This window comes from Alterinioella sp. B-7, from assembly GCF_056857775.1.
Genome location: NZ_JBSXNT010000033.1, coordinates 1 through 110,552 on the forward strand (window position 1 = coordinate 1; position 110,552 = coordinate 110,552).

Consider the following 110,552-nt stretch of genomic DNA (forward strand, 5'->3'; position numbering starts at 1 on the left):
TCCAAAACAGGCCATCATCGCTGTCACGCGCAAACTGCTCATCATTCTAAATGCCATGATCCGCGAAAACAGGCCATACCAGCCAACCTGAACAACACACTTGCCCGGGGGAGCGCGAGGGGGCAGACAGCCCCCTCGCACCCGGTCGGATGGCCGCAGGCCATTCGAAACGTCAGGGACGCCAGCCGAGGAAATTGCCGATCATGCGCAGGCCCGCGCCCTGGCTCTTTTCCGGGTGGAACTGCATTCCCACCACGTTGCCCTGCGCCACGATGGCGGTGACCGGCCCGCCATAGGCGACATGCGCCAGCAAATGCGCCGGGTCTGCGACCTGCATCGCGTAGGAATGCACGAAATAGGCGTGATCGCCGGTTGTGACGCCCTCCAGAACCGGGTGCGCGCCGTCCAGAACCAGGTCGTTCCAGCCCATATGCGGCACCTTCAGCGCGGGGTCATCCGGCGTGATCCGCGAGACCTCGCCGGGGATCCAGTCGAAGCCCGCCACATCCTCGTATTCGCGGCCCCATGTGGTCAGCATCTGCATGCCGACGCAGATGCCCAGGAAGGGCACGCCGCGCGTCTCCACCCCTTCACGGATCGCCTCCTCCAGCCCGTCCATCGCGGCAAGGCCCCGGCGGCAGGCGGGAAACGCGCCGTCACCGGGCAGCACGATGCGCGAGGCGCGCGCCACCGTGTCGGGGTCAGAGGTCACCTGAACGGGACCATGCCCGCCCTCGGCCGCCATGCGCTGGAACGCCTTTTCAGCGGAATGCAGATTGCCGCTGTCGTAATCGACGAGAACCGTTGTCATGGGCTAGAGGCGGCCCTTGGTCGACGGGATCGCGTCGGATTTGCGCGGGTCGGGCTCCACCGCCATGCGCAGCGCGCGGGCCACGGATTTGAAGGCGGCCTCGGCGATGTGGTGGCTGTTGAAGCCGTGCAAGCGATCGACATGCAGGGTGATGCCGCCATGGGTCGAGAGCGCCTGGAAGAACTCGCGCACCAGCTCGGTGTCGAATGTGCCGATCTTCGCGGTCGGCATATCGACATTCCAGACCAGGTAGGGCCGCCCCGAAAGGTCCAGCGCGGTGCGGACCTGCGCATCGTCCATGGCAAGGTGGCATTCGCCATAGCGCCGGATGCCGCGCTTATCGCCGAGCGCCTCTGCCAGCGCCTGGCCAAGCGCGATGCCGACATCCTCGACGCTGTGGTGGTCGTCGATATGCAGATCGCCGTCGCAGCGCACTGTCATGTCGATGAGGGAATGGCGCGAGAGCTGGTCCAGCATGTGGTCGAAGAACCCCACCCCGGTCTGGTTGTCATAGGCCCCGGTCCCGTCCAGCGCGATGGTGGCGCTGATCTCGGTCTCGGCGGTCTTGCGGCTGATGGTGGCACTGCGCATGGCGGCTCCGCTGGTTGTTTGCCCGCCTTATAGGGCGCGGGCGGGCAGGGGAAAAGCCATCAATGCCCCTCTCGCGCCGATGCGATTTGGTGAAACCCCGAACCCGGCCTATCCTTGAGGACCATTAGGTGATTCCATCGCCAGATCCAGTGCCGCCACGGTCGATTGGACCCCTTGCGCGCGCGGCGCGGTGCCTCAACAGGAGATTTCCAATGACCAGACCCTCTTTGCCCCTTGCCCTGGCCCTTGCCGCCGCGCTGACGCTGTTTGCCCCGCCCGCCGTGGCGCAATCCGTCATGACCTCGACCTATGGCGATCTGGCCGTGACCATCACCGGCAGCGGCTCGATCAGTTCGCGCCAGACCGCGCGGGGGATCGAGGCGGTGCTGAACGAGCATACCGTCATCATCACGTCGAACAGCGTCATCATCGACGGCGAGACCTATGCCGTGACCGCGGAATCGACCGTTGTGGTGGACGGCACCGCCGGGTTTTCCGTCACCGTTGACGGGCGGGAGATCGGCGGCTTCAGCGAGCTTGACCAGTTGATGGCCGATGCCGAGGCGGGCGATGCGGTGGCGCAGAACAACCTCGGGAATCGCTACTATTTCGGCAACGGGGTCGAGCAGGATTACGCCCGCGCGAATGAGCTTTACCGCCAGGCCGCCGCGCAAGGCTTGGCCGAGGCGCAGTCAAACCTCGCATGGGCCTATTGGAACGGCGAGGGGGTGGAGGTCGATGACGCCGAGGCGATGCGCCTCGCGCAACTGGCCGCCGACCAGGGCAATGCCATCGGAATGCGCCTGGTCGGGCTTGGCTATTTCCACGGTCGCGGCCATGAACAGGACAAGGCCCGCGCCGCCCAGATCTGGGCCGAAGCGGCCAACCTGGGCGACGCCACCTCGGCCTATAACATGGGGATCATCGTGCGTGATGGCGATGGCGTGCTGCAGGATACCGACCTGGCGATCCTGTGGTTCGAACGCGCCGAGGAGCTTGGCCACTCCCAGGCCGCCGAACGGCTTGCGGAACTGCGCGCCGAGTGAGGCCCCGCAAACGACAATGGCCGCCCGGTTCGGGGCGGCCTCTTGGCGGTCAACCGTGGGTATCGGTCGAATTGGAGCGGGCGATGAGATTCGAACTCACGACCCTAACCTTGGCAAGGTTATGCTCTACCCCTGAGCTACGCCCGCGTCCTTGAGGCCGGTATTTAGTCAGGGGCGCGCGGGGCTGCAAGGGGAAATATGCGGCTCCTCGGGGTTTTTTCGAGGCAGCACACAGCGCAAGGGAGCAGGGACATGCAGATCACAGTAATGGGGGCCGGGGCCATGGGCGGCTATTTCGGGGCGCGGCTTGCGGCGGCGGGGCATGAGGTGACGCTGGTGGCGCGCGGCGCGCATCTGGCGGCGCTGCAGGAGCACGGGTTGCGCCTTCACAGCCCCAAGGGCGACCTGCATCTGCCGGGGCTGCGCGCGGTTGGGGATGTGGGTGCCGCGGGGCAGGCCGATGTGATCCTCTTCACTGTCAAGAACGGCGATCTGGAGGCGGCGGCGGCCTCGCTCGAACCGACGCTGCGCGAGGAGACGATGGTGGTGACCTGCCAGAACGGCGTCAGCGCGCCGGACCGCTTGGCGGGGATCATCGGCAAGCCCCATGTCGTGCCCGGCGTCGCGCGCCTGCCGGGCGATATCGAAGCCCCCGGCGTGATCCGCCATTCCGCGCCCTTCGACATGCTCAGCTTCGGCGAGGCGGATGGCGGGCAATCGCCGCGTTGCGATGCGTTCGCGGCGGCCTTGGAAGAGGCCGGCTGCATGGTGCAGCAGCCCGGGAACATCCGCCACGACCTCTGGGCGAAATTCGTCATGCAGGCCAGTTTCGCCTCGGTCACCGCGCTGACGCGGCTGGATATCGGGCCGCTCAGGGAAAGCGCGGAAAGTGCCGGGTTGATCCGCGAGTCGATGGCCGAGACCGAGGCCGTGGGCCGCGCGGTGCTGCCCGACCTGCCGCAGGGTCTGGCCGATACCGCTTGGGGGTTGCTGTCGGAAAAACTGCCCCCGACCACCCATGCCTCGATGCTGGATGACCTCAACCGGGGCAAACCCATCGAGACCGCGTATCTCTCGGGCGATGTGGTGCGGCTTGGGGCCAAACACGGCGTTGCCACCCCGATCCACGCCACATTTGCCCGTCTGCTGGCCCCTTACGCGGCCGGCCCGCCCGCCTGAGCGCGCCGTTTCGCCCGCCACAGGTTCAGCGCCTCGACCGCGCCCGCAAAGACCATCGCGGCATAGATGAAACCGCGCTCGATATGGACCTGGAAGCCGTCGGCGACCAGCGCCATGCCGACCATGACAAGGAAGGCCAGCGCCAGCATCTTGGTCGATGGGTGCGCCTCGACGAAGGCGGCAATGGGCTTGGCGGCGACCATCATCACCAAGATGGCGATGGAGACAGCGGCGATCATCACCTCGATATGGTCGGCGATGCCCACGGCGGTGATCACGCTGTCGAGGGAAAACACCAGGTCAAGCAGCATGATCTGGCTGACCACGATAAAGAACCCGGCCCTGGCGGCGGAGGCGACGGCGCCCTCATGCCGGCCCTCCACCTCTTCGAAGATCTCGGTGGCGGCCTTGTAGAGCAGGAAGAGGCCACCCGCGATCAGGATGATGTCGCGCCAGCTGACCTCCTGGCCCAGGACGGTCATGATCGGCGCGCTCAACCCCATGATCCAGGCGATGGAGAGCAGCAGCAGGATACGCATGACCAGCGCCCCGGTCAGCCCGAGCATCCGGGCGCGGGCACGTTGATCCTCGGGCAGGCGGGCGGCGGCGATGGAGATGAAGATGACGTTGTCAACGCCCAAGACGATCTCCAGCACCACGAGGGTCAGGAAAGACGCCCAAACGGCGGGATCGGCGAGAAGCTCAAGCATGAAGGCGCTCCGGGCAGGTGGATCAGAGGATCGCGTAGCCGATATTGACCACGGCGGTGCAGATAATCATCAGAAGGGTCAGATACATCCCCAGCTTGCGCAGCGGCACGATCTGCGGAGTGGAGCCGAAGCCATAGGCATGGGCAAGGCGGCCCGCCAGCAAGATCAGCCCGAAGACATGCACCAGCCAAAGCGGCATCCCCTGCATCTCGACCAGCATCAACAGGATAAGGCCGATGGGCGCGTATTCGGCGCAATTGGCATGGGTGCGCATCCGCTTGCGCACCAGCTTGTCACCGCCATCCCCGACCGAGACGCGCTGACTGCGCCGGGCCAGCACCACGTTGTAGCTGAGGAAGAGGTAGAGAAGGGCGATGAGCCCGGCATAGAGCGCGGTCACCATGGGACGTCCTTTCGGTCAGTGGCTCTGCGCGATTTGCGCGGGCAGGGTGAAATCCTCGCTATGCACGATCACGTCGCGGGGGGTGACGAGGACGATACCATAGGCGCCGGGTTCATCCACCGAAAGCGCGTGATCGGGATCGCCCAGGCACATCGGCATCTGGTGGCAGGGGCTCTTGAATATCGCGACCGGCACGCGGCCCATGCTGGCGCTGATGGTGCGGTGGAGGTGACCGGCAAAGACATGGCGCAGGCTGGGGTGGGCGGCCAGCAGGCTTTGCACCTCGTCCCGGTTGGTCAGGCCGATGGCGTCCATGCCGGTGAAGCCGGTCTCGACCGGCGGGTGATGCATGAAGACCAGCGCGCCGTGATCGGGTGCGGTGTCCAGCGCGTGCGTCAGCCAGGCCATGCGCGCGGGGCAGAGGCGGCCGGAATGGCGCGGGCGGGCCTTGGGGTCCACCGTGTCCAGCGTGATCAGCCGGATATCGGGCAGGTCGGTGATGCCCTGAACGAAGCCGCCCGCGTCCGGCGCCTCGGGGAAGGCCGCGCGGAATTTGCGCCGGTCGTCATGGTTGCCGATCATCAGGGATACGGGCCAGGGCAGCCCCTCCAGCAGGGGGCGCAGGCGGGCATATTGCGCGGGCTTGCCGTGATGGGTGAGGTCGCCCATCAGGATCAGCCGGTCAGCGTCCGCGTGATGCTGCGCGGCATGGGCCAGCCCCTGCGCCAGCCTTGCGCCGGGATCGAGCCCGATGATCGTCGCGGGCGGGACCGTCAGGTGCAGGTCGGTCATGATCAGGAGCTTGGACATCGGGGCAGGGGCCTTTCACGCAGGTCCCGCCACCCTGAAAGACGGATGGCGGCGGGGTCAACGCTTGAAAAAGGCCCAAGCCGCTATTCCAGCTCCACCAGCAAGTCCTTTGCGTCGATCTGTCCGCCGGGGCTGACATGGACCGCCACCACCACCGCATCGCGGTCGGCGTGGATGCCTGTCTCCATCTTCATGGCCTCGATAGTCAAGAGGAGATCGCCCGCCTTGAGGCTTTGCCCCGGTTTGACTGCGACAGTCGCAACAACCCCCGGCATCGGCGCGCCGATATGGTTGGGGTTGCCAAGCTCGGCCTTGGCGCGTTTGGCGGCACTTGCCTGCACCTTGCGGTCGGGCACCCGGATCACGCGGGGCTGGCCGTTGAGTTCAAAGAACACCTTGGCCTCGCCATCCTCGTTGGTCTCGCCCACGGCCTGCAACTGGATCACCAGGCTGACACCGGGGTCGATCTCGGCCTCGATCTCGTCGCCCGGTTCCATCCCGTAGAAGAAGGTCAGCGTGGGCAGGGTGCGCACGGGGCCGTAATCCTCGTGGCGGGCGGCGTAATCGGTGAAGACCTTGGGATACATCAGGTATCCGTTCAGATCCTCGTTATCCATGGCATGGCCGAGCTTCTCCTCGACCTCTTTCCGCGTGGCTTCCAGGTCGACCGGGGCCAGGTGCTTGCCGGGCCGCTCCAAGTTGGGTTTCTCGTCCTTGAGAACCTTCCTGACGATGGCGTCGGGGAAGCCACCAGGCGGCTGGCCGAGATTGCCGCGCATCATGTCGATGACGCTGTCGGGAAAAGCGACCTCGGTTTTCGGGTCTTCCACATCGGCGCGGCTGAGGCCCTGGCTGACCATCATCAGCGCCATGTCACCCACCACCTTGGAGGAGGGCGTCACCTTGACGATATCGCCGAACATCCGGTTCACGTCCGAATACATCTGCGCCACTTCGTGCCAGCGCTCCTCCAGCCCCAGGCTGCGCGCCTGCGCCTTGAGGTTGGTGAACTGGCCGCCCGGCATCTCGTGCAGGTAGACCTCGGAGGCCGGGGCCTGAAGGCCGCTCTCGAAGGCCGTATATTGCCCGCGCACGGCCTCGAAATAATCCGAGATTTCACGGATCGCGCCAATGTCCAGCCCGGTATCGCGGTCGGTATGTTTCAGCGCCTCGACCACGGTGCCAAGCGTCGCCTGGCTGGTATTGCCGCTGAAACTGTCCATCGCGCAATCGACCGCATCGACGCCCGCATCCGACGCGGCAAGGATCGTGGCGCAGGCAATGCCCGCCGTGTCATGGGTGTGGAAATGGACCGGCAGCCCGACCTCATCCTTGAGCGCCTTGATCAGCACGCGGGCGGCGGCGGGTTTCAGCAAACCGGCCATGTCCTTGAGCCCCAGGATATGCGCGCCGGCCGCCTTCAGCTCCTGCCCCATGGCGACGTAGTACTTCAGGTCATATTTGGACCGCTCGGCATTTAGGATATCGCCGGTGTAGCAGATCGTGCCTTCGCAGATCTTGCCCGACTCGCAAACGGCATCCATCGCCACGCGCATGTTCTCGACCCAGTTCAGGCTGTCGAAAACGCGGAAGACATCGACGCCGGTTTCCGCCGCCTGTGCCACGAAGCTCTGCACCACGTTGTCGGGGTAGTTGGTATATCCGACCCCGTTCGAGCCCCTCAGCAACATTTGCGTCATCACGTTGGGCAGCGCCGCGCGGATGTCGCGCAGCCGTTGCCAGGGACATTCCTGCAAGAACCGATAGGCCACGTCGAAGGTCGCGCCCCCCCAGCATTCGACGCTGAAAAGCTGGGGCAGGTTGGCGGCATAGGCGGGCGTCGCACGGATCATGTCGATGGACCGCATCCGGGTCGCCAGGAGCGACTGATGCCCGTCGCGCATGGTCGTGTCGGTAATGAGCACCGGCTTTTGCGCCGCCAGCCAGTCGGCCACCGCCTGCGGGCCCTTCTCCTCCAGGAGTTGCCGTGTGCCGGGGGCGGGATCGGCCCGGGGCGCGGGCGCGCGGGGCGGTTTGAGATCGGATTTCGGCTGCGCGCGGCCCTGCGTCTCGGGATGCCCGTTGACGGTGATATCGGCGATATAGGTCAGGATGCGGGTTGCCCGGTCGCGCCGCGCCTTGAACTCGAACAGCTCCGGCGTTTCGTCGATGAACTTGGTATGATACTGGTAGTTGAGGAAGGTCGGGTGCTTCAGCAGGTTCTCGACAAAGGCGATATTGGTCGAGACGCCACGGATGCGGAACTCCCGCAGCGCCCGGTCGATGCGCGCAATCGCGGCCTCGGGCGTGGGCGCCCATGCCGTGACCTTTTCCAACAGCGAGTCGTAATACCGCGTGATCACCGCGCCCGAATAGGCGGTGCCGCCATCCAGGCGGATGCCATGGCCCGTCGCGACGCGATAGGCGGTGATGCGGCCGTAATCGGGGATGAAATTGTTCATCGGGTCTTCGGTCGTGATCCGGCATTGCACCGCGTGCCCGTCCAGCTTGACGTCATACTGGCTGGCCACGCCCGTCGCCTCGACCAGGGATTTGCCCTCCGCGATCAGGATCTGCGCGCGCACGATGTCGATGCCGGTGACTTCCTCGGTCACGGTATGTTCGACCTGCACGCGCGGGTTGACCTCGATGAAATAGAACTTGCCGGTTTCCATATCCATCAGGAACTCGACCGTGCCCGCGCATTCGTAATTCACATGCTCGCAGATCTTCTTGCCAAGCAGGCAGATCTCCTCGCGCTGCGCCTCTGACAGATAGGGCGCGGGCGCGCGTTCCACGACCTTCTGGTTGCGCCGCTGGACCGAACAGTCGCGTTCGTAGAGGTGATAGATATGGCCCTGCGTATCGCCGAGGATCTGCACCTCGACATGGCGCGCGCGCTGGATCATCTTCTCGAGATAGCCTTCGCCATTGCCAAAGGCGGCCTCGGCCTCGCGCCGGCCTTCACGGACCTTCTCCTCCAGCTCATCGGCGCTCTGGATGGGGCGCATGCCCCTGCCGCCGCCGCCCCAGGAGGCCTTGAGCATGAGGGGGTAGCCGATCTCGTCGGCCTCCTTCCGGACCTTCTTCATGTCCTCGCCCAGAACCCCCGTTGCCGGGATCACCGGCACGCCCGCCGCGATCGCCACCTGCCGCGCGCTGGCCTTGTCGCCAAGCGCGCGCATGGTCTCGGCGCGGGGGCCGATGAACCGGATCCCCGCCGCGTCGCAGGCATCGACGAAATCGGGGTTTTCCGACAAGAGGCCATAGCCCGGATGGATCGCATCGGCGCCGCACATCTTGGCGACGCGGATGACCTCCTCGATGCTGAGATAGGCCGCGACGGGGCCGAGCCCCTCGCCGATCCTGTAGGCCTCGTCCGCCTTGAACCGGTGCAGCGACAGCTTGTCCTCATCGGCATAGACCGCGACGGTGCGTTTGCCCATCTCGTTGGCCGCGCGCATGATGCGAATGGCGATCTCGCCGCGATTGGCAATCAGGATCTTCTGAAACTCGGCCATTGGTTCGGTCCCCCTGTTCTTCTGTGCCGCGCAGGCTAGGCGCAAAATTCTGCGCTGCCAAGCTGTTTGCGTTGCGATGCGGCGTTAGCGGTAACATAGCCCGTCGCGCGGTGCGTGTCGACGCGCAGGGTATAGGGGTTCCGGACGCGGCCATATCAGGAAGCGACGCATCGCGCCTGCGCATCGACGCGCGGCACCCGTCACGCCTGACCGGGCCGCAACAGCCGCGCCGCCAGCCCGCTCAGATCCCGCGCCCCGATCTGCCCCATGCAAGACGCCATATCGGCGACCAGCATCGCGTGCAGATGCGCGGTCCCCGCCGCCCCGAGCGCGCCAAGCGCATAGTGCCAGGCCCGCCCCATCATCACGAAATCGGCCCCCAAAGCGAGGGCGCGCAGGATGTCCAGCCCGCCCTCGATGCCGCTGTCGAAGATCACCGGCAGGGTGGTTGCGGCGCGGATCGCGGGCAGCGCCTCGATGCTGGCGGGCGCGCCGTCAAACTGCCGTCCGGCATGATTCGAGACCCAGAGCGCATCGACCCCCATCGCCTCCAGACGCGCCACCGGGGCCGGGTCCATCACGCCTTTGATCACCAGCTTGCCCGCCCATTCCTTGCGCAGGGTCTCCAGGTATGCCCAATCCGGCGCGGTGCGCAGCAGGTATCCGATATGCGCGGTCGAGGGCAGGGGACCGGTGGCCTGGCTGTATTTGTCGAGGAACTTCATATGCGGCAACCCGCCGCGCAGCATGCCCGCCGCCCAGACCGGACAGCGCGCCACCTGCGCCAGAAGGCGCGGCGTCAGGCGGGGCGGCTGCACCAGCCCGCCGCGCGTCTGGCGTTCCCGGCGCGAGGCGATGGGCACGTCGCAGGTCAGCACCAGCACCTCGAACCCGGCACTCCTTGCCCGCGCCAGCATATCGGCTCGTATCCCCGGATCGCGCGGCGGATAGAGCTGGAACCAGCCCTGACCACCCGCCACCGGCCCGACCTCTTCGGGCACCTCTGTCGCCACGGTGGACAGCCCATAGGGAATCCCGACCGTTCCGGCATGGGCGGCCAGCAATTTCTCCGCCTTGGGCCAGATCAGCCCCGACATGCCAAGCGGCGCGATGCCGAAGGGCACCGGATAGTCCCGCCCCATCAGCGAACAGGACAGATCGGCCGCCCCTTCGCCCTCGAGGATCGCGGGCTGGAACAGCACCGCGTCCAGCATCCGCCGATTGCGCCTTTGAGTCGCCTCGACGCCGGTGCCGCTGTCCAGATACTCCCAGACGAAATGTGGAATGCGCGCCTTCGCGCGCGCCTTGAGGTCGCAAAGACCGGGATATCGGCTGTTCAATTCCATTCCGGTCACAGAACCCCGCCGCACCGGCACTGTCCAGCCCCGTTAACCGCCCATCAAGGTTAACGCGCGCCCCCTCTTTCATTTTGCCTGAAATACCTCCGCCGGAGGCTCCCGAACTCGCAACCGGCGCATAGTGGAAAAGAAATAGAACAGACTGTGAACAGAGCTTTAATTCACCCCCGCCCTGCGCTAGGCTCGCGCGCATGGATATCTTCGACGATGAAACCGCCTATTCCTCGCTGTCGCAACGCGCGATGGCGGCGCGTCCGCAGCCCTATCTCGATGGCCTCAACGCGCCGCAGCGCGAGGCGGTGGAGACGCTGGATGGCCCCGTCCTGATGCTGGCGGGTGCCGGCACCGGCAAGACGCGGGCGCTGACCGCGCGCATCGCGCATCTGCTGTCGACGAACGCGGCGCGCCCGAATGAAATCCTCGCCGTGACCTTCACCAACAAGGCCGCGCGCGAGATGAAGCTGCGGGTGTCCAGGCTGCTGAACCAGCCGGTCGAGGGGATGCCCTGGCTCGGCACGTTCCACGCGATCTGCGTCAAGCTCTTGCGCCGCCATGCGGAACTGGCGGGGCTGAAATCGAACTTCACGATTCTGGACACCGATGATCAGGTCCGCCTGCTGAAACAGCTCATCATCGCCGATGGGATGGACGAGAAACGCTGGCCCGCCCGCGCGCTGGCCGCGGTGATCGACAAGTGGAAGAACCGCGCCTGGACGCCCGAAAACGTCCCCGCCGCCGAGACCGGGGCCTTCAACGACCGCGCGGTCGAGCTCTACGCCGCCTATCAGCGCCGGTTGCGCGAGCTGAACGCCACCGATTTCGGCGACCTGCTGCTTCACGTCGTGACCATCTTCCAGGCCCATCCCGACATCCTCAAGCAATACCAGACCTGGTTTCGCTACATCCTCGTGGACGAGTACCAGGATACCAACGTGGCGCAATATCTCTGGCTGCGGCTGCTGGCGCAGGGGCACAGGAATATCTGCTGCGTCGGCGATGACGACCAGTCGATCTATGGCTGGCGCGGCGCCGAGGTCGGCAACATCCTGCGCTTCGACAAGGATTTTCCGGGCGCCAAGGTGATCCGGCTGGAGCAGAACTACCGCTCGACCGAGCACATCCTGGCCGCCGCCGCGGGCGTGATCGAGGGCAACAAGGGCCGATTGGGCAAGACACTCTGGACCGAGGCCGAGGGCGGCGAGAAGGTCCGCCTGATCGGCCATTGGGACGGCGACGAGGAGGCGCGCTGGATCGGCGACGAGATCGAATCGATGCAGGGCGGCACCCGTGGCATGGCCCCGCTCAGCCTCGATGACATCGCCATCCTGGTGCGCGCCAGCCACCAGATGCGCGCCTTCGAGGATCGGTTCCTGACCATCGGTCTGCCCTATCGCGTCATCGGCGGCCCGCGTTTCTATGAACGCATGGAGATCCGCGACGCGATGGCCTATTTCCGCCTCGTGATCAGCCCCGAGGACGATCTGGCCTTTGAACGCATCGTCAACACGCCGAAACGCGGGCTCGGCGAGAAGGCGCAGCAGAAGATACAAGGTGCCGCGCGGGCGAATGGCGTCTCGCTTCTGGAAGGCGCGCGGGTGCTGTTGGCCGCCAAGGGGCTGACCGGCAAGGGGGCCACGGAACTGGCGCGCTTCGTGGCCGGCATCGACCGCTGGCGCGCGATGCTGCAAGGGCCGATGCGCGCCGTGGGGCCCGATAGCGATCTGATCGAGGAGGACGCGCCCGCGGGCCGGATCAGCCATGTCGAACTGGCCGAGATCATCCTGGACGAAAGCGGCTACACCACGATGTGGCAGAACGACAAGACCCCGGAAGCGCCGGGGCGGCTGGAGAACCTCAAGGAACTGGTCAAGGCGCTGGAAGGGTTCGAGAACCTGCAAGGGTTCCTGGAGCATGTCTCCCTCATCATGGACAACGAATCGGACGCCGATGAGCCGAAAGTGACCTTGATGACGCTGCATGCCGCCAAGGGGCTGGAATTTCCCGCCGTGTTTCTGCCGGGATGGGAAGATGGGTTGTTCCCCAGCCAGCGCGCGATGGACGAAGAGGGCATGAAGGGGTTGGAGGAGGAACGCCGCCTGGCCTATGTCGGCATCACGCGGGCCGAGGCGGTCTGCACGATCTCTTTCGCGGGCAACCGCCGGGTCTACGGGCAATGGCAGAACCAGCTGCCCTCGCGCTTCATCGACGAATTGCCCGAGGATCACGTCGAGGTGCTGACGCCGCCGGGGCTTTACGGGCATCAGGGTGGCGGCGCGCGAGAGTTCGGCGGCTCGGGCATGCACGAGAAGGCCAGCCGCGCCGATGTCTACAATTCGCCGGGCTGGAAACGGATGCAGGCCAACCAGGGCGCGCGGGGCCTGAGCCAGCCGCGCGAGGCGAAGAATTTCGTCATTGATGCCGAGGCGGTGTCCGCCTTCGAGATCGGCGCGCGCGTGTTTCACCGGAAATTCGGCTATGGCCGGGTCGAAGGGGTCGAGGGCGACAAGCTGGAGATCGCCTTCGACAAGGCGGGCATCAAGCATGTCGTGGGCCGGTTCCTGGTGGCGGCGGATGCGGCGGATGACGTGCCGTTCTGAGTCTGTGATTTTGTGCAGGTCGCGGGCCGTGGTAGACTGCCCGCATGATGCGACATCTGATCCCGGCACTTGCATTGGCCCTGGCGGTCACCCCGGCCCTGGCCGACGACGCTGCGCTCTGCGGCAGTGGCAGCGCGGGGTTTGAGGCGCGTGTCGCGGCCTGCGAGCGGCTGCTGGACTCGGCCGAGGACAGGGTCGAGGCGCTGACCGATCTGGGGCGCGCCTATGAGGCGAACGACCGGGACGCGGAGGCGGTTTCCTATTACGATCAGGCGCTGACGCTCGACCCCGACAGCGCCTACGCGCTTGGGCGGCGCAGCGTTGCATTGGGAAATCTGGAACGATGGGACGAGGCCGAGGCCGATCTGCGCCACCTGATCACCGTGCAGCCCGACCGGTCCTGGCCGCGATACCGCCTGGGATGGTTGCTGAACCAGACCGGTCGGTATCAGGACAGCGTGGAGACGCTGGAGCGCGCGGCGGCGATCGCCCCGAATTACGAGCCGGTCTGGAGCGAGCTTGGCCAGGCGCATGAACGGCTTGGCAACATGGCAGAGGCGGGGCGGGCCTATCGCCAGTTGTCGCGGCTCAGGCCGTTCAGCATCTGGACCCATGTCACCGCCTTCCGCACCCTGCGCGATGCCGGGCTGGCGGATGAGGCGGCCTATCATGCGCGCATGGCCTATACGCTCGACCCCAACGAGACCGTGTTAGAGACCTGGCTTGGCGATTATGTCGCGGGGGTCGAGGCGCAGGAGATGCCGCCGGTGGCGTGGATGCCACCGCCCGAGGACCGCCAGATCCGTTACCTTGCGATCCGGGCGGATGTCGACACGACCGACGAGATGGAGGCCGCGATCAACGACCTTGTCGGCTGGTTCACCGGCAACGCGCGGCCCCGCCCGACCAATGCCGCGATCGTGCGCATCTGGCACGAGGTGGCGGGCGAGGATTTCCTGATGCCGCATGCGGTGGTCGAGGAGGAGCTTGACGCCTCCGACCCTCCGGCCCCTCCCGCGCCGCGCTATCGCGGGATGTTTCCGCTGATGGTGCAGGCCGCCGGCCCCGACGGCCCGATCATCGAGCCGCGATTCGACGTGGGCAGCCCCGCCGATGCCTGGCCGTTGCGGGCCGGAAACCGCGCCGAGGGCAGCGGCGCCTTCGTTGTCGATTGCAGCCGGGGCCGGGGGTTCCAGTTCTCGGTCCTGGGCTGCGTGCCGGGTGTCGATTTCGCCGATCTCGGCCCCTTCGACTGGACCCTGTCGGTGACGGCGGAACCGATCCATGTGCCCATGGGGATATACCAGACCTACCGGATCGCGTTCTCCATGCAGGGCAGTTTCACCATTCTGGGTGTCACCAATGAGGTGCCCTACGCATCCGTCTTCTGGTTCAGCCCCGATCTGAACACCTGGCTTGCGCGGCGTCTGACCGCGGAGGGCGAATACGTCTATCACCTCGCGCTGGAGATCGTGGACCCTACCCCTGCAGAAGCGGAATGAGCGTCGCCACCAGAAGCAGCGCCATGGTGATGTTGAAGGCCCGCAAGAGCCGTCCCGTGCCCAGAATGCGCTTCATCTGCACCCCGAGCCAGGCCCAGACACTGACCGAGGGCAGGTTCGTCATCGAGAAGACCCCCGCCACCAGGGCCGCGCCGATCCATCCGCCGCCCTGGGGCGCGTAGTAGGTCTGCGCGGTGATCGCCATGTAGATCGCCTTGGGGTTGACCCATTGGAAGGCGGCCGCCTGAAGGAAGGTCAGCGGCGTGCCCTCGATATCCGACTCAGGGGGCGGGGCGGCATTGGCGATCTTCCAGGCCAGCCACAGGAGGTAGGCGCTGCACAGCACGGTCAGGGCAAGGCGGAGGTTCGGGTAGCTTTCGAACAGTCGCACCAGGCCAAGACCCATCAGGAAAACCATGAAACCATGGCCAAGCGAGATGCCCAACATATGCGGCAGCGTGCGCAGAAGGCCGAAATTCGCGCCCGATGCCATCAGCATCAGGTTGTTGGGCCCCGGCGTGATCGACAGGGCGAAGGCAAAGCCGACGAGACCGAAGAGAAGTTCCTGTGTCATGACGCAATCCTAGGCGGCGACCGGCGCAATGAAATTGCAAACACACGCGGTTCCTGCCATTCTTTGCAACAAATGACGAAACTGGATGAAAAAGACCGGCAGATATTGCGCGTGCTTTCACGCGACGGGCGGATCAGCAACCTGGACCTAGCCGAAAAGGTGTCGCTGTCGCCCTCGGCCTGCCTGCGCCGGGTGCAGGCGCTGGAGGCGGCGGGGGTGATCGCAGGCTACCGGGCGGTGCTGGACCCGGCCAGACTGGGCGTGGGCTTCATCGCCTATCTCAGCGTCGGGCTGAAGGAACACACCAAGGCGGCGCAAGAGGCATTCGAGAGGGCCGTCGCGCGCGCCCCCGAAGTGCGCGAATGCCACAACATCACCGGCAACGTGGAATACCTGCTCAGGGTCGAGGCGGCGGATCTCGCCTCCTACAAGGCGTTTCACACAGATGTCCTGGGGGCGCTGCCGCAGCTTTCGACCATCTCCACCCATGTCGTGATGGCCTCGCCCAAGGACGAACGCGCATAAAAAAAGGCGGTGTCACCCAAGGGAGGAGGGGTGACACCGCCATTTGCCCTTGCGACCAACCCAGGGGAGGAGCGGGCGGTCGCCGGGGATCGGGCGGCACGAACGAAGGCACGTACCAGACCCACTACACTGTGACGCGGCGGCACCCCCAGGGAGGAGGAGGGGGGATGCCGCCGCGCGTTTTGCGGACCCTCAGGGGAGGAGGAGAGGGTCGCAAAAGCCTTGGCCCCTCTGTCAGGGTCGGCTTGTTATGTGCGGCGGTGCCGGGGGAGGAGGTGGCACCGCCGCGAAACCCGTCGGATCCAGATTGGGAGGAGGGGATCCGGCAGGAATGTCGTCTCCGGTTCAGAAATCGCGCCCGTAGGCGGCGTCCATGGCGACGCGGGCGATCTCGCTGCGATCGAGGCCCAGGTCGTCCAGCTCACGCTTGCTGAGGCTGCTCAGCTCGTTCAGCGTGCGGCGATAGGTGCGCCACGCGGCAAAGCTTGCGCGGAACTGGCTGAAGATCTCGCCCAGGCGGGCGGGGAAGGAAAGGGCGGTCCCTTTGGAGTGAATTGCATGTGCCATTGTCATTACCTCTTGGCGTCATCTGCGGGCATCGGTGGATGCGCTATCATTCTGCGGCGCGTCGCTGCCCTTGGGGTCGTTCGTTGAGACTGAAGATAAGCGAATGCTGCGATTGCACAACGCCCGTCTCGGCAATGCTGCCATGCAGCAATTGCATAACGTGGACGTAAAGCGCCTCGGATCCGGGCAAAGCGCCCAGGATATGGGCAAAGGGGTGCAACCGGGGCCGATCTGTCCTATCTCGCGGGGGACGGCAGATCATCGGGACAAGGATCAAGAGACATGACACCGACACGCGACACCATTCTTGCGGCGCTTTCACGGTTGACCCTGCCCGACGGCACGGCCCTGACCGACCGCGACCTGATCCGGGCGTTGAGCGTGACGGATGGCAAGGTCTCCTTCGTGATCGAGGCCCCGAACGCAGAGGAGGCGCAGCGCCTTGGCGCGGTGCGCGATGCCGCCGAGGCGCTGGTCAAGGGGCTGGAGGGCGTGACCGGCGTGACCGTCGCCCTGACCGCGCATTCGGGCAAACCCGCCGCACCCGCGGCGCCCGCCGCGCCCAGGGGCGAGCCGCCGAGCCTGAAGATCGGGGGCCATGCCAAGCCGCAGCAGGGCTCCATGAAACCGGCCAGCGTGCAGCGCATCCTGGCCGTGGGCTCTGGCAAGGGGGGGGTGGGCAAATCCACCGTCTCCTCGAACCTTGCCGTGGCGCTGGCGCGTCAGGGGCGCCGGGTGGGGCTGCTGGATGCCGATATATACGGACCGTCGCAGCCGCGCATGATGGGGGTTTCCAAGCGCCCGGCCTCGCCCGATGGCAAGACCATCCTGCCCTTGCACAACCATGGCGTCACCATGATGTCGCTTGGCCTGATGCTGCCCGAGGAAAAGGCCGTGGTCTGGCGCGGGCCGATGCTGATGGGGGCGTTGCAACAGATGATGACCCAGGTGGCGTGGGGCGATCTGGATGTCCTCATCGTCGATCTGCCGCCCGGCACCGGCGATGTCGCCATGACCCTGTGCCAGAAATCCGAGGTGACGGGCGCGATCATCGTGTCCACCCCGCAGGACGTGGCGCTGCTGGATGCGCGCAAGGCGATCGACATGTTCCAGACCCTCAAGACGCCGATCCTGGGGCTGATCGAGAACATGTCGGGCTATGTCTGCGAGAATTGCGGGCATGAGGCGCATATCTTCGGCGAGGGTGGCGTGCGGGCCGAGGCCGCGCGGCTGGACGTGCCGTTCCTGGGCGCGCTGCCCATTTCGCTGGAGACGCGGGTCGCCGGCGACAGCGGCACGCCGGTCGCGGCAGGCACGGGGCCGATGGCCGATGCCTATGCGACGCTGGCCGCGCGCCTGGTCGAGGGCGGCATGGCCTGATCACCACGCTCGATTCCCGACGGTTTCGCCCCCGGTGCCCGCCGCATCGGGGGTTTTTTCGTGTCGGAAGGAAAAAAATCCCACCCCCTGTGGCGGGAAGATCACAACTAGATGTTGTGTGGTAAGTGACTTCCTTCCGCTACCTGTGCGCCGGTCCCGGTCGAAATCGCCCCTATATGCTGATTTTCGGACCCGCCTGACACAAGAAGTGGGAACATTTCCCATAAAAAGGGATTGCGTGGGAAAACCTGCCATGGCACAAGTATCTCACAGCAGCAGAGACGCACCGGGACAGAGAAAAATCACTGACCGGAACAATAATAAAAGCAGGTTTCATACAGGCACCTCTAACGCTGAAAACTGAGATCCGGCGCGCGGGCAGAGCAGACATCCCCCCCAGGTATGCGCGCCCGCCGGAAACCCCAGAAATGGGACGAGGGCGGCGGATTGAGCAGTGGCAGCTAGCTCGATCCGCCGTTGTCCGTTTCCGGGCACAAGAAACGTGACCCGTTTTCCGGGCACGAAAGACCCGGCCCATTCTAGGGCCAAAATGCGGCAGAAAAGGGGCCGGGGACAGTGGAGCGCAGGTTTCAGGGCGAAAGCCTGAACAAGGTGGATGGAAAGGGCCGGGTCTCGATCCCGGTCAAGTTCCGCCGTGTGCTTCAGAACTCCGACAGCCAGTATTCCCCCGGCGGCGCGCCGCGCCTCTATATCGCCTATGGCGACCCCAAGAAAAATTACCTCGAATGTCTGTCTGGCGACGCCTATGACGAGATCGACGCCATGATCCAGGCGCAAGGGCGCGGCACGCCGCTGCGCACCCTGCTGGAAACGCTCTATTATTCCAAATGCGACGAGACCACCGTGGACGATACCGGCCGCCTGGTCCTGCCGCCCGCCGCGCGCGACAAGATCAACCTGAGCGGCGAGGCGCTGTTCCAGGGCAAGGGCGACAAGTTCCACATCCTCAGCGCCGACGAGGGCCGCGCGGCTGAGGACACGATCGAGAAACTGATGGCGCAGCTTGGCGGGGATAACGAGTTCTTCGACCCGCTCAGCATGGCCAGCAAACCCGCGCAGGTCGAGCCGTGATGCCCGCCCCGGCATCCGATACCCCCGCCCCCCACACGCCTGTGCTGCTTGACGCCATCCTGAATGCCGTCGCGCCGGTCGAGGGCGTCTGGCTGGACGGCACTTTCGGCGCGGGTGGTTACGCGCGCGGGTTGCTGGAGGCAGGCGCTGCGTGCGTCATCGGTGTCGATCGCGACCCGCTGGCGTTTGAAATGGCGGCCGAGTGGGCGGGAGGTTTCGGCGAAAGGCTGAAGCTGGTCGAAGGCACCTTCTCCGATCTCGACGACCTGGCGGCCAGCGTCGGCCATCCGCAACTGGACGGCGTGGTGCTGGATCTGGGCGTCTCCTCGATGCAGCTCGACCGGGCCGAGCGCGGCTTTTCCTTCATGCGCGACGGGCCGCTCGACATGCGGATGGGGCAGGCGGGGCCGTCGGCGGAAGACCTGGTCAATGATGCGCCCGAGGCGGCGCTGGCCGATATTCTTTTCCACTACGGCGAGGAACGCGCGGCGCGCCGGATTGCGCGGGCGATCGTCGCGGAACGCGCTGAAACCCGCATCAACTCCACCGCGCAGCTTGTTCAGATCATTGAGAAAAACCTGCCACGCGCCAAGCCCGGCCAATCCCATGTCGCGACCCGCTCCTTCCAGGCGATTCGCATCGCGGTGAATGACGAGTTCGGGCAACTGGCCGAGGGGCTGATGGCCGCCGAGCGCGCGTTGAAACCCGGCGGGCAGCTTGCCGTCGTCACCTTCCATTCGCTGGAGGACCGGATCGCCAAACGGTTCCTGCAAGATCGCGCCAGCACGGGCGGCGGCGGTTCGCGCCATGCCCCCGCCGAGGCCGAGCGCATGCCGACCTTCACCCTGACCCCGCGCCGCGCCATCGCGCCGGGCAAGGATGAGGTCGCCATCAATCCGCGCGCGCGGTCGGCCAAGCTCCGCGTTGCGCGCCGCACCGACGTGCCCGCCGGCGCCCCGCAAACCGACATCCTTGGCGTGCCCCCCTTGACGGAGATCCTGTAGTTCATGCGTGGCCTCGTGACCTTCCTTGCTGCCCTAGCCGTCATCGCCCTTGGCTATTGGGCCTATCATCAGAACATCCAGACCCAGACCGCGATCCGCCAGATCGACCGGCTGCAAATGGCTATCGGGGTGGAGCGCGAGCGACTCAGCGTTCTGCGCGCCGAATGGGCCTATCTCAACCGGCCGGACCGCTTGCGCGAGCTGGTGGACCTCAATTTCGACCGTCTCGGCCTCTTGCCGATGGGGCCCGAGCAATTCGCCCATCTCGATGAGCTAGTCTGGCGCCCCGAGGATCGGCCCGAGCCGATGGATACCGAGGCCGGGGACGAGATCCTGTTCAGCGCATCCGAACCGGAGGACACGCCATGAGCCGCCGCATCGCCCTGCGCCCGCTGGCGCGCATCCTGGAAGCCCGCCAGAAGGGCGAGAACCCCGACGAGATCGAACGCGAGAACCTGGCGCGGCGGCACGAACAGGCGCGCGACAAGATGCGCCAGCGCGCCGAAAGCCGCCTTCTCATGCTGGCGATCTGCTTTTTCGCGGCTTTCCTGACCGTGGGCGCCAAGATGACCATGCTGGCCGGATCGGACCCGGAAGAGCCGCACATTTCGGTCGCGGGCAGTTCCGTCCTGGGCGCGCGCGCCGATATCGTCGACCGGCAGGGGCGGGTGCTGGCCACCAACCTCGTGACCAATGCGCTCTACGTGCAGCCGCAGGATCTGATCGACCCCGAGGCCGCCGCCGCCGGCCTGGCCGAGATCTTCCCCGATCTCGATGAAGACTGGCTGATCCGCCGGTTCACCTCAGGGTCCACCTTCGCCTGGCTGCGCGGCTCGATCAGCCCGGAACAGCAGCAGCGCGTGCATGACCTGGGCGAGCCGGGCCTGCTGTTCGGTCCGCGCGACATGCGGCTTTATCCCAACGGCGCGCTGGCCGCGCATGTGCTTGGCGGCGCGCGCTTCGGCGAACAGGCGGTGAATGCCGCGGAAATCCTTGGCGTGGCGGGGGTCGAGGCGTATTTCGACGCCGAGTTGCGCGATCCGGCGCGCGGGGCCGAGCCGTTGCAACTGTCGCTCGACCTGACCGTGCAATCGGCGGTCGAGGAGGTTCTGGCCGGCGGCATGACGCTGATGAACGCGGCAGGGGCCGCCGCCGTGTTGATGGATGTGAACACGGGCGAGGTGATCTCGCTGGCGAGCCTGCCCGATTTCGACCCCAACGCCCGGCCCCGCCCCCTCCTGGAAGGGGACCAGTCGGAAAGCCCGCTGTTCAATCGCGCGGTGCAGGGCGTCTACGAGCTTGGCTCCACCTTCAAGATATTCCCTGTCGCGCAGGCGCTGGACCTCGGGCTGGTGACGCCGCAGACGATGATCAACACGCAAGGCCCGCTGCGCATGGCGGGGTTTGCGATCTCGGATTACGACGATTACGGGCCGTCCAATTCGGTGACGGATGTGATCGTGTATTCCTCGAATATCGGCACCGCGCGGATTGCCGAGATGATCGGGACCGAGCGACAGCAGAGCTTCCTCGGAGAGCTCGGCCTGATGGAGCCCACCAGTATCGAGATGATCGAGAGCCGCGCCGGACGGCCCCTGTACCCGCATCGCTGGACCGACCTGTCGACCGCGACGATCTCCTATGGGCACGGCATTTCCGTCAGCCCGCTGCACCTGGCCGCCGCCTATTCCACGATCGTCAATGGCGGCACCCGGGTCGAGCCGACGCTTCTGCGCCGCGACAGCCCCCAGGAGGGGGAGCGGATCATATCGGAAGAGGTCTCGGCCCAGGCCGCCCATATGCTGCGCCAGGTGGTGACCGATGGCACCGCCTCGATGGGCGAGGTCGCGGGCTATGAGGTCGGCGGCAAGACCGGATCGGCGGACAAGCCCAACCCGGAGGGCGGCTATTACGTGGACCGGCTGATCTCGACCTTTGCCAGCGTGTTTCCCGCGAACGACCCGCAATATGTGCTGATCGTGACGCTGGACGAGCCAAGCGTCATGATGTTGGGCGAGGAACGCCGCACCGCCGGCTGGACCGCCGTGCCGGTCGCCGCCGAGATCATCCGCCGGGTGGCACCCCTTCTGGGGATGCCGCCGCAGGCCGTTGATCCCGAGGTTGCCTATCAGCTAACCAGCGCCTCAGAATAGAAGCTGAGTCGCGGGCGGGGGCAGGATGACGGAGAAATTGCTATCGGAACTGGGGCTGACCGCCCCCCTGGGCGGCGACCGGTCCGTCACCGGCCTCTCCATCGACAGCCGCCAGGTCAAACCCGGCCATCTTTTCGCGGCGCTTCCGGGCAGCCGGGTGCATGGCGGCGAGTTCATCCAATACGCGCTGCGCATGAAGGCCGCCGCCGTCCTGACCGACCGGCAGGGGGCCGAGATCGCGGCGGATGAGCTTGCGGCCTCGGATGCGGTCCTGGTCACGGTGGAAGACCCGCGCGCCGCGCTGGCCCATGCGGCGGCCCTTTGGTTCGGGGCGCAGCCCGCCCATGTCGTCGCCGTCACCGGCACCAATGGCAAGACATCCGTGGCCAGCTTCACCCGGCAAATCTGGGCGGCGCTTGGCCATGAGGCGGCGAATATCGGCACCACCGGTGTCGAAGGGGCCTATTCCGCCCCCGGCATCCACACCACGCCCGATCCCCTGACCCTGCACCGCCTGCTGGCCGATATGGCCAGCGAGGGTGTGACGCATGTGGCGATGGAGGCCTCCAGCCACGGGCTGGACCAGGCGCGGATGGAGGCGGTGCATCTGGCCGCCGCCGCTTTCACCAATTTCAGCCAGGATCACCTGGATTACCACGCCACGATGGAGGCCTATTTCGCGGCCAAGCTGCGCCTCTTCACCGAGCTTCTGCCCGAGGAAACCACCGCCGTGGTCAACATGGACGACCCGCACGGGGCCGAGGTCGCCTCGGCCTGCGAAAGGCGCGAGATCGAGGTGCTGACGCTGGCGCAATACGCCGACGATGCGCGCCTCAAGATCACCGGGCGGCGCATGGATGAGACCGGGCAGGATGTGCTTTTCCGCTGGCAGGACAGGCCCTACCAGGCGCGGCTGGACCTCATCGGGGGGTTCCAGGCGATGAACGTGCTGACGGCGGCGGGGCTGGTCATCGGCGCGGGCGAGGAACCCGAGGCCGTGTTCAACGTTCTGGGACAGATCACCGGCGTGCGGGGCCGGATGGAACTGGCCGCGCGGCGCAGGAACGGCGCGCCGATCTATGTCGATTACAGCCATACGCCCGACAGCCTCGCCATCGCGTTGCAGGCGCTGCGCCCGCATGTTCTTGGCCGTCTGGTGGTGGTGCTCGGCGCGGGCGGCGACCGCGATCGCGGCAAGCGGCCCCTGATGGGGCAGGCGGCGGCGGAAAACGCCGATGTGCTGATCGTGACCGATGACAACCCGCGCAGCGAAGACCCCGGCCTGATCCGGGCGCAGGTGCTGGCAGGCTGCCCCGGTGCGACCGAGGTGGGCGACCGCGCCGAGGCGATCCTGCGCGGCATCGACGCGCTGGCGCCGGGCGATGCGCTGCTGATTGCGGGCAAGGGGCACGAGACCGGCCAGCAGGTGGGCGATGTGGTCTATCCCTTTGACGATGTTGAACAAGCCTCTGTCGCGGTGGCCGCCCTTGAGGGCATGGAATGAGACCGCTCTGGACCGCCGGGGAGGCCGCTGAGGCCACGGGCGGGCAGGCGCGCGGCGATTGGCGGGTGACGGGCGTGTCGATTGATACGCGCACGATTGAGCCGGGCGATCTGTTCGTCGCCCTCAGTGCCGAACGGGACGGGCATGATTTCGTGGCCCGGGCGCTGGACAAGGGGGCGGCGGCCGCGATGGTGGCCCGTATCCCCGAGGGCGTGGCAGAAGATGCGCCCGTGTTGATTGTGCCCGAGGTCTTGCCCGCGTTGGAAGCCTTGGGGAAGGCGGCGCGGGCGCGGACCGGGGCGCGGGTGGTGGCCGTGACGGGCTCGGTCGGCAAGACCACGACCAAGGACATGCTGCGCGTGGCGCTGTCTGCGCTCGGGCCGACCCATGCGGCAGAGGCGAGCTACAACAACCATTGGGGCGTGCCGCTGACGCTGGCGCGGATGCCGGTGGAGACGGAATTCGCGGTGATCGAGATCGGCATGAACGCGCCCGGTGAAATCGGCCCGCTTTCGCGCTTGGCCCGCCCGCATGTCGCCGTGATCACGACGGTCGCGGCGGTGCATCTGGAGGCCTTCGAGTCGGTCGAGGGGATCGCGCGCGAGAAGGCGGCGATCTTCGAGGGGCTGGAGCCCGGCGGCGTGGCGGTGATCAATGCCGATCTGGACGTGACCGGGCTGCTTGACGCAGCCGCGGGGCAGGCGCGGATCGTCCATGTCGGCGCGGCGGAGGGGGCCGGGGCGCGCCTTGAGGAGGTCACGCTCGGCGATGACGTGACGGTCGTGCAGGCGCGGATCGCGGGCGCGCCGGTCCTCTTCAAGTTGAACGCGCCGGGGCGGCATCTGGCCCATAACGCGCTGACGACGCTGGCCTGCGTGGCCGCGCTGGAGGGCGACCTTACCCGCGCCGTCATGGCGCTTGCGGGCTGGAAATCGGGCGCGGGGCGCGGGCTGCGCGAGCGTATCGTGCTGAACGTCCCCGACGACCAGGCAGTGGAACTGATCGACGACGCCTTCAATGCCAGCCCAACCTCGGTGGCGGCCAGTCTGGAAGTCCTGGCGGCGAGCCGGCCCAGGGGCCGGGGGCGGCGGGTGGCGGTTCTGGGCGATATGCTGGAACTGGGGCCGACAAGCCCCGCGCTCCACGCCGGGATCGCCGATCTGGAGGCGGTGGCGGAGATCGACCTGATCTGCACCTCCGGGCCCCTGATGGCACATCTGGATGCGGCCCTGCCCATCGCAAAACGGGGGCTGCACACGGACACCCCGCAGGAGATGGCGCGCGCGCTTCCGGGGTTGCTCTGGCCCGGCGACATCGTGCTGATCAAAAGCTCCAAGGGCGCCAAACTCTCGCTGGCAGTTGACGCGCTGAGAAAATTGGGCCAATCGATTGGTGAAACGCGCGAGGAAACCCCCTAGATGTTGTATTGGCTGAGCGATCTGACGGATGGCGGCGATTTTTTCAATCTGTTTCGCTACATAACATTCCGCGCTGGCGGGGCGTTTTTCACCGCGTTGATAATCGGCTTCGTCTTCGGCCAGCCGCTGATCAACTTGTTGCGCCGGAAATACCAGTACGGGCAGCCGATCCGCTCGGACGGGCCCGAGGGCCATCTGGAAACCAAGGCGGGCACGCCCACCATGGGGGGCCTCCTGATCCTGGCCGCGCTGACCTTTTCGACGCTGCTTTGGGCGCGGTGGGACAATGCCTATGTCTGGATGGTCCTGTTCGTCACCGTATCCTTCGGGGGCGTCGGGTTTCTGGATGACTACCGAAAGGTCAGCCAGAACAGCACCAACGGTGTGCCGGGGCGCATCCGTTTCGGCATCGGCCTCTTGATCGCGGCTTTCGCGGGCATCATGGCGATGCTGCTCCATCCCGAGGAGCTGTCGGGGCAACTGGCCTTTCCGGTCTTCAAGGAGCTCTTGCTGAACCTCGGCTATTTCTTCGTGCCGTTTTCCATGCTGGTCATCGTCGGCAGCGCCAATGCGGTGAACCTCACCGACGGGCTGGACGGGCTGGCCATCATGCCGGTGATGATCGCCGCCGCAACGCTCGGCGTGATCGCCTATGCCGTGGGACGGGTCGATTTCACCGAGTATCTCGACGTGCATTACGTGCCGGGCACGGGGGAATTGCTGATCTTCACGGCGGGGCTGATCGGCGGCGGGCTTGGCTTTTTGTGGTATAATGCGCCGCCTGCCGCCGTCTTCATGGGCGATACCGGGTCGCTGGCGCTTGGCGGCGCGCTTGGCGCGATCGCGGTGGCCGCGAAGCACGAGATCGTGCTGTCCATCGTCGGCGGGCTTTTCGTGGCCGAGGCGCTTTCGGTGATCATCCAGGTGCTCTATTTCAAGCGCACCGGCAAGCGGGTCTTCCTGATGGCGCCGATTCATCATCATTTCGAGAAACGCGGATGGGCCGAGCCGCAGATCGTGATCCGGTTCTGGATCATCTCGCTGATCCTGGCGCTGATCGGGCTGGCGACGCTGAAGCTGCGCTAAGAGCCCTTGACCTGATTGTGGCCCTGCGGGCCGCTGGTTGGTTTGGACGGTGAACGGCATTGACGGTTTGGTCCGCAGCCGGGGCTGGTATTCGGGGCAAGCGTGGATGAGTATTTTCACCAAGCAGATGATGGGAAGAAGGGGCGGATCGCGATGATCCCGGTGCAGGGAGTTGAGGGCAAACGCATTGCGGTGCTCGGGGCGGGACGGTCGGGCCTGTCGGCGGCGCGGGCCTTGCGCGCGGGCGGGGCCGAGCCGCTGCTCTGGGACGATGGCGCGGGGGGGCGCGCGGCGGCGGAAGCGGAGGGCTTCGCCTTGCGCGACCTGACCCGCGGCGGGGCGTATGACGGGGTCGATCTGCTGGTGACCTCGCCCGGTATCCCGCATCTCTACCCCGCGCCGCACCCCGCGATTGCGGCGGCCTACGAGGCGGGGGTGCCGGTCGACAATGATATCGGCCTCTTCTTCCGCTCCTTCGGGGCGGGCGATTGGGCGCTGCATGACATCGCCCCGCGCGTGGTCGCGGTGACGGGGTCGAACGGCAAATCCACCACTTCGGCGCTGATCGCGCATATCCTGGCGGAGGCGGGCACACCCTGCCAGCTGGCCGGCAATATCGGGCGCGGGGTTCTGGATATCGAGCCGCCGGGCAATGGTGAGGTGATCGTGCTGGAACTGTCCAGCTACCAGACCGAACTGGCCCGCGCGCTGACGCCCGATATCGCCGTCTTCACCAATCTGAGCCCCGATCACCTGGACCGGCATGGCGGCATGGGCGGCTATTTCGCGGCCAAGCGGCGGCTTTTCGCGGAGGGCGGCCCGGATCGCGCCATCATCGGTGTGGATGAGGTGGAAGGCGCCTATCTGGCCGGACAGATGAGCGAGGTGGCGGCGGATGGGCGGCTGATCCGGGTCTCGGTGGCGCGCAAGCTGGCCGGGCCGGGCTGGAACGTCTTTGCGCGCAAGGGGTGGCTTTCGGAGACGCGCAAGGGGCGGCAAGTGGCCTCCATCGACCTGCGCGGCGTGGCGGGCCTGCCGGGATCGCACAATCATCAGAACGCCTGTTGCGCCTATGCGGCGGTTCGCGCCCTGGGGCTGGCGCCCAAGCTGATCGAGGCCGCGTTTCATACCTTCGCCGGTCTGCCGCATCGCAGCCAACTGGTGGGCGAGAGGGACGGGGTGCGCTTTGTCAATGACAGCAAGGCCACCAATGTTGACGCGGCGGCCAAGGCGCTGGCGGCGTTTCCGCGGGTGCGCTGGATCTGCGGCGGCTTACAGAAAGAGGGCGGGCTGGAGGGCTTGCGTCCGGCGCTCGGCAACGTGGCCAAGGCCTATGTGATCGGACGCGAGGCGGAGGGCTTCGCGCTTGGGCTTGGCGCGGTTCCGGTCTCGGTCTGCACCACGATGAAGCGGGCGGTGGCCGAGGCCGCGCGCGACGCCGAACCGGGCGAGGTCGTGCTGCTGGCGCCCGCGGCGGCGAGCTTTGACCAATACGACAATTTCGAGCGGCGGGGCGAGGATTTCGCGGCCTGCGTCGAGGCTGTGCTGGCGGGCTAGCCGCGCCGGTGATAGGTCAGGGCGTTTGAGATCAGCAGGTGCAGCTTGTCCGTGTCGGGGGCCTCAAGGTCCTGAAACAGCACCGCCCGGTTGCCGTCATAGCGGAAATCGGTTGGGAACAGGCTGCGGAAATCACTGATCAGGCTGGTCTGGCAATGCGCGAAGATCGCGTAGCCGCCGGTCCTGGGCACGCCCAATCGCAGCGGGCTGCCGGTTTTCGGGACCGTCGCATAGGAGGGCTCGCCCCATTTGAGGCTTTCGACGATCCGGCCCGCGCCTGGGGTCTCCTGTGCCACCTCGAAGATCAGCGCGCGCAGACGCAGGAGGCCCGCGCGGGCCGGGTCGGGGAAGCCCGCGAACCGCGCCGCGATCTCGGCATCCGCGATTTCAGCCAAGCGCCTGCCCCCAGGTGCAGGCCAGCCCGTCGCCATCGGGGTCCAGCGCATGGGCGTCGCGGGCCGGACCGCCGCGCGCCAGGAAGAAGCGCTGCGCGTCGGCGGCGCTGCTGAAATCGCTGCAATCGCGGTCATCGACCAAGGTGCCGGTCTGGGCGCGCGGGAAGGTGGCGCTGCCGCGCAGCCCGCGCGAGACGACGCCGACGGGCCGCCCGTCGCAACTGGCCAGGCCCCGCTCGATCAGTTCGACCTCCAGCATCATGTCGGTGTCGCGCCCCACGGCCGAGCCACCGGCATAGGTCGCACAGAGCGTGTCGGTATTCTGCGATGCGATCCAGACCGCGCGCTGCTCTGGGTCCATCTGGTCGACTGCGTTATACACGATGCCGCAGGCCGAAAGCCCTGCCAGCGCCATGCCCATGACCGTCGGTTTCATCGCTGCTCTCCTTGTCCCATGTTTTGCGGCAAGGCTTCCACGGAATTGGGCGGGCTGTCGAGATTCGTCCGGCCAACCGGCGGAGATGTGCCATTTCTCTGGCCCCGCGCGGCATTTCGCGTTAGGCTTGCCCCAGATCCGGGACAAAACCGGACAGGCAGAGGCAGTATCGGGCGGAACCCATGACGGAAATGGCGCATGGCACAGTACTTGTGCAATCGGGCGAGGCGATTCTGCCGCGGTGGTGGCGGACCGTCGACAGGGTCACGCTGGCCTGTATCTTCACTCTTTTCCTGATCGGATTGCTGCTTGGCTTCGCCGCCTCGCCGCCCTTGGCCGCGCGCAACGGGCTCGATCCGTTCTACTATGTCTACCGGCAGGCGTTCTTCGGCGGGCTGGCTTTCGTGGCCATGATCCTCACCTCGATGATGAGCCCGCAACAGGTGCGCCGCCTTGGCGTGCTCGGCTTTTTCGGGGCCTTCGCCGCGCTGGCGCTGTTGCCGGTCTTCGGCACCGATTACGGGCAGGGCGCGGCGCGCTGGTATTCGCTTGGATTTGCGTCGGTGCAACCCTCGGAATTCCTGAAACCCGTCTTCATTATCTTCACCGCCTGGATGGTCGCCGCCAGCCAGGAGATCAACGGCCCCCCCGGCAAGACGCTGTCGCTGGTCGTGATGATGGTTGTCGTGGGGTTCCTGGTGATGCAGCCCGATTACGGACAGGGGGCGCTGGTCCTCTTTTCCTGGATGGTGATCTATTTCGTCGCCGGGGCGCCGATCTGGATCCTCGGTCTGATCTCGATCATCGTCGCGGGGGGCGGGATCCTGGCCTATACGACGGTCGAGCATGTGGCGCGGCGGATCGACGGATTCCTGTCGGCCGAGGTCGAGGCCAACACGCAGCTGGCCTATGCCGAAAACGCCATCCGCGAGGGCGGATTCTTCGGCACCGGGCTTGGCGAGGGGTCGGTCAAATGGACGCTGCCCGATGCCCATACCGATTTCATCATCGCGGTTGCGGCCGAGGAATACGGGCTGGTCCTGGTCCTGCTGATCATCGCGCTCTTCGCCATCGTGGCGCTGCGGGGGTTCTTCCGCCTGATGCGCGAACGCGACCCCTTCACGCGGCTTGCGGGGGCCGGGCTGGCCGCCGTCTTCGCGTTGCAGTCGATCATCAACATGGGCGTCGCCGTGCGGCTTCTGCCCGCCAAGGGCATGACGCTGCCATTTGTCTCCTATGGCGGCTCCAGCCTGATCGCGACGGGGGTTGCGGTGGGTATGCTTCTGGCCTTTACCCGGTCGCGTCCGCAGGGCGACATCTCGGACATTCTCTTCCAGCGGCGCGGATGAGGCGGCTATGGCGGGCAATCCTCTCATGATTATCGCGGCGGGCGGCACGGGCGGGCACATGTTCCCCGCGCAGGCGCTGGCCGAGGCGATGATCCGCAAGGGCTGGCGGGTGCGGCTGTCGACCGATGCCCGCGGCGCGCGCTATGCGGGCGGGTTCCCGCATGTTGTCGAGGTGGTGCAGGTCGCCTCCGCCAGTTTCGCGCGCGGTGGCATGGCGGGCAAGATCGCCGCGCCGTTCAAGATCCTGGGCGGCATCCTTTCCGCCACCTTGCGCATGATGCGGGAAAGGCCGGCCATCGTTGTGGGGTTCGGCGGTTATCCGACGATCCCGGCGCTGGCCGCCGCGTATATCACCCGCCGCCCGCGCATGATCCATGAACAAAACGGCGTGCTCGGCCGGGTCAACAAGCTTTTTGCGCGCCGCGTCCAGATGGTCGCCTGCGGCACCTGGCCCACCGATCTGCCAGAGGGCATCACCCATGAGCACACCGGCAACCCGGTGCGCGCGGCGGTGCTGGAGCGGGCGGGCGCGGCCTATATCACCCCCGGCGATTACCCGATGAGCCTGCTGGCCATCGGCGGCAGCCAGGGCGCGCGTATCCTGGCCGATACGGTGCCCGCGGCCATCGCGCTGCTGCCCGGGGAGATCCGGCAACACTTGCGCATCGCGCAACAGGCCCGCCCCGAGGATCAGGACCGCGTCATCGCCGCCTACTATGAGACCGGCGTGCCCTGCGAGGTCGAGCCCTTCTTCCGCGACATCCCCCGGCGCCTGTCCGAAGCGCAGCTTGTGATCAGCCGCGCGGGCGCCTCCTCCGTGGCCGACATATCCGTCATCGGGCGGCCCTCGGTGCTGATCCCCTTTGCCGCCGCGACCGGCGATCACCAGAGCGCCAATGCGCAAGGACTGGTCGATGCGGGCGCGGCGCTGCGTCTGAGCGAGGACGAATTGTCGCCCGAGACGCTGGCCGAGGCGATCTACACCGTCCTCAGCCAACCCGACCTGGCGCAGCAAATGGCCCGTGCCGCAACGGAAACCGGCATCACGGACGCGACGGATCGTCTGGTGGCCCTTGTGGAAAGGCTTGCACATCCATGAATATACAGCATGACATCTGGGCCCGCTGGCCCGCCAGAGGACCAAGCACCATGAACGCAGCGACAAAACTGCCGACCCAGTTGGGGGCCATCCATTTCGTCGGCATCGGCGGTATCGGCATGTCGGGCATCGCCGAGGTGCTTTTGAACCATGGCTACGAAGTGCAGGGCTCGGACCTGAAACCCTCGAAAATCACCGAGCGGCTGGAATCCCTGGGCGCGCGCATCTTCATCGGGCAGAAGGCGGAAAACCTCGAAGGCGCCGAGGTCGTCGTGATCTCGACCGCGATCAAGGATGGCAACCCGGAAAAGGACGCCGCCCGCGCCCAAGGATTGCCGGTCGTGCGCCGGGCCGAGATGCTGGCCGAACTGATGCGGCTGAAATCCAACATCGCCATCGCGGGCACCCATGGCAAGACCACGACCACGACAATGGTGGCGACGCTGCTGGATGCGGGCGGGGTCGATCCGACCGTGATCAATGGCGGCGTGATCCACGCCTATGGCTCCAACGCGCGCATGGGGCAGGGCGAATGGATGGTGGTCGAGGCCGACGAGTCCGACGGCAGTTTCAACCGCCTGCCCGCGACCATCGCCATCGTCACCAATATCGACCCAGAGCATATGGAGCATTGGGGCAGCTTCGACGCGCTCAGGCAGGGGTTCCTGGATTTCGTCTCCAACATCCCCTTCTACGGTCTCGCGGTCTGCTGCACCGACCATCCCGAGGTGCAGAGCCTCGTTGGCAAGATCACCGACCGGCGCGTGATCACCTATGGCTTCAACGCGCAGGCCGATGTGCGCGCGGTGAACCTGACCTACAAGGGCGGCGTGGCGCATTTCGACGTGGTGCTGCGCGCCGAGGATATGGTAATCGAGGATTGCCGCCTGCCGATGCCGGGCGATCACAACGTCTCGAACGCGCTCTCGGCCATCGCGGTGGCCCGTCACCTGGGCATGAAGAACGCCGAGATCCGCGCGGCCCTGGCCAATTTCAAGGGCGTCAACCGCCGCTTCACCAAGGTGGGCGAGGTGGATGGCGTCACCATCATCGACGATTACGGCCATCACCCGGTGGAAATCGCCGCCGTGCTGAAAGCCGCGCGCCAGGCCTGCGAGGGCCGCGTCATCGCGGTGCATCAACCGCATCGCTACACAAGGCTGCATTCCCTCTTCGAGGAGTTCTGCGCCTGTTTCAACGAGGCCGACGTGGTGGCCATCGCCGAGGTCTTCGCGGCGGGCGAAGAGCCCATCGAGGGCGCCAGCCGCGACGATCTGGTCGCGGGGCTGGTGGCCCATGGTCACCGCCACGCCCGTGCCATCCTGGACGAGGATGACCTGGCGCGCCTCGTGCGCGAACAGGCGCGGCCCGGTGACATGGTGGTCTGCCTCGGGGCGGGCACGATCAGTTCCTGGGCGCATGGCCTGCCGGAGCGGCTGAAGAAGGGAGCCGCCGCATGACGCTGTCGCTGATCCTTGCCTCTGTCTGGGCGATCTTGGCGACGGCTCTTGCCTTCCTGCCGATGCGGCTGCAATTCGCGCCGGGGATTGTGCTTCTGGTTCTGGCACTTCCCCTGCTGGTCTTCATCGGGGTCCAGCACGGGCCCTGGATCGTGGCGCTGGTGGTGGCGGGGATCGTCTCGATGTTCCGCCGTCCGCTGGCCTATTTCGCGCGCCGCCTCATGACGCGGATGCGCGAGGGAGCAAGCTGATGCCGCTGTCGCTGACCCTTGCCAGCCTCTGGGGCCTGACCGCCTGCTTGTTGGGGCTCGCGCCGGCCCGCGTTCATTGGCCCGCGGCCGTGTGCCTGATCGCCACCGGCATTCCGATCCTGGGCTATGTCACATGGCAGGTCGGGCCGGTCTGGGGGTTCGTGATGCTGGCCGCCGGAATCTCTGTCCTGCGCTGGCCGGTCTTCCATGCGGGCCGCTGGCTGCGGCGGCGGTTCTTGCAGGGGTAGCGCGATGGTTCTTGTCATCGTCCTGGTCATGGCGGTCTATTTCGGGGTCGGCGGCATCGTCGGATATATCCTTGGCCGCGCGGTCGGACGGTTGCCGCTGGTGATATTCTGCCTGCTCCTGGGTGCTGCGATCCTCGGGATGCTGGTCCTGCCTGCGATCGGCGTCGACACCTCGGCGATCCTGGGCGACGATACGCGCGGCAACCGGATCGTGGCCTACAGCGCCCTGTCGCCGGGGCTGGCGGGGGCGGTGCTGCTCGGCGCTTTGGGGCTGAGGCAGCGCAGGCGCGCCGGGAAAGGGTAGCGCGATGGACGTGACCGTCATTACCTATGTCATCGCCAGCCTGGTCCTGGGGGCCGTTGCCGGGTTTTTCCTGGGCCGCTTCACCTCGGGCGCGATCCTGTGGCTGCTTTGGGCGGCCCTTGTCGGCGCGCTGCTGCTGTTCCTGATCCCTGCGCTCGGGGCGCTGGCGGGGTTGGAGCAGGACGGCTTCAGCCGGGCGGCCTATGTGTTCCTGTCCTGGATCTTCCTCGCCCCCGCGCTGGCGGCCTCGATCCTCGCGGGCTGGTTCGGAATGCGCGGACGCCGCGCGGTGCGGGCAGGGGCCCCACGCGATGAGTGAGCTTGCCCTTCCCGAAACCCGCGGCCGCCTGACCCGTGACCGCGACCTGTCGGACCTGACCTGGCTGCGTGTCGGCGGGCCGGCGGATGTGTTGTTCCAGCCCGCGGATCCGGACGACCTGTCGGATTTCCTCAAGGCCCTCGACCCCGCCATCCCGGTCTTTCCCATCGGCGTCGGGTCCAATCTCATCATCCGCGACGGAGGGCTGCGGGCGGTCGTCATCCGGCTTGGACGCGGTTTCAACGGGATCGACACGGGCCAGGGGACCGTCACGGCGGGCGCGGCGGCGCTGGATGCCCATGTCGCGCGCAAGGCGGCCAGTGCCGGCCTGGACCTGACCTTCCTGCGCACCATTCCGGGCAGCATCGGCGGCGCGCTTGTCATGAATGCGGGCTGCTATGGCTCTTACGTCGCGGATCATTTCCAGAGCGCCGAGGCGGTGCTGCGCGACGGCACGGCCGTGACGCTGACGCCCGACGACATCCATTTCCAGTACCGCCAGACCGACCTGCCCGAAGGCGCGGTGGTCACCTCGGTCACATTCCATGCGGATCCCGGCGACCCGGAGGCGCTGGAGGCGCGGATGCAGGATCAACTGGCCAAGCGCGACGCGACGCAGCCGACGAAAGAGCGCAGCGCAGGCTCCACCTTCCGCAACCCGGCGGGGTTTTCCAGCACGGGACGCGATGACGACACCCATGACCTCAAGGCCTGGAAACTGATCGACGAGGCGGGGATGCGCGGGGCCCGGCAAGGCGGCGCCCAGATGTCCGAGAAACACAGCAATTTCCTGCTCAACGCGGGCGGGGCCACGGCGCATGACCTCGAATCCCTGGGCGAGGAGGTCCGAAAAAGGGTTTTCCAAAACAGCGGAATAGAGCTAGTATGGGAAATCAAGCGGGTCGGCGATGCGGTCCGTGCGACGAAGCCGGAATAACCGGCGAGAATAACAAGCCGATAAGGGCGCAAAAGCCCTGGGGCTGAAAGAGGCGATGGTGGCGGTACGTTCGGGCAGAACACCCCCCAAAGTTGCGGTATTGATGGGCGGACCCTCGGCTGAGCGCGAGGTGTCTCTGTCGTCAGGGCATGAATGCGCGGCCGCGCTGCGGGACGAGGGATTTGACGTGATCGAGGTCGATGCCGGCCCCGACCTCGCCACGCGTCTGGCCGATCTGAAACCCGATGTCGCCTTCAACGCCCTGCATGGAAGATGGGGCGAGGATGGCTGCGTGCAGGGTATCCTGGAATGGCTGCGCATCCCCTACACCCATTCCGGCGTACTGGCCTCGGCGCTGGCGATGGACAAGCAGCGCTCCAAGGCCACGTTCCGCGCCGCCGGTATCCCCGTGGCCGACAGCCTGATCGCCGCGAAACCGGACGTGATGGCGCGCCACATGATGGACGCGCCCTATGTGGTGAAACCCAATAACGAAGGCTCCTCGGTCGGGGTCTACCTGGTGATGGAGGGCGCGAACAGCCCGCCGCAACTGGGCGCGGAGATGCCCGATCAGGTGATGGTCGAGACCTACGCGCCGGGGCGCGAACTGACCACCACGGTGATGGGCGACCGGGCGCTTGGCGTGACCGATATCCTGACCGATGGCTGGTATGATTACGATGCGAAATACAAGCCCGGCGGCTCGCGCCATGTGGTGCCCGCCGATATTCCCGCACCGATCTACGACGCCTGCATGGAGATGGCCGTGACCGCGCATGACGCGCTTGGCTGCCGGGGTCTCAGCCGGATCGACTACCGGTGGGACGAGGCGCAGGGGCTCGATGGCCTCATCGTGCTGGAGGTCAACACGCAGCCCGGCATGACGCCCACGTCGCTGTCGCCCGAGCAGGGCGCGGCGGTGGGGATTTCGTTTGGCCGGATGTGCGCCTGGATGGTGGAGGATGCCTCATGCGACCGTTGATCCGCCGCCGTCAATCTCATGATCCGGCCCCCTCCCGGTGGGCCTACCGCGTTCAACGGCTGTGGCTGACACCGATCTTCCGCTCGGTCCTGCGGGTGGGGGTTCCGGCCTTTGCCGTGGTGGCCCTGGGCGGCGTCTATATCTCGGACCCCGCGAATGTGCAGCGCCTGCAAGACAGCGTTGCCGAGCTGCGCCGCTCGATCGAGGACCGGCCCGAGTTTCGCGTCAACTTCATGTCGATCACCGGCGCCTCGCCGGTGCTGGCGGAAGAAATCCGGGCCACCGTCTCGCCCGATTTCCCGCTGTCTTCGTTCGATCTGGACCTGGAAGGGCTGCGCCGCAGGGTCGAGAACATCCGCGCCGTCTCGGTGGCCGAGATCCGCATCCGCTCGGGCGGGGAACTGGCCGTCACCGTGACCGAGCGCCGCCCGGTCCTGGTCTGGCAGGCGCGCGAGGGGCTGTGGCTGGTCGATGCGGAAGGCGAACGCGTGGCCCCCCTGCTGGCGCGCCCCGATCTCGACTACCTGCCCGTCATCGCGGGCGACCGTGCCAACGAGGCCGCGGCGCAGGCGCTGGCCCTCTTCGAGACCGCCGAACCGCTTGGCGAGCGTCTGCGCGGCCTCGTGCGGATGGGGGAACGCCGGTGGGATGTCGTCCTGACGGATGGCATCCGCATCCAGCTGCCCGAAACCGATCCTGCCCCGGCGCTGGACTGGGTGCTTGCCCAGGACGATGCCCAGGAACTTCTCGACCGCGACATCCTGCGTGTCGATCTGCGCGACCCGTCGCGCACCGTGCTGCAACTGACCCCCGATGCGCTGGCCGAGCTGCGACGCATGCGGGAGACCGAGATATTGGGAGATCATCAGGGATGAGTATGCTGTATCATTCACAGCGGGCGATGCGGGCGAAACGCCAGGAGGCCCTGCGCCGCGGCGTCATCGCGATCCTGGATATCGGCAGCTACAAGACGTCCTGCCTGGTGCTGCGCTTCGACAGCTCGGACGAATTGCTGGCCGCGGATGGCGTCGGCGCGATGGCGGGGCAGAGCAATTTCCGCGTCATCGGGGCCGCGACCACCAAGTCGCGCGGGGTGAAGTTCGGCGAGATCGACATGGTCCAGGAAACCGAATGTGCCATCCGCACCGCGGTGCAGGCGGCGCAGAAGATGGCCAATATGCGCGTCGATCACGTCATCGTCAGCTTCGCGGGTGCGCGTCCACGCTCCTACGGGTTGGTGGGCGAGGTCTCCCTGCAAACCGGCACCGTGTCCGAGAGCGACGTGGCCAGCGCGCTGGCGGCCTGCGATCTGCCCGATATCGGCGAGGGGCGCGAGGTGCTGCACGCGCAGCCGGTGAATTTCGCGCTGGATCATCGCTCGGGCTTGAAGGATCCGCGCGGCCATGTCGGCAACCGCCTCAGCGCCGACATGCACATGCTGACCATCGACAGCCATGCCATCGAGACCATCCTGCGCTGCGTCAAGCGCTGCGACCTCGAACTGGCCGGGATCGCCTCGTCGCCCTACGCGGCGGGCATTTCCAGCCTGGTCGAGGATGAACAGGAACTTGGCGCGGCCTGCATCGACCTGGGCGGCGGCACCACGGGCGTGTCGATCTTCATCAAGAAACACATGATCTACGCCGATACCGTGCGCATGGGCGGCGATCACGTCACGCAGGACATCAGCCAGGGGCTCCAGATCCCCGCAGGCGATGCCGAGCGCATCAAGACCCGCTTTGGCGGGCTTGTTGCCACCGGCATGGATGACCGCGAGCGGATCGAGCTGGAAAGCGACACCGGCGATTGGGAACATGACCGGCGCACGATCAGCCGGGCCGAACTGATCGGCGTCATGCGCCCGCGTGTCGAGGAGATATTGGAGGAGGTGCGCGCCATCCTGGAGGATGCAGGCTTTGACCACCTGCCGTCGCAACGCATCGTGTTGACCGGCGGGGCCAGCCAGATCCCCGGGCTCGATGCCTTGGCCAGCCGCATCCTGGGCAACCAGGTCCGGCTCGGGCGGCCCCTGCGGGTGCAGGGCCTGCCGCAATCGGCCTGCGGGCCGGCTTTCTCGGCCAGCGTGGGCCTGGCGCTTTTCGCCGCCTATCCGCAGGACGAATGGTGGGACTTCGAGGTGCCCGCCGACCGCTACCCGGCACGGTCGCTGAAACGCGCCGTGAAATGGTTCCGCGACAACTGGTAGGTGTCGCGCCAGTGCCGATTCCCGTCCCCGCACCCATGGTGCGGGGCTGGTCGGTTTACGCTATATGCAGGGGGGACCGGCAAAATCCCGCTAACGCGCCTTAATTTGGCCCCATATTTCGACGTTTTCCGCCAATTTTCGCGTGACCTGCCGGGGTTAACGCGGTAGCATCGCTGTCAAACAAGGCAGAAACCGGTGATCCGACGGCAAGATCGGGGCCAGAACGAAACACTACAGGCGGACAAAATCCATGACACTGAACCTTACCTTGGCTGACCAGCCGGACCTGAAGCCCCGTATCACTGTCTTCGGTGTGGGTGGGGCCGGTGGCAACGCGGTCAACAACATGATCGACCAGGAGCTGGACGGCTGCGAATTCGTGGTCGCCAATACCGACGCGCAGGCCCTGCAACAGTCCAAATCGCAATCGCGCATCCAGATGGGCGCGAAGGTGACGGAAGGTCTGGGGGCCGGTGCGCGCCCCGCCGTTGGCGCCTCCGCCGCCGAGGAAAGCATCGAGACCATCGTCGATCACCTGGTCGGCGCGCATATGTGCTTCATCACTGCCGGCATGGGCGGCGGCACCGGCACCGGGGCTGCTCCGATCATCGCACAGGCCGCGCGCGAACTGGGTGTCCTGACTGTCGGCGTCGTCACCAAGCCGTTCCAGTTCGAGGGCGCCAAGCGGATGCGCCAGGCCGATGAGGGCATCGAGGCGCTGCAGAAGGTCGTCGATACGCTGATCATCATCCCGAACCAGAACCTGTTCCGCCTGGCCAATGAGAAGACCACCTTCACCGAGGCTTTCGCGCTGGCCGATGACGTGCTCTACCAGGGCGTCAAGGGGGTCACCGACCTGATGGTGCGCCCCGGCCTGATCAACCTCGATTTCGCCGATGTCCGCGCCGTGATGAACGAGATGGGCAAGGCCATGATGGGCACCGGCGAGGGCGAGGGCGAGGATCGCGCCGTCCAGGCCGCCGAGCGTGCCATCGCCAACCCGCTCCTGGATGAGATCAGCCTGAAAGGCGCCAAGGGCGTGCTGATCAACATCACCGGCGGCTATGACCTGACCCTGTTCGAGCTGGATGAGGCCGCCAACCGCATCCGCGAGGAAGTGGACCCCGAGGCCAATATCATCGTCGGCTCGACCCTCGATACCAACATGGAAGGCCAGATGCGCGTTTCGGTCGTGGCCACCGGCATCGACGCGGTGGACGTGATGCATGACATGCCCGCCCCGATCCGCCGCACCGTTCCCTCGGCCCCGGTGTCGCAAGTGGGTGGCACCGCCGCCGCCGTGGCCATGCCCGAGCCGGTTGAAACCGCGCCCGAGCCGAGCCTGTTCAACGAGATGGACCGCGAAACCGCGCATGAGCAGGCCGAGGATCTGTTCGACGACGACGAGGTTCCGGCCCCCGCCTACCGCCCCGAGCCCGAGCAGACCCAGGAGGTCGCGCAGCAGCAAGCCGAGCCGGAAGCCGAAGACTATGTCGCCCCCCGGCACCGCACGGGCGCGCCGTCGCCCGAGACGCTGGCCCGGCTGAAGGACGCCATTTCGCGCGACAATCCGCATCGCGCGGCAGGCCCCGCACCCCGCCCCGCGGCGGAAGAGGGGCAGGGCGCGCGCAAGCCCTTCGGCATCAATTCCTTGATCAACCGCATGACCGGCCATGCCGAGGACGCGCCCGTGGCACAGCCGCGCCGCCAGCCGAACATGTCCGCGCGGCCCGCGCCGCAGGAGGATGACAGCGTCGATCCCGATCAGGAGCGCATCGAAATCCCGGCCTTCCTGCGGCGTCAGGCGAACTGATTTACCAAAGGTGACGTATCGGAAACGGCCAGCCCCCGCGCTGGCCGTTTTCTTTTGTTTTCAGGGTTGTGCAGGGCGCTATTGCACAGGGTGGCAAGAATTTGCCGACAGTTTTCCGCTTTGTTGCAGCACGTCACAAAGGTTGAATTGAGATTAATTCCCGCGGGGGCTATTTCACGATCAGCGCCCTCTGCGGGACAGATTGCAGATGCGCCGGGACAGATCAGGCAGGCCGAATGGCACCCCTCTGTCCCCAGGTTCAGGAAATGACAGGCAGGGTTCCCCCGTGCAGGCAACACTCAGATCTTCCGTTCAGTTCACCGGGATGGGCCTCCATTCCGGGCGTCCTGTGCGCATGACGGTGCATCCCGCCGCCGCCTCCTTCGGCATCTGGTTCCGCCGCACCGAAATCGAGAATGGCGACACGCTGATCCCCGCCCGCTACGACATGGTTCCGCCAAGCCAGCTATGTACCAAACTGCGCAACGAGGCGGGCGTCGAGGTCTCGACCGTCGAACATGTCATGGCGGCACTGGCCGGATGCGGCATCCATAATGCGATGATCGAGATCGACGGGCCGGAAGTGCCGATCATGGATGGCTCCTCGGCGCATTTCGTGCGCGGCTTCCTTGCGCGCGGCGTGCAGGATCAAGGTGCCGCGATCCACGCGATCGAGGTGCTGACGCCGGTGACGGTGCGCTCCGGCGATGCGGTGGCGACGCTCAAGCCTTCCGACGGCCTCAAGATCCGGTTCGAGATCGACTTTCCCGACGCCGCGATTGGCCGCCAGGCGCGCGAGCTCGACCTCTCCAACGGTCATTTCGTGCGCGAGCTCTGCGACAGCCGCACCTTCTGCCGTCAGGCCGATGTCGATGCGATGCAGGCCAGCGGGCTGGCGCTTGGCGGCGTGCCGGGCGAAAACGCGGTGGTGTTCGACGGCGACGCCATCACCAGCCCCGGCGGGCTGCGCCACGTGGATGAACCGGTGCGTCACAAGATGCTGGACGCGCTTGGCGATCTGGCGCTGGCGGGGGCACCCCTTTTGGCCGAATATGAGGGCACGCGGGCCGGTCACATGCTGACCAACCAGCTTCTGCGCAAGCTCTTCGCGACGCCCGGTGCCTGGCGTCTGGTGGAATGCGATGCCGGTCAAAGGGCGCGCCTTCCCGGCGTCAACCTGCACCCGCAGGACCTGGCCGCTGTTGCCTGAGCGCCAGCCCACGCGATTCAGGCGTTTTGCCCTCAGAATTAATGTGCTAGGACCGATACCAGACAGGGCGGGCGTGAAAGCCTGCTGTATTTGACGCATGGGGTTGCAGGCGATGAAAGGCGGGGCTTTTTTGCTGAGATCGGGGAAGACGGGCCTTGCCCTGACCCTCATTCTGGCCTTGGCCGCCTGTTCCGGCGCGCGCGAACGCAACCGCGAGATCGCGCTTGAGGAGCTGGAGGCGGAGCCGATCTACCAGCAGGCCGAAGCGCAGCTTGAGGCGGGCAACCCCGACCGCGCGGCGGAACTGTTCATCGAGGTCGAACGCCTGCACCCCTATTCCGAATGGGCCAGCCGGGCGCTGATCATGGCGACGATGGCCTATCATCAGGACCGCGATTACGAGAACTCGCGCGCCTCGGCGCAGCGCTATCTCGATTTCTACCCCGGCACCGAGGATGCGGCCTATGCGCAATATCTGCTGGCGCTGTCCTATTACGACCAGATCGACCAGGTCGGTCGCGACCAGGGGATCACTTTCCAGGCCTTGCAGGCGCTGCGCGTCGTGATCGAACAATATCCCGACAGCGAATATGCCGCCTCGGCGATCCTGAAATTCGACCTCGCCTTCGACCATCTTGCGGGCAAGGAGATGGAGATCGGGCGCTACTACCTGCGCCGTCAGAACTACGCCGCCGCGATCAACCGCTTCCGCGTCGTGGTCGAGGAGTTCCAGACCACCAGCCATACGCCCGAGGCGTTGCTGCGGCTGGTCGAATCCTACCTCGCGCTTGGCCTGACAAACGAGGCGCAGACCGCGGGCGCCATCCTGGGCTACAACTTCCAGGCCTCGCCCTTCTATGACGATGCCTTCCGCCTGCTGACCGACCAGGACCTGGCACCGGAGGCAGCGGGCGAAAGCTGGCTGCGCGAGATCTGGCAACAGACCGTGCGCGGGGCCTGGCTCTAGGCCGGGGCCCCCGATCAAGGGACAGGGGATGCTGCGCAGCCTCACCATTCGCGACATGCTGATCATCGACCGGCTGGACCTGGCGTTCCAGCCGGGTCTCAACGTGCTGACGGGGGAAACCGGCGCGGGCAAGTCGATCCTGCTCGACTCGCTCGGCTTCGTCCTCGGCTGGCGCGGGCGGGCCGATCTGGTGCGCAGCGGGGCCGAGCAGGGTGAGGTCGAGGCGGTCTTCGACCTCTCCCCCGATCACCCCGCGCATGGCGTGCTGGCCGAGGCAGGGTTGCCAAGCGGCGAGGAACTGATCCTGCGCCGTGTCAACACGGGCGCCGGGCGCAAGACGGCCTGGGTCAATGACCGCCGCGCCTCGGGCGATGTGCTGCGGCAATTGTCCGACACGCTGGTTGAACTGCACGGGCAACAGGATGACCGCGGTCTGCTGGATCCCAAGGGCCATCGCGCGATGCTGGATGATTATGGCCAGCTTGGTGAGGCGCGGGGCCAGGTCGCGGCTGCTTGGCGGGCACGGTCGCAGGCGAGGACGGCGCTGCAAGCGGCACAGGAGCGGCTGGCCGAGATGCGCGCCGAGGAGGATTTCCTGCGCCATGCGGTGGCGGAACTGGACGCGCTGGCACCCGAACCCGGCGAGGAGGAGGCGCTGGATACCCGCCGCCGCCTGATGCAGGGCGCCGAGAAGATGCGCGCCGACCTCGCCCGCGCGATCGAGGCGCTTGGCAGCCAGGGGGCAGAGGGCGCCATGGGCGACGCGCTGCGCTGGCTCGACGGGCTGGCCGACCGCGCCGAGGGCGGCCTGGACGCGGCCATGGCGGCGCTGGAACGCGCGATGGTCGAACTGGATGAGGCGCAGCAGGGGGCCGAACGCTTTGCCGATGCGCTGTCCTTCAATCCGCATGAGCTGGAAGAGACCGAGGAACGCCTCTTCGCGCTGCGCGCATTGGCCCGCAAGCATGACGTGGCCCCGGACGATCTGGGGGCCTTCGCGGGTGATCTGCGCGCGCGGCTGGAGGCGCTGGACGGATCTGACAAGCAGATCGGGGGTTTGCGCCGTGATCTGGAGGCGGCGGATGCGGCCTACGCACATGCGGCAGAAGCGTTGAGCGCGGCGCGCAAGGCCGCCGCCGGAACGCTCGACAAACGCATCATGGCCGAGCTTGCGCCGCTCAAGATGGACCGCGCCGTGTTCTCGACCCAGATCACGCAAGACGCGCCGGGCCCCACCGGCACCGACGCCGTGACCTTCACCGTCGCCACCAATCCCGGCGCGCCTTCCGGGCCGCTCAACCGCATCGCCTCGGGTGGGGAACTGTCGCGCTTCCTGCTGGCCATGAAGGTCTGTCTGAGCGAACGGGCGACGGGCCTCACCATGATCTTCGACGAGATCGACCGCGGCGTCGGCGGGGCCACGGCGGATGCGGTCGGGCGCAGGCTGAAAGCGCTGGCAGAGGATGGCCAGGTGCTGGTCGTCACCCATTCGCCGCAGGTGGCCGCCCTTGGCGCGCATCACTGGCGGGTGGAAAAGGCGGTCTCGGGGGGCATGACGCTGTCGCGCGTGGTGCCTCTGGATGCCTCCGCGCGCGTCGATGAGGTGGCGCGGATGCTGTCGGGCGATACCGTGACCGAGGCCGCGCGCGCGGCGGCCAAGGCGCTGCTCCCGGCCGCGGCCACGGGCTAAATCCGCCTTGGGGCAGGATTTTCGGGCCGCACCCGATAGGCAGCCCCGGTAAAACCCGCTAGCCTTGACGGAACCCCTTGGACAGACCGCGCCAGAGGACGCGACCCCGATTGAGCCAGGACCGGCCGTCCTTTCTGACCAGCACCATGGCAGACGCCGTTTCCGCCGCCCGCCGCAGTTGGCGCGTGCTGCGCGAGCGCGGTCCGGGGCAGGTGCAATTTTGGTTCATCGCGCTGATGGTGGGCATCGCCGCAGGCTTTGCCGCGCTCTTCTTTCGGCGCGGGATCGAGTGGCTGCAATCCACGCTTTACGGGGTCGATGACACGCAGCTTCTGCACAGTTTCGCCGCCGGGCTGCCCTGGTACTGGATCTGGATGCTGCCTGTGATCGGCGGGCTGGTGGTCGGCCTCATCCTGCATTGGTTCACCCCCGATGGCCGTGTGCGCACCGTGGCCGACGTGATCGAGGGCGCGGCGCTGGCCGATGGCCGGGTCGAGAAACGCGAAGGTTGGGCCTCGGCGGCGGCCTCGCTGATCACGCTCAGTTCCGGTGGGTCGTCGGGGCGGGAGGGGCCGGTGGTCCACCTGGCCGCCGTGATCTCGACCTATGTGTCGGACAAGATCAACGCCAATGGCATCACGGGCCGCGACCTGATGGGCTGCGCCGTGGCCTCCGCCGTCTCGGCCTCGTTCAACGCGCCGATTGCGGGCGCGCTTTTCGCGCTGGAGGTGGTGTTGCGCCATTTCGCCATCAACGCCTTCGCGCCCATCGTCATCGCCTCGGTCGCGGGCACCGTCATCAACCGGCTGGAGTTCGGCGACGTGACCGAGTTCAGCCTCGGGTCGGACAGCGCGCTGGAGTTTTACTGGGAGCTTCCGGCCTTCCTGATCCTGGGCCTGGTCGCGGGCGTCGTGGCCGCCGTCTTCATGCGGGCGACCTTCTGGGCCGAGGATATCGGCAATGATCTGCAACGGCGCACCGGCATGCCGCGCTGGCTGCGCCCCGCGCTGGCCGGTGTCCTGCTTGGCGGCATCGCGATTGTCTTTCACCATATCATCGGGGTGGGGTATGAGACGACCTCGGATGCACTGACCGGACAACTTCTGCTGCATGAGGCGATCATCTTCGCCATAGTCAAGGTCATCGCCGTTGCCATCACCTTCGCGGGCCGGATGGGGGGCGGGGTGTTCTCGCCCTCGCTGATGATCGGGGCGCTGACCGGGCTGGCCTTCGGCATGATCGCGACGGGCATTTTCCCCGATGTGTCAGGGTCCGAGACGCTCTATGCGCTGGCCGGCATGGGGGCGGTCGCGGCGGCGGTGCTCGGCGCGCCGATCTCCACCACGCTGATCGTGTTCGAGCTGACCGGCGACTGGCAGACCGGGCTGGCGGTGATGGTCTCGGTCTCGCTCTCCACCGCGTTGGCCAGCCGGATGGTGCATCGCTCCTACTTCCTGACGCAGCTTGAGCGGCGCAATATCCACCTGGCCGCCGGACCGCAGGCGTATCTCCTGTCGATGTTTCGCGTCGGCAACGTGATGCGGCCCGTAGACGGCGACAACACGGCGTCACAGGAGGCGCTGCTGACGCTGATCGAGCAGGGGCAATATATCGACCGGCAGGCCACGCTGGAACGCGCCATGCCGGTGTTCGAAAGCGCCGGGCTGGATTTCATCCCCGTCGTCACACTGGCCCCCGGCAACGCGCCGCCCGTGCTGGAGGGCGCGCTTTACCAGGTCGATGCGCTCAAGGCCTATAACCGCGCCCTTGCGGCAACGGCGGCGGAGGAGCATCGGTGAACACACCGGTGCAAGACGGATCGCGCCCTAGATCTTCTCCACCGTCACCTGGTCGGTGGAATAGAACGCCAGATGGCCGGCGATCTCGGCAACCTCGGGTTTGGGATCCTCGTAGCTCCAGGCGGCGTCCTTCAGCACCTGGCTCTTGGTCACGATCGAGAAATAGCTGGCATCGCCCTTGTGCGGACAATGGCTGCGCGTGTCGCTGGCATCGAGGAACGCCATGCCGATATCGGCGCGGGGAAAGTAATAGACGGCGGGCAGATCGCCCTCGACCAGTTCTAGCGCATTGGTGGTTTCGCCAAGGACGGCGCCGCCTGCGCGCACGGTCCAGGTGCCGGACGCGGGCCGGATGGTGATCTCGGTGGTCATGTCTTTCATTCCTCTCGTCCCTGTTCGGATAACGCAAATCCTCGCCTATTGTCGTGACAGGCAGGTGTCACAACGGGGCGGTTGCGTGTTTCAGCCAGTTTGCCGTATCGGGCGGCAGGTGCGGCCCGATTTTTGCGGCAACCTGTGCGTGATACCCGTCAATCCAGTCCGTTTCAACTGGGTCGAGCGCGGTGGCGTCGATCAGCCGCCGGTCGATGGGCGCCCAGGTGATCGTCTCGAAATTCAGCATGGGTCGGTCATCGCCACCCTCCACGGGGTCTGCCGTGCGCACGACGATCAGGTTCTCGATGCGGATGCCGAAATGCCCCTCGCGGTAATAGCCCGGCTCATTCGACAGGATCATGCCGGGTTCCAGCACGACCTTCGAGATGCGCGACAGGCGTTGCGGGCCTTCATGGACCGACAGGAACACGCCGACGCCATGCCCGGTGCCATGGTCGAAATCGCGCCCCGCGGCCCAAAGCGGCGCGCGGGCGAAGGCATCCAGATGCTGCCCCGCCAGCCCCTTGGGAAAGCGCAGCCGGTGAATGGCGATCATGCCGCGCAACACTTGCGTGAAGGCGGATCTGACCTCCTCTGATGGCTCACCGATGGCAATCGTGCGGGTGATGTCGGTGGTGCCGTCCAGATACTGCCCGCCGCTATCGACAAGATAGACCTCGCCGGGGGTAAGCATCGCGTTCGATGCCTCGCTGACGCGGTAATGCGGCAGGGCGGCATGGGCCCCGGCGGCCGAGATCGTGTCGAAAGAGATGTCGCGCAGCGCGCCGGTCTCCTCGCGGAAGGCTTCGAGTTTCCGGGCGCAGTCGATCTCGGTCAGGCCGCCCCCCGGCGCGGTGTCGTCCAGCCAGTGCAGGAACCGCGCCATGGCGACACCATCGCGGATATGGGCGGCTTTCGTCGCCGTAATCTCGGCCTCGGTCTTGCGGGCCTTGGGCAGGATGCAGGGATCGTCGCCCTTGGCGATCTCGACGCCCGCGCCGTCCAGGATCAGCTTGACCTGATGTGGCGCGGTGGCGGGATCGACGCGGACGGGTCCGGTGAGGCTTTCCAGCGCGGAGGTGAATGCGTCCCAACGCGCAAGGTCGATGGAGGGATCGGGGCCGAGGTCGTCGAATTTCTCGGGGTCCGAGAACAGGCTGACGCGGGCGTCGGCATGCAGGATCGCGAACGCCTGAGTGACGGGAAGATGCGGCAGGTCGCCGCCGCGGATGTTCAGGAGCCAGGCGATGCTGTCGGGCAGGGTCAGCACGGCGGCACTCTGCCCGGCATCGCGCAATGCCCCGGCAATCTCCTCGCGCTTCTCGCCCGAGGTCTTGCCCGCGATCTCGGGCGGATAGGCATAGGCGGGGGCCTCGGGGGCGGGCGGCTGGTCGTCCCAGATCGCGTCGATCTTGTTGGAGACCGGGCGCAGGGTGATCTGCGCGGGCTTCAGCGCTTTTTCCATCCGCTCGATCTCGGCGCTGGTGTGCAGCCACGGATCGAAGCCAACGGCACCGCCATTCGGCAGCGCCTCGACCAGCCAATCCTCCAGCTTGGTCTCGGGCCAGTTCACCGGGGTAAAGTCGCTTGCCACCTGCGATTTCACCTGCACCTTGTAGCGCCCGTCGATGAAGATAGCCGCCTTTTCCGCCAGCACCGCGCAGAACCCCGCGGAGCCGGTGAAGCCGGTCAGCCAGGCCAGCCGCTCATCGCGCCCCGCCACATATTCGCCCTGGTGCCGGTCGGCGCGCGGGACAAGGAAACCGTCCAGCCCGTCTTGCGCCAGCACGCGGCGCAGGGCGGCCAGCCGGGGCGGGCCCTGATCGGGGGATGTGGCTTCGGTGAAGGACTGGAACATCGGCGGCACCTCTTGCTTGGATCGGCCCCGCGCAAGAGACACCAGAAGGCGGGCGGGATGCAATGCCCCTCCGCGCGGGTTTTCGTGCCCCGGGGCGGCGGAATAGTCGTGATCGCACCGGGCGGCATCTGGATGCACGAACGCCATCGCCTGGAAATGCGGTTGGAGCCTCCGGCGGGGATATTTTCGGAACAAAGAAGGAGGGAGCTGCGCCCGGGACACTCAGGTTGCTCCGTCGGACAGGGCGTAGCCGCCACCCACGCCCTATGAGGCGCGCTTGATCCCCATCACGCGGGCCCGCGCGCGCGGGTCGCTGTCGAAGAGCGAGGCAAGCTGTTCCGTCATCGCACCGGCCAGTTGTTCCACATCCGTGATCGTCACGGCGCGGTCGTAATAGCGCGTCACGTCATGGCCGATGCCGATGGCGAGCAGTTCCACCGCCTTGCGTTTCTCGACCATGGCGATCACGTCGCGCAGGTGTTTCTCCAGGAAATTCGAGGCATTGACCGAGAGCGTGGAATCGTCGACCGGTGCGCCGTCCGAGATCACCATCAGGATCTTGCGCTGCTCTTGCCGCGCCAGCATCCGGCGATGTGCCCATTCCAGCGCCTCACCGTCGATGTTCTCCTTGAGGAGCCCCTCTTTCATCATCAGGCCCAGATTGTCGCGGGTGCGCCGCATCGGGGCGTCTGCCTTCTTGTAGATGATGTGGCGCAGATCGTTGAGGCGTCCGGGCTGCTGCGCGCGGCCCCCGGCCAGCCATTCCTCGCGGCTCCGCCCGCCCTTCCAGGCGCGGGTGGTGAAGCCCAGGACCTCGACCTTGACGCCGCAGCGTTCCAGCGTGCGGGCCAGAACATCGGCGCAGATCGCGGCGATCGAGATCGGCCGCCCGCGCATCGAGCCGGAATTGTCCAGAAGCAGCGTCACCACGGTATCGCGGAACTCGGTATCCTGTTCGACCTTGAAGGAGAGCGGAGTCGTCGGGTTCGCCACGACGCGCGCGAGGCGTCCGGCGTCCAGTATCCCTTCCTCCTGATCGAAGGACCAGCTTCGGTTCTGTTGCGCCTGAAGGCGGCGCTGCAGCTTGTTCGCCAAGCGGCTGACCGCGCCTTTCAGCGGTTCAAGCTGCTGATCGAGATAGGCGCGCAACCGTTCCAGTTCCTGCGGCTCGGCCAGGTCCTCGGCGGCGATCTCCTCGTCATGTTCGGTGGTGTAGACCTGGTAATTCTCATCCGCCTCGGAATGGGGCGCGGGGGGCGGCGGCTCCTGCGGGGATTCGCCTTCGGGCAACTCGGTTTCCTCGGCCTCTTCCATGTCGCCCGCATCGTCCATCTCGACGCTGGCCTGGCTGGCATCCTGTTGCTCTTCCTGGGACTGTTCGGGGTTGGCATCGGCCTGCTCGTCCTGATCCTCCTCGGCCTCGCCGGTGCTGTCGGGATCGTCGTCATCGGGTTCGGCCTCGTCCTCGCCCTCCTGGTCCAGATCGTCGGGATCGTCGCCCAACTGGTCGCCATAGCCGAGATCCTCGACCAGTTGACGGCTGAACTTGGCAAAGGCGGTCTGATCGGCCAGCACGTCGCCCAGGTTTTCCAGCGTGTCGCCGCAGCGATCCTCGATGAAGCCGCGCCACAGCTCCATCACGTTGGCGGCCTCGGGCGGCAGGTCGCGGCCGGTGGCGAGGTGGCGGATCAGGTAGCCCGCGGCCGTGGCCAGCGGTGCATCGGCGGCCTGGGAGATCTCGCCATAGCCCTTGCGGCGCGCCTCATTTCCGATCTTGGCGTCGATATTCTTGGCCGTGCCCGGCATGTCGCGCGCGCCCACGGCCTCGCAGCGGGCGGTTTCCATCGCGTCCATCAGGTCGCGCGCCATCTGGCCCTGCGCGGCATAGCGCGCCGCCGTCCCTGCATCGTGATAGCGGTGGCGCAGCGCATAGGCATCCGCCGTGCCGCGCGCCAGCAGAACCTCTTCGCGGGTCATGCGGCGGCTGATCTGCGGCAGGCGCACGGAATCGCCCGTCTGCCCCGGCGGATCGACCGAATAGGTGACCCCAAGATCGGGGTCGTCGGCCATCACGCGGGTGGTTTCCGCGAGCGCCTTCTTGAACGGGTCGGCAGGGTTGTCGGTCGGCTTTTTCATGGGCTCCAATCTAGGCCGCGGCCCCCGTGAAGAAAAGCGGATTCGCCCCTATTCCAGGATCTGGCGGCGGATGCAGAGGCTGGCGGCGTCATAGGCCGCGGTGAAGCGGTCGATCTCGTCTTGCGAGAGGTTTTCGTAATCCTCCTGCTCCAGTCCGCGGGACTCGATGAATTCGCCTCCGGCCTCGAATGCGCAGACCAGATGCCCGCAGGCGCAGGTCTCCTCGGCGATGGCTTCGGCCTCGGCGATGCGCGGATCCTCGGCGCGGCAGGCTTGCGGGAAGACGCTGAGGGCGGCGATCAGAAACAGCATTTTGATGACGGGGATCCCCTTAGAATTGCGACTCGAAGAACCGTGACACCCCGTCACCGCACGGGCCCGGCGACTCCTGAAACGCCTGCCACAGATGCAGCGGCATTCGGGCCGGCACGAGGTCATATTCCTCCTCCGTGGTCTCCGTCTGCTCGGTCTCGGGGTTCATGATCGAGGTTTCCATCCGGACTTGCCCGTTGCCCATGTCGAAATCGCAGGTAAAGCCCGCCGCCGACATCCGGTCATAGGTGGTGTAGTGATAGCCGATGATCGCGAAGCCGGCGAAACCCGTGTCCTCGTCCAGATAGGCGATCCTGAGGGTTTGCAGCCACGGGTGCCGCCCGATGCCGGTCTGTTCCGAGTTGAGCAGCAGCGTGCCATCCTCGCCCGCCTCCAGCGAGGGCGACATGCCCCACATCGCACCGTTGAAGGCGATCTGGCGAATGACGGCGAGCGGTTCGCCACCGGGATCGGTGCGGCGGTCGGTCAGGATGATCAGGTCGGCGGTGTCGGGTTCCTGCGAATTGGCGATGAGATAGACCTGTTCGCAGCCGTTATGCGCCTCGACCAGGTCGATGCACAGACTGTCGATGACGCGCGGCAGCAGGTCGGCCTCGGGCGCGGTCAAGTCCTGCGCGGCAAGCGGCGAGGCGAGGGCGAAGGACAGGGCAAGAAAGGTGCGGTGCATGGAAATATCCTGTGGTGAAAGGGCTCGAAGAATAGCGCCAGACTACCCCGGAATGGGTTCAGGATTAAGCCTGAACTTGCGCCCGCCTCACCCCAGCCGGTCGCACCAGTCGATCCGCCGCCCGCCTGTGTAGGGAACCGCCAGCCCCTCGGCGATCAGCCCGTCGCCCACATCCCGCCCGTCGATGCCTAGCCGGACCAGCCGCCGCCCGTAGCGGTCCTCGCCATCCAGATCGGCCTGCGTGGCGCGCGCCGTGGCGACCATGCCCCGAAGACGGTCGGTGGCCTGCCGGCCCAGATCGGCCTCGGCGGCGCAGCGCGGCTCGTATGTCTCGGGCGTGTCGAACCCGATCAGCCGGGCGCGGAACGGGGCGCTGCCGCCACAGGCCATGTCGACCGTGTCGCCGTCGATCACGCGGGTAACGCGACAGGTGGGCTCGGGTTCGGGCACGGCGTTGCAGGAGAGCAGCAAGAGCAGGGACAAAAAGGCGAGCCTGGGGTAAATCATGAACAAATCGTTAACACGACCCGCGCCCGGAAGGGAATGCTCAACGGGCGCGCAGGGTTAACGAAAATGGGCCGGAGGAGACCCCCGACCCATTCGGATCACGGTGCCAGGCGGGAAGTTACCCCATGCTCATCGAGGCCGCACTTTCGGGCAGTTCCTCGTCAAAGCAGCGCTGGTAGAATTCGGCCACGGTCTGGCGCTCCAACTCGTCGCATTTGTTGAGGAAGCTGAGACGGAAGGCATAGCCCAGGTTGCGGAAGATCTCGGCGTTCTGTGCCCAGTTGATCACGGTCCGGGGGCTCATCACCGTCGACAGCTCGCCATTCATGAAGGCGGTGCGCGTCAGGTCGGCGACGGTCACCATCTGGCTGATCTGACGGCGGCCCTTCTCGGTGTTGTAATGCGGGTTCTTGGCCAGCACGATGGCGGTTTCCGCGTCGTGGCTGAGGTAGTTCAGCGTCGCCACAAGGCTCCAGCGGTCCATCTGCGCCTGGTTGATCTGCTGCACCCCGTGATAAAGCCCGGTCGTGTCGCCAAGGCCCACGGTGTTTGCCGTGGCGAAGAGGCGGAAACACGGGTTCGGCGTGATGATCTCGTTCTGGTCCATCAGCGTCAGCTTGCCGTCATGTTCCAGAACCCGCTGGATCACGAACATCACATCGGCGCGGCCCGCGTCGTATTCGTCGAAGACGATGGCAACGGGGTTGCGCAGCGCCCAGGGCAGGATGCCCTCGTGAAACTCGGTCACCTGCTTGCCGTCGCGCAGCTTGATCGCGTCCTTGCCGATCAGGTCGATCCGGGAAATGTGGCTGTCCAGGTTCACCCGCACCGTCGGCCAGTTCAGACGTGCTGCGACCTGTTCGATATGGGTCGATTTGCCGGTACCGTGATAGCCCTGGATCATCACCCGGCGATTGGCGGAGAAGCCCGCGAGGATCGCCAGCGTGGTGTCGGGGTCGAATTTGTAGGTGCTGTCGATATCCGGCACACGCTCCTGCGCCTCGGCAAAGCCCTTGACCTTCATCTCGGTGTCGATGCCGAACATCTCGCGGACCGAGATATCTTCGGTCGGTTTCAGGGTCTGGTCCATGCTATCCTCAACTTCTGCGGGCGTGTCGCGGCGGGGTGATCTGCAGCTTCCCCTGTTGCCTGATATTGCCCCGCGCTGCAAGAGGGGGGCGGGCGCAAGAAATGGCTGGCCTTCGCCGCAATCCGCCTTACAAATGAGGGTCATGACCGACGCCAGCGCCATCGAAGGGTTGATCGCCCGCACCGCCCTGAAAGACCGGGCCGCCTTCCAGGCGCTTTACGCGGCGACATCGGCGAAACTATTCGGCGTCTGCCTGCGTGTGTTGAAGGACAGGGCCGAGGCGGAGGACGCGCTGCAGGAGGTCTTCGTCAAGATCTGGCACCGCGCCGACCGTTACCGCGTGACCGGCCACAGCCCGATGACCTGGCTGATCACCGTGGCGCGCAACAGCGCCATCGACCGACTGCGCAAGCGCCCGCGTGAATCGGGTGGGGTCGATGTCGAGGATCTGGCCCTGTCCGATCCCGCTCCGGGCCCCGAGGCGCAAGCCGTGGCCAGTGGCGAGGCGGCGCGCATCGCGGGCTGTCTGGACGAGTTGGAGCAGGACCGCGCCGCCGCCGTGCGCGGGGCCTACCTGGAGGGGGAAACATATGCCGATCTGGCGCGCCGTTTCGACGTGCCGATCAACACGATGCGAACCTGGCTGCGCCGCAGCCTGATGAAACTGAAGGAGTGCCTGACCGCATGAGCGACCGGCCCGACATATCGCCAGAAGACAGCGCCGAGGCGGCGGAATACGCCCTCGGCCTGCTGTCCGGCTCCGAACGCAGCGCGTTCGAGGCCCGGCTGGCGTCGGATGCCGATCTGCGGGCAGAGCTTGCCGCCTGGCAGTCCCGCTTCGCCGAGATCGCCATGTCCGAGGTCGAGGAGGTCACGCCGCCCGCACGCGTCGAAAAGGCGTTGCTGGAACGCCTGTTCCCGGCGCCCGAGGCGCGCCCCGGCTGGATCGAGCGCTTTGGCCTCGCGCGGCTCTACGGGGCGGTGTTCCTGCTGGCGGCATTGCTGCTCTGGGTCGTGATCGACCTGCCACCGCGTCCGGCCTATCCGCCTGAAAACGCGGCCTATTCGGCACAGATCGCGGCCGAGGACGGCTCGCTTGTGGTGATCGCGCAATATGACGCGGCGCGCGGTGAACTCTATCTCGAGCGGCAGGAAGGCGACGCGCGGCCGGGCCGTGACCTCGAACTTTGGCTGATCGCGGGAGAGGAGGCGCCGATCTCGCTCGGCGTTCTGAACCGCGACCAGGGCCGCGAACGGCTGGCGCTTGCGCCCGAGCTGGAGATGGCCCTTTCAGACGGCGTGCTGGCGATCTCGGATGAACCGCGCGGCGGCTCGCCGACGGGGTCGCCGACCGGCGATGTTCTGGCCGTGGGGGCCGTCAGCGAAGTCTGACGATCACGCCCCGATTACGATTGCGTGAGACCGGGGCAATCGACCTGAAACTCTTTCCGACCAATCTACGTGACTGCTCTCATGGGCCCGATCGAACGGGTCTGGAAAATGAGAACAGGAGAGATTTGTCATGATTACGAAAATGCTGAAAACCACCACCGCCGCGCTGATCCTGAGCGTCGGCGCCAGCGCCGCCAGCGCCCAATCCATGGGCAACCCGATGGTCGGCGGGGCCGAGATGTTCGCCAACCGCACGATCGTCGAGAACGCGGTGAATTCCGCCGATCACACCACGCTGGTCGCCGCCGTGCAGGCCGCGGGCCTGGTCGATACGCTGTCCGGCCCCGGCCCCTTCACCGTCTTCGCGCCCACCAACGACGCGTTTGACGAACTGCCCGATGGCCTGGTCAACGCCCTTCTGCAGGAGGAAAACCTGTCGCAGCTGCAACTGGTCCTGACCTGCCATGTGGTGGCCGCCGACGCGATGTCGGATGCCATTGCCGGCATGATCTCCAATGCCGGCGGGGCCTACCCGATCCGCACCGTGGGCGGCTGCACCATGACGGGCCGCATGGAGAACGGCAATATCGTGATCGAAGACCCGCGCGGTCGCGTGGCCACCGTGACCATCGCCGATGTCGATCAGTCCAACGGCGTGATCCACGTGATCGACCGCGTCCTGCTGCCCGCGGAAGGCTAAGACCCGCATCCCCCTTTCCCGGCGCAAGCCCGCGCCGGGGAAGCCAAACACGAGCGCCGTCTTGCCGAGCGGTTTCACATCAATGTCATCCGCGTTGAAACCCCCGCAAAGCCGCTACGTGGTTCCTCACAAGAACCGCCCGAACCGGGTGCGTTCCCAACCCCGCAGGAGAGATTTTTCATGACTACCAACTTGCTGAAAACCACCGCCGCCGCCCTGATCCTGAGCGCCGGCTCCGCCTTCGCCGCTGCCCATTCCCCCGACAACCCGATGGTGGGCGGGGCCGAGATGATGGCCGACATGAACATTATCGAAAACGCCAGCAACTCGCCCATCCACACCACGCTTGTGGCCGCCGTGCAGGCTGCGGGCCTGGTCGAGACGCTGCAGGGCGAAGGTCCGTTCACCGTCTTCGCACCCACCGATGAAGCCTTCGCGGCCCTGCCCGACGGCGTTGTCGAGATGGTGATGATGGAAGAGAACCAGGCGCAGCTGCAAACCATCCTCACCTGCCATGTGGTCGCCGACAGCGCGATGTCGGATGCGATCATGGGCATGATCGAGGATGATGGCGGCGCCTACCCGGTGGAAACCGTCGGCGGCTGCACGCTGATGGCGCGGATGGATGGCGACATGATCACGCTGGAAGATGAAAACGGCCGCGTGGCCACCGTGATGGTCGCCGATGTGCGTCAGTCCAACGGCGTCATCCACGTGATCGACACGGTGCTGCTTCCCGCCAATTAAGGGCAGGCCGCCACGTGCCCGGCGCGCGCCCCTTCGGGGCACTCTCCCATCCCCTTGGGGGCGCGCGCCTCCGACCCCACCACGACAAGCCAGGAAAGGAGTTCCGACATGTTGAGACGACATTTTCTGACCACCGCCCTTGGCGCGGTCGCCTTCACCGGCTTTCCAGCCCGCGCCCAGTATGTCGAGGGCGATTTCGAGGTGACCCGAACCGAGGCCGAATGGCGCGAGATGCTGACCGATCTGGAATACCGCGTGATGCGCGAAGGCGCGACCGAGGAGCCCTATTCCAGCCCGCTGGATGCCAATTACGAGGCGGGCATCTATCACTGCCGCGGCTGTGACCTGGCGCTTTATTCCTCGGAAACCAAGTATGACAGCGAAACCGGCTGGCCCAGTTTCTATGCGCCGCTGGAGAACGCGATCGGCACGATGCAGGATCGCAGTTTCTTCATCACCCGCACCGAATGCCACTGCCGCCGCTGTGGCAGTCACCTTGGCCATATCTTCGATGACGGCCCGCCACCCACCGGCGAGCGTCACTGCCTCAACGGCGTGTCGCTGGTCTTCCGCGCGGCCTGATCAGCGCTGCGCGGCGATGGCCCGCCCCGCCGCCGCGCCCGAGGCCCAGGCCCATTGGAAATTGTATCCGCCGAGCCAGCCCGTGACGTCCATCACCTCGCCGATGAGGTAAAGACCGGGCTGGTTCTGCGATTCCATGGTCCGCGATGAGACTTCTTGCGTCGACACCCCGCCAAGCGTGACCTCCGCGGTGCGGTAGCCCTCGGAAGAGGTCGGCGTGACCTGCCAATCGGTGATCCGGTCGCAGAGCCGCCGCAACGCGGTGTCGGACTGATCGGCGAGATTTCCCGACAGCTCCCACGCTTCCGCCATCTGTGTCACCAGCGCGCGCGGCAGGTAGTCGGATAGCACCGTGGCCAGCGCCTTGCCGCCCTTCTCGGCCCGCCGGTCACGCAGGGCGGTGTAAAGGTCCAGGTCGGGCCTGAGATGCAGCGAAATCGCGTCGCCCTCGCGCCAGTAGGACGAGATTTGCAGGATCGCCGGACCGGACAGGCCGCGATGCGTGAAGAGCAGCGCCTCGTCGAAGCCGACCCCGTTGCAGCGCGTGCGGATCGGGAGGGAAACGCCGGAGAGCGGACGGAACACCTCTTTCGTGGTCTCGTCGAAGGTCAGCGGCACAAGGGCGGGGCGGGTCTCGGTCAGGGCATGGCCGAATTGCTCGGCGATCCGGTAGCCAAGCCCGGTCGCGCCCATCTTCGGGATGCTCTTGCCGCCCGTCGCCACCACCAGGTTGCGGGCATGGACCGTGACCGGCTTGCCCTGCCGCGTCAGCGCGACGCGAAACCGGCTGCCGTCATGGGTGATCTCGTCCACGGACGTGTTCAGCCACAGATCGGCGGGCCGCATCTCATCGAGCAGCATGGCAATGATTTCTTTCGACGAGCCGTCGCAGAAGAGCTGCCCCAGGGTCTTTTCGTGCCAGGCAATACCGTGGCGATCCACCAGGTCGATGAAATCCCACTGCGTATAGCGGCTGAGCGCGGATTTGGCGAAATGCGGGTTTTCGGACAGGAAGTTGTCCGGCCCGGCATGCAGATTGGTGAAATTGCAGCGCCCGCCGCCGGAGATGCGGATCTTCTCGCCCGGCGCTTTCGCGTGGTCGATCACCAGCGTGTCGGGCCCGGCATGGGCGGCGGCCATCAGCCCCGCCGCACCGGCACCGAGGATGAGCGTGTTGACCGGTTTGGGAGGCAAGCGGGTCTCTCCGGTTCGGATGTGGCGCCGGGTATGGAGTGCGGGAGCCTCCGGCGGAGGTATTTTCGGCAAAATGAAAGGGGGGCGCGCGCGTTAAGGTTAATCGGGGGTGAAGAGGAAGCCGGGGCGGTTCACTTGAAGTTGCGGCTGTCCTTGATCTGGTCCCAGGCCCAGACAACCTCCTGCAACTGTTCCTCCTGGCTGCGGTCGCCGCCGTTGATGTCGGGGTGCAGCACCTTGATCAGGGATTTGTACGCCTTGCGCACCTCGGCTTTGGTCCAGTGATCCTTGGCGTCCAGGATGTCGATGGCACGGCGCTCGGTCGGCGGCAGGCGGCGGGTGCCGGTGATGGATTTGCCGGGGTTTCGGGTGGCGTTCTCGCCCAGGACCTGGTGCGGATCATCGACACCGAGCCGCGACCAGGCGCGTTCCTCGGCCGATTTCTTGAACGGCTTGGTGGGCCGGTCCCAGACGCGGGCGCGCTCCATCTGGTCCTCCATCTCGGCCTCGGTGGTGCCGTCGAAGAAGTTCCATTTCAGGTTGTATTCGCGCACATGTTCCTTGCAGAACCACAGGTAATCGTCCAGCACATCGGGGGATTTCGGCGCGCGGTACTGGCCGGGCTCGTCGCATCCCGCATGGGCGCAGGGGCGCTGCGAGGTCTCGAACGCGCCCGACATGCCGCGCCGTCCGCCGCGGCGTTTCTTCTTGTCCGTGGACACGCGGAGATCGAAATTGAACGGATCATTTTCGGCCATGGGTCATCCCTTTTCGACTCGGAGCGGACACTCTAGAGTTTTTCGCAGAGGGGATGAAGAGGGGAGGGGGAGAATTGATGGGGCGGGTGGAGAAAATCCGGGAGAATTTGCAGCGGGCGTTGAAACCGGGGCATCTGGAGGTGATCGACGAGAGCGAGAAGCATCGCGGTCATGCCGGGTACCAGGAGGGCGGGCAGAGCCATTTTCATGTGGTTATTCAAGCCGATAGCCTCAGGGGCCTGTCGCGTATCGCGCGGCATCGGGCGGTGCATGAGGCGATTGGTAAAGATCTGATGACCGAGATCCACGCATTGTCGGTGGAGTTCCGCAACTAGGCCTCATTCGGCGGCGATTTCGTTAACGTCCTCGGTCTCGGCGCGGCGCGCTTGCAAGATGGTCAGGATCGAGGCGGAGGGGGCGTCCTCCGCGTCCTCGGGGTCTTCGGGGGTGTCCTCATAGGCGATCCGCGGGACCGGCTGCGGGGCCTGGAAGGCCAGTTCCAGCGCCGTGGGCGGCGGCGGAGAGGATTGCGCAACCTCTTGCAATTGCACGTCTTCCTGCAATTCGCGGCGGAAGACCAGCATGTTGTGATAGGTGGTCCTTGTCCGGGTCAGGCCGGCGCGCTCCTCGGCGGGCAGCGTATCGGTGCGCAGGTAGCTCCAGCCCGCGGCCCCCAATTCGTTCATGGCACTGGCCAGGGCATGGGCAAAACGCGCCTCGGGGCTGCGAATTCCCTTGGCTTTCAAGCCCTTGGCCGGGGCCGGGACGACCTTGTATTCGTATCTGGGCATGAGCCCCCGAATGGTTAACGCGGCAGCCACTCTAGGGGCCTCACGGGCAATTCCAAAGCGTTGATTGGGCGGTGTGGGCAGTGTTTCCAATGTGGAAACGGTGATGTGCACCCCCCGTACACCCCTCGATGCGCCCCCCGTTCATACAAATTCACGCACGCTTCTGGGTGATTGGCGCAGTATATGTGCGGGTTTGCGAAGTCAGCCGAAGGCGATGACCGCCAGGATCACCGCCAGCGCGGCGCTGCCGGTGACGATATGGGTCAGGCGCTTGAGCCGCGCGGGCGTCTCGGGGTCCGGCGCGCGGATGAGCGCCACCTGCGCGGTGACGGCGGCGGCGCTCATGGCGAGCACCACGAGGATCTTGACCCAGAACCAGAACGGCAGGGTGGAGAGCGTGTAGGCGATGACGGCCATCCAGATGCCGGTGATCCAGAGCACGATCAGCGCGGCGAAGGCGACCCGCGAGAGGCGTTTCTGGATCGGCCGGGTGATGGCGGGATCGGCCGACATCGCGCCGATGACCAGGTTGGCAAGGCCAAGGCCGAGACCGGTGGCAAGCGCGAGGATATGGAGGGCCTTGAGGGTCAGCATGGCGCCGAGTGTAGGCGGGATCGGGGTCGGGGGGAAGGCGGGGTTTGATGGCGCGGGGGGGGACGTGCGCGCCCTACAGGTCGAGCTTGCCCTGCGCGGTGCGATCCTCCTCGGGCGCGGCGCGTTTGTAGGTGTCGCCATGGCGCCTTGTCTCTCTGTTACGGCTCGAACTTGGACTTGAGCCAATCCAGGACGCGGCGCTGATCATCGCTTGTTGCGCGTCTGACCTGAACCAACAACTTGTGCAGGGACGGACGGTCCAGCGTCAAGTTGGCCGCCCCCTCGTTGCAAACGGAACATAGGGCGCGAAGGTTATGGGCATCATCGGTGCCACCCTGCGACTTGTCGATAACATGCCCGATTTGCAGTCGGGTCTTGCGCGTTGGATCGAACGGATGGGCCTCGCCCGCCACAGCCCCACATTGCTGGCAGGTAAACCCGTTGCGATCCAACACCAAAGCGCGGGTTTCCTTGGAAATGCCGCGGGCAAAGGCGGGTTCCGGCTTTGGGTCGCGGAGCAGATACTGACCGGGCTTCAACGACGAAAGGTCATTGTGGGTTAGAATCTTGTAGCCTTCTTCCGAGCGGAGTTCCCGAACCCGTCGCGCCCATTCCGTGATTCCGCCCGAAACTTCCCGCAATTCATCCGAGTCCATGACCCGGTTCAGGTTTTCAAGGAAGTGAAGGCGCAACTTTGCCCGAGCGCCCTGTTTCTTCGGGCCTTTCATTCGGCAGCAAGCGGCGCTTCGTCAAACGCCTCGGCGGCGATGATTGCCTGTCGAATGGAGACGCCCAAGCTGCGCGCAACTGGTGGCGGAAAGGCATTGCCGATCTGTCGATAGGCTGCGGTTTTCTTGCCGGTGAACATCCAGGAATCGGGAAACCCTTGGACGCGCGCAACCATACGGTTCGTCAGTCGGGGAGGGCCGTCGAATCCCGGCATGGGCGCGTCCTCGGCGATGGAGCCACCATTGACCCCCAGTTTTCGCCAGGCTTCGCGGGCGCGGGTCGGGCCCAAGTCCGGTCCCCCATGCTTTTTCGACCCGCCAACGATTGTGGGGGCGATAGCGTTCGCGCCGGATTGCCAGGTGTCGATGCCCTCCCATCCGTTTGCCGCCATGAGATCGGACAGCAATTCCCCCACGTTTTGTGGTGATTTACCTGTGGATTTCGGAAAGGAGTAGTGTTTCCAATAGGGTTTTCGTGCCGCGACAATGGCAACACGCGAACGGCTCTGGGACACCGAGAAGTTCTTGGCATCCAGTAGGCACCAATCAACTTCATATCCAAGCTGAGCAAGGGCTGCACGCAATTCGGCGCGATATTGCGCGAAGGATTTGGCCAGGAAGCCCCGAACATTCTCGATCAGCACAAATTTCGGCTGCGTTTCCGCTATCAGGCGAAGGGCGGCGGGAAACAGATTGCGTTCGTCCTTCGCACCCAGTTGCTTGCCGGCAATCGAGAAGGGCGGGCACGGGAGGCCCGCTGCAAACAGGTCAATGCCCTTGATGCCCAGGTTGGACACTTCCGTCATATCGGAGCAATGGACGTTCCAGCCGGGACGGTTTGCGCGCAGCGTTGCGCAGCAATCCAGATCGTTATCCACAAGCAGGACATGACTGAAACCGGCCTGTTCCAACCCGAGCGCCTGGCCACCGGCGCCAGCGCAAAACTCTATTGATTCTAACTGGCGCATTGACCCCTCGGGTGCCTGTATATCGACACTTTGCGGGTAGGGGCAACAAGATCAGGTAGTGGAATCGGATGTGAAGGCGGCGGCACGGCGAGGTTGTCGCCGTAATAGAGGTGGTTGCTCATGGTCTTTGCCCCTCGCCCTGGTCCTGCGCGATTATTGTTGGGCGAAGGTTAAGCCGAGGTTAGGGGGCGGGGCAATGGGGGAGGGGGCGATCACTCGGCGGGATGGTCGCGGGATTCGTTGCGGCGCGCGGTGCGGCGCGTGTCCCAGACCAGATAGGCCGCGAGCGCGAGGGCGAAACCGGGGATGGCCAGAAGGCTGAGGCTGTCCATGGTCAGGTGTCCTCCTTTTCCAAGTATCTCAGAATATAGTGAGCCGCGGCATGTAATGCCAGTCCCGTTGCGAGAAACGCGGCGGTCAGCGCGGTCAGCGACAGCGTGCCCTCGACAAGCGGGCGGAGGAAAGCGAAGCCCAGAAACCCGATTGCCAGCGCGTTCAGGAAGCCTGCGCGCAATTTGACACGCTCGTTATGCGTGGCGAGGGGATCGCGCAGGCGCATGGTCTAGAGGGCCAGTTTCCGCGCCACGATTTCGTTGACGGCTTTCGGATTGGCCTTGCCGCCCGTGGCCTTCATGACCTGGCCCACGAACCAGCCCGCCAGTTTCGGGTTCTGCCTGGCCTTTTCGACCTGGGCGGGGTTGGCGGCGATGATTTCGTCCACGGCGGCCTCGATGGCGCCCGTGTCCGTTACCTGTTTCATGCCGCGCGCCTCGACGATCTGTTCGGGGTCGCCGCCTTCGGTATAGGTGATCTCGAAGAGGTCCTTGGCGATCTTGCCCGAGATGTCGCCCCTTTTGATCAGCCGGACAATGGCGGCAAGTTGCGCCGGCGAGACGGGGCTTTCGGCGATGCCTCGTTCGTCTTTCTTGAGGCGCCCGAAAAGCTCGTTGATGACCCAGTTGGCGGCGAGCTTGCCGTCGCCCGCCTCGGCGGCCACGGATTCGAAATAGGCCGCGTTGGCGGTGTCGGCGGTGAGCACGGAGGCGTCATAATCCGAGAGGCCGAAATCGGCCATGAAGCGGGCTTTCTTGGCGTCGGGCAGTTCGGGCAGGCGGGCTGCGATGTCGTCGATCCAGGCCTGTTCGATCTCCAGCGGCAGCAGGTCGGGATCGGGGAAGTAGCGGTAGTCGTGGGCCTCTTCCTTGGAGCGCATGGAGCGCGTCTCGCCCTTGTCGGGATCGTAGAGCCGGGTTTCCTGATCCACGGTGCCGCCCGCTTCGACAATGGCGATCTGGCGGCGCGCCTCGTGTTCGATGGCGGCCTGGATGAAGCGCAGCGAGTTCATGTTCTTGATCTCGCATCTTGTGCCGAGATGGCTGAAATCCTGGCTGTCCTGGTAGCGCTCATAGGCGCCGGGCTGGCAGATGGAAACGTTCACATCGGCGCGCAGGTTGCCGTTTTGCATGTTGCCGTCGCAGGTGCCGAGGTAGCGCATGATCTGGCGCAGCTTGGAGACATAGGCGGCGGCCTCCTCGGGGCCACGGATGTCGGGGCGGCTCACGATCTCCATCAGGCAGACGCCGGTGCGGTTGAGGTCGACGAAACTCATCGACGGGTCCATGTCGTGGATGGATTTCCCGGCATCCTGTTCCATGTGGATACGTTCGATGCGGACCGTCCTTGCCGTTCCGTCGCCCATTTCCACCAGCACCTCGCCCTCGCCCACGATGGGGTGATAAAGCTGGCTGATCTGGTAGCCCTGCGGCAGGTCGGGATAGAAGTAGTTCTTGCGGTCGAAGGCGGATTTCAGGTTGATCACGGCCTTCAGGCCAAGCCCGGTGCGCACCGCCTGTTCGACGCAGAACTCGTTGATCACCGGCAGCATCCCCGGCATGCCCGCATCGACAAAGGCGACGTTGGAATTGGGCTCGGCCCCGAAGCGGGTGGAGGCGCCCGAGAAGAGCTTGGCGTTGGAGGCGACCTGGGCGTGAACCTCCAGCCCGATCACAAGCTCCCAATCCTGTTTCGCGCCCGAGATCACCTTGGGCTTTGGCGTGTCATAGGTCAGGTCAAGCATGAAGGGCCTCCGGCGCGGTTTCGCCCGCGGTTCTAGGGCAGGGGGCGGAAGGGGGCAAGAGGGGGCGGGGATCGGCGGAGCCTTGCCAGTTTGAGCCCGTCACCGGTTGCCGGGCTGGATCGACTCGGGGCTTTGCGCGCAGAGAAAGCCGTCGCTCCCCCGGATTGGGGAGTTTTCTTTACGAGATCCACGATGCCCCGTCTCATCCGGCCCGTCCTGCTGGCCCTTGTGTCCGCCTTTGCCCTTGCCGCCTGCGCCGAGCTGCGCCCCGCGCCCGAGCCCGTCGCCGAGCCCGTGATGCGGTGGGATCACCGGCCCGAAGCGGCGATCTGGACCCGCGCCTCGATGGAGATGCTGAACAGCGATGCGGCGATCCTGACGCAGGTGGTGCCGTCCGACGCTGAGGATTGGTGCCCCGGCTATACCCATGCCGATGCCGAGACCCGCGCGGCCTTCTGGACCGGGTTCATGTCGGCGCTGGCGCGCTATGAGAGCACCTGGAACCCCGATGCCGTGGGCGGCGGCGGGCGCTGGTTCGGGCTGCTGCAGATCTCGCCCGCGACGGCGCGGTATCGCAATTGCGCCGTGGGGACCGGCAGCGCGCTGCGCGACGGGGCGGCCAACCTGCGCTGTGCCTTGCGGATCATGGCGGTGACGGTGCCGCGCGACGGCGTGGTCAGCCAGGGCAGGCGCGGCGTGGCCGCCGATTGGGGGCCGATGCGCGACCCGGCCAAGGCCGCCGAGATGCGGGCCTGGCTGCATCGGCAGAGCTATTGTCAGGGGTGAGGCGCATGACCCGCCGTTTCCTGCCCCTTGCGGCGATGTTCGCCCTCGGGATGTCCACCGCGGCGCTGGCCGAAGTGACCGCGCCCGAACTGCCCGAGGTGGCCGAGATCGGGCCGCAGGAGGAAGTGCGCAATCCGGACGCGCCCGAAACCGCCTCGGCCCCCGATATCATCCGCCCGGTGCAGCGCCCGACCGCGGCGCCGCTGGCCAGCCTGCGGCCCGTGACCCGGCCCGAGATCGTGGTGCCCGTCCTGCATTGGGACGAACAGCGCCCCGGAATGGTGGCGCCCGCCAACCCGGCCTGGGGCATCGCCCTGATCACCGCGATCCGCGACCGCGAGCAACTGCTGCGCACCGTGCCCGGCGATATTGCCGAATGGTGTCCGGAATACGAGGAAAACGGGCTGGAGGAACGCGCGGCCTTCTGGGCGGGCCTGGTCTCGGCGCTGGCCTGGTATGAGAGCACGCATAACCCCCGCGCCGTGGGGGGCGGCGGGCAGTGGTTCGGGCTGATCCAGATCGCGCCCGCCACCGCGCGCTACCGCGATTGCGCGGCCGGCACCGGCGAGGCGCTGATGAACGGCTCCGCCAATCTGCGCTGCGGCGTGCGGATCATGGCGCAGAACGTGCTGCGCGACGGGGTGGTCAGCCGGGGCATGCGGGGCGTCGCCGCCGAATGGGGACCGTTTCACAGCCGCACGCGGCGCGAGGCGATGCGGGACTGGGTCTCGTCGCAGAGCTATTGCGATCCGCGCGGTTAGACTTGTCTGATCGGGATGCCGCGTTCCGTCATCTCGCGGATGAGCGCGATGGCATTGGGCAGGGCGCGGCGCGGAAGCGCGCGTTCGCTGCCTGAGGTCATGACCACCCGCACATCGCCGCCGATGATCCGCAGATGCGCGATGTCCGAGAGCGGCAGCGCCTCTTCCCCGAAGCCCTCGTAGATCTCCAGCGCCGAGGGGGAGATGCGGATGCCGTAGGTCGGGCGCAGCGCCAGTTGCAGCAGGCAGATGCCGAGGCAGGGCAGGAGTGCGGCCCAGACCCAGGGCGCGGCCCCGGACCAGGCGGCGGCCCCGGCCATGATCGTGCCTGCGGCCAGCCCCGGCCAGGCGCAGCGCGCGCGCCCCAGGACGCGGTATTGAAAGCTTGGTGTCATGACCGCGATCCTGCGCGGCCATCTGGGTTTTTTCGTGGCAAGGCTGCGCGTCTCGGGTGGCGAATGCGCAGGGATTGTGTGCAATTCCCCGTCAGGCCGATCTGACCGCGATGGCCGAGATCTCGACCTTCATCGCGGGGTCGATCAACGCGACGCGAACGCCCGAATTGGCCGGGTGAATGCCCTGCAATTCGTCGCGCAGGACCGCGCCGATGGCATCCCAGTCGTCGGGATCGGTGAAATAGGTCACGATCTGCACGAGGTCGGCCAGGCTTGCGCCCGCCTGGTGCAGCGCGGCCTCGATATTGCGGAAGGTCTGGCGGGTCTGTTCGGCGGCCTCCTCGGGCAGCGCGCCGGTGGCGTAGTCATAGCCCGTCGTGCCCGAGACATAGATCGTGTCGCCCGCGACCACGGCACGGGAATGGCCGTATTTCTCCTCGAAAACCGAGCCGGAGAAGACGTGCTTTTTCATGCGCTTACCCCTCCAGCATCCGGCTGGTCATCTCGGCCAGGTCGCGGCTGAGGCCGTCCGTGTCGAGGATGCGCTCAAGCTCTGTCCGCATCAGGGTCTGGCGATCGGCATCGTAGCGTTTCCAGGTCTCGAAAGCGGTGGAGAGGCGGGCGGCGGTCTGCGGGTTGGCGGCATCGAGGCGGATCAGCCAGGTGGCGAGGAAGCGGTATCCCGCGCCGGAAGGGTCGTGGAAGCCTGCCGGGTTGCCGCCTGTCAGCCCGCCCATCACCGCGCGGAAGCGGTTTGGGTTTTTCATCGTGAAATCAGGGTGTTCTGTCAGCATCTTCGCGCGGGATACGGCGTCTTTCGGTTCGGCCTGCGCGACCTGGAGCATGAACCATTTATCCATCACCAGGCGGTCACCGTGCCATTGCGCCTCGAACTGCGCGGCCACCTGTGGGTCGCCCGCCTCCAGCAGGCAGGCGAAGGCGGCAAGTTGATCGGTCATGTTGGTGGCGGTGTCGAACTGGGCGCGGGCGCGGGTCGCGCCGTCGCGCGGGGTGAGGCGCCTCAGGGCCATGTTGCGCAAGGCGCGTTTGCCGGATTGCGCGGCATCGGGCCGGTAAGGCGCGTCGCTGGCGAGGCGGTCGTAGAGCGTGGTGAAGAGCCCCTCCATGTGGTCGCCGATCGAGCGCCCGAGCGCCTTCAGCGCGTGGTGAATGGCGGTCGGGTCGGGCACCACGCCCGCATCGGTGCAACCTTGCGCGATGTCGTCCTGCGAGGGCAGCGACAGCACCAGCGCGCGGAAGGCGGGGTCGAGGGTGTCATTCGCCGCCGCCATCTGCAGCGCATCCAGATAGGCGGGGTCGGGGGCGGCGCGGTCGGTCAGCATCGCCAGGACGGTCTGACGGGTCAGGGCGCGTCCGGCCTCCCACCGCACGAAAGGGTCGGTGTCATGCGCCAGCAGCGTGGCGCGGTCGTTGAAACCGGGGCTGTGGTCGAGGATCACGGGGGCCGAGAAGCCGCGCAGGAGCGAGGGGATCGGGCGCGCGTCGAGGCCGTCGAAACGCAGGCTCTGGCGGGCCTCGGTCAGCTCCACCACCTGCGTCGGGCGCGCTTCGGATCCGTCGGGATTGATCAGCCCCATTGCCATCGGGATGAGTTGCGGTTCCTTGTCGGGCTGACCGGGCGTGGGCGGTGTTACCTGTTCAAAATCAATCTGGTATGTGCCGTCCTTGAAGCTGTCCGTGACTGTCACGCGCGGGGTTCCGGCCTGGGTGTACCAGCGCTTGAACCCGGTCAGGTCGCGGCCGGTCGTATCCTCGAACACCTTGAGCCAATCCTCGATCGTGGCGGCGTCACCGTCGTGGCGGGAAAAGTAGAGATCACACGCCTTGTAATAGGCGTCGTCGCCGACCAGGCGCTTGAGCATCCCGATGATCTCGGCGCCTTTTTCATAGACCGTGGCGGTGTAGAAATTGTTGATCTCGACGAAGCTTTCGGGCCGGACGGGATGCGCCAGGGGCCCCGCATCCTCGCGGAACTGGCGCGCGCGCAGGGACAGGACGTTGCCGATGCGCTCAACCGCCGCCCCGCGCGTGTCGCCGGAGAACTGCTGATCGCGGAACACGGTCAGCCCTTCCTTGAGGCACAGCTGGAACCAGTCGCGGCAGGTGATGCGGTTGCCGGTCCAGTTGTGGAAATACTCATGCGCGATGATCGCCTCGATACGGGCGAAATTGTCGTCGGTGGAGGTCTCGGGGCTGGCCAGCACGGCGGAGGAATTGAAGATGTTCAGCCCCTTGTTCTCCATCGCGCCCATGTTGAAATCGTCGACCGCGACGATGTTGAAGATGTCGAGGTCGTATTCGCGCCCGTAAACCTCCTCATCCCATCGCATCGAGCGTTTCAGCGCGTCCATGGCGAAGGCGCATTTGCCCTCATCGCCGCGCCGGACCCAGATGTTGAGCGCCACGTCGCGCCCCGAGCGGGTGGTAAAGCGGTCCGAGATCGCCACCAGGTCGCCCGCGACAAGCGCGAAGAGGTAGGCGGGTTTCGGCCAGGGATCGGACCAGACGGCCATGCCATTGCCGCGCTCGGCGTGGTTGCCGTTGGACAGGAGCACCGGCAGGTCGGAATTGATCCGCACCTCGAAGGGGGCCATCACATCGGGGCGGTCGGGGTAATAGGTGATCTTGCGAAAGCCCTCGGCCTCGCATTGGGTGCAGAACATTCCATTGGACATGTAGAGCCCCTCCAGCGCGGTGTTGGCCTCGGGGTTGATCTCGACCTCGGCCTCCCAGGTGAAGGCGTCTTGCGGCAGGGTGTCGCCGGGGACGGTCAGGCTTGTGTCGGTTTTCCGATATTCGTTACCGGTGAGGGGTTTGCCGTCCACAGCTAAAGTGATGAGCGAAAGATTTTCCCCGTCCAGATGCAGGTCGCGCCCCTCGGCATCCGGGTTGCGTATGAACCGGATTTTCGAGCGGACGCGGGTCGCGGTCGGGTGCAGGTCAAAGGCAAGCTCGACCTTTTCCACCCACCAGTTCGGGGCGGTGTAATCGGCCAGGTGGACGGTCTGGGGGGCGTCGGCTTGCATGGGGGATTCCTTCGCGTTTGGTCGCCCCAATGAGTAGCGGATGGGCGCGCAGGTGCAAGGTCGGGCGCGGGTCCGATTGAACCTTTCCCCTGCGTCACCCGACCCATGGACAGCGCCCCCGTTTCAACCAAAGGAGATGTCCCGATGCGCCCCCTGACCCTCAAAGCCGCCTGTCTTGCCCTTGTCGCCCTCATGCCTGCCGCCGCGCCGGCGCAATCCCTGATCCAGTTGGAGGGGATCCAGTTGATGCCCGATGCCGTTCCCGGACTTGCCGGACAGCAGGGGATCAGCGTCCAGCCCGGTGTGCTGGCCGTGCAATGCCCCGCGCCCGCCATCCGGTCCTTTGCCGCGCGGCGGATCGGCGGGGGGCTGATCCGGATCGAGGCCGAGATCGCCAATATCGGCGGCGCGCCCTACCGCTCGCGCGACGGGCAGCAGCTTGTCACGCTGATGAATGCCAGCGGCGCGCCCATTGGCTATCGCGGCTTCGTCACCCTCGACCCCGGCGAAAGCTTTGTCTTTGCCACCGAGCGCAGCTGGAACCCCGGTCACGAGTTCCAGGAAGGCTTCGGCGTCGAGATCAGCTATGAGCCCGACATCCTGCGTGACGCCAACCCGCAAAACGACGATTGCCGGATGGGCGACAACCGCGCCAGCCTCGGCCCCGCCGAGATCAACGCGCTGTTCAACTGAGATCAAACATCCTCCTGACAGAATGCTGTCAGGAGGGGTATGTCAAACCTGTGTCATTCGATATGTCTCAACATGAAGGAATGACAATCATGACCCATGCACCCGAACATGCCGTTGTCTGGTCCGAAATCCCGGTCTCGGACCTGGACAAGGGAATGAAATTCTACGCCGCGATCACCGGCATGGCGTTGGAGAAGGAGACCTCGGGCGAGGAGGTTTTCGCCAATTTCAAGCCCGCCGACCCGATGAAGGGCGTCGCGGGACACCTCTACCGGGGCAAGCCCGCGGGCGATGGCAGCGGCCCCACCATCCACCTGGCCGCTGAAGGCACGTCGGAGGAGATGATGGAGCGGGTGAAACAGGCGGGCGGCACCGTGGTCTCGCCGATCATCCAGATCCCGCCGGGGCGTTTCTTCTACGCCACCGATCCCGATGGCAATTCCATCGGCCTCTTCGAGGTCGCCTGAAGGATGCGCCGGGCCGACCGCCTGTTTCGGATCGTGCAGATGATGCGCGGCGGGCGGTTGGTCACGGCAGACAAGCTGGCCGAAAAGCTGGAGGTCAGCACCCGCACCATCTACCGCGATATTGCCGACCTCATGGCCAGCGGTGTGCCGGTCGACGGCGAGGCGGGTGTGGGTTACGTGATGGAGGAAGGCTATGACCTGCCGCCGCTGATGTTCACGCGGGACGAGATCGTGGCGCTGGTCGCCGGGGCCCGCCTGATCCGGGCCTTTGGCGGCGCGGATATGGCGCGCGGCGCCGAGGAGGCGCTGGTCAAGATCGGCGCGGTCCTGCCCGAGGCCGAGCGGTTGCGCGCGGGGCAGGTGCCGGTCCACGCCATCGGGCCGCGCATGACCGACGATCTGCGGGTGAGGATCGACCGGGTCGAGGCGGCCGCGGATGCGGGCCAGCGCCTGATGCTGGATTACACGGATGAAAAGGGCGCGCGGACGGATCGGGTGATCCGGCCCCTGGGGCTGTGGTTCTGGGGCTCGGTCTGGACCGTGGTGGGCTGGTGCGAGCTGCGCGAGGATTTCCGCATGTTCCGGCTGGATCGGATTCAGGGAATGCAAGAAGGTGCCTCTTTCAAACCCGAAAGAGGCAAGAAATTGCAGGATTTCTATAGGCTTATGGAAGAGAGGCACGGGGCCGAGCGCGGGCGCTGACGCGCGGATTTCTTGCCCTTGAGCGGATTTTGGACTAGCTCTGCGCCAAACGCGGTATGCGACAGTATGCGGACCGGATGTCAGGCATTGGTAGGAGAGAGTCGGATGAGCAAGCGGATTGACAAGCACGGGCTGCAGGTGGCTGCGGACCTGGCGGACTTCATCGAGACCCGCGCGCTGCCCGGAACCGGCGTGGAGGCGGATGCGTTCTGGACCGGGTTTGCGCAGATCGTGCATGACCTTGGGCCGAAGAACCGGGCGCTGCTGGAAAAACGCGAGGATCTGCAGGAGAAGATCGACGCCTGGCACATCGCCAATCGTGACGGGCCGCATGACCGGAAAGCCTATAAGGCGTTCCTGGAGGAGATCGGCTATCTGGTGCCCGAGGGCGAGGATTTCACCATCGACACCGCCAATATCGACCCCGAGATCGCGCGCGTTCCCGGCCCGCAACTGGTCGTGCCGGTGATGAACGCGCGCTATGCGCTGAATGCGGCCAATGCGCGGTGGGGCAGTCTCTATGACGCGTTCTATGGCACCGATGCGCTTGGCAGCCGGCCCGAGGGCAAGGGCTATGAGCGGGGGCGCGGCGCGCGGGTGGTGGCGCAGGCCCGCGTCCTGCTGGACACGCATTTCCCGATCAAGGGCGCGAGCCATGCCGATATCCGCCGCTACGAGGTGGTCGATGGCGCGCTGGTGATGGATGGGCACCCGTTGGTGAGCCCTGAGAAATTCGTCGGCCATAGCGGCTCGGCGCGGTGTCCCGACGCGGTGGTGCTGGTCAATCACGGGCTGCATGTGGAGCTGGTCTTTGACGGCAACCATTATATCGGCCGCTATGACCGCGCCAACATGGCCGATATCCGGATCGAGGCCGCGATGACCGCGATCATGGATTTCGAGGATAGCGTCGCCGCCGTCGATGCCGAGGACAAGGTGGCGTGCTACGCCAACTGGCTGGGGCTGATGCAGGGCGATCTGAGCGAGGAGGTCGAGAAGGGCGGCAAGAGGTTCACGCGCGCGTTGAACCCTGACAAGACCTATACCGGGCCGGATGGCAAGGCGGTCACGCTGAAGGGGCGGGCGCTCCTCTGGGTGCGCAATGTCGGTCATTTGATGACCAACCCCGCGATCCTGGACCGCGATGGGGCCGAGGTCTTCGAGGGGCTGATGGATGCGATGGTGACGACGCTGATCGCCATGCACGATTTGCAGCGCGAGGGCGGCAATTCGCTGCACGGCTCGGTCTATGTGGTCAAGCCGAAGATGCACGGGCCGGAAGAGGTGGCCTTTGCGGATGAGATTTTCGACCGGGTGGAAGAGGTGCTCGGCCTGCCGCGCCATACCGTGAAACTGGGCATCATGGATGAGGAGCGGCGCACGACCGTCAACCTCAAGGAATGTATCCGCGCCGCGAAAAGCCGCGTCGCCTTCATCAATACCGGGTTTCTCGACCGCACCGGGGACGAGATCCATACCTCCATGGAGGCGGGGCCGTTCAGCCGCAAGGAGTTCATCAAGCGCAAGGGCTGGATCGCGGCCTATGAGGCGCAGAATGTCGATGTCGGGCTGGAATGCGGGCTTCAGGGCCGCGCGCAGATCGGCAAGGGCATGTGGGCCATCCCCGACCAGATGGCCGCGATGCTGGAACAGAAGATCGAGCATCCGCGCGCCGGGGCCAATTGCGCCTGGGTGCCGTCGCCCACGGCGGCCACGCTGCACGCGCTGCATTACCACCAGGTCGATGTCTTCGCGCGGCAAGATGCGATCAGGGCGGGCGGCAAGCGCGCCTTTGTCGAGCATATCCTTGATATTCCGCTGGCGAATTACCGCGCCTGGAGCGAGGCGCAGATCATCGCCGAGGTCGAGAACAACGCGCAAGGGATCCTGGGCTATGTCGTGCGCTGGATCGACCAGGGCGTCGGCTGTTCCAAGGTGCCCGACATCAACGATGTCGGCCTGATGGAGGACCGCGCGACCTGCCGCATCTCGGCGCAGCACATCGCCAACTGGATGCATCACGGCGTCATCGACGAGGGCCGGGTGATGGAGGCGATGCAGAAGATGGCCGCCGTGGTGGACAAGCAGAACGCGGGCGATGCCGCTTACCTGCCGATGGCACCGGGGTTCGACGGGATCGCCTTCCAGGCGGCCTGTGACCTCGTGTTCAAGGGGCGGGTGCAGCCCTCGGGCTATACCGAGCCGGTGCTGCATCGGCGCAGGCTGGAACTGAAGGCGTCACAATAGTCGGCGCGCCTGGCCTCGCGGTCGGGATTTCAGGTATTTTGATCGTTTCAGGGTCGAGCTGCATCGGTTTTCTCTGCCTCCCGCGCATTGCGCTTGAACGCGAAAACCGATCCCCCTTTTCGACCGGACCCTGAAACGCTCGAAACGAAGACGATGGGGGCAGGTGCGGGTCTGCCCCTTTTTTTCGTTGAAACTGCTTCAACGGCGTGGGCGGTTTCCGTTGGGTCAGGTTCGTGAGTATTTGTGCCAAGAAGATGATGGATCCGCGTGGCGGCCCCTCTCGGGGCGGTGGCGCGTTAACCTTAATGGGGGGTGAACGGGATGATTACGCTGGACCAGGCACGGGGGATCGTGGCGGGGGCGCGCGCGAAGGGCCGCGAGATGGGGCTGAAGCCGCTGAGTGTCGCGGTGCTGGATGCGGGCGGGCATCTTCTGGCCTTCGAGCGCGAGGATGGGGCCGCGCCGGGGCGCTTCGAGATCGCGCGGGGCAAGGCCTATGGCGCGGTCATGCTGGGGATGCCGGGATCGGTGCAGATGGCGCGGGCCGAGGAACAGGGCTATTTCATCGCGGCGGTGAATGGCGCGCTTGGCGGCAAGATGATCCCGGTGCCGGGGGGCGTACTGGTCAAGGACGCGGATGGCGCGGTGGTCGGCGCGGTCGGCGTGACCGGCGACAGCTCGGAGAATGACGCGGCGGCGGCGCTGGCGGGGATCGGTCTGGCGGGGTATGCGGGCGCCGCCTGAAGGCGGGCGCATCTGGTCAGGCGGGACCGGGCCTTGTATAGCTTTGAAACCCGGAAGCAAATGAGGTTTCGATGGCGCGCCCCCTGATCGGTATTATCGGCAACCAGTATCTGCTCAACGACCAGTATCCGACCCATGCGGGCGGGCAGATGAACTCGGAAGCGATTGCCGAGGTCTCGGATTGTGTGCCCCTCGTGATCCCCGCCGATCCGCGCTACGCCAGCACGGGCGAGCTCTTGGAAACCTTCGACGGGTTCCTCTTCACCGGCGGCCGGCCCAATGTCCACCCCGAGGAATATGGCGAGGACGAGACCGAGGCGCATGGCGCGTTCGACCGGAGCCGCGATGCCGTCAGCCTGCCGCTGGTGCGCGCCTGTGTCGAGCGGGGGCAGCCCTTCCTGGGCATTTGCCGGGGGTTCCAGGAGGTCAATGTCGCGATGGGCGGCTCGCTCTACCCCGAGATCCGCGACCTGCCGGGGCGGATGAACCACCGGATGCCGCCCGATGGTACGCTGGAGGAGAAGTTTGCCCTGCGCCATATCGTCAAGTTCTCGGACGGCGGGCCGTTTCACCGCCTGATGGGCGCGCGCGAGGTGATGACCAACACGCTGCACGGGCAAGGCATCAAGACGCCTGGCGCGCGGGTGGTGATTGATGGCCATGCCGAGGATGGCACGCCCGAGGCGGTCTATATCGCGGATGCGCCGGGATTTACGCTGTCGGTGCAGTGGCACCCGGAATATCGCGCGGCGCAGGATCCGGTCTCGCGGCCCCTGTTCAAGGGCTTGGGGCAGGCGGCGCGGGCCTGGGCGGATGGGCGCCGCGCGCTGTCGGTGCGGGATGTAGCCTAACGGTTTGGCGTCAGGTCTTTTGATGCCAGAAGCGCGGCGGCACCGATCATCAGCGCGCCGCAGATCCGGTTGATCATCCCGAGCGAGAGACGCTTGAGCAGGGTTACCGCGCGGCTGCCGGTCCAGCCCCAGAGGATCAGGATCGCCCCGTCCACGACCAGGTAGGTCAGGCCGAGGATCAGCAGTTGCGGCAGAACGGGGCGCGCGGGGTCGATGAATTGCGGGAAGAGCGCGCCGAAGAAGACCACCGCGAAGGGATTGGCCATCGAGGTGATGAAACCCTGCCGGAAGAGGCGTGTGCCCGCACTGGCGGGGTCCGGGGGGCGCTCTGCGCGCAGGATCAGTTGCAGCCCGATCCAGGCCAGGTAGGCGACGCCGAGCCATTTGATCCACAGGAAGGCGCTGGCCGAACCGGCGATGATCGCGGCGAGGCCGAAGGCGGCGGCGGTCATCTGCAGCATATTGGCGCTGAGGTCGCCCGCGACGGTCAAGAGGCTGCGGCCAAGCCCGTGGCGGATGCTGTTCGAGATGATCAGAAGCTGGCTGCTGTCGGGTGGCGTGGCGAAGAAGACCGCCACCGCGGCGAGATAGATCAAATATGTGTCGAGGGGCATGGGGGTGGACCGCCTTTCACGCCCGAGCCTAGGGCGCGCGGGCGATTTGCGTCAAGGGACAGGCGGGCTCAGTCCTCCGGCGCGATCAGGCGAATCTCTCCGGCCTCCTCCTGCGCGCGGATGGCGGTGACGACCTCGGCCATCGCGGCCTCGCCCTCGGCGCCGCGGATGGTGCCGCGCGCCTCGGCGTCTTCGCGCAATTGTTCGGCCATGCGCTTGGACATGTTCTCCAGCAGGAACTCGACCGCGACGGGGGCGGCCTGCATCGCGGCGGCCAGCGCCAGCACGGTGGTCTCGGGATCGACGGCGCGCATGACGCGGGGCACGTCCTTGGCCTCGACCCGTTTGGGGATGTGTTCGAAGGTGAAGATGGCGCGGCGGACATGGCCCGCGAAGACCTCATCGCGCGTATCCAGCCCGTCCAGCACCTTTTCGCGGGTGGTCGCGGTGGCGGCATTCAGGATCGCGCCGACGCGGTCCGCCGGGTTGCCGTCGAAGGCGGGGGCGGATCTGGCGCTCAATTCGCCGAGCAGCTGGTCGCCGACGCGGGCGATGGTGGCGGGATCGACCGCGCCGGTCAGCGAGACCGCATGGGCCACGATATGGGCGCGATCCTCGGGCAGGTCGGAGAGCAGGGCGGCGGCCTTCGAGACCGGCAGCTTGGCCAGCAGGATGGCGCAGATCTCGGCGCTTTCGCGGGTGACGAGGGGGCGGAGCTGGTCGGTCTCCATCCCCGCCAGCTTGCGCCAGGGATCGGGCGGGCCTTCGGCCTCGGCGCGGTCGGTCAGGCGCTGGCGGGTGTCCTGCGACAGGTGATCGCCGATCATCTCCAGCGCGCCGGCCATGTCGCCCGGAAAGGTCAGGCCGAGATTGTCCAGCCTCTGCGCGAATTCCTGCGCCACGGCGGCCAGGGTGCGCCGGTCGACGGGCGCGAGGCTTGCCATGCGTTCGACCAGCCGTTCCTGTTGCCGGGGACTGAGCCCGGTCAGGCGCGGCGCGGCCCCTTCCGAGATCAGGAGCCGCACGATCACGGCGGCCTTTTCGGCATTGGTCAAGTGCCGGACGGGCAGCGCCGTGCCCTCCCGGTCCATCAATTCCTGCGTCAGCCCCATCGTGCTGCACCCCCACATCTCTCGTATTACCCCATGGATCAGCATCGGGAGCGCGGGTTAAGGGGGGGTTTCCCGCCGCGGGCCGAATGCGGCGGGTTTGGTTCAAATTTTGCGCGGATGCGCGCGGATCTAGAGCCCCGCGCCCTCGTCGGCCCCGATCATCAGGTTGAGGTTCTGCACGGCGGTGCCGGACGCGCCCTTGCCGAGATTGTCCAGCGTCGCGGTCAGGGTCCAGATGCCGGCCGTGTCGTCGCCATGGACCGAGATCAGCATCCGGTTCGACCCGTTCACGGCCTGCGGATCGAGGCGGTCGGGGGCAGGCGTCACCTCGACAAAGCGGGCCTCGGCATAGAAGGCGCGCATCGCCTCCTCGAGGGTGTCGCGGGTGGCATCGCCGTTCACGCCCGCGCGGTGCAGGTGCAGTTGCACCACCATGCCTTGCGCGAAATTGCCGACGGCGGGCTGGAAGGCGGGCTGCACGGTGAGGGTGGCGTAGCGCATGATTTCCGGCACATGCTTGTGGCTCTGGCCCAGGGCGTAGAGGAAATGGGCGGGCGCGGTGCCTGCGTCATATTCGGCGATCAGGGCCTTGCCTCCGCCGGTATAGCCCGACACGCCGGTCAGGGTCGCGGCGTATTCGGGCGGCAGGATACCGGCATCGCGCAGGGGCCGGATCAGCGCGATCGAGCCGGTGGCGTAGCAGCCGACATTGGCAACGCGCGTGGCACCCGCGATGGCCTCGCGTTGCCCTGGCAGTTCGGGCATCCCGTAGGTCCAGCCGGGCGCGATCCGATGCGCGGTGGAGGCGTCGATGATGCGCGTGTCGCCCGCAAGCGTCACCGCCTCGCGCGCGGCGTCATCGGGCAGGCAGAGGATGGCGATGTCGGCCTGCGCGAAGGCCTCGGCGCGGGCGTCGGCGTCCTTGCGGCGCGCCGGATCGACCGAGATGAGGTCCACATCCGCGCGCCCATCCAGCCGCTCGCGGATTTGCAGGCCGGTGGTGCCGGCCTCGCCGTCGATGAATAGCTTGGCCACCATGGCAGGAGGCTCCTTTGTCAGTGAAAATCCGGGGAGGGCGCAGGCAGGGGTCAGGCGCGTCGTCGACGACGCGCTGTCAGGCGGAGCGAGTGATCAAGACCGGTCGGCATGGCATATTCCGTTGAGCCCCGTTGCGCAGGGGTCCGGCACTGCCCTAGCAGGTTGGGCGCGCCTTGGCAATTCCGCGCGCGGGGCGCAGCGCTCGGTCGACCGAGCGCGGGTGCGGTCCGAGGCAGGGTCGCAAGGCCCGCAAGGCGCGGCGCATCCCGGTCCGGTTTGCGTCACCCCGCGCCGAACACCCGCGCGAAGATCGTGTCGACATGTTTGGTGTGATAGCCGAGGTCGAACTTCTCGTTGATCTCGTCTTCCGACAGCGCCGCGCGCACCTCCTCGTCGGCCAGCAATTCCTCGCGAAAGTCAGTGCGGTGATCCCAGACCTTCATCGCGTTCCTCTGTACCAGCCGATAGGCATCCTCGCGGCTGACACCGGCCTGCGTCAGCGCCAGCAGGACGCGCTGCGACATCACCAGGCCCGGAAACTTGTTCATGTTTTCCAGCATGTTATCCGGATAGACCAGCAGCTTTTCGATCACGCCGGTCAGCCGCGACAGGGCGAAATCCAGCGTGATCGTGGTGTCGGGGCCGATATTGCGCTCGACCGAGGAATGGGAGATGTCGCGCTCGTGCCAGAGGGCCACGTTCTCCATCGCCGGGATCACCGCCATGCGCACCAGCCGCGCCAGCCCGGTCAGGTTCTCCGTCAGCACCGGGTTCTTCTTGTGCGGCATGGCGGAGGAGCCCTTTTGCCCCATCGAGAAGAACTCGGCCGCCTCCAGCACCTCGGTGCGCTGCATGTGACGGATCTCGGTGGCGATGTTCTCGATGCTGCTGGCGATCACGCCCAAAGTGGCGAAGAAGGCGGCGTGGCGGTCGCGGGGGATGACTTGCGTGGAGATCGGCTCGGGCTCAAGGCCGAGCTTCTCGCAGACATGGGTTTCGACCGCAGGGTCGATATTGGCGAAGGTGCCGACCGCGCCGGAAATCGCGCCGGTCGCCACCTCGGCGCGGGCGCTGCGCATCCGGGTCAGGTTACGGTCCATCTCGGCGTAGAAGCGGGCGAAGGTCAGCCCCATCGTGGTCGGTTCGGCATGGATGCCGTGCGACCGCCCGATGCGGATGGTCATCTTGTGTTCCATCGCGCGGGTCTTGAGCGCGGCGAGAAGCCCCTCCAGATCGGCAATGAGGATGTCGGCGGCGCGCACAAGCTGGACGTTGAAACAGGTGTCCAGCACGTCCGAGGAGGTCATGCCCTGATGCACGAAGCGCGCCTCGTCGGCTCCGACATGTTCCGCCAGATGGGTCAGGAAGGCGATCACGTCATGCTTGGTCACGGCCTCGATCTCGTCGATCCGGGCCGTGTCGAACTCCACATCGCGCGCCTTCCACACGGCGTCGGCGTTTTCACGCGGGATCACGCCCAGATCGGCCATCGCGTCGCAGGCATGGGCCTCGATCTCGTACCAGATGCGGAACTTGGTCTCGGGCGACCAGATCTTGACCATCTCGGGGCGGGAATATCGGGGGATCATATCGGCGCTGCCTTGCTCTTGTGAGGGGGTTCGCGCCCTCTTACGGTGGGGTCGGGGGGATCACAAGGATGCGGTATGTCGCGGGAATGAAACTCTTGGCTGTCTTGATGATCTGGCTGGCGGCGGCGGGCGCGGCGCGGGCGGACTGGGTGCAGTTCACGCGCGATGACGCGATCACGGCGGCGTTGAGCGAGGTCGAGATCCTCTATGACAGCGGCGCGTCGCAGCGGTTCCATGCCTCGGGCCGGACCTTCTACGACGATGCGCGGCCCAGTTGGGGCTATTGGCGCGCCGAGGGCGGGCAATATTGCAGCCAATGGCCGCCCTCGGATCACTGGGCCTGCTACGACCTTTTCACGGATGGGACCGGCGCGTTGCGCTTTGCCGGGTCGGCGGGGGACGCCTATATCGGCAGGCCGGTCGCCCCGTGAAGCTGGCTGATTTCAGAGGGCGATGGCGGCTGACCCGCCGGATCGACGATGCCCGCGCAGGCGTGGTGGGGCGGCTTGACGGGCAGGCCCTGTTCACGGTGGAGGCGCAGGGGTTGGTCCTGACCGAGACCGGCCTCTTGCGCTATGGCGATGGCCCCCCGATGCGGGCCGAGCGGCGCTATCTGTGGCGGGCGGAGGGGCGGGGGATCGCGGTTTTCTTCGACGATGGCCGACCATTTCACTGGTTCTCGGGCGCGGCGACAAAGGCCACGCATGACTGCCCGCCGGACCTCTACCGGGTGCGTTACGATTTCTCCGGCTGGCCAGACTGGCGCGCCATTTGGCACGTCACCGGCCCGCGCAAGGCGTTTGAGATGGTCAGCCACTATGCCCCCGATGCGCGGGACTCCACGCAAGTGTAGGAATGACACTTGAGGTTGAGTGGACACTCGCCTAGGCTGACCCCATCGCCATTTGACCCATCCAACAGCAGAGATTTTTCATGACCCGCATTCGTCTTGCCCTCAGCGCCGCCGCCCTCATGCTCACGCCTATCGGCGCCCTCGCGCAGGACGGGCTTCAATGGGGCGCGACGACCGAACTTGCCGCCGACCCGTTCCAATCCATCATCGTGCTGGCCCATGGCGTGCCCGAAACCGACAATGTGCAATTCCTCGCCCAATGCCAGATCGGCGCGGGCGGTCCCTACGCAGTGGTCCAGATCGCCGCCGATACCGCCGGGTTGCAGAACGGCGCCGCGACGATGCTGTCCTTCACCGACGGGGCGGGGGCCGGAACCTCGGTCGAGGGCAGTATCATCGGGGTGGGGGCCGAGGTCGGCATCACCGGCGTCGAGATGGCGGTGGACCTGGGCAATGGCCTGTTCAACCTGATGCGGGTGCGCGACGTGTTGAGCTATGCGATCCCCGAAGGCCAGGGCGCGGAGATCGTGACGGCGGGCGTGGCCGAGCCGCTCAACCGGTTCCTGACCGCCTGCGCCGATCCCGCCCTGGGGGCCGCGCCGCAGCCCGGCGATGGCGTGACCTGCGACGCGGTGCAGGGCATGGCCTCGCTCAATGGCGAGGTCGGCCAGCGCATCACCTTCACCAATGGCACGGACGGATCGCGCGGGCTGATCTGGATGGATTACACCGGCAGCCCGGTCGAGATCGGATCGCTCAACCCCGGCGAGGCGATCACCGTCGACACCTACCTGACGCATCCCTGGATGATCACGGACGGGCCGGGCAACTGTCTTGAGGCGATGCTGCCGCAGGCGGGGCAGGAGAGCTATGCCATCACCGCGCCGAACCGGAATTTCGGCAACGAATAGGGGCGCTCAGCCCCCTTTCATCAGCCGGTCGGCCTTCTTGCGCACCAGCACCGAGCGCAAATCGTGCATCGCCAGCAGCAGCCGGTCGGTCACATCCTCCAGATCCTCGTCGCTGGCGCGGCTCTGCGCCCAATGGGTGGTCAGGTTGAGGTAATCGACCGCGCGGTGGATGTCGTCGAGGTCGCGCTCGGCCAGCACCTCGCGGCGCTCCGTGATCCATTCTGTGATGACGACCTTTTCCTCATCCGTCAGGACGTGGTCGCCATGCGCCCGCACATTGCCGTTCTTGACGTTGATCGCGGCCAGTTCCGTCATCTCGATCCGGCGCTGGCGGTTCTGGGTGTCGACCCGGAAAAGCGCCGCGCCGTTCTCGCGGATGCGGAAGTAGTATTCTGGCAAGTCTGACATCTGCGCGCCTCGGGCTTTCGGTTTCCCGGTAATCTAAATCGTTTGAGGCTCCGATGGAAATAGTGGATCGTTTTTCGCGTTCGGCCCTGCACGGGACGAGGCAGAGAAAACCCATATATCTTGAACCTGAAACGATTGAGACCGCGCGCGGGCAGGTCAAAGACGTTCAGACCCGCCGCGCCACGATCAGGTGGCCGGGGGGCGATTTCGGGTAATTGCCGGTCTCAATGATCTCGAACCCGGCGGCTGTCACGGCGCGGTCCAGCCGGGCGGGCGAGAGGAAATGCACCTTTGGTGCGCGACCCGCAAGCCGCATCGCGCCGACCACCGGGCGCAGGAGCCCGAAAAGCCCGGTCAGGCAGGGCGTCTTGGAGATGAAAAGCCCGCCGGGTTTGACCAGATCGCGGATCCGCGCGATGTCGCGTTCCGGGTCGGGCAGGAGGTGGATCAGGTTGAACCCCGCGACCACGTCGAAGGGACCGGCGGGCAAGCTGCCCTCCAGCGAGGCGGTCAGGTGGGTGATGTTGGTCACGCTTTCCTCGGCCGCGCGGGTCCTGGCGATCGCGATCATGGCGGGCGAGATATCCGTCGCCGTCACCTCGGACACATGGGGTGCCAGCCGCCGCGCGGTGCCGCCCGTTCCGCAGCCCAGTTCCAGCAGGCGGTCGCTACCGGTCAGATGGCTGCGCACGCGGGCCAAACCGGCCTCGTAGGCGGCCATGTTGCCGATCGGGCGTTGGGAATATTTCGGGGCGGCGCGGTCCCAGAATCGGGCAGGGGTCATGGCGGTTTCTCCTTTGGGTGCCGGTCTCCTATCCCGAACGCGCATCAAGGGAAATTGCGCAAACCCATATTCATGATATGCATTCATGCATGGATTGGCGCAGCGTCAGCTATGACTGGAACCAGGTTCGCGCGTTTCTCGCGACGGTCGAGGAGGGCTCGCTTTCGGCTGCCGCCCGCGCGCTCGGGCTGACGCAGCCCACCCTTGGGCGGCAGGTGGCGGGGCTGGAGGCAGCCCTTGGCGTGACCCTCTTCGAGCGCATCGGCAAGACGCTGGTGCTGACCGCGCCGGGGATGGAGCTTCTGGAGCAGACCCGCGCCATGGGCGAGGCGGCCTCGCGCCTGTCGCTGGCGGCCACCGGCCAGAGCACGAGCATCGAGGGCCATGTGCGCATCTCGGCCAGCGACAGCTATGCCGCCCATATCCTGCCACCGATCCTGGTCGACCTCGCCCGCCGCGCGCCGGGGATCAACGTGGAGATCGTGGTGTCGAACCAGATCAGCGACCTGCGCCGCCGCGAGGCCGATATCGCCATCCGCCATGTGCGCCCCTCCGAGCCCGAGCTGATCGCGAAACTGATCCGCACGGCCCTTGCCCATTGCTATGCCGCGCCCGCCTATATCCGCCGCGTCGGCGCGCCCGCGTCGCTGTCGGATGTGGCGGGGGCGCAGTTCATCGGCATCGACCAGAGCCCGCGCATGATCGACTATCTCGCCGCGCATGGGCTGCACCTGGCCCCCCGCCAGTTCCGCTATTTCAGCGAGAACACAGCCGTGGCCTGGGAGATGGTCCGGCAGGGCCTTGGCATCGGGCTGGCCTCCGAGGATATCGCGGTGCAAAGCGAGGAGGTGATCCGCGTCCTGCCCGATTTTCCACCCATCCCGGTGCCGATCTGGCTGGTCACGCATCGCGAATTGCACACCAGCGCGCGGATCCGGCTGGTCTTTGATGTGTTGGCGGAGGGGTTGCGGTAGAGGGGGGCGCGGCGATGTGTGGGATGGCGTCGCCCTACATGTGGCGCGCGTGGCGGGCTTTCGGGGTCGAATTGCTGCGCAATCCGACCGATGCGAGGGGCGTTGCCCCTCGCGCTCCCCAGGATATTTTCGGAACAAAGAAGGGGGTGGCCGGTCTAGCCGTTGCGGCGGCTCGTGAACAGGCTCGCCTCCTCCGCCGCGCGCTTGATGGCGCGGGCCTTGTTCTCGGTCTCTTCGAACTCGGCCTCGGGGTCGCTGTCATAGACCACGCCGCCGCCGGCCTGGATATAGAGCGTCTCGTCCTGCACCACCGCCGTGCGCAGCGCGATGCACATGTCCATGTCGCCGCCCGCGCTGAAATAGCCGACGCCGCCGCCGTATACCCCACGCTTTTCCGGCTCCAGCTCGTCGATGATCTCCATCGCGCGGACCTTGGGCGCGCCCGAGACCGTGCCCGCGGGCATGCCCGCAAGCAGCGCCGAGAGGGCGTCGTGATCGTCGGACAGTTCCCCCACCACGTTGGAGACGATATGCATGACATGGCTGTAGCGCTCGACGATGAATTCCTCGGTCGGGCGCACGGTGCCGATCTTCGAGACCCGGCCGGTGTCGTTGCGGCCCAGGTCGAGCAGCATCAGGTGCTCGGCCAGTTCCTTTTCGTCCGAGAGCAGATCGGCCTCCAGCGCGCGGTCCTCCTCGGGCGTGGCGCCGCGCTTGCGGGTGCCCGCGATGGGGCGGATCGTGACCTCGCCGCCGAAGACGCGCACCAGGATCTCGGGGCTGGCACCGACCACCTGGAAGCCGCCGAAATTGAAGAAGAACATGAAGGGCGAGGGGTTGGTGCGCCTGAGCGCGCGGTAGAGGGCGAAGGGCGGCTCGCGGAACTGCTGGCGCCACCGCTGCGAGGGCACCACCTGGAAGATGTCGCCCGCGCGGATGTACGCCTTGGCCTTCTCCACCGCCGCCAGGTAATCGGGCTTGGCGAAGTTGGAGACGGGCGCGCTGACCGGGGCGGCCTCGCCCATTTCGCGCGAGGTGCCGGAGGGTTGGCGCTCCAGGTCGCGCACCGCGTCCATCACCCGTTCGGCGGCCTGCGCATAGGCCGCGCGCGCCGACAGGCCCGACCGGTTCCACGCAGGCGAGACCACCGTCACCTCGCCCTTGACCCCGTCAAGCACCGCGATGACCGAGGGCCGCATCAGCACCGCGTCGGGCAGGCCGAGCGGGTCGGGGTTCATATCGGGCAGATGTTCCACCAGCCGGATCATGTCATAGCCGAGATAACCGAAGAGACCGGCGGCGGCGGCGGGCAGGTCCTCGGGCATGTCGATGGCGGATTCCGCCAAGAGCGACCGGATCGCGGTCAGCGGCGGCTCTTCACACGGCACGAACGCCTCGCGGTCAAAGCGCGCGTCGCGGTTCAACCGGCTCTCGTCGCCCCGGCATTCCCAGATCAGATCGGGCTTCAGGCCGATGATCGAATAGCGCCCGCGCACCTCGCCGCCGGTGACCGATTCGAGGATGAAGCTGTCGCGCCCCGCATCGGCCAGCTTCATCATCACCGAAACCGGCGTGTCCAGATCGGCGGCCAGACGGGTATAGACCAGCTGATTGCGCCCCTCGGCCCATCCGGCCTCGAACCTGTCGAATGCGGGGATCAGCGCCATGATGCCTCAGGGAAACTGCGCGTGGACCGCGTTGATCACGCCCTGATCGAGGCTGATGCCGATCTCGGCCTGCAACGCCTGGCCATAGGCCTCGAAGAGGTCCTGCGCCATCGCCTGCGCGCCTTGCGCCTCGAACACGGCGCGCAGCGCGACGGTATCGGCGGCCCCTTCCGTGCCCGAGTTGATGCTGTCGAGCCGCGCGATCCAGGCCGAGCGGCTGGCCGGGATCACCACCAGGTCGCCCGGACCGTCCAACTGGTAGATCTGCGCCACAAGTGTCGGTGGCGCGTCGGGGATGAAATCGTTGCGGCGGATCAACTCCTCCTGCTGCAACTCCAGGTCCAGATCCTCCAGGCTGCCGCTTGTGGCCAATTGGGTGATCAGCGACTGCGCCCGGCCGGTCAGCCGCTCGCGCAGCTGCGTGTCGCGCCAGGCCTGGGTGACCTCATCCGTGATCTCGTCCAATGGCGGGACGCTGGCCGGGATCACCTCGTCGAGGCGCAACGCGAATTGCCCGCCATCGGACAGCGGCAGCAATTCGGGGAAGTCGGTCTCGGACACGGTCGCGGCGGCCTCGCGGAAATCGTCATAGGCGGCGATGCCGGTATCGGCCCCCTCGCGCCATGTGACGGTGTCCAGGACCATCCCGGTCTCCGCGGCCAGTTCCTCCAGCGTGGCGCCGCTGGCCAGGAGGTCGTCCATCTCCTCGACCATCGCGTCGATGGCGCGCCGCGCGGCGTCCTCGGCCAGTTCGTCGCGCAGGTCGTCCTGCGCTTCCTCGAAGGTGATTTCGCTTGCGTCCAGCACCGCGTTGACGCGGTAGAGGGCGGGGCCGAATGCACTTTCCAGCGGGCCGAAGATCTCACGCTCGGTATCGGCGAAGATCACCTCCGCGGCGGCATCCGAGATGTCATCGGCGCTGACCTCGCCCAGGTCGATATCCTCCAGCGTCAGGCCGCGTTCGGCGACCAGTATGTCGAAATCGGTTTCCCCGGCTTCCAGAGCGGCGATGGCGGAATTGGCCTCCTCCTCGCTCGTGAGGACCAGACGTTCCAGCAAGCGGCGCTCGGGCTGCACATATTGTGCGATGCGCTCGTCATAGAGCGCGCGCAGAGCCGTTTCATCCACCGACACGTCATCCATGATCATGTCCGGGGTGATCCAGGCATAGGTGATGGCGCGCGCCTCGGGGCGCTCGAACCGGGCCTGGTTCTCGTCGTAATAGGCCTGCAACTCCTCCTGCGTCGGCGCGGTGAGACCGGTGGCCAGATCGTCTTCGGTGACGCGGGCCAGCGTGAAGCTGCGGGTTTCGGTCTGGTAGGCCAACAGGGGCTCGATAAAGCCCGCTGGCATCTCCAGCCCGCCGACAACACCCGATTGCAGCAGCGAGCGTGAAATATCCTCGCGCACGGTTTCCTCAAATTCCTCGGTGGTGAAACCCTGCTGCTGCAACAGGAATTCATAGCCCGAGCGGTCGAAGGCGCCGCCCGGTCCCTGGAAGGCGGTGGTGTTGCGGATCTGGCGCGCGACCTCCTCGTCGCCGACCGAGACGCCCATCGCCTCGGCCTCATGCGTAAGGGCGGCGCGCGCGACCAGCCCGTCCAGCACCGCGCGGTCCAGCCCTGCCGCGCGCATTGCCGAGAGCGAGGTAAACTGCCCGCCCTCGGCGGCCTGGGCGCGCAGTTCGGCCTGCAAGGCGCGGGCATATTGCCGCGCGCTGATCGGGGCGGTGCCGACCCGGCCCACCTCGACCGCGCTGGTGCCGAAACTGCCGATGCCAAAGCCCGCCAGCCCGACCATCAGAAGGGCCAGGATGATCCAGACGATGATGTCCGAGGCTTTCTTGCCCGCGCGTTTCGCCATGGCGGTATTCTCCCTGTTATCCGCGCCCGTTGAGGCGCAGGTTTAGGGGCTTGGCGCAGGGGGGGCAAGGGGGCCTATGACGTGAGGTCTGACAATCGCGCGGCCAACTGCCCCAGCCCCGCCGCATCGGCATTGGCAAAGGCAAGGCGCAGGGTGGTTTCGGCCTGCCCCGATCCGCCCGCCTCGCGCGCGGGGCCGAACATGGTGCCGGGCAGGGCCAGCACGCCTGCCTCGCGCACAAGGCGCCGCGCGACCGCGTCCGAGGCTTGCGCGAAAGGATGGCGGACATAGGCGAAATAGGCGCCGCAGCCCTGCAAGTGCCAATCCGGCAGGCGCTGGAACGCGGCCTCCATCGCGGCGCGGCGGTCGAGGATTTCCAGCCGCTCGCCCGCCAGCCACTCGGTCAGATTGCGCACCCCCCAGAGCGCGCCGATCTGGCCGACCTGGGCGGGGCAGATCGCGACGCAATCGAGGAATTTCTCGGCCTCGCGCAGCCGCGCCCCGCTGGCGATGATCGCGCCGACGCGGTGGCCGGTCAGGCGGTAGGACTTGGAGAAGGAATAGAGCGTGATGACGGTCTCGTCCCAGTCGGGATCGCTCAGCAGGTCATGCGGGGGCCCGGTGACAGAGTGAAAATCGCGATAGGTCTCATCGACGATCAGCGCAATGCCGCGCCGCCTTGCCAGATCGCGGAAGGCCGCCATGACGGGGGCGGGATATTCGACGCCGCCGGGATTGTTGGGCGTGATCAGCACGATGGCGCGGGTGCGCGCGTGGATCAAGGCCTCGGCGGCCTCCGGGTCGGGGATGAGATCTTCGCCCGTGGCCAGCACCTGCGTCTCGATCCCCGTCATGTCCAGCCACATCTTGTGGTTGAAATACCACGGCGTCGGCAGGATCACGGCATCGCCCGCCTGCGCCAGTGTCGCCATGACGGCGCAGAAGGCCTGGTTGCAGCCCGCTGTTATGGCGACCTGTCCCGCGTCAACCGCACCGCCATAGTCCGCGCTCCATTTCGCCGCCAGTTCCGCGCGCAAGGCGTCCAGCCCCAGGACCGGCCCGTAAAGATGGCTCTCGTCACGCTCCAGCAGCGCCTCGGCCATCGCGCGCCGCAGCCCTTCGGGCGGCGGATCGACGGGGGCGGCCTGGCTGAGATTCATGAGGGGCCGTTCGGCGGAAAACGTCACCCCCTCCAGCCAGCGCCGCGCCTCCATCACCGGCGGTGCGATCGTCTGCCCAAGCAACGGGTTGAGATTGCGCATACCCGTCTCCTTCTTTGTTCCGGAAATATCCCCGCCGGAGGCTGCGCCACAGATGTCAAAAGCGCAAGGCCAGCGATCTTGTCAGACCACTGGCCGCAGGCGCCAATCAAACGGATCGAGCGGCCGCGCAGCGGCCTCCGCTTGGCAACGGATCAGAACGGGATCTCGTCATCCATGTCCTTGCCGCCGCCATAGCCGCCGCCCTGATCACCGCCGCCGCGATCGTCGCCATAGCCGCCACCGCCGCCGCCATAGCCGCCCTGCGATCCGCCGCCGCCACCGCCGCCGCCGCCGTCACCGCGACCGTCCAGCATCACCAGCGTGCCGCCGAAGCCCTGCAGGACGACTTCTGTGGAATACCGGTCCGCGCCGCTTTGATCCTGCCACTTCCGGGTCTGCAACTGGCCCTCGATATAGACCTTGGAGCCCTTGCGGAGATACTGTTCCGCCACCCGCACCAGCCCCTCCTGGAAGATCGCGACCGAATGCCATTCGGTCTTTTCCCGCCGCTCGCCGGTGTTGCGGTCCTTCCACGTCTCCGAGGTCGCGATCCGCAGGTTGCAGACCTTGCCGCCGTTCTGGAAGCTGCGCGTTTCCGGGTCGCGGCCCAGATTTCCGATCAGAATGACCTTGTTGACCGAGCCTGCCATATGCGTATCCCCCGTTTCGATTCTCAATCCAGCATGTTCACGCCGTTAGATCATCCCGGTTTGGTTAAGAAAAGCCGAATCCGAGCCGGAAAAACGTCCCGCGCGGTGGCCTACTGGAAATGACAAGAAAAATCCGTATATTGCGCCGGAACCGGATGAGGGACGTCACATGCGACATTTCGGGATTGCCGCCGCGCTGCTTCTGACCCCCGCGCTTCCCGCCGCCGCGCAGGGCGTCGGGGCCGACAGGCTGGCGCGCTTCAGCGAGCAGCTTGAATTGCTCGACAGCCGCGCGGCCACGCAGTACGAGTATTCCGCCCGCCTGCAACCGGGCGCGGGCGGAGAGGAAGAGGACACCGCGATCCCGCGCTATACGGGGCGATATGCCGGCCCTTGGCTGGAGGTTGCCCGCGCCGCCGCGCGCCGCCATGGCCTCCCCGAGGATCTGTTCCTGCGCCTTGTGACCCAGGAAAGCGGCTGGAACCCCGCCGCGCTCTCCAGTGCCGGTGCGATCGGTCTCGCGCAGCTCATGCCCGATACCGCCGTGCTGCTCGGCGTCGACCCGCAGGACAGCCACGCCAATCTGGACGGCGGCGCGCGCTACCTGGCGCAGCAATACCGCCGCTTCGGCAACTGGCCCCATGCTCTCGCGGCCTATAATGCGGGCCCCGAGGCGGTGGTGGCCTATGGCGGCATCCCGCCCTTCGCCGAAACGCAGGCCTACGTGGTCGCCATCCTGGGCAGTTGACTTTTTGATGACGCATGTCCGGGAAGCTCAAGACCGGTTCCCACTTTTGAGCGACATGCTTCAGTCCAGCGTCTCCGCCCCCAGATCCACCAGCTTCCCCCGCATCGTGACGGCCTCGGGGCTGCCTGCCTCCAGCGCATAGACATAGGCATGGGTCAGGTAGAACCGCCGCGCGGTCAGCCCGCGCGCGCCCTCCGACGCCTCGGCATAGAGCGCGATCAGCGCCGCGCGGTTCTCCTCGGCATGGGCCGCCAGGAGCCGCGTGTCGAGATCAGCCTGCATCCCGCCCCTCCCGATGCGCGGCCAGCCTTTCGGCCACCCAGGCGTGGAACAGATGCGTCGGCCCGTCCATCGCGGGCGAAAACCGCCCGCCGTCGAAGCCGGGGGCCGCGCGGCCCTTCTGCATGCCTTCCACGACGACCACATCCTCGATGAACACGCCCTTCCAGAGGGCGGCGTTCTTGTGCCGCATCGCCTCGGGCGTGTCGGGCTGCGCGTAGTAGAGATGCACATGTTCCCGCGTGCGGTCATGCGCCACGGGTTCCAGCACGATGGCATAGCAATGGTCGCGCTGCGCGCCGAGCAAGAGGTTGGGATAGACCGCGACATATTCCGCGCCCTCGTCCCAGAAGGAACTGAGCCCCTCGAAATCGGGAAACACCTCCTCCTCCTCGCCCTTCAGCTGGCGGTAGACATAGGTGCCTTGCCCCGAGAACTTGCCCGGCTCCTCGATGTGATAGTGATCCTCCAGACGGGAATAGCTGTTCAGGCCCGGATGCACCCAGGGCAGGTGGTAGCTTTCGCAGTAATTCTCCACCGCCAGTTTCCAGTTGGTCTCGACCTCCAGCATGAAGCTGCTTTCCGGCCCGCCATGGAAGATCGGTTTTTCCACCTCTTTCCAGCGGGTTAGCAGCGTCTCGTGCACCTCCTCGAAGGGCGGTGCATCGCCCGACAGGTTGATGAAGACGACGTCACGCCAGATATGGCTGCACACCTCGACCAGGCCCAATGTGGCGCGGTCCATTGCCGGGTGGCTGTTCTGCCCCGGCCCGCCGACATGCGGCGTCGAGACCAGCCGTCCGTCCTTGGCATAGCACCAGCTGTGATAGGGGCAGCGGATCGCGCCCTCGATCTTGCGCGGCTCGGAGACAAGGATCATGCCGCGGTGGCGGCAGATGTTCTGGAACACCCGCAACTGGCCGTCGCCGTCGCGCAGAAGAAGCAGCGGCTGGCCCAGGAATTCAAGGGGTTTGCAATCGCCGGGCTCGGGCACTTCCGCGCCGACCGACAGCGCGGCCCAGGTCGCCTCAAGCACCGCCGCGTTTTCCTCGGCGATGGTGGCGGGGTCGGTGTAATGCGCGTTCGGCAACCCGCGCGCCAGCTCGATCGGGGCCGAGACGGCGGAAAGGTAATCGGTCTGCTGATCCTTCGGCATGGCATCCTCCCCTCATGCGTGGATTGGGGGTGAGTCTAGCCATCGCCCGGGGGCCGGGCGCGCCTGTTCACGACTCTGACGGGGCGGAAATTGACACATGTGTCGAGAAATCTCCTGACAGAGCTGTCAGAAATTCCTGACAGGTCTGTCCGCTTTTCGCCCGTTCAGTCGATCAGGAAGGTCACCGGCGCGTCCGGGGCAAGGTCGAGCCGTTTGCGCAACGCGGCGCGGGCGCGCGACAGGCGCGAGGTGACGGTGCCTTCACTCACGCGCAGCCGCCGTGCCATCTCGGCATAGCTGAGCCCCTCGACCGCGCGCAGGCGCAGAAGCTCGGCCTGGTCGGGGCTGAGGTCGTCGAGGGCGGCCAGCGTCTCGGCGCAGGCCAGGCGCGCAGGCGCTTCGGGCGCACTGGCGGGTTGGAGCGCCGCGCCCGCGTCGCTGTCCGACGAGACCGGCATCAACCAGGCCTCGGCGGCCAGCCGCGCGCCCCGGTCGCGGATGCGGTTGCGCAGGGCGGAAAAGGCGTAATGGCGCAATTCGTCGATCGGGTCCTGGCCGGGATCGGCCATGCGGCCCCAGAGGCGCAGGACGATATCCTGCACGAGGTCGTCGGCGGCCTCGCGGTCGCGGGTCAGGTAGCGCGCGACGCGGCGCAGGTCGGGCAAGAGGGCCTCGAGCTGGCGGGCCGCCTGGGGCGGGATGGGGCGCGTATGGGTCATGTTGGATCAAAGCCTTGAAAGTGCCGTGGGGCGCGGCGCCTTTGCAGGATGGGGCGCGGGGACGACTTGGCAATCTCCGTGCGCGGGGATGCACGGGAATGCGCGGGAATGGGCCGGGGTTTCTCCGCGATCGGCGAAGCCTTGCGCGTGGGGCGGGCCTGCGGCGGGCCATGGCGAAACCCCGCCGGCTGTGGCCCCCGCAAACCGGCGCATCGCCGCGCATGGGCGGGGCGCGGGCAGGCCCCCCGGAAGAAACCGCGCCGCCCCCGGTCCTGTTCTTGTGGATGCCGGGCGATCTCACTGACGGAGCACATCTGTTCCGGTCGCGCGGACATTCGACACTGCAAACTGGATGCGAAGGAGCAATCCCATGGAATTTACCACTCTCACCCGGACGGCGGGCCAGGTTCTGGCCGGATGCGCGCTTGGCGGGGCCCTGGTGGTGACCGCGGCGCTGGCGGCGGAACACGCAATGCTGGACACCGATGGTGACGGGATGGTCAGCTACGAGGAGCTCGTGGCCATGGCCCCCGAGATTACCGAGGACGAGTTCGCGGCGCTGGATACCGATGGCAGCGGCGGGCTGGACGAAGAGGAGCTGGCCGTCGCCCGAGAGGCCGGCCTGCTGCCGAGCGAGGGCTGACCCGACGCCCATTGTTGCAGCACGTGACCAACCCTGAACGCTGATCCCGCCCCACCGGCCAGACGGGGCGCGCATGGCCGGGAGGGATGGGGACAGCCGGTCACGCGGGAAGGGGCATCCGTCGGGGTGCCCCTTTTTCGCGGGCGGGCGCTCGGTCGATCGAGCGCGCCCCGCGTTACGAGAGCGTCGGCTGCTGCGCCCCGCGCGCCATAGCGGCCACCCCGGTGCGGGCCATGCGGACCTCGCCCAGGGGGCGCATCAGGTCGGTGAAGGCGTCGATCTTCTCGGGCGTGCCGGTCATCTCGAAAATGAAGCTTTCCAGCGTCGAATCGACCACGTTGGCGCGGAAGATCTCGGCGATGCGCAGCGCCTCGACGCGGGCCTCGCCCTTGCCCGAGACCTTGATCAGCGCCAGTTCGCGGCTGACATGCGGCCCCTCGACGGTCAGGTCCGAGACGCCATGCACCGGCACCATCCGCCCAAGCTGCATCTTGATCTGGTGGATCACGGCGGGCGTGCCCGAGGTGACGATGGTGATGCGGCTGCGGTGGCCCTCGTGATCGACCTCGGCCACGGTCAGGCTGTCGATATTGTAGCCCCGGCCCGAGAAGAGGCCGATGACACGGGCCAGCACGCCTGCCTCGTTGGTGACGAGAATAGCGAGCGTGTGGGTCTCGATCTCTTCCGACAGGTGACTGCGCAGGTCATAGGCGGAATGGCTGGTGGCGCCTTGTTCGATATTGAGGGGGGACATGGGGGGCGGGGTCCTTTCGTGTCAGCCTTGCGGCGAATTGGAATGAAGGGGAACGCTACGCAGGGCGCGCAGGGTGAGGGCGCGCAGCGTGACGGCCAAAGTGAGCAGAAGGATGGGCGCGAAGACCATGCGCAGGGAAACCTCCACGCCGCTGAGGAACTGCACCAGGATCGCGGGGCCAAGCCCGAGCCACATCGCGGCCAGCAGCAGGAGGCCCGGCAGGTGGGTCAGGCTGAGCACGCGGGCGCGGATCAGGAAGAGGGCGGCCGGGGCCAGCAGGGCGGATTCGTAATACCACAGGTAGGGCTGCGACAGTAGGATCGCGATCAGAAGCGTCGCGGCGCGCAGATCGGCGCAGATGCGCGGGCTGGCCCAGGCCAGCGCCACGGCCAGCGCGGCAAGGGCGGTCACGCTCCATTGCAGGGCGAGGGCGAGGGGCTCGGACAGGCCAAGCCCCGCCAGCGCGGCATAGACGCTGATCATGCGCGCGTTTTCCGCCGCCGTGCCGCGCACGATGTCGAAATGGACCTGCATCATCTCGACCATCAGCGGCCAGTATCCGGGGCCGGTAACCAGCGTGGCGGCAAGGGCCAGCACAAGCGCGGTCAGCGTGGCAGACGCGATGCAGCGCCAATGCCCGCCCGCGATCAGGGCGACCGGGATCAGAAGGCCCAGTTGCGGCTTGAGCGTCAGCAGGCCGATGAAGACCCCCGCCAGCACCGGGCGGCCCGAGGCAAGGCAGGCCAGCGCCGCCATCAGCCCCGCCGTCCAGAGCACCGCCGTCTGCCCCATCAGGAAGGAGGGCAGGTAGGCGGGCGCCAGCGCCAGCGCCAGCCAGAGCGGCAATATGCCTTGCGCCAGGGGCCGCGCGGCGGCCAGCATGGCGGCGGCGGAAAGCGCGGTGAAGACGGCCAGCGCCAGGGCGAAATGCAGGCCCCCGAGCGGCATCAGCGCCACCATGAAGGCGGGCGGGTAGGCCCAGGGCATCCAACCCTCGCCGCTGGTGCCGTGCATGGCCGCCAGCCGCGCGGTATCGAAGGCATCCAGCGGCGCATCGAGAAGCGCCAGGCGGGCCGCGGCCCAGAAGATGCGGAAGTCGAGCGAGATCGAGGTGGCGCCATTGGCGGCCAGTTCCAGCCAGCCGAAGGCGACCCACCCGACGACGATCACCGCGACCAGCGCCGGGACCAGCGTGCCCGCCTGCCAGCCGCGCCGCGTGGTCATCGGGGCCAGGGCGGGCGCGGGCAGGTGGGGCGGGGGAGGGGTGGTCATGTGTCCGAAGCCTTGCAGTCGCCTTGGCCGCGCGTCCTGTCGGGACCGGGGGTGTCGGCATCCTGTCTCAAGTCGCACAAGCCCCCGCCGCGATCAAGTGCCGGATCGGGCGGGGGCCTTGCTGTTTCACATCGTGTCGGGGGCGGGCCATGCCGCCCCCGGATCATCTCTATCCGCGCTTCTCGCTCATCAATCCGCGCAGGATGCACCAGCACATGATCAGAAGCACGATGGTGAAGGGCAGGCCGGTCGAGATCACCATGGATTGCAGCGAGGCAAGACCACCCGCCGAGAGCAGCAGCACGATGGCCACGGCGCCCTCGAAGATGCACCAGAACACACGCTGCGGCACCGGCGCGTCGACCTTGCCGCCCGCCGTGATCGTGTCGATCACCAGCGACCCGGAGTCCGACGAGGTCACGAAGAACACGATCACCAGGATAATCCCGATGAACGAGGTGATCGAGGCCAGCGGCAGTTCTTCCAGCATCAGGAACAGCTGCAACGGCAGATCGGCGTCCTGGGCGGCGGTATAGCCATCCTGCACGACCTGCTGGATCGCCACGCCGCCAAAGACCGACATCCACAGCACGCTGACCAGCGACGGGATCAGCAGCACGCAGATCACGAATTCGCGCACCGTGCGGCCCCGGCTGACGCGGGCGATGAACATGCCGACGAAGGGGGACCAGGAGATCCACCAGGCCCAGTAGAACGAGGTCCAGCCCTGGCTGAAATTCACGTCCTCGCGCCCGACCGGATTGGACAGCGCGGTCAGGTTCTGGATATAGGACATGAGGTAATCGGCAAAGCCGGTCATGATGGCGACGGTCGGACCCGCGATCAGGGTGAAGGCGAGCAGCAGGAAGGCCAGCCCCATGTTGATCTCGGACAGGATCTTGACGCCGCCGTCGAGGCCGCGCACGACCGAGATCAGCGCGACCGCGGTGATGACGCTGATCAGGATCACCTCGGTCGTGTTGCCGATGGGAATGCCGAAGAGGTGGTTGAGACCGGCATTGGCCTGGGTCGCGCCGAAGCCGAGCGAGGTGGCGAGGCCGAAGAGGGTGGCAAAGACCGCCAGCGTGTCGATGACATGGCCCCACCAGCCCCAGACCCGGTCGCCCAGGATCGGGTAGAAGGCAGAGCGGATCGTCAGCGGCAGGCCCTTGTTGAAGGAGAACAGCGCCAGCGCCAGGGCCACCACGGCGTAGATCGCCCAGGGGTGCAGGCCCCAGTGGAAGATCGTCGCGGCCATCCCGAGGCGGATTGCGGCCTCCTGGTCGCCGGCGGCGGCGCCGAGCGGCGCCCAGTCGGTGCGCACGCCATCCTCGCCCACGGACACGCCGCCCAGGGAGGTGGAGAAATGGCTCATCGGTTCGGAGACGCCATAGAACATCAGGCCGATGCCCATACCGGCGGCAAACAGCATCGCGAACCAGCCGATATAGGAGTAATCCGGCGTCGCCTCGGCCCCGCCGAGCCGGACCGAACCCCAGGGGGTGACGACCAGGAACAGGCAGAACAGCACGAAGATATTGGCCGCGCCGAGGAAGAACCAGTCAAAGCCCTGCGTCACCTGGGCAAAGAGCCAGGAGAACACGTCGCCCGCCTGTTCCGGCAGGGCCAGCGTGTAGAAGACGAAGGCGACGATGGTGATGCCCGAGATCATGAAGACCGGGTTGTGGATGTCGAATCCGATCGGGCCGAGCGTCCCTTCCACGTTGTCCTGGCCGATGGTGTAATCGGTTTCGATTATCTCCGTCGCGCCTTCCGGGGCGGGTATGCCCTGGTTGTCGGGGTCATCTGTCATGTTTCTTGTCCTTTATCCTGTTGGCGGTGCAGTGACGTGTCTGCACCTTCGCGCGTCCCGTTTCGTTTCCTTCAGCGCGTATCGTCGCGCACGATCATCACCGAGCAATGCGCATGGGCGGCCAGCTTGCCGCCATGCGAGCCGAATTCGTACCAATGCGGGATATGCGAGCCCATGACGACCAGGTCGGCCCCGATCTCGTCCATGGCCTCGCAAAGCTGGTGGTCCATGTCGACGCTGGGATCGTGCGAAATGACGGTATGGGCATGGGTCGAGGCGATGCTGCGCGCCTCGGCCTCGGCGGCCGCGAAGCGGTTCAGCTTCTCGCGGAACTCCTCGGGGCTGTGCGCGATCTTGCTCGGCGCGGTGCCGGTAACGCTGACGTAATGCACCTCGGCCCCGTAGTGATCGGCGAGGTCGGCCCCGACCTGCAAGGCGCGTTCCAGCGCCTCAACATGGCCGAGATCGACCGGTATCATGATCTTTCTGAACACATCGCCCTCGCTCTATTGTCTCGTTTCACTTGACAATGCCGGACCACGCGGCGGGCCGTATGTCCCGACAGACCTGTTGAATGCCGGAAACGACATCCAGGAGGCTGGGGAAAGCCTAACTTGGGTGTGCCTTGAACGCAAACGGGCGGTGCGGAAGGGGCGATCGGGCGAGGTTTCTAATAGCCGAATCCGTCGATCCAGGGGGCGAGGCGGTCCATCACCGGGGCAAGATGCGCCTCGTAACGGCGCCAGCGTCCGGCGGCGCTCTGGTAGAGCGGCTGGCTGACCTGGCGGTAGCTGGCGGTGCGCACCATGGGCCGCGTCGTTTCGTGAAAGCGGTCCATCGCGTCGATCCAGTCCAGCCCGAGATGGGCCAGCACCGGCGTGATCGCGCCGCGCAGGTCCTGGGTCAGATCCTCGTAGCGCAGGGTGACGGTGTCGAGCTTCAGGGCCTCTGTGGTGGCGGTCCAGAGGGTCATGACACGGTCGTAGAGGATGGCGGCATCCTCAAGGCTGCGGAAGTTCTCCATCGCGTCATTTGGAGCGAAGTTCTGCATGAAGCAGGACAGCACCACGTCGCAGGGGTGGCGCAGCGAGAAGATGAATTTCGCCTGCGGAAAGCAGCGGGCGATGGCGGCGGCCTCGACCAGGTTGAGGGGCAGCTTGTCAAACGCGGTGCGGGTGTCCAGCGGCGCGCCGAGGGTGGCCTCGAACGCGGCGAGGTAGGCGCGGGCGCGGCTGTCGGCCTCGGCATGGCTCAGTGCCGCGAGATCCTGGGCCAGGGTTTCGGGGCGCAGGCCGTCGGTCAGCAGGTTGATCAGCGGCTGTTCCTCGACCAGCGCCACGCGCGGATGGGTCAGCAAGATGGTTTCCAGAAGCGTCGTGCCCGAGCGCGGGAAGCCGACCATGAAGACGGGTTGGCGCGTGGTGCCGGTGCGGGTTGCGGGCGCGATCCGGGCGGCGGCGGCCAGGTGGTGTTCGACACGCGCCAGGTAGCGCGCGCCCGAGATGTCGCCGCGACCGGGGAAGGTCCCGGCAGCGTCGTTCATCGCGGTGAAGGCGTCCATGGCGGCGTCGGGATCGTCCAGCGCATCCAGCGCGCGGGCGCGGGTGACGTGGAGGATCGCGGCCTCGCGCGGGGGCAGATCGGGGATGCGGGCGGCGGTGTCCAGCACGCCCTCGTGACGGTTCACGCGGCCCAGGTGGACAGCGCGATTCAACAGGATTTGCGGATCGTCGGGCAGGTGGGTTTCGGCCTGAGACAGGACCGCATCGAGGTCGTCCAGCCGGTTCTGCCGCTCCAGCATCTTGGCCAGCGCATCCCAGGCCTGCGGCGCGCGCGGGTCCAACTCGGTGGCGCGGCGCAGGTTGGTTTCGGCGGTCTCCGTCGCGTCGAGGTCGAGATGCGCGAGGCCGAGCGCGACATGGCACGCGGCACTGTCCGGGGCGACGTCGCGGGCAGCCTCGGCGGCGGCCAGCGCCTCGGCGGGCTGGCCGCGAGTGCGCAGGAGCGAGGACAGGCTGAGATAGGCGTCGGGGCTGGCGGGATCGGTGCGGATCGCGTGGTCGAGCACGCGGGCGGCCTGGGCGTGCTGGCCCGTCGCCGTCAGCGCGTTGCCGAGCGCGTTGGCGATGTCAGAGAGCAGCGGCTGGCGTTTCAGCAAGGGCTCCGCGCGGGCGAGGACGGTCCGGTGATCCCCGGCGCGGAAGGCGGTGAGGAGCGCTTGCCGCGCGGCCCGCTCCTGCGCCGAGAGGGCGGGATGGGGATGCGCGTCGGGGCCGAGCGAGGCCAGCAGCTTGCGCGCCGCCCGGTCGCGGGAGTTGTGGTAGAGATATTTGCGCAGGAGGGCGGCGGCCTCGCCCCGCCGACCGCCCGCGATCATCCCGCGCGCGGCGGTGAGGATCTGGGCGGGGGAGGGTGCGGGGGGCATTGCGGGGCCTTTGTTGGGGGCGGTGGGCAGGTAGGTCTGCCCACCTTGCCAGATCACACCAGCACGCCGCCTGCCGCGCCGATCACGCCCTGCGTTTCGGCCTCGCCCAGGAGCATCTCGTTATGGGCCTTGCCGGACGGGATCATCGGGAAGCAGTTTTCGTGCTTTTCGACCAGGCAGTCGAAGATCACCGGGCCGTCATAGGCCAGCATCTCCATGATCGCGTCATCCAGATCGGCGGGATCCTTGCACAAGATGCCTTTGGCCCCGAACGCCTCGGCCAGCTTGACGAAATCGGGCAGGCTTTCGGACCAGCTATGCGAGTAGCGCTCGCCGTGCAGCAATTCCTGCCATTGGCGCACCATGCCGAGCCGTTCATTGTTCAAGATGAACTGCTTTACCGGCAGCCGGTACTGCGCCGCCGTGCCCATTTCCTGCATGTTCATCAGCCACGATGCCTCACCTGCGACATTGATGACCAGCGCCTCGGGATGGGCGATCTGGACGCCGATGGAGGCCGGGAAGCCGTAGCCCATCGTCCCCAATCCTCCGCTCGTCATCCAGCGGTTGGGATCGTTGAAGCCCAGATACTGCGCCGCCCACATCTGGTGCTGGCCCACTTCGGTGCAGATATAGCGGTCATGGTCCCTGGTCAGCGCCTCCAGCCGTTCCAGCGCGTATTGCGGTTTGATCGTGGTCTCGGAATTGGTGTAGTCGAGGCAGCGGACCTTGCGCCAGTCCTCGATCTGTCCCCACCAGCGCTGCACGGCCCCCGCATTGGTCTTGCGGCCGCGCGATTTCCACAGCCGCAGCACATCCTCCAGCACATGGGCGACATCGCCCACGATCGGGAAATCGGCATGGATCACCTTGTTGATCGAGGAGGGGTCGATGTCGATATGGGCCTTGCGGCTGCCGGGGCTGAAATCGGCGATGCGTCCGGTGATGCGGTCGTCGAAGCGGGCGCCGACATTGATCATCAGGTCGCAATCATGCATCGCCAGGTTGGCCTCGTAGAGCCCGTGCATCCCCAACATGCCGAGCCAGTTCTTGTCGCGCGCGGCATAGGCGCCCAGGCCCATCAGGGTCGAGGTGACCGGAAATCCCGTCGCATCGACCAGTTCGCGCAGCAGCTGGCTGGCGGCAGGGCCCGAGTTGATCACGCCGCCGCCGGTATAGAAGACGGGGCGTTCGGCGGTCTCGATGGCCTCGACCAGGGCGGTGATCATCTCGATATCGCCCTTGACGCGCGGGTGGTAATGGCTGGGGCTGGTCTTGGGCTTGCGGGTGTATTCGCCGGTGGCGAATTGCACGTCCTTGGGGATGTCGACCAGGACCGGGCCGGGGCGGCCCGCGGTGCAGATGTGAAACGCCTCGTGAATGGTCGCGGCCAGCGCGTCGGTCTCCTTCACCAGCCAGTTCATCTTGGTGCAGGGCCGGGTGATGCCGACGGTGTCGGCCTCCTGGAACGCGTCCGAGCCGATCATGAAGGTGGGCACCTGGCCGGTCAGCACGACGATGGGGATCGAATCCATCAGCGCATCGGTGATGCCGGTGACCGCGTTGGTGGCGCCGGGGCCCGAGGTGACGAGGACGACGCCCGGCTTGCCGGTGGCGCGCGCATAGCCCTCGGCGGCATGGACCGCGCCCTGTTCATGGCGCACCAGGATGTGGCGGATCTCGTTTTGCTGGAAAATCTCGTCATAGATCGGAAGCACGGCGCCGCCGGGATAGCCGAATACAGTATCGACGCCCTGTTCCTTCAGGGCTTCGATCACCATCCTGGCGCCGGTCATCTCAGTCATCGCTCATGCTCCTTCAAGGCGGTCGGGCAGGGGGCCCGTGATGGGTGGGTCGCATAAAAAAGCCCCCGGCGGTCAGACGGGGGCGCATGGGGGACCGGAATGGTTGCCGTTACCGACCCATGCGCGTCTGTCCTACAAGTACGAGAATGCACGGCATTCCGGAGGCTCCTTCACTGCGAGTGCGGGGACAGTATGAGTCGATATCAGGGTCGTCAACCGGCAAAGCGCGAGGGGTGGGCGAAAATTCTGAATAAAATGTCGCAGCGGGCAGGCGTTTTGAAATATTCGGTCGGAATTGGCGGGGCACGAGTCAGGATCGGTCGGAATCGGCGGGCTTGCGGCTTTTTGGGGCTGCGGGACGTGCGCGAATCCGTGGCGCTGTGGCCTGCGACGAGGTTGCTGTGCATTCTTGCGACAGATCGCCTAATTCTTGAGCAAGTCGTGCGTGAGTAAGGTGTTTCCGCCCGGAACTGCGACGAATTGGTAAGATCATTTTACAATTTATTGCATTTCAGGACCGATTAGGGGATTGTGCGGATTCAGTGCTGCGCTAACCTGCGCTCACTTAAAATCAAAATAACCGCGACCGTCACGGTCGTGGACCCACGGGAGGAAATCTGATGGATCGTCGTTCTTTCTTGAGAACATCCGCACTCGGCGGCGCGGCGGCTGCCGGCACCACGCTCGCGGCACCCGCCTATGCGCAGGGGCGCGAGCAACTGACCATGTTCACCACCTGGCCGCGCGGACTGGCCGGTGTCTGGGATTCGGTCGAGCGCTTCGCCAATAACGTGGCCGACATCACCGACGGCACCCTGACAATCGACGCGCGCGATTCCGGCCAGACCGGCCTCGGCACCCAGGTCTTCGACCCGGTCGTGTCCGGCCAGGCCGACATGTATCACGGCGCGGACTATTATTTCGTCGGCCAGCACCCGGCCTGGGCGTTCTTCACCGCCGTGCCCTTCGGCATGACGGCGCCCGAGTTCATGACCTGGTATTATGGCGGCGACGGGCTGGCCAAGCACCACGAGCTGGGCGACATCTTCGGTGTCAAATCCTTCGTGGCGGGGCAGACCGCGGCGCAGGGCGGCGGCTGGTTCCGCAACCCGATCGAATCGGCGGAAGACCTCCAGGGCCTCCGCTTCCGCATGCCGGGCCTCGGTGGCCAGGCGCTGGCCGCGCTTGGCGCGTCGGTGCAGGTGCTTGCGGGCGGCGAGATCTACCAGGCGCTGTCTTCCGGCGCGCTGGACGGGACCGAGTGGATCGGTCCCTGGTCGGATGAGCGTCTGGGCCTGCAGGAGGTCTGCGACTACTACTACCCGGCAGGCTTCCACGAGCCCGGTGCCGCGCTGAGCGTCGGCGTGAACCTCGACCGTTTCAACGGTCTGTCGGCCCCCCACCAGCGCGCCATCGAGGTGGCCGCGGCGGAAGCGCATCAGCACAACTATTCGCTGTTCATCGCCAATAACGGCCCCGCGCTGCAACGCCTGATCGCGGGCGGCACCGAAGTGCGCGCGTTCTCGGACGATGTCTGGGATGCGTTCGGCCAGGCCAGCCAGGACGTGCTGGAAGGCTTCCGCGACGACGCCCTCTTCGCGTCGATCCACGACTCGATGCAGGCCTCGATGCAGGAGGCTTCGGGCTGGATGCAGCGCTCCGACTCGGCTTACACTGCACAGCGTAACCGCGTTCTGGGCATGTAACCCGGCCCTTCGGGGCATGAGAACAGGACGCCGCGCCACCCGTGACAGGTGGCGCGGCGTTTGCGGATCGAACCCGCAGGGGGAAGGGGCAATCTTCGGATGATGGAATTTCTGGGTGCCATTCTGGGCAGCATTTGGGGCGGTATCTCCGGGTTCTTCTGGACCGTCCTGAATATCGGCCAGGTGTTGAACTTCGCGGAGGCCGAGAACGTCTTCCGCTTCATCTATTACGGCGGCTCGTCCGAGTTGCTGGCCTTCGTGCTGACGGTGGCCGTCATCGTCTTCGTGATCGGTGTCTTCCGGCACAGCTTCCTCTGGGGCGTGGTGCGCGGGATCGAGGGCATCTCGAACTGGATCGGGCGCGCGGCGGCCTGGGCCGGGCTGATCATGGTGCTGCAACAGATCGCCATCATCTTCCTGCAGACGATTTTCCGCGTCTCCGATATCGGCATCGCCCCGTTCGGGGTCGGCGTGACGCTGCCGCTTGGCTGGTATGGCGACGGGCTGAAACTCTACAACGCCCTCGTGGTGACGCTGTGTTGCAGCTATACCTTCGTGCAGAAGGGCCATGTCCGCGTCGACCTCTTCTATGCCGGCTGGAGCCATGGCAGAAAGCGCATTGCCGACATGATCGGCACCGTCTTTTTCATGTTGCCGGCGCTGTTCCTGATCTGGTTCTACGGCTGGTTCTACCTGTGGCGGCACATGATCACGCCGCCCGTCTCGACCACCGACGCGCTGGAGCGGATGATGGCGCGCACCGTGGCCTTCCGCTGGGACATCCAGACCTTCGCCGCCAGCCCCTCGGGCTTCAACGGCTATTTCATCTACAAGATCCTGCTGGTCACCTTCGCGGCCCTGATGATCCTGCAGGCCATCGGGTTCTTCTACCGCTCGTTCCTGGAATACCGCGAAGGGCCGGAAGCGGCGGACAAGAACCTGGATCTCGACGTGCTTGAATCGCATCACGACGATGACGCGCCCGACACACATGCACATGCAGGGTAGGACCACCACATGATCTTTGGACTCGACGGCGTCGCAATCGCCCTGCTGATCGTCTTCCTGTGCCTCTTCGGGGCCATCATGACCGGCTTTCCGGTCGCCTTCGCCATCGCGGGCGCGGGCGCGATCTCGTTCGGGATCATCGCCGCGCTGGATAATTCCGGCCTGCTGATCCATTACGCCATCGACGACCGGTCGGCCGAATATGGCGCGCTGCTGGCGGACGGGATCAACCGGGACTCGATCTCCGTCTTCCGATACCCGGAGTTACCCAGATACGAGGAGGCGCTGTTCCCGCAAGGCTGGGAACAGGCGCTGAACCGCAACCTCAGCTTCATCGTCAACCGCATGGATGAGCGCGTGATCGCGGGCCAGTCCATCGAGACGCTGCTGGCGGTGCTGATGTTCGTGATGATGGGCATCACGCTGGAACGCTCGAAGATCGCCAATGACCTTCTGACCACCATGGCGCGGCTCTTCGGCCCGCTGCCCGGCGGCCTCGCGGTCTCCATCGTCATCGTGGGCGCGTTCCTGGCGGCCTCGACCGGGATCGTCGGCGCGACCGTGGTGACCATGGGCCTGCTGGCGCTGCCCACCATGCTGCGCAACAATTACAGCCCCGAACTTGCCACCGGCGTGATCGCGGCCTCCGGCACCCTGGGCCAGATCATCCCGCCGTCGATCGTCATCGTCCTTCTGGGCACGCTGGCGGGCGACCTCTATGCGGCGGGGCAGGAGGCGCGGGCGCAGCTGGTCGGCTGCGGCGATGCGCTGACCTATCTGGGCGAGCCTGCGGTGCTGTCGGTCGGCACGCTGTTCCAGGCGGCGCTGTTGCCGGGGATCTTCCTGGCCTTCCTTTATGGCGCCTATGCGTTCGGCTACGCGCTGCTCAACCCCTCCAAGGCTCCAGCGGTGCATACCGGTGCGGCGACCGGCGAGGTCGTGACACGCAACGAGGCGCTGACCTGGTATCTGGGCGTGCCCCTGGCGCTGATCATGGGCGTCGTGCTGGCGGGGCAGGCGGGGCTGATCGGCACGCAGAGCTTCACCGTCTCGGCCTATTCGCAATCGGGCGAAAGCGCCGATCTGCGCACCAATGTTTCCGACACCTGCCGCGAGGCGATGATCGACCTGCACGGCCAGGAAGCCTGGGATGCCTCGGTCGCGCAGCAGGACGATATCGACGCCTCGGGCGGCGGCGAGGAAAGCCGCGAGCGCAACACCGAGGAGCTTGAGACCGCACGCCTGGCCGCCTTGGGCCAGATCGCGCCGATCGGTTCGGGCGTGGCGGTGGTGTTCCTGCTGCTGGCGCTGGTGCTGACCACCGCGCGCGGCGTGATGCCCACGGGCGATCCGCTGCCGCTGATGGTGGGCGGCGCGGGCGTGGCGCTGGCCTTCGTGGTCGACGCGATGCTGATCGGACCCGAGACCGGACCGGGGGCGAGCTTCCTGATCCTCACGATCCCCTTCGCGCTGACCATGGTGGGCGTGGTGGTGGCCTTCCGGCGGCTGGCCACGAACGAGCTTCTGCGCGTGGTCTTTCCGCCGCTGGTCCTGATCGTGGCGGTCCTGGGCTCGATCCTGGGCGGCATCACCAACCCGACGCCGGCGGCCGCGCTTGGCGCGGGCGGGGCGATCATGCTGGCGGCCTATCGCAAGCTGCAGGAGGAACACCGGTCCGGTAAGGTCATCTTGATCGCGTCGCTGGCCATCGTGGTGATGATCCTCTTCGGGATCAATTTCGACCTGCGCATCCAGCGCGAGGGCATCAGCTTTGCCGATTGGGTGGCCTATGTCATCACGCTGGCGGCCTATCACGTCGCGTTTTTCGGGCTGCTCTATGGCTGTTGGGTGCTGTTCCGCACCAATGTCCTGAGCCCGGTGGTGCGCGAGACCGCCAAGGTGACCTCGATGGTGTTCACCATCCTGATCGGCTCGCAATTGCTGAACCTGGTGGTGATCTCGTTCGGCGGCGAGGAATATATCCAGGACTTCCTGCGCAGCTTCGACCAGGAATGGGCGGTGTTCCTCTTGGTGATGCTGATCCTCTTCGTCCTGGGCTTCGTGCTCGATTTCCTCGAGATCATCTATATCGTGATCCCGATTGTCGGCCCGGTGATCTATGGCGGCGAGATGGATCCGAAATGGGTCACGATCATGATCGCGGTGAACCTGCAGACCAGCTTCCTGACGCCGCCCTTCGGCTTCGCGCTGTTCTACCTGCGCGGCGTGGCCCCGGCGAGTGTCACCACCGGCCATATCTATCGCGGGGTGCTTCCCTTCGTGCTGATCCAGGTCCTGGGGCTGGCGATCCTCTGGGCCTTCCCCGGCATCGTGACCATCGTGCCGGACCTGTTGCCGAACAACTGACGCGGGCCGGCGACTGGTATCAAATTGAGCGGGCCCCCAAAGCGGGGGCCCGCGCTGCTTTCCGGCGCGTGTTTCAACGCATTACGGGAAAGCGGCCCGGTCGCGCGGGGTTGGGGGATCAGTCGTCGGTGGCGCGGGTGTCGGGAAGGGACAGGCGCGCGACCTGTTCGGCGATGGGTTCGACCGACAGGGGATGCGTCTCGGACTCGAAGGCGTCGGGATCCTTGAGCGGTTGCCAGGCGCCGCCCAGATAGACCTCGAGCGCGGCATAGCCCGCCTTGTAACCCATCTTGGAACTGCCCGGCACCCAATAGCCGAGATAGACGTAAGGCAGCCCCGCCTCGCGCGCGATCTCGACATGATCGAGGATGACGTGAGAGCCGAGCGACCGCCGTCCGGCATCGGGGCGGAAGAAGGAATAGACCATCGAGAGCCCGTCATCGAGCACATCGGTCAGGCAGACCGCGGCCAGGCGGCCCGCATCGTCACCGTCGCGATATTCGACGACGCGGCTGCGCACCGGGGTTTCCTCGATCATCGCGGCGAACTCGAACACATCCATATCGGCCATGCCGCCATCGGCGTGGCGGCTGTCGAGATAGTCGCGGAAGAGGGCGTATTGTTCCTCGGTCGCCCAGGGGGAGCGCGCCTCGCGGGTGAGGGACGCGTTGCGCTTGAGCGTGCGGCGCTGGCTTTTCGACGGCGCGAAATCGGCGACCCGGATACGCGCCGAGAGGCAGGCGTTGCAATCCGAGCAGGACGGCCGGTAAAGCACGTTCTGCGACCGGCGGAAGCCCTGTTTCGACAGCGAGTCGTTCAGCGTCGAGGCATGATCGCCCTGCAGCGCGGTAAACAGCTTCCGCTCGCGCCGACCCTCGAGATAAGGGCAGCTTTGCGGAGCCGTCACATAGAATTGCGGCGCAAGGGGCAGCGTGTGGCGCATTGAAACTCGTCTGGTCGTCCTGTCCGGAAATCAGCCTGCAACAGGATTCGGGCACGGGCAACCCATTTATCAAGGGGTTGCCCCGGTTCGCGGGGATCAGCCGGGGCGGTTGATCGCGGCGGTGCCCAGAAAGAGATCCGGCAGCGATTGGTGACGCTCGCCGAGCGCGATCATCGCCACCGACAGCGCCTGCGGCAGGAAGAAGCTGGCGCAAAGCAGGTAGGCGCCTGTATGCAGCATCGCCTCGGTCCCCGTCAGGCGCGCGCCGGTGGCGTTGCGAAGCTCGATGTTCATCAGCCGCATTCCCAGGGTGGCCGAGGCCGAGCCGATGGTGATCGCGCGGTAGACGAAGCTGGTGGCGACCCAGAAGAGCGGCCAGAGCCAGAAGGCCACGGTCAGGGTCAGGACGCCGATGATCAGCATCATGACGAGGATCAGGACGACATCGACCACCCAGGCCATCAGGCGCTTGGGCGGAATGCCGTCATAGAAGACGGATTGGCGGTCGGGATCGGGCAGGGCGGAACTCATGGGCGCATACATGGGGGGGGATGCCTCAGATTGCAATTGGGTTTGCCGGTGCAAGAGGGGGGCTTGCACCGGCCAAGGCCTGGGGGAGGAGGGGGGATCAGGCCTCGATGGTGTCGGCGTCTTCGGCCGCGTCACGGGCACGGTCGCGGCGGGCACGCCGATCGCGGTCTTCCATGAACTGGTCGAACTCGGCCTTGTCCTTGGCGTCGCGCAGGCGCTCCAGGAAGTCCTGGAAGGCGGTCTGTTCTTCCTCCAGGCGGCGCAGTGTGTCGGCCTTGTAGGCGTCGAACGCGGTGTTGCCGGAGCTGCGGAAGCTTTGGCCATGCGATTTGCTGCGGCGGGAACACCCGGATTTGAACATGTTTTTGCTCCAGATCATGTAGAAGAGAAGGGCCAGCCCCACGGGCCAGAACAAGATGAACCCAAGCACCATGGCGGCGATCCAGGCCCCTTTGCCCTTGTCGTCCAGCCAGGCCTCGGCCCGTGTGAGGTAGCCCTGGGCAGATGGGTCGGTGGTTGTGGCGGTCATTTTCAAAATCTCCCTCGATTTGCGATGTGAATGCCTTTCACATGACTGAAGATGGGGCATGTTAATCGGCTTAACAAGGGGTCGGGTGAAAAAATGTGAAGAGGGTTTACATTTTCGACGCGGACTCCGATGGCTTGCAATCCCCGACATCGGCGTCAGGCTGGAACCATGCGCGCCGTCCTTCTCTTCCTCCTGCTTTCCTGGCCTCTTGCCGCCGAGCCCGTGCGTCTGGACCTGGGCGAGATTCGTAACCTCGCCATGGCCCCCCATCTCGACGAGGCCGCATTCTCCGCGCGTCTGGCGGGCCTTATCGGCGGTTATGCCCCCGAACCCGCGCAACCGGTCCCTGGCCCCGCCCGCAACGACCTCTTTTTCTGGTCGCTCTCGGCCCGGTTCGGCACCGCGCTGGAGGGCAGCATAGTCCCCGGCGGGGTGCTGACCTGCGCGCGCTACGGGCTGGACGTGCGCGCCCGGATGGCCGAGCGTGACCTGAGCGCAGCGGCGGGGTTTGCGGTCATGCAGCAGGCGCTGATCCTGTCGGGTGACGACGAGAACTGGCCGGTGGGGGCCGTCGCCCGGCTTGCCTGCGCGCTGACCTGGGATGATGCGCGCCGGGTCGCGCCGCTGACGCGCGCCGAGGTGCTGGAAGTTTTGGAGGGGTTCGGGGCGGTGGAGGTGCAGCCCGACCCGAACGCGGGCGCCCGGGTGCGCGTCTTCGGCCCCGGCGGCTACCGGATCGAGGCGCGGGGCGGGCCGGTGACGGCCAATATGCGGCTGGACGCGATCTGGGTCGATCAACTGGCAACCCATCAGCAGCTGCGCTTTCGCAGCTTCCTGATGGGGGGCGGCAGTTAGTAGCCGCGCCAGATCCAGCCGCCGCCAAGCACGCGGCTGCCTTCGGGGGCGTAGAACACGCAGGCCTGGCCGGGGCTGACGCCTTCCTCGGGGGTGAGGAGCTCGACCTGCGCCTCTGTCGCGGAGAGAGGGCGCAGAATCGCGTCGCGCGGCGGGCGGGTGGAGCGAATCTTGACCTTCAGATGCCAGTCCGCGCGCGATGTCATGTCCTCATCCCCGAGCCAGTTGATCTCGCGAATCGGGACAATCGCGGTCGAGAGCGCCTCCTTCGGGCCGACCACGACGCGCCGTGTATCGGGCTCCAGCTTGACGACATAAAGCGGGTCGGCGCGACCGCCGATGCCGAGGCCGCGGCGCTGGCCGATCGTGTAGTGAATCACCCCGCGATGGGTGCCGAGGATGTTGCCTTCCATATCCACGATCTCGCCGGGATCGGCGGCGCCGGGGCGCAGTTTCTCGATCACGCTGGCATAGTTCCCGTCCGGCACGAAGCAGATATCCTGGCTGTCGGGCTTGTCCGCGACCGGCAGACCGTATTTCGCCGCCAGCGCGCGGGTCTCGGATTTCGAGGCCAGTTGGCCCAGGGGAAAGCGCAGGAAATCCAGTTGCTCCTGCGTGGTGGAGAAGAGGAAATAGCTCTGATCGCGGGTGGCGTCGGTGGCGGAATGAAGCTCGGCCTTCTGCGGCCCCATCTTGCGCTGGATGTAATGGCCCGTCGCCATGCAATCGGCGTCGAGGTCTCTGGCGGTTTCCAGCAGATCCTTGAATTTGACCCGCTCGTTGCAGCGAATGCAAGGAACCGGCGTCGTGCCCGCAAGGTAGCTGTCGGCAAATTCGTCGATCACCGCATCCTTGAAGATGTTTTCGTAATCAAGGACATAATGGGGAAATCCCATCTCTTCGGCCACCCGGCGGGCATCATGAATATCCAGCCCGGCGCAGCAGGCGCCCTTCTTGGCCAGGGCCGCGCCGTGGTCGTAAAGTTGCAACGTCACGCCGACGACGTCATAGCCCTCCTCGGCCAGTTGCGCGGCCACGACCGAGCTGTCGACGCCGCCCGACATCGCCACCACCACGCGGGTGTCGGCGGGGGCCTTGGCGAATCCAAGCGAATTGAGGCGGGCGTCGAGGGGCATGAGCATCTTTCCGGGGGTGTTTGCGGCGCAATATAGGAAAATGCCCCGCATCGACAAGGGTGGTGGTTACCGGCTGTTAAACAGTTCCGGTCAATGGTGGCCTCGCAAAACGGTGAGAAGCGAGGTGCGATGTATATCAGACGTGTCAAGGGCCCCTATTCGGTGACCCTTCCCGATGGCAGTGAAATGACCCGCGCCGATCTGCCGAGCCCGACAACGAACCGATGGGTCGCCAGCCGCAAGGCCGCCATCGTGCGCGCGGTCGAATTCGGGCTGATCGACCATGAGGAGGCGTGCGCGACCTACGGCCTCTCGGCGGAGGAATTGGACGCCTGGACACGGGCCGTCAGCCAGCATGGCGAAGGGGCGCTCAAGGCCACCGCCGTGCAACAGTTCCGGGATTGAATCGAATTTTAGTGTTGATTGCCGTGAATTTGTCGCCAGACTGTCTAAAAAGATAACTTGCCATTAACGATTTCGGGCGAAGGTCGAGTTAGCTGGGAAAGAATCGGAGAGAATCAGATGCGTGTCTTGCTTGTAGAAGACGACCCGACCACGTCGAAAAGTATCGAAATGATGCTGAGCCATGCCAATCTGAATGTCTATTCGACAGATCTGGGCGAAGAGGGCATCGACCTTGCCAAGCTCTATGATTATGACCTCATCCTTCTCGATCTCAACCTGCCCGACATGAACGGCCATGACGTGCTGCGCCAATTGCGGCTTGCGCGCATCGACACGCCGATCCTGATTCTGTCGGGGGCCGACGACACGGAAAACAAGATCAAGGGCTTCGGCTTCGGGGCCGATGATTACCTGACCAAACCCTTCCACCGCGATGAATTGGTGGCGCGCATCCACGCCATCATTCGCCGGTCCAAGGGCCATTCGCAATCCATCATCCGCACCGGCCTGATCAACGTCAACCTGGACGCCAAGACCGTCGATGTCGAAGGCAGCCCGGTGCATCTGACCGGCAAGGAATACCAGATGCTGGAACTGCTCTCGCTGCGCAAGGGCACGACGCTCACCAAGGAAATGTTCCTCAATCACCTTTATGGCGGCATGGATGAGCCGGAATTGAAGATCATCGACGTCTTCATCTGCAAGCTGCGCAAGAAGCTCTCTGAGGCGACCGGCGGCGACAATCACATCGAGACCATCTGGGGCCGCGGCTACGTGCTGCGCGATCCCTCGCCCGAACTGGGCACTGCGGATCTCGCCGCCAGCGCCTGACGCAATCGTCGGCTGGACCTCTTTCCCGTGGCCTCCTATCACTGATGGGGGACCGCAAATCATGTCGGGGAAAGGGCGCGCATGGCAGAGGATCGGGCAGGGATGAGCGAGGATGCCGCACGCGCGCGGCTGGCGGAGCTGGCCGAGATGCTGGCGGCCGCCAATGCAGCCTATCACCGCGACGATGCGCCCGAGATCACGGATGCCGAGTATGATGCGCTCAAACGCGAAAACGCCGAGATCGAGGCCGCGTTTCCGCATCTCAAGCGCGCCGACAGCCCCTCGGACCAGGTGGGCGCGGCCCCCTCGGGGGCGTTTTCCAAGATCTCCCATGCCGAACGGATGCTGTCGCTCGGCAATGCCTTCACGGATGCGGACGTGGCGGAGTTCACCCGCTCCGTACGCAAGTTCCTTGGCCTCACCGACGCCCCGCTGGCCTTCACGGCGGAACCCAAGATCGACGGGCTGTCGCTGTCGCTGCGCTATGAGGGCGGCAAGCTGGTGCAGGCCGCGACGCGGGGCGACGGGACGGTGGGCGAGAATGTCACCGCCAATGCCCGCACCATCGACGATATTCCCGAAACCCTGACCGGCGCGCCCGACATCCTGGAAGTGCGCGGCGAGGTCTATATGAGCCATGCCGATTTCGCGGCGCTGAACGCGCGCCAGGCCGAGGCGGGCGGCAAGACATTCGCCAACCCGCGCAACGCCGCCGCCGGCTCCTTGCGGCAGCTCGATGCCGAGATCACCCGCGCGCGGCCCTTGCGCTTTTTCGCCTATGCCTGGGGGCAGGTCTCCGCCCCTCTGGCCGACACGCAGATGCGCGCGATCGAACGGTTGGGCGCGCTTGGATTTCAGGTCAACCCTCTGACAAAGCTCTGCAATTCGACCGATGAGATGTTGGCGCATTACGCGGATATCGAACAGAAGCGCGCCGGTCTGGGTTACGATATCGACGGGGTGGTCTACAAGGTCGACGATCTGGCCCTGCAAGGGCGGCTCGGGTTGCGATCGACCACGCCGCGATGGGCGATTGCGCATAAGTTCCCCGCCGAGCTGGCCTGGACCCGGCTGGAGGCGATCGACATTCAGGTCGGGCGCACCGGCGCGCTGAGCCCTGTTGCGCGGCTGACGCCTGTGACCGTGGGTGGCGTCGTCGTGTCCAACGCGACCCTGCATAACGAGGATTACATCGCGGGCCGCGATAGCGCGGGCGCGCAGATCCGGGACGGCAAGGATATTCGCGAGGGCGACTGGGTGCAGGTCTACCGCGCCGGCGACGTGATCCCGAAGATCGCGGATGTGGATATCTCGAAACGGCCCGAGGGGGCCGCGCCCTTCGCCTTCCCCGAGACCTGCCCGGAATGCGGATCCGATGCCGTGCGCGAGGAAGGGGACGCCGTGCGCCGCTGCTCGGGCGGGTTGATCTGTCCCGCGCAAGCCGTTGAGAAGCTGAAACATTTCGTCTCGCGTGCCGCCTTCGACATCGAGGGGCTTGGCGCGAAACAGGTGGAACAGTTCTATCTCGATGGCTGGATCAGGGAGCCCGGCGACATCTTCACGCTGAAGGACCGCTATGGCAGCGGGATGCAGCAGTTGAAGAACCGCGAGGGGTGGGGCGAGAAATCGGCCGAGAACCTCTTTGCCGCCATCGAGGACAAGCGCCAAATCCCGCTGCACCGGCTGATATTTGCCCTCGGATTGCGTCATGTGGGCGAGGTCGCCTCGACCGATCTGGCGCGCCATTACGGCGATTGGGATGCGATGGTCGCGGCCATCGACCGTGCAGCCCCCGCCGCCGAGTGCCACCGCAAGGCCGAGGAGGCCATTGTGGAGGAACGAAAAAGAGCGGCCAACGA

109 protein-coding genes and 1 tRNA gene (1 of these 110 running past the window's edge) are annotated in these 110,552 nt (G+C 66.2%); 57 read left to right on the forward strand and 53 right to left on the reverse strand.

Annotation, left to right across the window (positions count from 1 at the left end; translation table 11 throughout):
* Positions 1-172 precede the first annotated feature (172 nt).
* Together hisH and hisB are read right to left on the reverse strand one after the other, a co-directional pair.
* The gene (gene hisH, locus AC13C7_RS11865; RefSeq protein ID WP_482867603.1) at positions 173-811 is read right to left on the reverse strand and encodes an imidazole glycerol phosphate synthase subunit HisH; all 639 of its coding nucleotides are present in this window, start codon (positions 809-811) and stop codon (positions 173-175) included.
* 3 nt (positions 812-814) lie between these two features.
* Positions 815-1,402 carry an imidazoleglycerol-phosphate dehydratase HisB gene (hisB, locus tag AC13C7_RS11870; RefSeq protein WP_482867604.1) on the reverse strand — a complete coding sequence of 196 codons (588 nt, stop codon included), beginning with the start codon at positions 1,400-1,402 and terminating at the stop codon, positions 815-817.
* Positions 1,403-1,614: 212 nt separating this feature from the next.
* Between hisB and AC13C7_RS11875 the strand changes: the two genes are divergently transcribed.
* Entirely contained in the window at positions 1,615-2,448 is an 834-nt protein-coding gene (locus AC13C7_RS11875) for a tetratricopeptide repeat protein (protein ID WP_482867605.1), read from the forward strand.
* Between the two features lie 72 nt (positions 2,449-2,520).
* Here the strand turns inward: AC13C7_RS11875 and AC13C7_RS11880 are convergent.
* Positions 2,521-2,595: transfer RNA gene (locus AC13C7_RS11880), tRNA-Gly, on the reverse strand.
* A gap of 105 nt (positions 2,596-2,700) precedes the next feature.
* On the opposite strand from AC13C7_RS11880, the gene AC13C7_RS11885 reads away from it, so the two are divergent.
* The gene (locus AC13C7_RS11885; RefSeq protein ID WP_482867606.1) at positions 2,701-3,627 is read left to right on the forward strand and encodes a ketopantoate reductase family protein; all 927 of its coding nucleotides are present in this window, start codon (positions 2,701-2,703) and stop codon (positions 3,625-3,627) included.
* On the opposite strand, the gene AC13C7_RS11890 is transcribed toward AC13C7_RS11885, so the two are convergent.
* The 5 genes from AC13C7_RS11890 to AC13C7_RS11910 all read right to left on the reverse strand — a co-directional run bounded on the left by AC13C7_RS11890 (position 3,603) and on the right by AC13C7_RS11910 (position 10,417).
* Positions 3,603-4,337 (reverse strand): TerC family protein, encoded by a 735-nt coding sequence (locus tag AC13C7_RS11890; protein WP_482867607.1) that lies wholly within the window; start codon positions 4,335-4,337, stop codon positions 3,603-3,605. The two genes, AC13C7_RS11885 and AC13C7_RS11890, sit on opposite strands and share 25 nt — an antisense overlap.
* A 22-nt stretch (positions 4,338-4,359) precedes the next feature.
* Positions 4,360-4,740: an MAPEG family protein gene (locus AC13C7_RS11895; RefSeq protein ID WP_482867608.1), complete on the reverse strand. Its 381-nt coding sequence runs from the start codon at positions 4,738-4,740 to the stop codon at positions 4,360-4,362.
* A gap of 15 nt (positions 4,741-4,755) precedes the next feature.
* Entirely contained in the window at positions 4,756-5,550 is a 795-nt protein-coding gene (locus AC13C7_RS11900) for a metallophosphoesterase (protein ID WP_482867609.1), read from the reverse strand.
* Between the two features lie 83 nt (positions 5,551-5,633).
* Positions 5,634-9,071 (reverse strand): pyruvate carboxylase, encoded by a 3,438-nt coding sequence (locus tag AC13C7_RS11905; protein WP_482867610.1) that lies wholly within the window; start codon positions 9,069-9,071, stop codon positions 5,634-5,636.
* A 200-nt stretch (positions 9,072-9,271) separates the two neighbouring features.
* Positions 9,272-10,417 (reverse strand): alpha-hydroxy acid oxidase, encoded by a 1,146-nt coding sequence (locus tag AC13C7_RS11910; RefSeq protein WP_482867611.1) that lies wholly within the window; start codon positions 10,415-10,417, stop codon positions 9,272-9,274.
* A gap of 203 nt (positions 10,418-10,620) precedes the next feature.
* Here AC13C7_RS11910 and AC13C7_RS11915 point away from each other — a divergent pair, with 203 nt between their 5' ends.
* Positions 10,621-13,026, forward strand: a complete 2,406-nt coding sequence (locus AC13C7_RS11915; protein WP_172321382.1) for an ATP-dependent helicase — start codon at positions 10,621-10,623, stop codon at positions 13,024-13,026.
* Positions 13,027-13,070: 44 nt separating this feature from the next.
* The gene (locus tag AC13C7_RS11920; RefSeq protein WP_482867612.1) at positions 13,071-14,528 is read left to right on the forward strand and encodes a tetratricopeptide repeat protein; all 1,458 of its coding nucleotides are present in this window, start codon (positions 13,071-13,073) and stop codon (positions 14,526-14,528) included.
* On the opposite strand, the gene AC13C7_RS11925 is transcribed toward AC13C7_RS11920, so the two are convergent.
* Positions 14,506-15,102: a LysE family translocator gene (locus AC13C7_RS11925; protein WP_446118712.1), complete on the reverse strand. Its 597-nt coding sequence runs from the start codon at positions 15,100-15,102 to the stop codon at positions 14,506-14,508. The two genes, AC13C7_RS11920 and AC13C7_RS11925, sit on opposite strands and share 23 nt — an antisense overlap.
* A gap of 72 nt (positions 15,103-15,174) precedes the next feature.
* Here AC13C7_RS11925 and AC13C7_RS11930 point away from each other — a divergent pair, with 72 nt between their 5' ends.
* Complete coding sequence (locus AC13C7_RS11930; RefSeq protein ID WP_482867613.1) at positions 15,175-15,627, forward strand: Lrp/AsnC family transcriptional regulator; 453 nt, start codon at positions 15,175-15,177, stop codon at positions 15,625-15,627.
* Positions 15,628-15,972: 345 nt separating this feature from the next.
* Here AC13C7_RS11930 and AC13C7_RS11935 read toward each other — a convergent pair whose 3' ends face one another.
* Positions 15,973-16,194 (reverse strand): DUF1127 domain-containing protein, encoded by a 222-nt coding sequence (locus AC13C7_RS11935; protein ID WP_172321378.1) that lies wholly within the window; start codon positions 16,192-16,194, stop codon positions 15,973-15,975.
* A gap of 282 nt (positions 16,195-16,476) precedes the next feature.
* On the opposite strand from AC13C7_RS11935, the gene AC13C7_RS11940 reads away from it, so the two are divergent.
* The 9 genes from AC13C7_RS11940 (at position 16,477) to murD (ending at position 27,388) form a co-directional block, all read left to right on the forward strand.
* The gene (locus AC13C7_RS11940) at positions 16,477-17,574 is read left to right on the forward strand and encodes an Mrp/NBP35 family ATP-binding protein (RefSeq protein WP_482867614.1); all 1,098 of its coding nucleotides are present in this window, start codon (positions 16,477-16,479) and stop codon (positions 17,572-17,574) included.
* A gap of 576 nt (positions 17,575-18,150) precedes the next feature.
* Positions 18,151-18,666, forward strand: coding sequence for a division/cell wall cluster transcriptional repressor MraZ (locus AC13C7_RS11945; RefSeq protein ID WP_172321376.1), 516 nt, complete (start codon positions 18,151-18,153; stop codon positions 18,664-18,666).
* On the forward strand, positions 18,666-19,670 hold the full coding sequence (gene rsmH, locus AC13C7_RS11950) for a 16S rRNA (cytosine(1402)-N(4))-methyltransferase RsmH (protein WP_482867615.1): 1,005 nt from the start codon (positions 18,666-18,668) through the stop codon (positions 19,668-19,670). Before AC13C7_RS11945 ends, rsmH begins: the two co-directional genes overlap by 1 nt.
* Positions 19,671-19,673: 3 nt before the next feature.
* Complete coding sequence (ftsL, locus tag AC13C7_RS11955; RefSeq protein WP_172321374.1) at positions 19,674-20,039, forward strand: cell division protein FtsL; 366 nt, start codon at positions 19,674-19,676, stop codon at positions 20,037-20,039.
* A complete protein-coding gene (locus AC13C7_RS11960) occupies positions 20,036-21,823 on the forward strand; it encodes a peptidoglycan D,D-transpeptidase FtsI family protein (RefSeq protein ID WP_446118720.1) in 1,788 nt (595 codons plus the stop codon). Before ftsL ends, AC13C7_RS11960 begins: the two co-directional genes overlap by 4 nt.
* Positions 21,824-21,848: 25 nt before the next feature.
* Complete coding sequence (locus tag AC13C7_RS11965; protein ID WP_482867616.1) at positions 21,849-23,327, forward strand: UDP-N-acetylmuramoyl-L-alanyl-D-glutamate--2,6-diaminopimelate ligase; 1,479 nt, start codon at positions 21,849-21,851, stop codon at positions 23,325-23,327.
* Positions 23,324-24,745, forward strand: coding sequence for a UDP-N-acetylmuramoyl-tripeptide--D-alanyl-D-alanine ligase (locus AC13C7_RS11970; protein WP_482867617.1), 1,422 nt, complete (start codon positions 23,324-23,326; stop codon positions 24,743-24,745). The genes AC13C7_RS11965 and AC13C7_RS11970 overlap by 4 nt, the downstream gene beginning before the upstream one ends.
* Positions 24,746-25,831 (forward strand): phospho-N-acetylmuramoyl-pentapeptide-transferase, encoded by a 1,086-nt coding sequence (gene mraY / locus AC13C7_RS11975; RefSeq protein WP_172321370.1) that lies wholly within the window; start codon positions 24,746-24,748, stop codon positions 25,829-25,831.
* Positions 25,832-25,984: 153 nt separating this feature from the next.
* On the forward strand, positions 25,985-27,388 hold the full coding sequence (gene murD, locus AC13C7_RS11980) for a UDP-N-acetylmuramoyl-L-alanine--D-glutamate ligase (RefSeq protein ID WP_482867618.1): 1,404 nt from the start codon (positions 25,985-25,987) through the stop codon (positions 27,386-27,388).
* Here murD and AC13C7_RS11985 read toward each other — a convergent pair.
* Both AC13C7_RS11985 and AC13C7_RS11990 read right to left on the reverse strand, forming a co-directional pair.
* Positions 27,385-27,783: a DUF1801 domain-containing protein gene (locus AC13C7_RS11985; protein WP_482867619.1), complete on the reverse strand. Its 399-nt coding sequence runs from the start codon at positions 27,781-27,783 to the stop codon at positions 27,385-27,387. The two genes, murD and AC13C7_RS11985, sit on opposite strands and share 4 nt — an antisense overlap.
* A complete protein-coding gene (locus tag AC13C7_RS11990; RefSeq protein ID WP_482867620.1) occupies positions 27,776-28,219 on the reverse strand; it encodes an excalibur calcium-binding domain-containing protein in 444 nt (147 codons plus the stop codon). Before AC13C7_RS11990 ends, AC13C7_RS11985 begins: the two co-directional genes overlap by 8 nt.
* Positions 28,220-28,401: 182 nt before the next feature.
* Between AC13C7_RS11990 and ftsW the strand changes: the two genes are divergently transcribed.
* The 16 genes from ftsW to AC13C7_RS12070 all read left to right on the forward strand — a co-directional run bounded on the left by ftsW (position 28,402) and on the right by AC13C7_RS12070 (position 44,853).
* The gene (ftsW, locus tag AC13C7_RS11995) at positions 28,402-29,568 is read left to right on the forward strand and encodes a putative lipid II flippase FtsW (protein WP_446118734.1); all 1,167 of its coding nucleotides are present in this window, start codon (positions 28,402-28,404) and stop codon (positions 29,566-29,568) included.
* Between the two features lie 7 nt (positions 29,569-29,575).
* Positions 29,576-30,667, forward strand: coding sequence for a UDP-N-acetylglucosamine--N-acetylmuramyl-(pentapeptide) pyrophosphoryl-undecaprenol N-acetylglucosamine transferase (locus AC13C7_RS12000; RefSeq protein WP_482867621.1), 1,092 nt, complete (start codon positions 29,576-29,578; stop codon positions 30,665-30,667).
* A 50-nt stretch (positions 30,668-30,717) separates the two neighbouring features.
* A complete protein-coding gene (murC, locus tag AC13C7_RS12005) occupies positions 30,718-32,127 on the forward strand; it encodes a UDP-N-acetylmuramate--L-alanine ligase (RefSeq protein WP_482867622.1) in 1,410 nt (469 codons plus the stop codon).
* Complete coding sequence (locus AC13C7_RS12010) at positions 32,124-32,378, forward strand: DUF2484 family protein (protein WP_172321365.1); 255 nt, start codon at positions 32,124-32,126, stop codon at positions 32,376-32,378. The genes murC and AC13C7_RS12010 overlap by 4 nt, the downstream gene beginning before the upstream one ends.
* The gene (locus tag AC13C7_RS12015) at positions 32,378-32,626 is read left to right on the forward strand and encodes a DUF2484 family protein (RefSeq protein ID WP_482867623.1); all 249 of its coding nucleotides are present in this window, start codon (positions 32,378-32,380) and stop codon (positions 32,624-32,626) included. The genes AC13C7_RS12010 and AC13C7_RS12015 overlap by 1 nt, the downstream gene beginning before the upstream one ends.
* Positions 32,627-32,630: 4 nt before the next feature.
* A complete protein-coding gene (locus tag AC13C7_RS12020; RefSeq protein WP_172321363.1) occupies positions 32,631-32,930 on the forward strand; it encodes a hypothetical protein in 300 nt (99 codons plus the stop codon).
* A gap of 4 nt (positions 32,931-32,934) precedes the next feature.
* Positions 32,935-33,249 (forward strand): Z-ring associated ZapG family protein, encoded by a 315-nt coding sequence (locus AC13C7_RS12025; protein WP_446118744.1) that lies wholly within the window; start codon positions 32,935-32,937, stop codon positions 33,247-33,249.
* Complete coding sequence (gene murB, locus AC13C7_RS12030; protein ID WP_482867624.1) at positions 33,242-34,186, forward strand: UDP-N-acetylmuramate dehydrogenase; 945 nt, start codon at positions 33,242-33,244, stop codon at positions 34,184-34,186. The genes AC13C7_RS12025 and murB overlap by 8 nt, the downstream gene beginning before the upstream one ends.
* A 55-nt stretch (positions 34,187-34,241) precedes the next feature.
* The gene (locus AC13C7_RS12035; RefSeq protein WP_172321360.1) at positions 34,242-35,168 is read left to right on the forward strand and encodes a D-alanine--D-alanine ligase; all 927 of its coding nucleotides are present in this window, start codon (positions 34,242-34,244) and stop codon (positions 35,166-35,168) included.
* Entirely contained in the window at positions 35,156-36,043 is an 888-nt protein-coding gene (locus AC13C7_RS12040) for a cell division protein FtsQ/DivIB (RefSeq protein ID WP_446118747.1), read from the forward strand. The genes AC13C7_RS12035 and AC13C7_RS12040 overlap by 13 nt, the downstream gene beginning before the upstream one ends.
* The gene (gene ftsA, locus AC13C7_RS12045) at positions 36,040-37,374 is read left to right on the forward strand and encodes a cell division protein FtsA (protein WP_172321358.1); all 1,335 of its coding nucleotides are present in this window, start codon (positions 36,040-36,042) and stop codon (positions 37,372-37,374) included. The genes AC13C7_RS12040 and ftsA overlap by 4 nt, the downstream gene beginning before the upstream one ends.
* A gap of 250 nt (positions 37,375-37,624) precedes the next feature.
* Positions 37,625-39,187: a cell division protein FtsZ gene (gene ftsZ, locus AC13C7_RS12050; protein ID WP_172321357.1), complete on the forward strand. Its 1,563-nt coding sequence runs from the start codon at positions 37,625-37,627 to the stop codon at positions 39,185-39,187.
* Positions 39,188-39,473: 286 nt separating this feature from the next.
* Positions 39,474-40,397 (forward strand): UDP-3-O-acyl-N-acetylglucosamine deacetylase, encoded by a 924-nt coding sequence (gene lpxC, locus AC13C7_RS12055; RefSeq protein WP_482867625.1) that lies wholly within the window; start codon positions 39,474-39,476, stop codon positions 40,395-40,397.
* A gap of 130 nt (positions 40,398-40,527) precedes the next feature.
* Positions 40,528-41,364: an outer membrane protein assembly factor BamD gene (locus AC13C7_RS12060; RefSeq protein WP_268879107.1), complete on the forward strand. Its 837-nt coding sequence runs from the start codon at positions 40,528-40,530 to the stop codon at positions 41,362-41,364.
* A gap of 28 nt (positions 41,365-41,392) precedes the next feature.
* Positions 41,393-43,054 carry a DNA repair protein RecN gene (gene recN, locus AC13C7_RS12065; RefSeq protein WP_172321354.1) on the forward strand — a complete coding sequence of 554 codons (1,662 nt, stop codon included), beginning with the start codon at positions 41,393-41,395 and terminating at the stop codon, positions 43,052-43,054.
* 146 nt (positions 43,055-43,200) lie between these two features.
* Positions 43,201-44,853 (forward strand): chloride channel protein, encoded by a 1,653-nt coding sequence (locus AC13C7_RS12070; RefSeq protein WP_172321353.1) that lies wholly within the window; start codon positions 43,201-43,203, stop codon positions 44,851-44,853.
* Between the two features lie 27 nt (positions 44,854-44,880).
* Here the strand turns inward: AC13C7_RS12070 and AC13C7_RS12075 are convergent, their stop codons facing one another.
* From AC13C7_RS12075 to cobS, 7 genes are all read right to left on the reverse strand, one after another.
* Positions 44,881-45,225, reverse strand: coding sequence for a DUF427 domain-containing protein (locus AC13C7_RS12075; protein WP_172321389.1), 345 nt, complete (start codon positions 45,223-45,225; stop codon positions 44,881-44,883).
* A gap of 67 nt (positions 45,226-45,292) precedes the next feature.
* Positions 45,293-47,086 (reverse strand): aminopeptidase P family protein, encoded by a 1,794-nt coding sequence (locus AC13C7_RS12080; RefSeq protein ID WP_482867626.1) that lies wholly within the window; start codon positions 47,084-47,086, stop codon positions 45,293-45,295.
* Between the two features lie 264 nt (positions 47,087-47,350).
* Positions 47,351-49,222, reverse strand: a complete 1,872-nt coding sequence (gene cobT / locus AC13C7_RS12085) for a cobaltochelatase subunit CobT (RefSeq protein WP_482867627.1) — start codon at positions 49,220-49,222, stop codon at positions 47,351-47,353.
* A 48-nt stretch (positions 49,223-49,270) separates the two neighbouring features.
* Positions 49,271-49,534 carry a hypothetical protein gene (locus AC13C7_RS12090; RefSeq protein WP_474888595.1) on the reverse strand — a complete coding sequence of 88 codons (264 nt, stop codon included), beginning with the start codon at positions 49,532-49,534 and terminating at the stop codon, positions 49,271-49,273.
* 19 nt (positions 49,535-49,553) lie between these two features.
* Entirely contained in the window at positions 49,554-50,222 is a 669-nt protein-coding gene (locus AC13C7_RS12095) for a hypothetical protein (protein WP_482867628.1), read from the reverse strand.
* 87 nt (positions 50,223-50,309) lie between these two features.
* A complete protein-coding gene (locus tag AC13C7_RS12100) occupies positions 50,310-50,729 on the reverse strand; it encodes a thermonuclease family protein (RefSeq protein ID WP_482867629.1) in 420 nt (139 codons plus the stop codon).
* A gap of 118 nt (positions 50,730-50,847) precedes the next feature.
* Positions 50,848-51,819, reverse strand: coding sequence for a cobaltochelatase subunit CobS (gene cobS / locus AC13C7_RS12105; protein WP_172321348.1), 972 nt, complete (start codon positions 51,817-51,819; stop codon positions 50,848-50,850).
* Positions 51,820-51,961: 142 nt separating this feature from the next.
* Between cobS and AC13C7_RS12110 the strand changes: the two genes are divergently transcribed.
* The 5 genes from AC13C7_RS12110 (at position 51,962) to msrB (ending at position 55,240) form a co-directional block, all read left to right on the forward strand.
* Positions 51,962-52,507, forward strand: coding sequence for a sigma-70 family RNA polymerase sigma factor (locus tag AC13C7_RS12110; RefSeq protein ID WP_474888598.1), 546 nt, complete (start codon positions 51,962-51,964; stop codon positions 52,505-52,507).
* A complete protein-coding gene (locus AC13C7_RS12115) occupies positions 52,504-53,211 on the forward strand; it encodes an anti-sigma factor (protein ID WP_474888599.1) in 708 nt (235 codons plus the stop codon). The genes AC13C7_RS12110 and AC13C7_RS12115 overlap by 4 nt, the downstream gene beginning before the upstream one ends.
* Positions 53,212-53,341: 130 nt before the next feature.
* On the forward strand, positions 53,342-53,911 hold the full coding sequence (locus tag AC13C7_RS12120; protein ID WP_474888600.1) for a fasciclin domain-containing protein: 570 nt from the start codon (positions 53,342-53,344) through the stop codon (positions 53,909-53,911).
* Positions 53,912-54,091: 180 nt separating this feature from the next.
* Positions 54,092-54,658, forward strand: coding sequence for a fasciclin domain-containing protein (locus tag AC13C7_RS12125; RefSeq protein ID WP_482867630.1), 567 nt, complete (start codon positions 54,092-54,094; stop codon positions 54,656-54,658).
* Between the two features lie 108 nt (positions 54,659-54,766).
* A complete protein-coding gene (gene msrB, locus AC13C7_RS12130; RefSeq protein WP_482867631.1) occupies positions 54,767-55,240 on the forward strand; it encodes a peptide-methionine (R)-S-oxide reductase MsrB in 474 nt (157 codons plus the stop codon).
* On the opposite strand, the gene AC13C7_RS12135 is transcribed toward msrB, so the two are convergent.
* Together AC13C7_RS12135 and AC13C7_RS12140 are read right to left on the reverse strand one after the other, a co-directional pair.
* Entirely contained in the window at positions 55,241-56,434 is a 1,194-nt protein-coding gene (locus AC13C7_RS12135) for a BaiN/RdsA family NAD(P)/FAD-dependent oxidoreductase (protein WP_482867632.1), read from the reverse strand.
* Between the two features lie 131 nt (positions 56,435-56,565).
* Entirely contained in the window at positions 56,566-57,192 is a 627-nt protein-coding gene (locus AC13C7_RS12140; RefSeq protein WP_172321342.1) for a J domain-containing protein, read from the reverse strand.
* Between the two features lie 77 nt (positions 57,193-57,269).
* On the opposite strand from AC13C7_RS12140, the gene AC13C7_RS12145 reads away from it, so the two are divergent.
* Positions 57,270-57,527, forward strand: coding sequence for a BolA family protein (locus AC13C7_RS12145; protein ID WP_482867633.1), 258 nt, complete (start codon positions 57,270-57,272; stop codon positions 57,525-57,527).
* Between the two features lie 3 nt (positions 57,528-57,530).
* Here AC13C7_RS12145 and AC13C7_RS12150 read toward each other — a convergent pair whose 3' ends face one another.
* From AC13C7_RS12150 to gatB, 6 genes are all read right to left on the reverse strand, one after another.
* Positions 57,531-57,983, reverse strand: coding sequence for a DUF4177 domain-containing protein (locus tag AC13C7_RS12150; protein WP_482867634.1), 453 nt, complete (start codon positions 57,981-57,983; stop codon positions 57,531-57,533).
* Positions 57,984-58,184: 201 nt separating this feature from the next.
* Positions 58,185-58,577 carry a hypothetical protein gene (locus AC13C7_RS12155; RefSeq protein WP_482867635.1) on the reverse strand — a complete coding sequence of 131 codons (393 nt, stop codon included), beginning with the start codon at positions 58,575-58,577 and terminating at the stop codon, positions 58,185-58,187.
* Between the two features lie 158 nt (positions 58,578-58,735).
* Positions 58,736-59,305 (reverse strand): HNH endonuclease, encoded by a 570-nt coding sequence (locus AC13C7_RS12160; RefSeq protein WP_482867636.1) that lies wholly within the window; start codon positions 59,303-59,305, stop codon positions 58,736-58,738.
* Complete coding sequence (locus AC13C7_RS12165) at positions 59,302-60,273, reverse strand: DNA cytosine methyltransferase (RefSeq protein ID WP_474888605.1); 972 nt, start codon at positions 60,271-60,273, stop codon at positions 59,302-59,304. Before AC13C7_RS12165 ends, AC13C7_RS12160 begins: the two co-directional genes overlap by 4 nt.
* A 334-nt stretch (positions 60,274-60,607) precedes the next feature.
* A complete protein-coding gene (locus AC13C7_RS12170) occupies positions 60,608-60,832 on the reverse strand; it encodes a hypothetical protein (protein ID WP_172321338.1) in 225 nt (74 codons plus the stop codon).
* 3 nt (positions 60,833-60,835) lie between these two features.
* A complete protein-coding gene (gene gatB, locus AC13C7_RS12175) occupies positions 60,836-62,350 on the reverse strand; it encodes an Asp-tRNA(Asn)/Glu-tRNA(Gln) amidotransferase subunit GatB (protein WP_482867637.1) in 1,515 nt (504 codons plus the stop codon).
* A gap of 192 nt (positions 62,351-62,542) precedes the next feature.
* On the opposite strand from gatB, the gene AC13C7_RS12180 reads away from it, so the two are divergent.
* Together AC13C7_RS12180 and AC13C7_RS12185 are read left to right on the forward strand one after the other, a co-directional pair.
* Positions 62,543-63,136, forward strand: a complete 594-nt coding sequence (locus AC13C7_RS12180; protein ID WP_482867638.1) for a transglycosylase SLT domain-containing protein — start codon at positions 62,543-62,545, stop codon at positions 63,134-63,136.
* Positions 63,137-63,141: 5 nt separating this feature from the next.
* Positions 63,142-63,897 carry a transglycosylase SLT domain-containing protein gene (locus tag AC13C7_RS12185; RefSeq protein ID WP_482867639.1) on the forward strand — a complete coding sequence of 252 codons (756 nt, stop codon included), beginning with the start codon at positions 63,142-63,144 and terminating at the stop codon, positions 63,895-63,897.
* On the opposite strand, the gene AC13C7_RS12190 is transcribed toward AC13C7_RS12185, so the two are convergent.
* From AC13C7_RS12190 to pepN, 3 genes are all read right to left on the reverse strand, one after another.
* Positions 63,894-64,292, reverse strand: a complete 399-nt coding sequence (locus AC13C7_RS12190) for a hypothetical protein (protein WP_482867640.1) — start codon at positions 64,290-64,292, stop codon at positions 63,894-63,896. The genes AC13C7_RS12185 and AC13C7_RS12190 overlap by 4 nt on opposite strands.
* A 91-nt stretch (positions 64,293-64,383) precedes the next feature.
* A complete protein-coding gene (locus tag AC13C7_RS12195) occupies positions 64,384-64,764 on the reverse strand; it encodes a RidA family protein (protein WP_482867641.1) in 381 nt (126 codons plus the stop codon).
* A 4-nt stretch (positions 64,765-64,768) separates the two neighbouring features.
* A complete protein-coding gene (gene pepN / locus AC13C7_RS12200; RefSeq protein WP_482867642.1) occupies positions 64,769-67,339 on the reverse strand; it encodes an aminopeptidase N in 2,571 nt (856 codons plus the stop codon).
* A gap of 144 nt (positions 67,340-67,483) precedes the next feature.
* Here pepN and AC13C7_RS12205 point away from each other — a divergent pair, with 144 nt between their 5' ends.
* From AC13C7_RS12205 to AC13C7_RS12230, 6 genes are all read left to right on the forward strand, one after another.
* Positions 67,484-68,032, forward strand: coding sequence for a hypothetical protein (locus AC13C7_RS12205; protein WP_482867643.1), 549 nt, complete (start codon positions 67,484-67,486; stop codon positions 68,030-68,032).
* Positions 68,033-68,121: 89 nt separating this feature from the next.
* Positions 68,122-68,499 carry a VOC family protein gene (locus AC13C7_RS12210; RefSeq protein WP_446118797.1) on the forward strand — a complete coding sequence of 126 codons (378 nt, stop codon included), beginning with the start codon at positions 68,122-68,124 and terminating at the stop codon, positions 68,497-68,499.
* Between the two features lie 3 nt (positions 68,500-68,502).
* Positions 68,503-69,201, forward strand: coding sequence for a helix-turn-helix transcriptional regulator (locus AC13C7_RS12215; RefSeq protein ID WP_446118799.1), 699 nt, complete (start codon positions 68,503-68,505; stop codon positions 69,199-69,201).
* Positions 69,202-69,306: 105 nt separating this feature from the next.
* Positions 69,307-71,448, forward strand: a complete 2,142-nt coding sequence (locus AC13C7_RS12220) for a malate synthase G (protein ID WP_482867644.1) — start codon at positions 69,307-69,309, stop codon at positions 71,446-71,448.
* A gap of 321 nt (positions 71,449-71,769) precedes the next feature.
* Positions 71,770-72,192: a GlcG/HbpS family heme-binding protein gene (locus tag AC13C7_RS12225; RefSeq protein ID WP_172321613.1), complete on the forward strand. Its 423-nt coding sequence runs from the start codon at positions 71,770-71,772 to the stop codon at positions 72,190-72,192.
* Between the two features lie 71 nt (positions 72,193-72,263).
* Positions 72,264-73,043, forward strand: coding sequence for a gamma-glutamyl-gamma-aminobutyrate hydrolase family protein (locus AC13C7_RS12230; RefSeq protein ID WP_172321614.1), 780 nt, complete (start codon positions 72,264-72,266; stop codon positions 73,041-73,043).
* On the opposite strand, the gene AC13C7_RS12235 is transcribed toward AC13C7_RS12230, so the two are convergent.
* The 4 genes from AC13C7_RS12235 to purB all read right to left on the reverse strand — a co-directional run bounded on the left by AC13C7_RS12235 (position 73,040) and on the right by purB (position 77,396).
* The gene (locus AC13C7_RS12235) at positions 73,040-73,657 is read right to left on the reverse strand and encodes a LysE family translocator (RefSeq protein WP_482867645.1); all 618 of its coding nucleotides are present in this window, start codon (positions 73,655-73,657) and stop codon (positions 73,040-73,042) included. The genes AC13C7_RS12230 and AC13C7_RS12235 overlap by 4 nt on opposite strands.
* Positions 73,658-73,725: 68 nt before the next feature.
* A complete protein-coding gene (locus AC13C7_RS12240; protein ID WP_482867646.1) occupies positions 73,726-74,769 on the reverse strand; it encodes a FliG C-terminal domain-containing protein in 1,044 nt (347 codons plus the stop codon).
* A gap of 129 nt (positions 74,770-74,898) precedes the next feature.
* Positions 74,899-75,807, reverse strand: a complete 909-nt coding sequence (argC, locus tag AC13C7_RS12245) for an N-acetyl-gamma-glutamyl-phosphate reductase (RefSeq protein ID WP_482867647.1) — start codon at positions 75,805-75,807, stop codon at positions 74,899-74,901.
* Positions 75,808-76,088: 281 nt separating this feature from the next.
* Positions 76,089-77,396 carry an adenylosuccinate lyase gene (gene purB / locus AC13C7_RS12250; protein ID WP_482867648.1) on the reverse strand — a complete coding sequence of 436 codons (1,308 nt, stop codon included), beginning with the start codon at positions 77,394-77,396 and terminating at the stop codon, positions 76,089-76,091.
* Positions 77,397-77,482: 86 nt separating this feature from the next.
* Between purB and AC13C7_RS12255 the strand changes: the two genes are divergently transcribed.
* The 3 genes from AC13C7_RS12255 to AC13C7_RS12265 all read left to right on the forward strand — a co-directional run bounded on the left by AC13C7_RS12255 (position 77,483) and on the right by AC13C7_RS12265 (position 79,160).
* Positions 77,483-77,827 carry a hypothetical protein gene (locus AC13C7_RS12255; RefSeq protein ID WP_482867649.1) on the forward strand — a complete coding sequence of 115 codons (345 nt, stop codon included), beginning with the start codon at positions 77,483-77,485 and terminating at the stop codon, positions 77,825-77,827.
* Positions 77,824-78,249 carry a DUF6314 family protein gene (locus tag AC13C7_RS12260; RefSeq protein WP_172321620.1) on the forward strand — a complete coding sequence of 142 codons (426 nt, stop codon included), beginning with the start codon at positions 77,824-77,826 and terminating at the stop codon, positions 78,247-78,249. Before AC13C7_RS12255 ends, AC13C7_RS12260 begins: the two co-directional genes overlap by 4 nt.
* A gap of 80 nt (positions 78,250-78,329) precedes the next feature.
* A complete protein-coding gene (locus AC13C7_RS12265; protein WP_482867650.1) occupies positions 78,330-79,160 on the forward strand; it encodes a VHL beta domain-containing protein in 831 nt (276 codons plus the stop codon).
* Between the two features lie 6 nt (positions 79,161-79,166).
* On the opposite strand, the gene AC13C7_RS12270 is transcribed toward AC13C7_RS12265, so the two are convergent.
* Both AC13C7_RS12270 and AC13C7_RS12275 read right to left on the reverse strand, forming a co-directional pair.
* Positions 79,167-79,568 carry a hypothetical protein gene (locus AC13C7_RS12270; RefSeq protein WP_482867651.1) on the reverse strand — a complete coding sequence of 134 codons (402 nt, stop codon included), beginning with the start codon at positions 79,566-79,568 and terminating at the stop codon, positions 79,167-79,169.
* A 166-nt stretch (positions 79,569-79,734) separates the two neighbouring features.
* Positions 79,735-80,352 (reverse strand): class I SAM-dependent methyltransferase, encoded by a 618-nt coding sequence (locus AC13C7_RS12275; protein WP_172321623.1) that lies wholly within the window; start codon positions 80,350-80,352, stop codon positions 79,735-79,737.
* A gap of 89 nt (positions 80,353-80,441) precedes the next feature.
* Between AC13C7_RS12275 and AC13C7_RS12280 the strand changes: the two genes are divergently transcribed.
* Positions 80,442-81,326 (forward strand): LysR family transcriptional regulator, encoded by an 885-nt coding sequence (locus AC13C7_RS12280; protein WP_446117183.1) that lies wholly within the window; start codon positions 80,442-80,444, stop codon positions 81,324-81,326.
* A gap of 155 nt (positions 81,327-81,481) precedes the next feature.
* Here AC13C7_RS12280 and trpE read toward each other — a convergent pair whose 3' ends face one another.
* The 4 genes from trpE to ssb form a co-directional block, all read right to left on the reverse strand.
* Entirely contained in the window at positions 81,482-82,993 is a 1,512-nt protein-coding gene (gene trpE, locus AC13C7_RS12285) for an anthranilate synthase component I (RefSeq protein ID WP_482867652.1), read from the reverse strand.
* 6 nt (positions 82,994-82,999) lie between these two features.
* Entirely contained in the window at positions 83,000-84,856 is a 1,857-nt protein-coding gene (locus AC13C7_RS12290) for a SurA N-terminal domain-containing protein (protein ID WP_482867653.1), read from the reverse strand.
* Between the two features lie 74 nt (positions 84,857-84,930).
* Positions 84,931-86,118, reverse strand: coding sequence for an aminotransferase (locus tag AC13C7_RS12295; RefSeq protein WP_482867654.1), 1,188 nt, complete (start codon positions 86,116-86,118; stop codon positions 84,931-84,933).
* 152 nt (positions 86,119-86,270) lie between these two features.
* Positions 86,271-86,768, reverse strand: coding sequence for a single-stranded DNA-binding protein (gene ssb / locus AC13C7_RS12300; protein WP_172321628.1), 498 nt, complete (start codon positions 86,766-86,768; stop codon positions 86,271-86,273).
* A 169-nt stretch (positions 86,769-86,937) separates the two neighbouring features.
* Between ssb and AC13C7_RS12305 the strand changes: the two genes are divergently transcribed.
* Positions 86,938-87,516 carry a lytic transglycosylase domain-containing protein gene (locus AC13C7_RS12305; RefSeq protein WP_172321629.1) on the forward strand — a complete coding sequence of 193 codons (579 nt, stop codon included), beginning with the start codon at positions 86,938-86,940 and terminating at the stop codon, positions 87,514-87,516.
* 60 nt (positions 87,517-87,576) lie between these two features.
* Here AC13C7_RS12305 and AC13C7_RS12310 read toward each other — a convergent pair whose 3' ends face one another.
* From AC13C7_RS12310 to AC13C7_RS12320, 3 genes are all read right to left on the reverse strand, one after another.
* Entirely contained in the window at positions 87,577-87,798 is a 222-nt protein-coding gene (locus AC13C7_RS12310) for a hypothetical protein (protein ID WP_482867655.1), read from the reverse strand.
* Entirely contained in the window at positions 87,788-88,951 is a 1,164-nt protein-coding gene (locus AC13C7_RS12315) for an aromatic ring-hydroxylating oxygenase subunit alpha (RefSeq protein ID WP_482867656.1), read from the reverse strand. The genes AC13C7_RS12310 and AC13C7_RS12315 overlap by 11 nt, the downstream gene beginning before the upstream one ends.
* 164 nt (positions 88,952-89,115) lie before the next feature.
* Positions 89,116-89,670 carry an RNA polymerase sigma factor gene (locus AC13C7_RS12320; protein ID WP_172321632.1) on the reverse strand — a complete coding sequence of 185 codons (555 nt, stop codon included), beginning with the start codon at positions 89,668-89,670 and terminating at the stop codon, positions 89,116-89,118.
* A 370-nt stretch (positions 89,671-90,040) separates the two neighbouring features.
* Between AC13C7_RS12320 and AC13C7_RS12325 the strand changes: the two genes are divergently transcribed.
* Positions 90,041-90,313, forward strand: a complete 273-nt coding sequence (locus AC13C7_RS12325) for an EF-hand domain-containing protein (protein WP_172321633.1) — start codon at positions 90,041-90,043, stop codon at positions 90,311-90,313.
* 175 nt (positions 90,314-90,488) lie between these two features.
* On the opposite strand, the gene ilvN is transcribed toward AC13C7_RS12325, so the two are convergent.
* From ilvN to AC13C7_RS12355, 6 genes are all read right to left on the reverse strand, one after another.
* The gene (gene ilvN, locus AC13C7_RS12330) at positions 90,489-91,067 is read right to left on the reverse strand and encodes an acetolactate synthase small subunit (protein WP_172321634.1); all 579 of its coding nucleotides are present in this window, start codon (positions 91,065-91,067) and stop codon (positions 90,489-90,491) included.
* A gap of 21 nt (positions 91,068-91,088) precedes the next feature.
* Positions 91,089-92,339, reverse strand: a complete 1,251-nt coding sequence (locus AC13C7_RS12335) for a glycosyltransferase family 87 protein (RefSeq protein ID WP_482867657.1) — start codon at positions 92,337-92,339, stop codon at positions 91,089-91,091.
* Positions 92,340-92,508: 169 nt separating this feature from the next.
* Positions 92,509-94,152, reverse strand: a complete 1,644-nt coding sequence (locus AC13C7_RS12340; protein ID WP_482867658.1) for a BCCT family transporter — start codon at positions 94,150-94,152, stop codon at positions 92,509-92,511.
* A 71-nt stretch (positions 94,153-94,223) separates the two neighbouring features.
* A complete protein-coding gene (locus AC13C7_RS12345) occupies positions 94,224-94,646 on the reverse strand; it encodes a universal stress protein (RefSeq protein ID WP_482867659.1) in 423 nt (140 codons plus the stop codon).
* A gap of 176 nt (positions 94,647-94,822) precedes the next feature.
* Positions 94,823-96,577 (reverse strand): tetratricopeptide repeat-containing sulfotransferase family protein, encoded by a 1,755-nt coding sequence (locus AC13C7_RS12350; protein WP_482867660.1) that lies wholly within the window; start codon positions 96,575-96,577, stop codon positions 94,823-94,825.
* A 53-nt stretch (positions 96,578-96,630) separates the two neighbouring features.
* Positions 96,631-98,373: an acetolactate synthase 3 large subunit gene (locus tag AC13C7_RS12355; RefSeq protein WP_446170712.1), complete on the reverse strand. Its 1,743-nt coding sequence runs from the start codon at positions 98,371-98,373 to the stop codon at positions 96,631-96,633.
* Between the two features lie 629 nt (positions 98,374-99,002).
* Between AC13C7_RS12355 and AC13C7_RS12360 the strand changes: the two genes are divergently transcribed.
* The 3 genes from AC13C7_RS12360 to AC13C7_RS12370 all read left to right on the forward strand — a co-directional run bounded on the left by AC13C7_RS12360 (position 99,003) and on the right by AC13C7_RS12370 (position 103,463).
* Complete coding sequence (locus AC13C7_RS12360; RefSeq protein ID WP_172321640.1) at positions 99,003-100,088, forward strand: TRAP transporter substrate-binding protein; 1,086 nt, start codon at positions 99,003-99,005, stop codon at positions 100,086-100,088.
* 99 nt (positions 100,089-100,187) lie between these two features.
* Complete coding sequence (locus AC13C7_RS12365; RefSeq protein ID WP_482867661.1) at positions 100,188-101,096, forward strand: TRAP transporter small permease subunit; 909 nt, start codon at positions 100,188-100,190, stop codon at positions 101,094-101,096.
* A gap of 9 nt (positions 101,097-101,105) precedes the next feature.
* Positions 101,106-103,463 carry a TRAP transporter large permease gene (locus AC13C7_RS12370; protein ID WP_482867662.1) on the forward strand — a complete coding sequence of 786 codons (2,358 nt, stop codon included), beginning with the start codon at positions 101,106-101,108 and terminating at the stop codon, positions 103,461-103,463.
* A 118-nt stretch (positions 103,464-103,581) separates the two neighbouring features.
* Here AC13C7_RS12370 and AC13C7_RS12375 read toward each other — a convergent pair whose 3' ends face one another.
* The 3 genes from AC13C7_RS12375 to AC13C7_RS12385 all read right to left on the reverse strand — a co-directional run bounded on the left by AC13C7_RS12375 (position 103,582) and on the right by AC13C7_RS12385 (position 105,466).
* Positions 103,582-104,406 carry an arginyltransferase gene (locus AC13C7_RS12375; protein ID WP_172321643.1) on the reverse strand — a complete coding sequence of 275 codons (825 nt, stop codon included), beginning with the start codon at positions 104,404-104,406 and terminating at the stop codon, positions 103,582-103,584.
* 96 nt (positions 104,407-104,502) lie between these two features.
* Positions 104,503-104,937, reverse strand: coding sequence for an RDD family protein (locus tag AC13C7_RS12380; protein ID WP_235952806.1), 435 nt, complete (start codon positions 104,935-104,937; stop codon positions 104,503-104,505).
* Positions 104,938-105,034: 97 nt separating this feature from the next.
* Positions 105,035-105,466, reverse strand: a complete 432-nt coding sequence (locus tag AC13C7_RS12385; RefSeq protein ID WP_172321645.1) for a DUF2852 domain-containing protein — start codon at positions 105,464-105,466, stop codon at positions 105,035-105,037.
* 168 nt (positions 105,467-105,634) lie between these two features.
* Between AC13C7_RS12385 and AC13C7_RS12390 the strand changes: the two genes are divergently transcribed.
* On the forward strand, positions 105,635-106,321 hold the full coding sequence (locus tag AC13C7_RS12390; RefSeq protein WP_482867663.1) for a hypothetical protein: 687 nt from the start codon (positions 105,635-105,637) through the stop codon (positions 106,319-106,321).
* Here AC13C7_RS12390 and mnmA read toward each other — a convergent pair.
* Entirely contained in the window at positions 106,318-107,457 is a 1,140-nt protein-coding gene (gene mnmA, locus AC13C7_RS12395) for a tRNA 2-thiouridine(34) synthase MnmA (RefSeq protein ID WP_482867664.1), read from the reverse strand. The genes AC13C7_RS12390 and mnmA overlap by 4 nt on opposite strands.
* Positions 107,458-107,586: 129 nt before the next feature.
* Here mnmA and sciP point away from each other — a divergent pair, with 129 nt between their 5' ends.
* The 3 genes from sciP to ligA all read left to right on the forward strand — a co-directional run.
* Positions 107,587-107,862 (forward strand): CtrA inhibitor SciP, encoded by a 276-nt coding sequence (gene sciP / locus AC13C7_RS12400; protein ID WP_446117167.1) that lies wholly within the window; start codon positions 107,587-107,589, stop codon positions 107,860-107,862.
* 117 nt (positions 107,863-107,979) lie between these two features.
* A complete protein-coding gene (gene ctrA / locus AC13C7_RS12405) occupies positions 107,980-108,693 on the forward strand; it encodes a response regulator transcription factor CtrA (protein WP_446117166.1) in 714 nt (237 codons plus the stop codon).
* Between the two features lie 102 nt (positions 108,694-108,795).
* Positions 108,796-110,552, forward strand: the 5' portion of a protein-coding gene (gene ligA / locus AC13C7_RS12410; RefSeq protein WP_482867665.1) for an NAD-dependent DNA ligase LigA. It continues 478 nt past the right edge of the window; only the first 1,757 of its 2,235 coding nucleotides appear in the window; its start codon is at positions 108,796-108,798; its stop codon lies beyond the right edge, outside the window.

Excerpts from the sequence above, each read along its gene's own strand:
- hisH (WP_482867603.1), bottom strand. The coding sequence starts at position 811 with ATGACAACGGTTCTCGTCGATTACGACAGCGGCAATCTGCATTCCGCT.
- hisB (WP_482867604.1), bottom strand. The coding sequence starts at position 1,402 with ATGCGCAGTGCCACCATCAGCCGCAAGACCGCCGAGACCGAGATCAGC.
- AC13C7_RS11875 (WP_482867605.1), top strand. The coding sequence starts at position 1,615 with ATGACCAGACCCTCTTTGCCCCTTGCCCTGGCCCTTGCCGCCGCGCTG.
- AC13C7_RS11885 (WP_482867606.1), top strand. The coding sequence starts at position 2,701 with ATGCAGATCACAGTAATGGGGGCCGGGGCCATGGGCGGCTATTTCGGG.
- AC13C7_RS11890 (WP_482867607.1), bottom strand. The coding sequence starts at position 4,337 with ATGCTTGAGCTTCTCGCCGATCCCGCCGTTTGGGCGTCTTTCCTGACC.
- AC13C7_RS11895 (WP_482867608.1), bottom strand. The coding sequence starts at position 4,740 with ATGGTGACCGCGCTCTATGCCGGGCTCATCGCCCTTCTCTACCTCTTC.
- AC13C7_RS11900 (WP_482867609.1), bottom strand. The coding sequence starts at position 5,550 with ATGTCCAAGCTCCTGATCATGACCGACCTGCACCTGACGGTCCCGCCC.
- AC13C7_RS11905 (WP_482867610.1), bottom strand. The coding sequence starts at position 9,071 with ATGGCCGAGTTTCAGAAGATCCTGATTGCCAATCGCGGCGAGATCGCC.
- AC13C7_RS11910 (WP_482867611.1), bottom strand. The coding sequence starts at position 10,417 with ATGGAATTGAACAGCCGATATCCCGGTCTTTGCGACCTCAAGGCGCGC.
- AC13C7_RS11915 (WP_172321382.1), top strand. The coding sequence starts at position 10,621 with ATGGATATCTTCGACGATGAAACCGCCTATTCCTCGCTGTCGCAACGC.
- AC13C7_RS11920 (WP_482867612.1), top strand. The coding sequence starts at position 13,071 with ATGATGCGACATCTGATCCCGGCACTTGCATTGGCCCTGGCGGTCACC.
- AC13C7_RS11925 (WP_446118712.1), bottom strand. The coding sequence starts at position 15,102 with ATGACACAGGAACTTCTCTTCGGTCTCGTCGGCTTTGCCTTCGCCCTG.
- AC13C7_RS11930 (WP_482867613.1), top strand. The coding sequence starts at position 15,175 with ATGACGAAACTGGATGAAAAAGACCGGCAGATATTGCGCGTGCTTTCA.
- AC13C7_RS11935 (WP_172321378.1), bottom strand. The coding sequence starts at position 16,194 with ATGGCACATGCAATTCACTCCAAAGGGACCGCCCTTTCCTTCCCCGCC.
- AC13C7_RS11940 (WP_482867614.1), top strand. The coding sequence starts at position 16,477 with ATGACACCGACACGCGACACCATTCTTGCGGCGCTTTCACGGTTGACC.
- rsmH (WP_482867615.1), top strand. The coding sequence starts at position 18,666 with ATGCCCGCCCCGGCATCCGATACCCCCGCCCCCCACACGCCTGTGCTG.
- ftsL (WP_172321374.1), top strand. The coding sequence starts at position 19,674 with ATGCGTGGCCTCGTGACCTTCCTTGCTGCCCTAGCCGTCATCGCCCTT.
- AC13C7_RS11960 (WP_446118720.1), top strand. The coding sequence starts at position 20,036 with ATGAGCCGCCGCATCGCCCTGCGCCCGCTGGCGCGCATCCTGGAAGCC.
- AC13C7_RS11965 (WP_482867616.1), top strand. The coding sequence starts at position 21,849 with ATGACGGAGAAATTGCTATCGGAACTGGGGCTGACCGCCCCCCTGGGC.
- AC13C7_RS11970 (WP_482867617.1), top strand. The coding sequence starts at position 23,324 with ATGAGACCGCTCTGGACCGCCGGGGAGGCCGCTGAGGCCACGGGCGGG.
- mraY (WP_172321370.1), top strand. The coding sequence starts at position 24,746 with ATGTTGTATTGGCTGAGCGATCTGACGGATGGCGGCGATTTTTTCAAT.
- murD (WP_482867618.1), top strand. The coding sequence starts at position 25,985 with ATGATCCCGGTGCAGGGAGTTGAGGGCAAACGCATTGCGGTGCTCGGG.
- AC13C7_RS11990 (WP_482867620.1), bottom strand. The coding sequence starts at position 28,219 with ATGAAACCGACGGTCATGGGCATGGCGCTGGCAGGGCTTTCGGCCTGC.
- ftsW (WP_446118734.1), top strand. The coding sequence starts at position 28,402 with ATGACGGAAATGGCGCATGGCACAGTACTTGTGCAATCGGGCGAGGCG.
- AC13C7_RS12000 (WP_482867621.1), top strand. The coding sequence starts at position 29,576 with ATGGCGGGCAATCCTCTCATGATTATCGCGGCGGGCGGCACGGGCGGG.
- murC (WP_482867622.1), top strand. The coding sequence starts at position 30,718 with ATGAACGCAGCGACAAAACTGCCGACCCAGTTGGGGGCCATCCATTTC.
- AC13C7_RS12010 (WP_172321365.1), top strand. The coding sequence starts at position 32,124 with ATGACGCTGTCGCTGATCCTTGCCTCTGTCTGGGCGATCTTGGCGACG.
- AC13C7_RS12015 (WP_482867623.1), top strand. The coding sequence starts at position 32,378 with ATGCCGCTGTCGCTGACCCTTGCCAGCCTCTGGGGCCTGACCGCCTGC.
- AC13C7_RS12020 (WP_172321363.1), top strand. The coding sequence starts at position 32,631 with ATGGTTCTTGTCATCGTCCTGGTCATGGCGGTCTATTTCGGGGTCGGC.
- AC13C7_RS12025 (WP_446118744.1), top strand. The coding sequence starts at position 32,935 with ATGGACGTGACCGTCATTACCTATGTCATCGCCAGCCTGGTCCTGGGG.
- murB (WP_482867624.1), top strand. The coding sequence starts at position 33,242 with ATGAGTGAGCTTGCCCTTCCCGAAACCCGCGGCCGCCTGACCCGTGAC.
- AC13C7_RS12035 (WP_172321360.1), top strand. The coding sequence starts at position 34,242 with ATGGTGGCGGTACGTTCGGGCAGAACACCCCCCAAAGTTGCGGTATTG.
- AC13C7_RS12040 (WP_446118747.1), top strand. The coding sequence starts at position 35,156 with ATGCGACCGTTGATCCGCCGCCGTCAATCTCATGATCCGGCCCCCTCC.
- ftsA (WP_172321358.1), top strand. The coding sequence starts at position 36,040 with ATGAGTATGCTGTATCATTCACAGCGGGCGATGCGGGCGAAACGCCAG.
- ftsZ (WP_172321357.1), top strand. The coding sequence starts at position 37,625 with ATGACACTGAACCTTACCTTGGCTGACCAGCCGGACCTGAAGCCCCGT.
- recN (WP_172321354.1), top strand. The coding sequence starts at position 41,393 with ATGCTGCGCAGCCTCACCATTCGCGACATGCTGATCATCGACCGGCTG.
- AC13C7_RS12070 (WP_172321353.1), top strand. The coding sequence starts at position 43,201 with ATGGCAGACGCCGTTTCCGCCGCCCGCCGCAGTTGGCGCGTGCTGCGC.
- AC13C7_RS12075 (WP_172321389.1), bottom strand. The coding sequence starts at position 45,225 with ATGACCACCGAGATCACCATCCGGCCCGCGTCCGGCACCTGGACCGTG.
- AC13C7_RS12080 (WP_482867626.1), bottom strand. The coding sequence starts at position 47,086 with ATGTTCCAGTCCTTCACCGAAGCCACATCCCCCGATCAGGGCCCGCCC.
- cobT (WP_482867627.1), bottom strand. The coding sequence starts at position 49,222 with ATGAAAAAGCCGACCGACAACCCTGCCGACCCGTTCAAGAAGGCGCTC.
- AC13C7_RS12090 (WP_474888595.1), bottom strand. The coding sequence starts at position 49,534 with ATGCTGTTTCTGATCGCCGCCCTCAGCGTCTTCCCGCAAGCCTGCCGC.
- AC13C7_RS12095 (WP_482867628.1), bottom strand. The coding sequence starts at position 50,222 with ATGCACCGCACCTTTCTTGCCCTGTCCTTCGCCCTCGCCTCGCCGCTT.
- AC13C7_RS12100 (WP_482867629.1), bottom strand. The coding sequence starts at position 50,729 with ATGATTTACCCCAGGCTCGCCTTTTTGTCCCTGCTCTTGCTGCTCTCC.
- cobS (WP_172321348.1), bottom strand. The coding sequence starts at position 51,819 with ATGGACCAGACCCTGAAACCGACCGAAGATATCTCGGTCCGCGAGATG.
- AC13C7_RS12110 (WP_474888598.1), top strand. The coding sequence starts at position 51,962 with ATGACCGACGCCAGCGCCATCGAAGGGTTGATCGCCCGCACCGCCCTG.
- AC13C7_RS12115 (WP_474888599.1), top strand. The coding sequence starts at position 52,504 with ATGAGCGACCGGCCCGACATATCGCCAGAAGACAGCGCCGAGGCGGCG.
- AC13C7_RS12120 (WP_474888600.1), top strand. The coding sequence starts at position 53,342 with ATGATTACGAAAATGCTGAAAACCACCACCGCCGCGCTGATCCTGAGC.
- AC13C7_RS12125 (WP_482867630.1), top strand. The coding sequence starts at position 54,092 with ATGACTACCAACTTGCTGAAAACCACCGCCGCCGCCCTGATCCTGAGC.
- msrB (WP_482867631.1), top strand. The coding sequence starts at position 54,767 with ATGTTGAGACGACATTTTCTGACCACCGCCCTTGGCGCGGTCGCCTTC.
- AC13C7_RS12140 (WP_172321342.1), bottom strand. The coding sequence starts at position 57,192 with ATGGCCGAAAATGATCCGTTCAATTTCGATCTCCGCGTGTCCACGGAC.
- AC13C7_RS12145 (WP_482867633.1), top strand. The coding sequence starts at position 57,270 with ATGGGGCGGGTGGAGAAAATCCGGGAGAATTTGCAGCGGGCGTTGAAA.
- AC13C7_RS12150 (WP_482867634.1), bottom strand. The coding sequence starts at position 57,983 with ATGCCCAGATACGAATACAAGGTCGTCCCGGCCCCGGCCAAGGGCTTG.
- AC13C7_RS12155 (WP_482867635.1), bottom strand. The coding sequence starts at position 58,577 with ATGCTGACCCTCAAGGCCCTCCATATCCTCGCGCTTGCCACCGGTCTC.
- AC13C7_RS12160 (WP_482867636.1), bottom strand. The coding sequence starts at position 59,305 with ATGAAAGGCCCGAAGAAACAGGGCGCTCGGGCAAAGTTGCGCCTTCAC.
- AC13C7_RS12165 (WP_474888605.1), bottom strand. The coding sequence starts at position 60,273 with ATGCGCCAGTTAGAATCAATAGAGTTTTGCGCTGGCGCCGGTGGCCAG.
- AC13C7_RS12170 (WP_172321338.1), bottom strand. The coding sequence starts at position 60,832 with ATGCGCCTGCGCGATCCCCTCGCCACGCATAACGAGCGTGTCAAATTG.
- gatB (WP_482867637.1), bottom strand. The coding sequence starts at position 62,350 with ATGCTTGACCTGACCTATGACACGCCAAAGCCCAAGGTGATCTCGGGC.
- AC13C7_RS12180 (WP_482867638.1), top strand. The coding sequence starts at position 62,543 with ATGCCCCGTCTCATCCGGCCCGTCCTGCTGGCCCTTGTGTCCGCCTTT.
- AC13C7_RS12185 (WP_482867639.1), top strand. The coding sequence starts at position 63,142 with ATGACCCGCCGTTTCCTGCCCCTTGCGGCGATGTTCGCCCTCGGGATG.
- AC13C7_RS12190 (WP_482867640.1), bottom strand. The coding sequence starts at position 64,292 with ATGACACCAAGCTTTCAATACCGCGTCCTGGGGCGCGCGCGCTGCGCC.
- AC13C7_RS12195 (WP_482867641.1), bottom strand. The coding sequence starts at position 64,764 with ATGAAAAAGCACGTCTTCTCCGGCTCGGTTTTCGAGGAGAAATACGGC.
- pepN (WP_482867642.1), bottom strand. The coding sequence starts at position 67,339 with ATGCAAGCCGACGCCCCCCAGACCGTCCACCTGGCCGATTACACCGCC.
- AC13C7_RS12205 (WP_482867643.1), top strand. The coding sequence starts at position 67,484 with ATGCGCCCCCTGACCCTCAAAGCCGCCTGTCTTGCCCTTGTCGCCCTC.
- AC13C7_RS12210 (WP_446118797.1), top strand. The coding sequence starts at position 68,122 with ATGACCCATGCACCCGAACATGCCGTTGTCTGGTCCGAAATCCCGGTC.
- AC13C7_RS12215 (WP_446118799.1), top strand. The coding sequence starts at position 68,503 with ATGCGCCGGGCCGACCGCCTGTTTCGGATCGTGCAGATGATGCGCGGC.
- AC13C7_RS12220 (WP_482867644.1), top strand. The coding sequence starts at position 69,307 with ATGAGCAAGCGGATTGACAAGCACGGGCTGCAGGTGGCTGCGGACCTG.
- AC13C7_RS12225 (WP_172321613.1), top strand. The coding sequence starts at position 71,770 with ATGATTACGCTGGACCAGGCACGGGGGATCGTGGCGGGGGCGCGCGCG.
- AC13C7_RS12230 (WP_172321614.1), top strand. The coding sequence starts at position 72,264 with ATGGCGCGCCCCCTGATCGGTATTATCGGCAACCAGTATCTGCTCAAC.
- AC13C7_RS12235 (WP_482867645.1), bottom strand. The coding sequence starts at position 73,657 with ATGCCCCTCGACACATATTTGATCTATCTCGCCGCGGTGGCGGTCTTC.
- AC13C7_RS12240 (WP_482867646.1), bottom strand. The coding sequence starts at position 74,769 with ATGGGGCTGACGCAGGAATTGATGGACCGGGAGGGCACGGCGCTGCCC.
- argC (WP_482867647.1), bottom strand. The coding sequence starts at position 75,807 with ATGGTGGCCAAGCTATTCATCGACGGCGAGGCCGGCACCACCGGCCTG.
- purB (WP_482867648.1), bottom strand. The coding sequence starts at position 77,396 with ATGATCCCCCGATATTCCCGCCCCGAGATGGTCAAGATCTGGTCGCCC.
- AC13C7_RS12255 (WP_482867649.1), top strand. The coding sequence starts at position 77,483 with ATGAAACTCTTGGCTGTCTTGATGATCTGGCTGGCGGCGGCGGGCGCG.
- AC13C7_RS12265 (WP_482867650.1), top strand. The coding sequence starts at position 78,330 with ATGACCCGCATTCGTCTTGCCCTCAGCGCCGCCGCCCTCATGCTCACG.
- AC13C7_RS12270 (WP_482867651.1), bottom strand. The coding sequence starts at position 79,568 with ATGTCAGACTTGCCAGAATACTACTTCCGCATCCGCGAGAACGGCGCG.
- AC13C7_RS12275 (WP_172321623.1), bottom strand. The coding sequence starts at position 80,352 with ATGACCCCTGCCCGATTCTGGGACCGCGCCGCCCCGAAATATTCCCAA.
- AC13C7_RS12280 (WP_446117183.1), top strand. The coding sequence starts at position 80,442 with ATGGATTGGCGCAGCGTCAGCTATGACTGGAACCAGGTTCGCGCGTTT.
- trpE (WP_482867652.1), bottom strand. The coding sequence starts at position 82,993 with ATGGCGCTGATCCCCGCATTCGACAGGTTCGAGGCCGGATGGGCCGAG.
- AC13C7_RS12290 (WP_482867653.1), bottom strand. The coding sequence starts at position 84,856 with ATGGCGAAACGCGCGGGCAAGAAAGCCTCGGACATCATCGTCTGGATC.
- AC13C7_RS12295 (WP_482867654.1), bottom strand. The coding sequence starts at position 86,118 with ATGCGCAATCTCAACCCGTTGCTTGGGCAGACGATCGCACCGCCGGTG.
- ssb (WP_172321628.1), bottom strand. The coding sequence starts at position 86,768 with ATGGCAGGCTCGGTCAACAAGGTCATTCTGATCGGAAATCTGGGCCGC.
- AC13C7_RS12305 (WP_172321629.1), top strand. The coding sequence starts at position 86,938 with ATGCGACATTTCGGGATTGCCGCCGCGCTGCTTCTGACCCCCGCGCTT.
- AC13C7_RS12310 (WP_482867655.1), bottom strand. The coding sequence starts at position 87,798 with ATGCAGGCTGATCTCGACACGCGGCTCCTGGCGGCCCATGCCGAGGAG.
- AC13C7_RS12315 (WP_482867656.1), bottom strand. The coding sequence starts at position 88,951 with ATGCCGAAGGATCAGCAGACCGATTACCTTTCCGCCGTCTCGGCCCCG.
- AC13C7_RS12320 (WP_172321632.1), bottom strand. The coding sequence starts at position 89,670 with ATGACCCATACGCGCCCCATCCCGCCCCAGGCGGCCCGCCAGCTCGAG.
- AC13C7_RS12325 (WP_172321633.1), top strand. The coding sequence starts at position 90,041 with ATGGAATTTACCACTCTCACCCGGACGGCGGGCCAGGTTCTGGCCGGA.
- ilvN (WP_172321634.1), bottom strand. The coding sequence starts at position 91,067 with ATGTCCCCCCTCAATATCGAACAAGGCGCCACCAGCCATTCCGCCTAT.
- AC13C7_RS12335 (WP_482867657.1), bottom strand. The coding sequence starts at position 92,339 with ATGACCACCCCTCCCCCGCCCCACCTGCCCGCGCCCGCCCTGGCCCCG.
- AC13C7_RS12340 (WP_482867658.1), bottom strand. The coding sequence starts at position 94,152 with ATGACAGATGACCCCGACAACCAGGGCATACCCGCCCCGGAAGGCGCG.
- AC13C7_RS12350 (WP_482867660.1), bottom strand. The coding sequence starts at position 96,577 with ATGCCCCCCGCACCCTCCCCCGCCCAGATCCTCACCGCCGCGCGCGGG.
- AC13C7_RS12355 (WP_446170712.1), bottom strand. The coding sequence starts at position 98,373 with ATGACCGGCGCCAGGATGGTGATCGAAGCCCTGAAGGAACAGGGCGTC.
- AC13C7_RS12360 (WP_172321640.1), top strand. The coding sequence starts at position 99,003 with ATGGATCGTCGTTCTTTCTTGAGAACATCCGCACTCGGCGGCGCGGCG.
- AC13C7_RS12365 (WP_482867661.1), top strand. The coding sequence starts at position 100,188 with ATGATGGAATTTCTGGGTGCCATTCTGGGCAGCATTTGGGGCGGTATC.
- AC13C7_RS12370 (WP_482867662.1), top strand. The coding sequence starts at position 101,106 with ATGATCTTTGGACTCGACGGCGTCGCAATCGCCCTGCTGATCGTCTTC.
- AC13C7_RS12375 (WP_172321643.1), bottom strand. The coding sequence starts at position 104,406 with ATGCGCCACACGCTGCCCCTTGCGCCGCAATTCTATGTGACGGCTCCG.
- AC13C7_RS12380 (WP_235952806.1), bottom strand. The coding sequence starts at position 104,937 with ATGAGTTCCGCCCTGCCCGATCCCGACCGCCAATCCGTCTTCTATGAC.
- AC13C7_RS12385 (WP_172321645.1), bottom strand. The coding sequence starts at position 105,466 with ATGACCGCCACAACCACCGACCCATCTGCCCAGGGCTACCTCACACGG.
- AC13C7_RS12390 (WP_482867663.1), top strand. The coding sequence starts at position 105,635 with ATGCGCGCCGTCCTTCTCTTCCTCCTGCTTTCCTGGCCTCTTGCCGCC.
- mnmA (WP_482867664.1), bottom strand. The coding sequence starts at position 107,457 with ATGCCCCTCGACGCCCGCCTCAATTCGCTTGGATTCGCCAAGGCCCCC.
- sciP (WP_446117167.1), top strand. The coding sequence starts at position 107,587 with ATGTATATCAGACGTGTCAAGGGCCCCTATTCGGTGACCCTTCCCGAT.
- ctrA (WP_446117166.1), top strand. The coding sequence starts at position 107,980 with ATGCGTGTCTTGCTTGTAGAAGACGACCCGACCACGTCGAAAAGTATC.